The organism is Streptomyces sp. NPDC006435 (assembly GCF_040612315.1).
GTDB lineage: Bacteria > Actinomycetota > Actinomycetes > Streptomycetales > Streptomycetaceae > Streptomyces.
On the sequence record NZ_JBEXPY010000016.1, the window covers coordinates 1 to 115,343 of the forward strand.

At 72.1% G+C, this 115,343-nt stretch carries 95 protein-coding genes (1 of these 95 running past the window's edge); 60 read left to right on the top strand and 35 right to left on the bottom strand.

Features of this window, described 5'->3' with window-relative positions; genetic code table 11:
- The first annotated feature begins 298 nt into the window (after positions 1-298).
- From ABZZ04_RS17540 to ABZZ04_RS17550, 3 genes are all read left to right on the top strand, one after another.
- The gene (locus ABZZ04_RS17540; protein WP_356933099.1) at positions 299-1,015 is read left to right on the top strand and encodes a 4'-phosphopantetheinyl transferase superfamily protein; all 717 of its coding nucleotides are present in this window, start codon (positions 299-301) and stop codon (positions 1,013-1,015) included.
- A gap of 118 nt (positions 1,016-1,133) precedes the next feature.
- Positions 1,134-2,237 (top strand): P1 family peptidase, encoded by a 1,104-nt coding sequence (locus ABZZ04_RS17545; RefSeq protein WP_356933209.1) that lies wholly within the window; start codon positions 1,134-1,136, stop codon positions 2,235-2,237.
- Between the two features lie 91 nt (positions 2,238-2,328).
- Positions 2,329-2,898, top strand: a complete 570-nt coding sequence (locus ABZZ04_RS17550) for a hypothetical protein (protein ID WP_356933100.1) — start codon at positions 2,329-2,331, stop codon at positions 2,896-2,898.
- Positions 2,899-2,961: 63 nt separating this feature from the next.
- Here ABZZ04_RS17550 and ABZZ04_RS17555 read toward each other — a convergent pair whose 3' ends face one another.
- Positions 2,962-3,846, bottom strand: a complete 885-nt coding sequence (locus tag ABZZ04_RS17555) for a sugar isomerase (protein WP_356933101.1) — start codon at positions 3,844-3,846, stop codon at positions 2,962-2,964.
- Between the two features lie 184 nt (positions 3,847-4,030).
- On the opposite strand from ABZZ04_RS17555, the gene ABZZ04_RS17560 reads away from it, so the two are divergent.
- From ABZZ04_RS17560 to ABZZ04_RS17650, 19 genes are all read left to right on the top strand, one after another.
- Positions 4,031-4,831, top strand: a complete 801-nt coding sequence (locus ABZZ04_RS17560; protein WP_283854517.1) for a DeoR/GlpR family DNA-binding transcription regulator — start codon at positions 4,031-4,033, stop codon at positions 4,829-4,831.
- A gap of 273 nt (positions 4,832-5,104) precedes the next feature.
- Positions 5,105-6,286: a Gfo/Idh/MocA family oxidoreductase gene (locus ABZZ04_RS17565; protein ID WP_356933102.1), complete on the top strand. Its 1,182-nt coding sequence runs from the start codon at positions 5,105-5,107 to the stop codon at positions 6,284-6,286.
- Positions 6,287-6,634: 348 nt separating this feature from the next.
- Positions 6,635-7,636 carry an MBL fold metallo-hydrolase gene (locus tag ABZZ04_RS17570; protein ID WP_356933103.1) on the top strand — a complete coding sequence of 334 codons (1,002 nt, stop codon included), beginning with the start codon at positions 6,635-6,637 and terminating at the stop codon, positions 7,634-7,636.
- A 69-nt stretch (positions 7,637-7,705) separates the two neighbouring features.
- Positions 7,706-9,160, top strand: a complete 1,455-nt coding sequence (locus tag ABZZ04_RS17575) for an ATP-binding protein (RefSeq protein WP_356933104.1) — start codon at positions 7,706-7,708, stop codon at positions 9,158-9,160.
- Positions 9,157-9,582: a roadblock/LC7 domain-containing protein gene (locus tag ABZZ04_RS17580; RefSeq protein WP_283854521.1), complete on the top strand. Its 426-nt coding sequence runs from the start codon at positions 9,157-9,159 to the stop codon at positions 9,580-9,582. Before ABZZ04_RS17575 ends, ABZZ04_RS17580 begins: the two co-directional genes overlap by 4 nt.
- Positions 9,579-9,932, top strand: coding sequence for a DUF742 domain-containing protein (locus ABZZ04_RS17585; protein WP_356933105.1), 354 nt, complete (start codon positions 9,579-9,581; stop codon positions 9,930-9,932). The genes ABZZ04_RS17580 and ABZZ04_RS17585 overlap by 4 nt, the downstream gene beginning before the upstream one ends.
- Positions 9,910-10,524 (top strand): ATP/GTP-binding protein, encoded by a 615-nt coding sequence (locus ABZZ04_RS17590; RefSeq protein WP_356933106.1) that lies wholly within the window; start codon positions 9,910-9,912, stop codon positions 10,522-10,524. Before ABZZ04_RS17585 ends, ABZZ04_RS17590 begins: the two co-directional genes overlap by 23 nt.
- Positions 10,521-11,795: a cytochrome P450 gene (locus tag ABZZ04_RS17595; RefSeq protein WP_356933107.1), complete on the top strand. Its 1,275-nt coding sequence runs from the start codon at positions 10,521-10,523 to the stop codon at positions 11,793-11,795. The genes ABZZ04_RS17590 and ABZZ04_RS17595 overlap by 4 nt, the downstream gene beginning before the upstream one ends.
- A gap of 104 nt (positions 11,796-11,899) precedes the next feature.
- A complete protein-coding gene (gene sepF, locus ABZZ04_RS17600) occupies positions 11,900-12,301 on the top strand; it encodes a cell division protein SepF (protein WP_148839953.1) in 402 nt (133 codons plus the stop codon).
- A 178-nt stretch (positions 12,302-12,479) separates the two neighbouring features.
- Positions 12,480-13,742 (top strand): ATP-binding protein, encoded by a 1,263-nt coding sequence (locus ABZZ04_RS17605; protein WP_356933108.1) that lies wholly within the window; start codon positions 12,480-12,482, stop codon positions 13,740-13,742.
- Positions 13,739-14,107 (top strand): nucleotide pyrophosphohydrolase, encoded by a 369-nt coding sequence (locus ABZZ04_RS17610; protein WP_356933109.1) that lies wholly within the window; start codon positions 13,739-13,741, stop codon positions 14,105-14,107. Before ABZZ04_RS17605 ends, ABZZ04_RS17610 begins: the two co-directional genes overlap by 4 nt.
- 123 nt (positions 14,108-14,230) lie before the next feature.
- Positions 14,231-14,776 carry a DUF6099 family protein gene (locus tag ABZZ04_RS17615; protein ID WP_356933110.1) on the top strand — a complete coding sequence of 182 codons (546 nt, stop codon included), beginning with the start codon at positions 14,231-14,233 and terminating at the stop codon, positions 14,774-14,776.
- 153 nt (positions 14,777-14,929) lie between these two features.
- Positions 14,930-15,853 (top strand): LLM class F420-dependent oxidoreductase, encoded by a 924-nt coding sequence (locus ABZZ04_RS17620; protein WP_356933111.1) that lies wholly within the window; start codon positions 14,930-14,932, stop codon positions 15,851-15,853.
- 342 nt (positions 15,854-16,195) lie between these two features.
- On the top strand, positions 16,196-17,098 hold the full coding sequence (mmuM, locus tag ABZZ04_RS17625; RefSeq protein WP_356933210.1) for a homocysteine S-methyltransferase: 903 nt from the start codon (positions 16,196-16,198) through the stop codon (positions 17,096-17,098).
- A gap of 44 nt (positions 17,099-17,142) precedes the next feature.
- The gene (locus ABZZ04_RS17630; RefSeq protein ID WP_356933112.1) at positions 17,143-18,675 is read left to right on the top strand and encodes a 3' terminal RNA ribose 2'-O-methyltransferase Hen1; all 1,533 of its coding nucleotides are present in this window, start codon (positions 17,143-17,145) and stop codon (positions 18,673-18,675) included.
- A complete protein-coding gene (locus ABZZ04_RS17635) occupies positions 18,672-21,245 on the top strand; it encodes a polynucleotide kinase-phosphatase (protein WP_356933113.1) in 2,574 nt (857 codons plus the stop codon). The genes ABZZ04_RS17630 and ABZZ04_RS17635 overlap by 4 nt, the downstream gene beginning before the upstream one ends.
- Before the next feature lie 127 nt (positions 21,246-21,372).
- Positions 21,373-22,605 carry an arginine deiminase gene (locus ABZZ04_RS17640; protein ID WP_356933114.1) on the top strand — a complete coding sequence of 411 codons (1,233 nt, stop codon included), beginning with the start codon at positions 21,373-21,375 and terminating at the stop codon, positions 22,603-22,605.
- 125 nt (positions 22,606-22,730) lie between these two features.
- The gene (gene argF, locus ABZZ04_RS17645) at positions 22,731-23,738 is read left to right on the top strand and encodes an ornithine carbamoyltransferase (RefSeq protein ID WP_356933115.1); all 1,008 of its coding nucleotides are present in this window, start codon (positions 22,731-22,733) and stop codon (positions 23,736-23,738) included.
- A 246-nt stretch (positions 23,739-23,984) separates the two neighbouring features.
- Positions 23,985-25,427, top strand: coding sequence for an amino acid permease (locus ABZZ04_RS17650; RefSeq protein ID WP_356933116.1), 1,443 nt, complete (start codon positions 23,985-23,987; stop codon positions 25,425-25,427).
- Between the two features lie 76 nt (positions 25,428-25,503).
- Here ABZZ04_RS17650 and ABZZ04_RS17655 read toward each other — a convergent pair whose 3' ends face one another.
- A complete protein-coding gene (locus tag ABZZ04_RS17655; RefSeq protein ID WP_356933117.1) occupies positions 25,504-25,935 on the bottom strand; it encodes an ATP-binding protein in 432 nt (143 codons plus the stop codon).
- Between the two features lie 244 nt (positions 25,936-26,179).
- Here ABZZ04_RS17655 and ABZZ04_RS17660 point away from each other — a divergent pair, with 244 nt between their 5' ends.
- Both ABZZ04_RS17660 and ABZZ04_RS17665 read left to right on the top strand, forming a co-directional pair.
- Positions 26,180-27,007, top strand: a complete 828-nt coding sequence (locus ABZZ04_RS17660) for an enoyl-CoA hydratase family protein (protein ID WP_356933118.1) — start codon at positions 26,180-26,182, stop codon at positions 27,005-27,007.
- Between the two features lie 2 nt (positions 27,008-27,009).
- Positions 27,010-29,352 (top strand): bifunctional salicylyl-CoA 5-hydroxylase/oxidoreductase, encoded by a 2,343-nt coding sequence (locus ABZZ04_RS17665; RefSeq protein WP_356933119.1) that lies wholly within the window; start codon positions 27,010-27,012, stop codon positions 29,350-29,352.
- Here the strand turns inward: ABZZ04_RS17665 and ABZZ04_RS17670 are convergent.
- From ABZZ04_RS17670 to ABZZ04_RS17680, 3 genes are all read right to left on the bottom strand, one after another.
- A complete protein-coding gene (locus tag ABZZ04_RS17670) occupies positions 29,339-29,782 on the bottom strand; it encodes a hypothetical protein (RefSeq protein ID WP_356933120.1) in 444 nt (147 codons plus the stop codon). The genes ABZZ04_RS17665 and ABZZ04_RS17670 overlap by 14 nt on opposite strands.
- 8 nt (positions 29,783-29,790) lie before the next feature.
- A complete protein-coding gene (locus ABZZ04_RS17675; protein ID WP_356933121.1) occupies positions 29,791-30,615 on the bottom strand; it encodes a GNAT family N-acetyltransferase in 825 nt (274 codons plus the stop codon).
- A 69-nt stretch (positions 30,616-30,684) separates the two neighbouring features.
- A complete protein-coding gene (locus ABZZ04_RS17680; protein WP_356933122.1) occupies positions 30,685-32,286 on the bottom strand; it encodes an AMP-binding protein in 1,602 nt (533 codons plus the stop codon).
- A gap of 212 nt (positions 32,287-32,498) precedes the next feature.
- Between ABZZ04_RS17680 and ABZZ04_RS17685 the strand changes: the two genes are divergently transcribed.
- Both ABZZ04_RS17685 and ABZZ04_RS17690 read left to right on the top strand, forming a co-directional pair.
- Entirely contained in the window at positions 32,499-33,626 is a 1,128-nt protein-coding gene (locus ABZZ04_RS17685; protein ID WP_356933123.1) for an acyl-CoA dehydrogenase family protein, read from the top strand.
- On the top strand, positions 33,623-34,024 hold the full coding sequence (locus ABZZ04_RS17690; RefSeq protein WP_356933124.1) for a RidA family protein: 402 nt from the start codon (positions 33,623-33,625) through the stop codon (positions 34,022-34,024). Before ABZZ04_RS17685 ends, ABZZ04_RS17690 begins: the two co-directional genes overlap by 4 nt.
- Positions 34,025-34,091: 67 nt before the next feature.
- On the opposite strand, the gene ABZZ04_RS17695 is transcribed toward ABZZ04_RS17690, so the two are convergent.
- From ABZZ04_RS17695 to ABZZ04_RS17715, 5 genes are read right to left on the bottom strand one after another with little or no spacing between them, the layout of a single operon-like run.
- Positions 34,092-35,225 carry an FAD-dependent monooxygenase gene (locus ABZZ04_RS17695; RefSeq protein ID WP_356933125.1) on the bottom strand — a complete coding sequence of 378 codons (1,134 nt, stop codon included), beginning with the start codon at positions 35,223-35,225 and terminating at the stop codon, positions 34,092-34,094.
- Between the two features lie 51 nt (positions 35,226-35,276).
- The gene (locus tag ABZZ04_RS17700; RefSeq protein WP_356933126.1) at positions 35,277-35,846 is read right to left on the bottom strand and encodes an ATP/GTP-binding protein; all 570 of its coding nucleotides are present in this window, start codon (positions 35,844-35,846) and stop codon (positions 35,277-35,279) included.
- Between the two features lie 5 nt (positions 35,847-35,851).
- Positions 35,852-36,208, bottom strand: a complete 357-nt coding sequence (locus tag ABZZ04_RS17705) for a DUF742 domain-containing protein (RefSeq protein ID WP_148840468.1) — start codon at positions 36,206-36,208, stop codon at positions 35,852-35,854.
- 44 nt (positions 36,209-36,252) lie between these two features.
- Complete coding sequence (locus ABZZ04_RS17710; RefSeq protein WP_148839970.1) at positions 36,253-36,690, bottom strand: roadblock/LC7 domain-containing protein; 438 nt, start codon at positions 36,688-36,690, stop codon at positions 36,253-36,255.
- On the bottom strand, positions 36,687-39,590 hold the full coding sequence (locus tag ABZZ04_RS17715) for a nitrate- and nitrite sensing domain-containing protein (RefSeq protein WP_356933127.1): 2,904 nt from the start codon (positions 39,588-39,590) through the stop codon (positions 36,687-36,689). The genes ABZZ04_RS17710 and ABZZ04_RS17715 overlap by 4 nt, the downstream gene beginning before the upstream one ends.
- Positions 39,591-39,958: 368 nt before the next feature.
- Between ABZZ04_RS17715 and ABZZ04_RS17720 the strand changes: the two genes are divergently transcribed.
- The 8 genes from ABZZ04_RS17720 to ABZZ04_RS17755 all read left to right on the top strand — a co-directional run bounded on the left by ABZZ04_RS17720 (position 39,959) and on the right by ABZZ04_RS17755 (position 48,708).
- Positions 39,959-42,931: a Na+/H+ antiporter subunit A gene (locus ABZZ04_RS17720; RefSeq protein WP_356933128.1), complete on the top strand. Its 2,973-nt coding sequence runs from the start codon at positions 39,959-39,961 to the stop codon at positions 42,929-42,931.
- Positions 42,928-43,653: a Na(+)/H(+) antiporter subunit C gene (locus ABZZ04_RS17725; RefSeq protein ID WP_356933129.1), complete on the top strand. Its 726-nt coding sequence runs from the start codon at positions 42,928-42,930 to the stop codon at positions 43,651-43,653. The genes ABZZ04_RS17720 and ABZZ04_RS17725 overlap by 4 nt, the downstream gene beginning before the upstream one ends.
- Positions 43,650-45,305 carry a Na+/H+ antiporter subunit D gene (locus ABZZ04_RS17730; RefSeq protein ID WP_356933130.1) on the top strand — a complete coding sequence of 552 codons (1,656 nt, stop codon included), beginning with the start codon at positions 43,650-43,652 and terminating at the stop codon, positions 45,303-45,305. Before ABZZ04_RS17725 ends, ABZZ04_RS17730 begins: the two co-directional genes overlap by 4 nt.
- Entirely contained in the window at positions 45,302-45,928 is a 627-nt protein-coding gene (locus tag ABZZ04_RS17735) for a Na+/H+ antiporter subunit E (protein ID WP_356933131.1), read from the top strand. The genes ABZZ04_RS17730 and ABZZ04_RS17735 overlap by 4 nt, the downstream gene beginning before the upstream one ends.
- Entirely contained in the window at positions 45,925-46,251 is a 327-nt protein-coding gene (locus ABZZ04_RS17740) for a monovalent cation/H+ antiporter complex subunit F (protein WP_356933132.1), read from the top strand. Before ABZZ04_RS17735 ends, ABZZ04_RS17740 begins: the two co-directional genes overlap by 4 nt.
- Positions 46,248-46,601 (top strand): monovalent cation/H(+) antiporter subunit G, encoded by a 354-nt coding sequence (gene mnhG, locus ABZZ04_RS17745; RefSeq protein WP_356933133.1) that lies wholly within the window; start codon positions 46,248-46,250, stop codon positions 46,599-46,601. Before ABZZ04_RS17740 ends, mnhG begins: the two co-directional genes overlap by 4 nt.
- An 80-nt stretch (positions 46,602-46,681) precedes the next feature.
- Positions 46,682-47,563: a hypothetical protein gene (locus ABZZ04_RS17750; protein WP_356933134.1), complete on the top strand. Its 882-nt coding sequence runs from the start codon at positions 46,682-46,684 to the stop codon at positions 47,561-47,563.
- A gap of 242 nt (positions 47,564-47,805) precedes the next feature.
- Positions 47,806-48,708, top strand: coding sequence for a LysR family transcriptional regulator (locus ABZZ04_RS17755; protein ID WP_356933135.1), 903 nt, complete (start codon positions 47,806-47,808; stop codon positions 48,706-48,708).
- Positions 48,709-48,733: 25 nt separating this feature from the next.
- On the opposite strand, the gene ABZZ04_RS17760 is transcribed toward ABZZ04_RS17755, so the two are convergent.
- From ABZZ04_RS17760 to ABZZ04_RS17790, 7 genes are all read right to left on the bottom strand, one after another.
- Complete coding sequence (locus ABZZ04_RS17760; protein WP_356933136.1) at positions 48,734-49,918, bottom strand: MFS transporter; 1,185 nt, start codon at positions 49,916-49,918, stop codon at positions 48,734-48,736.
- Positions 49,919-50,147: 229 nt separating this feature from the next.
- Positions 50,148-51,029, bottom strand: coding sequence for a geranyl diphosphate 2-C-methyltransferase (locus ABZZ04_RS17765; RefSeq protein ID WP_356933137.1), 882 nt, complete (start codon positions 51,027-51,029; stop codon positions 50,148-50,150).
- 16 nt (positions 51,030-51,045) lie between these two features.
- The gene (locus tag ABZZ04_RS17770; protein ID WP_356933138.1) at positions 51,046-52,356 is read right to left on the bottom strand and encodes a family 2 encapsulin nanocompartment cargo protein terpene cyclase; all 1,311 of its coding nucleotides are present in this window, start codon (positions 52,354-52,356) and stop codon (positions 51,046-51,048) included.
- A 101-nt stretch (positions 52,357-52,457) separates the two neighbouring features.
- A complete protein-coding gene (locus ABZZ04_RS17775; RefSeq protein ID WP_356933139.1) occupies positions 52,458-53,870 on the bottom strand; it encodes a family 2B encapsulin nanocompartment shell protein in 1,413 nt (470 codons plus the stop codon).
- Positions 53,871-54,297: 427 nt separating this feature from the next.
- Positions 54,298-55,827, bottom strand: a complete 1,530-nt coding sequence (locus ABZZ04_RS17780) for a UDP-N-acetylglucosamine 1-carboxyvinyltransferase (protein WP_266688079.1) — start codon at positions 55,825-55,827, stop codon at positions 54,298-54,300.
- A gap of 209 nt (positions 55,828-56,036) precedes the next feature.
- Positions 56,037-56,660, bottom strand: a complete 624-nt coding sequence (locus tag ABZZ04_RS17785; RefSeq protein ID WP_356933140.1) for an RraA family protein — start codon at positions 56,658-56,660, stop codon at positions 56,037-56,039.
- 103 nt (positions 56,661-56,763) lie between these two features.
- Complete coding sequence (locus tag ABZZ04_RS17790; protein ID WP_356933141.1) at positions 56,764-57,369, bottom strand: hypothetical protein; 606 nt, start codon at positions 57,367-57,369, stop codon at positions 56,764-56,766.
- A 130-nt stretch (positions 57,370-57,499) separates the two neighbouring features.
- Between ABZZ04_RS17790 and ABZZ04_RS17795 the strand changes: the two genes are divergently transcribed.
- From ABZZ04_RS17795 to ABZZ04_RS17805, 3 genes are all read left to right on the top strand, one after another.
- Entirely contained in the window at positions 57,500-58,360 is an 861-nt protein-coding gene (locus ABZZ04_RS17795; protein ID WP_356933142.1) for a maleylpyruvate isomerase N-terminal domain-containing protein, read from the top strand.
- A 287-nt stretch (positions 58,361-58,647) separates the two neighbouring features.
- Positions 58,648-61,365 carry an aconitate hydratase AcnA gene (gene acnA / locus ABZZ04_RS17800; RefSeq protein ID WP_356933143.1) on the top strand — a complete coding sequence of 906 codons (2,718 nt, stop codon included), beginning with the start codon at positions 58,648-58,650 and terminating at the stop codon, positions 61,363-61,365.
- Positions 61,366-61,585: 220 nt separating this feature from the next.
- Complete coding sequence (locus ABZZ04_RS17805) at positions 61,586-62,245, top strand: histidine phosphatase family protein (protein WP_356933144.1); 660 nt, start codon at positions 61,586-61,588, stop codon at positions 62,243-62,245.
- Between the two features lie 70 nt (positions 62,246-62,315).
- On the opposite strand, the gene ABZZ04_RS17810 is transcribed toward ABZZ04_RS17805, so the two are convergent.
- Positions 62,316-66,161 (bottom strand): GH92 family glycosyl hydrolase, encoded by a 3,846-nt coding sequence (locus tag ABZZ04_RS17810; protein WP_356933145.1) that lies wholly within the window; start codon positions 66,159-66,161, stop codon positions 62,316-62,318.
- Positions 66,162-66,662: 501 nt separating this feature from the next.
- Here ABZZ04_RS17810 and ngcE point away from each other — a divergent pair.
- The 9 genes from ngcE to ABZZ04_RS17855 all read left to right on the top strand — a co-directional run bounded on the left by ngcE (position 66,663) and on the right by ABZZ04_RS17855 (position 79,159).
- Positions 66,663-68,111: an N-acetylglucosamine/diacetylchitobiose ABC transporter substrate-binding protein gene (ngcE, locus tag ABZZ04_RS17815; RefSeq protein WP_356933146.1), complete on the top strand. Its 1,449-nt coding sequence runs from the start codon at positions 66,663-66,665 to the stop codon at positions 68,109-68,111.
- A 50-nt stretch (positions 68,112-68,161) separates the two neighbouring features.
- Positions 68,162-69,085 (top strand): sugar ABC transporter permease, encoded by a 924-nt coding sequence (locus ABZZ04_RS17820; protein WP_356933147.1) that lies wholly within the window; start codon positions 68,162-68,164, stop codon positions 69,083-69,085.
- A gap of 91 nt (positions 69,086-69,176) precedes the next feature.
- The gene (locus tag ABZZ04_RS17825; RefSeq protein WP_148839988.1) at positions 69,177-70,094 is read left to right on the top strand and encodes a carbohydrate ABC transporter permease; all 918 of its coding nucleotides are present in this window, start codon (positions 69,177-69,179) and stop codon (positions 70,092-70,094) included.
- A gap of 327 nt (positions 70,095-70,421) precedes the next feature.
- The gene (locus ABZZ04_RS17830) at positions 70,422-71,621 is read left to right on the top strand and encodes an ROK family transcriptional regulator (protein ID WP_351831514.1); all 1,200 of its coding nucleotides are present in this window, start codon (positions 70,422-70,424) and stop codon (positions 71,619-71,621) included.
- Between the two features lie 122 nt (positions 71,622-71,743).
- A complete protein-coding gene (locus ABZZ04_RS17835; protein ID WP_356933148.1) occupies positions 71,744-72,841 on the top strand; it encodes a substrate-binding domain-containing protein in 1,098 nt (365 codons plus the stop codon).
- A 333-nt stretch (positions 72,842-73,174) separates the two neighbouring features.
- Positions 73,175-73,969, top strand: coding sequence for an ATP-binding cassette domain-containing protein (locus ABZZ04_RS17840; protein WP_356933149.1), 795 nt, complete (start codon positions 73,175-73,177; stop codon positions 73,967-73,969).
- A complete protein-coding gene (locus tag ABZZ04_RS17845; protein WP_356933150.1) occupies positions 73,966-75,282 on the top strand; it encodes a sugar ABC transporter permease in 1,317 nt (438 codons plus the stop codon). The genes ABZZ04_RS17840 and ABZZ04_RS17845 overlap by 4 nt, the downstream gene beginning before the upstream one ends.
- Before the next feature lie 276 nt (positions 75,283-75,558).
- Positions 75,559-77,484 carry a 1-deoxy-D-xylulose-5-phosphate synthase gene (gene dxs / locus ABZZ04_RS17850; RefSeq protein ID WP_356933151.1) on the top strand — a complete coding sequence of 642 codons (1,926 nt, stop codon included), beginning with the start codon at positions 75,559-75,561 and terminating at the stop codon, positions 77,482-77,484.
- 166 nt (positions 77,485-77,650) lie between these two features.
- Entirely contained in the window at positions 77,651-79,159 is a 1,509-nt protein-coding gene (locus tag ABZZ04_RS17855; RefSeq protein ID WP_356933152.1) for an amino acid permease, read from the top strand.
- A gap of 30 nt (positions 79,160-79,189) precedes the next feature.
- On the opposite strand, the gene ABZZ04_RS17860 is transcribed toward ABZZ04_RS17855, so the two are convergent.
- Together ABZZ04_RS17860 and ABZZ04_RS17865 are read right to left on the bottom strand one after the other, a co-directional pair.
- Entirely contained in the window at positions 79,190-79,588 is a 399-nt protein-coding gene (locus tag ABZZ04_RS17860; RefSeq protein ID WP_356933153.1) for an NTP pyrophosphohydrolase, read from the bottom strand.
- A 37-nt stretch (positions 79,589-79,625) separates the two neighbouring features.
- Positions 79,626-80,720: an LCP family protein gene (locus ABZZ04_RS17865; RefSeq protein WP_356933154.1), complete on the bottom strand. Its 1,095-nt coding sequence runs from the start codon at positions 80,718-80,720 to the stop codon at positions 79,626-79,628.
- A gap of 181 nt (positions 80,721-80,901) precedes the next feature.
- Between ABZZ04_RS17865 and galE the strand changes: the two genes are divergently transcribed.
- The 7 genes from galE (at position 80,902) to ABZZ04_RS17900 (ending at position 92,651) form a co-directional block, all read left to right on the top strand.
- The gene (galE, locus tag ABZZ04_RS17870; RefSeq protein WP_356933155.1) at positions 80,902-81,888 is read left to right on the top strand and encodes a UDP-glucose 4-epimerase GalE; all 987 of its coding nucleotides are present in this window, start codon (positions 80,902-80,904) and stop codon (positions 81,886-81,888) included.
- Positions 81,889-81,994: 106 nt separating this feature from the next.
- The gene (locus ABZZ04_RS17875; protein ID WP_356933156.1) at positions 81,995-83,104 is read left to right on the top strand and encodes a hypothetical protein; all 1,110 of its coding nucleotides are present in this window, start codon (positions 81,995-81,997) and stop codon (positions 83,102-83,104) included.
- A 372-nt stretch (positions 83,105-83,476) separates the two neighbouring features.
- Positions 83,477-85,333 carry a stealth family protein gene (locus ABZZ04_RS17880; RefSeq protein WP_356933157.1) on the top strand — a complete coding sequence of 619 codons (1,857 nt, stop codon included), beginning with the start codon at positions 83,477-83,479 and terminating at the stop codon, positions 85,331-85,333.
- Positions 85,330-86,274, top strand: coding sequence for a hypothetical protein (locus tag ABZZ04_RS17885; protein ID WP_356933158.1), 945 nt, complete (start codon positions 85,330-85,332; stop codon positions 86,272-86,274). The genes ABZZ04_RS17880 and ABZZ04_RS17885 overlap by 4 nt, the downstream gene beginning before the upstream one ends.
- Positions 86,275-86,283: 9 nt before the next feature.
- On the top strand, positions 86,284-89,157 hold the full coding sequence (locus ABZZ04_RS17890) for a stealth conserved region 3 domain-containing protein (protein ID WP_356933159.1): 2,874 nt from the start codon (positions 86,284-86,286) through the stop codon (positions 89,155-89,157).
- A gap of 58 nt (positions 89,158-89,215) precedes the next feature.
- Positions 89,216-91,219 carry a PIG-L family deacetylase gene (locus ABZZ04_RS17895; RefSeq protein WP_356933160.1) on the top strand — a complete coding sequence of 668 codons (2,004 nt, stop codon included), beginning with the start codon at positions 89,216-89,218 and terminating at the stop codon, positions 91,217-91,219.
- Positions 91,220-91,262: 43 nt separating this feature from the next.
- On the top strand, positions 91,263-92,651 hold the full coding sequence (locus tag ABZZ04_RS17900; RefSeq protein ID WP_356933161.1) for a GDSL-type esterase/lipase family protein: 1,389 nt from the start codon (positions 91,263-91,265) through the stop codon (positions 92,649-92,651).
- A gap of 95 nt (positions 92,652-92,746) precedes the next feature.
- Here ABZZ04_RS17900 and ABZZ04_RS17905 read toward each other — a convergent pair whose 3' ends face one another.
- The 5 genes from ABZZ04_RS17905 to ABZZ04_RS17925 form a co-directional block, all read right to left on the bottom strand.
- Positions 92,747-94,876: a 3-hydroxyacyl-CoA dehydrogenase NAD-binding domain-containing protein gene (locus ABZZ04_RS17905; RefSeq protein WP_356933162.1), complete on the bottom strand. Its 2,130-nt coding sequence runs from the start codon at positions 94,874-94,876 to the stop codon at positions 92,747-92,749.
- On the bottom strand, positions 94,873-96,093 hold the full coding sequence (locus ABZZ04_RS17910) for an acetyl-CoA C-acyltransferase (protein WP_356933163.1): 1,221 nt from the start codon (positions 96,091-96,093) through the stop codon (positions 94,873-94,875). Before ABZZ04_RS17910 ends, ABZZ04_RS17905 begins: the two co-directional genes overlap by 4 nt.
- Before the next feature lie 351 nt (positions 96,094-96,444).
- On the bottom strand, positions 96,445-97,719 hold the full coding sequence (locus tag ABZZ04_RS17915; protein WP_356933164.1) for a ribonuclease D: 1,275 nt from the start codon (positions 97,717-97,719) through the stop codon (positions 96,445-96,447).
- A 123-nt stretch (positions 97,720-97,842) separates the two neighbouring features.
- Entirely contained in the window at positions 97,843-98,505 is a 663-nt protein-coding gene (locus ABZZ04_RS17920; RefSeq protein ID WP_148840003.1) for a response regulator transcription factor, read from the bottom strand.
- A 326-nt stretch (positions 98,506-98,831) separates the two neighbouring features.
- Positions 98,832-99,491 (bottom strand): DUF3000 domain-containing protein, encoded by a 660-nt coding sequence (locus tag ABZZ04_RS17925; protein ID WP_356933165.1) that lies wholly within the window; start codon positions 99,489-99,491, stop codon positions 98,832-98,834.
- Between the two features lie 113 nt (positions 99,492-99,604).
- On the opposite strand from ABZZ04_RS17925, the gene hemE reads away from it, so the two are divergent.
- Positions 99,605-100,657, top strand: a complete 1,053-nt coding sequence (gene hemE / locus ABZZ04_RS17930; RefSeq protein WP_148840473.1) for a uroporphyrinogen decarboxylase — start codon at positions 99,605-99,607, stop codon at positions 100,655-100,657.
- A gap of 71 nt (positions 100,658-100,728) precedes the next feature.
- On the opposite strand, the gene ABZZ04_RS17935 is transcribed toward hemE, so the two are convergent.
- A complete protein-coding gene (locus tag ABZZ04_RS17935) occupies positions 100,729-102,111 on the bottom strand; it encodes an FAD-dependent oxidoreductase (RefSeq protein ID WP_356933166.1) in 1,383 nt (460 codons plus the stop codon).
- A gap of 132 nt (positions 102,112-102,243) precedes the next feature.
- On the opposite strand from ABZZ04_RS17935, the gene hemG reads away from it, so the two are divergent.
- Together hemG and hemQ are read left to right on the top strand one after the other, a co-directional pair.
- Complete coding sequence (hemG, locus tag ABZZ04_RS17940; protein WP_356933167.1) at positions 102,244-103,731, top strand: protoporphyrinogen oxidase; 1,488 nt, start codon at positions 102,244-102,246, stop codon at positions 103,729-103,731.
- 4 nt (positions 103,732-103,735) lie between these two features.
- The gene (gene hemQ / locus ABZZ04_RS17945) at positions 103,736-104,464 is read left to right on the top strand and encodes a hydrogen peroxide-dependent heme synthase (protein WP_356933168.1); all 729 of its coding nucleotides are present in this window, start codon (positions 103,736-103,738) and stop codon (positions 104,462-104,464) included.
- Positions 104,465-104,634: 170 nt separating this feature from the next.
- On the opposite strand, the gene ABZZ04_RS17950 is transcribed toward hemQ, so the two are convergent.
- From ABZZ04_RS17950 to ABZZ04_RS17975, 6 genes are all read right to left on the bottom strand, one after another.
- Positions 104,635-105,450 (bottom strand): TIGR04222 domain-containing membrane protein, encoded by an 816-nt coding sequence (locus ABZZ04_RS17950; protein WP_356933169.1) that lies wholly within the window; start codon positions 105,448-105,450, stop codon positions 104,635-104,637.
- Positions 105,451-105,539: 89 nt separating this feature from the next.
- Positions 105,540-106,598, bottom strand: coding sequence for a TIGR04222 domain-containing membrane protein (locus ABZZ04_RS17955; protein WP_356933170.1), 1,059 nt, complete (start codon positions 106,596-106,598; stop codon positions 105,540-105,542).
- A 5-nt stretch (positions 106,599-106,603) separates the two neighbouring features.
- Entirely contained in the window at positions 106,604-107,920 is a 1,317-nt protein-coding gene (locus tag ABZZ04_RS17960) for a DUF692 domain-containing protein (protein ID WP_356933171.1), read from the bottom strand.
- Positions 107,921-108,094: 174 nt separating this feature from the next.
- Positions 108,095-108,628 (bottom strand): GNAT family N-acetyltransferase, encoded by a 534-nt coding sequence (locus ABZZ04_RS17965; protein WP_356933172.1) that lies wholly within the window; start codon positions 108,626-108,628, stop codon positions 108,095-108,097.
- 37 nt (positions 108,629-108,665) lie between these two features.
- Positions 108,666-109,130 (bottom strand): hypothetical protein, encoded by a 465-nt coding sequence (locus tag ABZZ04_RS17970; protein ID WP_356933173.1) that lies wholly within the window; start codon positions 109,128-109,130, stop codon positions 108,666-108,668.
- Between the two features lie 40 nt (positions 109,131-109,170).
- Positions 109,171-109,917 (bottom strand): peptidyl-tRNA hydrolase, encoded by a 747-nt coding sequence (locus ABZZ04_RS17975; RefSeq protein WP_356933174.1) that lies wholly within the window; start codon positions 109,915-109,917, stop codon positions 109,171-109,173.
- Positions 109,918-109,988: 71 nt separating this feature from the next.
- Here ABZZ04_RS17975 and ABZZ04_RS17980 point away from each other — a divergent pair, with 71 nt between their 5' ends.
- From ABZZ04_RS17980 to ABZZ04_RS17995, 4 genes are read left to right on the top strand one after another with little or no spacing between them, the layout of a single operon-like run.
- Positions 109,989-110,666 carry an AIM24 family protein gene (locus ABZZ04_RS17980; RefSeq protein ID WP_356933175.1) on the top strand — a complete coding sequence of 226 codons (678 nt, stop codon included), beginning with the start codon at positions 109,989-109,991 and terminating at the stop codon, positions 110,664-110,666.
- A 44-nt stretch (positions 110,667-110,710) separates the two neighbouring features.
- Complete coding sequence (locus ABZZ04_RS17985; protein WP_356933176.1) at positions 110,711-111,622, top strand: ATP-binding cassette domain-containing protein; 912 nt, start codon at positions 110,711-110,713, stop codon at positions 111,620-111,622.
- Positions 111,619-112,287 (top strand): ABC transporter, encoded by a 669-nt coding sequence (locus ABZZ04_RS17990; protein WP_356933177.1) that lies wholly within the window; start codon positions 111,619-111,621, stop codon positions 112,285-112,287. Before ABZZ04_RS17985 ends, ABZZ04_RS17990 begins: the two co-directional genes overlap by 4 nt.
- Positions 112,288-112,301: 14 nt before the next feature.
- Positions 112,302-112,526 (top strand): hypothetical protein, encoded by a 225-nt coding sequence (locus ABZZ04_RS17995; protein WP_356933178.1) that lies wholly within the window; start codon positions 112,302-112,304, stop codon positions 112,524-112,526.
- 29 nt (positions 112,527-112,555) lie between these two features.
- On the opposite strand, the gene ABZZ04_RS18000 is transcribed toward ABZZ04_RS17995, so the two are convergent.
- From ABZZ04_RS18000 to ABZZ04_RS18010, 3 genes are all read right to left on the bottom strand, one after another.
- Positions 112,556-113,434 carry a polysaccharide deacetylase family protein gene (locus ABZZ04_RS18000; RefSeq protein WP_356933179.1) on the bottom strand — a complete coding sequence of 293 codons (879 nt, stop codon included), beginning with the start codon at positions 113,432-113,434 and terminating at the stop codon, positions 112,556-112,558.
- A gap of 186 nt (positions 113,435-113,620) precedes the next feature.
- Positions 113,621-115,021 carry an alkaline phosphatase PhoX gene (locus ABZZ04_RS18005; protein ID WP_356933180.1) on the bottom strand — a complete coding sequence of 467 codons (1,401 nt, stop codon included), beginning with the start codon at positions 115,019-115,021 and terminating at the stop codon, positions 113,621-113,623.
- Positions 115,022-115,179: 158 nt separating this feature from the next.
- Positions 115,180-115,343 carry the 3' end of an OsmC family peroxiredoxin gene (locus ABZZ04_RS18010; protein WP_356933181.1) on the bottom strand. The gene runs 262 nt beyond the window's last position, so 164 of the gene's 426 nt are visible here — the last part of the coding sequence; its start codon lies off the right edge, out of view — the gene reads right to left on this strand; the stop codon is at positions 115,180-115,182.

The following is a 115,343-nucleotide window of genomic DNA, read 5'->3' on the forward strand; positions in this document are numbered from 1 at the left end:
ACGGAGCCGGGTCAGACCCGGGGGACGCGGACCACGCCCTCCTGGATGACGGTGATCGCCAGCCGGCCGTCCTGTGTGTAGATCCGGGCCCGGCGGCAGTCCGCGCGGCACCCCCCTTCGTGCGTGACGGCACGGAACACGAGATACCGTCGTGCACACCGGGTCCGACGGCACCCGACCGCGCCGGGCGCGGCCGGGGAACATCGGCGGGCGTCCCGTGCACCGGCCGTCCGGCACCCGGACGGACCGGCTCCGGGACCGGTACGGGGTGTGGGCAGTCAGCAGGCAAGGGGAGATCGTGATCGAGAAGATTCTGCCGTCGGGGGCGGTGGCGGCAGAGGTGTTCTCCGACCTGCCCGACGCCGTGCTGATGCCGGCCGAGGAGGCACTGGTCCACCGCTACGTGGAGAAGCGGAGACTGGAGTTCACCACGACGCGTCACTGCGCGCGCCGCGCGCTCGGGGAGCTGGGCATCGCACCCGTCCCCATCCTCAAGGGCGAACGCGGCGCCCCGGTCTGGCCGCAGGGCACGGTCGGCAGCATGACCCACTGCGTGGGCTACCGCGCCGCCGTCGTGGCGCGCGAGGCGGACGTGCTCACCATCGGCATCGACGCCGAGCACAACGCGCCGCTCCCCGACGACGTGCACGAGAACATCGCGCTGACGACGGAACAGGAGCGCGAGCACGAGCTGCGCCGGCGGAACCCGGACATCCACTGGGACCGGCTGCTGTTCAGCGCGAAGGAGAGCGTCTACAAAGCGTGGTTCCCGCTGACCCACCGCTGGCTGGGCTTCGAGGAGGCCGACATCGTGCTCCACCCGGACGGCAGCTTCACCGCCGAGATCCTGGCCTCCCGGGCGACGGCGGGAAGCGCCGCGAACCCCCGGGCGCCCTTCGGCGCGGTCCCGGAGCCGCCGGCCGGGCCCGCGGAGGACCCGTCGGGGTTCCACGGCCGGTGGCTGGTCGCGGACGGACTGCTGGTGACCGCGATCGTCGTGGAGAAGCAGGCCTGAGAGCCGCCGCCGGCCGCCCGACGGGGAGCCCGGGAGGGCCCTCGGGCCCTCTCGTCGGGCGCGCCCCGTTCCCGTAACCTCTCACCGCATGAACGCAGATCACCGCGGCGAGGGCCGCATGCGCGCACGCGAGGCGGGCATCCCGCTGCAGGGCGAGCCCGGTGCGTGGAACGCGATCACGGATGTGCCGGGCGTCGAGGTCGGGTACGTCACCCTCGTCGAGGGCGACGACGTGCGTACGGGGGTGACCGCGCTCCTGCCGCGCGGCCGGGACGGCGTGGGCACGCCCTGCGCGGCCGGCTGGCACTCGTTCAACGGCAACGGCGAGATGACCGGCACCGCCTGGATCGAGGAGAGCGGCTCGCTCGCCGTGCCGGTGGTCATCACCAACACGTACGCGGTCGGCCCCGTGCACCGGGGCGTCGTGGAGTGGGTGCGCGCCAACTGCGGCGGCATGGCGCCGGAATGGCTGCTGCCGGTGGTCACGGAGACCTGGGACGGCCACCTCAACGACATCCACGGCGCGGCCGTGCGGCCCGACCACGCGGCGGAGGCGATCGGGGCGGCGGCCTCCGGCCCGGTCGAGGAGGGATGCGTCGGCGGCGGCACGGGCATGCGCTGCTACGGCTACAAGGGCGGCTCGGGCACCGCCTCGCGGGTGGTGCGGTACGGCGAGGACCGGTACACCGTCGGTGCCTTCGTCCAGGCCAATTTCGGCGCGCGGCGCGAACTGGTCGTGGCCGGCGTGCCGGTGGGGCGCGAACTGTCCGCAACGGTGGCGGAGCCGCCCGTCGCGGAGCCCGGCGGGGAACGCCCGGTGCCGCCCGGGGCGGGTTCGGTGATCGTCGTGGTGGCCACCGACGCCCCGCTGCTGCCCGGACAGTGCAAGGCGCTGGCCCGCCGGGTGACGCTGGGCCTGGCCCGTACCGGCACCACCGGCAGCCATTTCTCCGGCGACCTCTTCCTGGCCTTCTCCACGGCCAACCCGTCCGCGTTGACCAGTACGTTCCCCAAGAACGACGGCAGCGCGCCGTACGAGTCGATGCGCTTCGTGCCCTGGGGCCGGATGGACCCCTTCTACGAGGCGGTGGTCGAGTCGGTGGAGGAGGCGGTGCTCAACGTGCTCACCGGGGCCCACGCGATGACCGGCCGGGCCGGGCATCACGTCCCGGCGCTTCCGCTGGACCGGACCGCCGAACTTCTGGCGGAGCACGGCCGCTGACCCGGTCGTACGGGCCCGGAGGAGGGTGCGGCGGCCCCCCGTACGGCAGGGGCGCTGGCTCCGTACAGGTTCGTCGGCCATACTGCCCGCCGTGGAGCAGCGCATAGATCCGAACACTCAGCCCGGGTACGCCGCAGGGACAGACCCGGCGTACATCCCTGGTCTCACGACCCCCGCCACCGCCGTGAAGCCGGACACGAGCCAGGAAACGGCTCCGGAGAAGGCCCCGGAGAAGGCCCCGGAGAAGGAACCGGTGGCGGAGCCGGAAAGGACCGGCCCGGAACGGAAGGACCCGGAGACCGACGCCGACGCCGGTCCCGTCGCGGAGGCCGAATCCGGGGCCGACACCGAACCGGCGCCGGAGGAAGGGGAGAAGGCGGACGGCCCGGCCTTCGAGGTGAGCGACCGACGCGGGTCGATCACCGTGGACCGCACCGGCGTCCGGTTCCGCCTGGACGACCAGGAGGCCGACTTCCGGTGGGACGAGATCGGCGCCGTCGAGGTGAAGACTCCCCGGTTCGGCCGCCGGTTCACCGTCACGGTGCACATGTCGACCCGGCGGTGGTTCAACGCCGAGGTCGAGGCACCGGCCAGGGGCGACCTGAAGAAGTGGGCGGCGGAACTCGACGAGGTCCTGGACGCCTACTTCGAGGAGTCCTGAGCCCGACGCGCGTCCGGAGGGACCGGGCGACCGGTCCCTCCGGGAGCATCGGAGCCGTGGGGGTCAGGACTCGGTGAGCACCACCGAGCGGGTCAGGTGACGCGGGCTGTCCGGGTCCAGACCGCGGGCGGCGGCGCGGGCGATCGCCAGGCGCTGGACGCGCACCAGCTCGGCCAGCGGGTCCAGGCCGCTCTCCACCCACAGGGCGCCGGTCGCCCGCACCTGTTCGGCGAGCCCCTCGGGGGCGGTGCCGAACATCCAGGTCGCGGTGCCGGTGGTGGCGATGCTGATCGGACCGTGGCGGTACTCCATCGCGGGGTACGACTCCGTCCAGGACAGCGACGCCTCCTTCATCTTGAGCGCCGCCTCGTTGGCGAGCCCCGCCGTCCAGCCGCGGCCGAGGAAACTGAACTGGGTGCACTCCAGCAGCCCCTCGGGCAGCGGCTCGGCCAGCGCGGTCTCCGCGTCGCGGACCACGTCGTCGGTGTGCAGGCCGAGGTGGGCGCGGAGCAGGGTCAGCAGCGTGGTGGCGAACCGGGTCTGCACGACGGACCGCTCGTCGGCGAAGTCGAGCACGACGACGTCGTCGGCGGCCGCCATGACCGGGGTGTCCGGGTCGGCGGTGATGGCCACCGTGCGGGTGGTGCCGCGGAGCCGGCCGAGCAGTTCCAGCACCTCGGTCGTGGTCCCCGAACGCGTGAGGGCGACGACCCGGTCGTAGTCGCGGCCGAACGGGAACTCCGAGGCGGCGAAGGCGTCGGACTCGCCCTGCCCGGAGCCCTCGCGGAGCGCGGCGTACGCCTGGGCCATGTAGAACGAGGTGCCGCAGCCGACGACCGCGATGCGCTCGCCGGTGGCGGGCAGCGCGCCCGTGTCGGTCCGGGCCAGCTCGGCGGCACGGCGCCAGCACTTCGGCTGACTGGCGGTCTCGGTCTCGACAAAAGACACGTCTGCACTCCGTACTCGTAGTGGATGCTCGTTTGCGCACGTTACACGCGCTGTATGAACATCTTCAAGCAAACAGTTTGCAGGATGCTTGACTGGGCGGGGCCTTGTGCGACGCTTGCGCGTGTCCGGCGACCGTATCCAAGGGGATGGGTGCCCGAAGGCCGGGCCGGTGAGGAGAGTTCTCTTGTCCAGGGATGCCCGGTGGAACGCGCTGCTGGAACTCGTCGGCAAGAACGGCCGGGTGGAGGTCGAGGACGCGGCCGCCACGCTGGACGTCTCGGCCGCGACCATCCGCCGGGACCTGGACCAGCTCGCCGAGCAGCAGCTGCTCACCCGTACCCGCGGCGGCGCGGTGGCGCACGGCGTCAGCTACGAGCTCGCCCTGCGCTACAAGACCGGCCGCCACGCCCCGGAGAAGCAGGCCATCGGCCGCGCGGTCTCCGAACTGGTGGCGGTCGGCGAGGTGGTGGGGCTGACCGGCGGCACGACGCTGACCGAGGTGGCCCGTTCGCTGGCGATGCGCTCCGACATCGTGGGCGAGGGTGCCATGGGGGCGGGCGGCCAGCCGACGCTGACCGTCGTCACCAACGCGCTCAACATCGCCAACGAGCTGGTCATCCGCCCGCAGATCAAGATCGTGGTGACCGGCGGGGTGGCCAGGCCGCAGTCGTACGAGCTGACGGGACCGCTGGCCAGCGGAGTGCTGGGCGAGATCACCCTGGACGTCGCCGTGCTGGGGGTCAACGCGATCGACACCGAGCGCGGCGCGTACGTCCACCACGAGGGCGAGGCCAGCATCAACCGGCTGCTCGCCCAGCAGGCGCAACGGGTGGTCGTGGCCGCCGACTCCTCGAAGATCGGCAAGCGGGCCTTCGCCCGGGTCTGTGATCTGGGGCAGGTCGACTTCCTGGTCACCGACAAGGGCATCGCGCCCGAGGCGGCCGCCCGCTTCACGGAGGCCGGGGTCACGGTCGTCGCGGTCTGACGCGACGGCGGCCCCGCGGCGGGCGGGCACCCCGGGCTCCGGGGTGCCCGCCCGCCGTCCTTTCCGCGCGAGGTCCGTGCGACATGGACCGCGCTGTGTGCGTCGTGCGTACTGAACGGCACATCGATGCCCATTCATGTTTGATAAGTCCATGAAATGAGCAACTCTTGCCACCGGTGTGCGCTGTCGTGAACTATGAACCCGTCCCGTACGGACCTGTCCGCCCCACGGCGCGGACCATGCACCACCAGTACAGACAGAGAAGGGACCACCGTGTCAGACCTGCGACTCGGCGTCATCGGGCTCGGCCTGCGCCGTACCATCGCGACCTCCGCCCACCACCCCGGACAGGGGTCGGCGATCACCGCCGTCTGCGACCTCGACCCCGAGGTGCGGCGGCGCGAGGCCGAGCGGTTCGGCACCGACGTCGCGGTCGAGGACTACCGGCTGCTCCTCGACCGCGACGACCTCGACGCGATCGTCGTCGCCACCCCCGACGACACCCACGAGGCCATCGCCGTCGACGCGTTGCGGGCCGGCAAGCCGGTCTTCGTCGAGAAGCCGCTCGGCATCACCGTCGAGAGCTGCGACAACATCCTGCGTGCCGCGTACGAGACCGGGACCGGGCTGTACGTCGGACACAACATGCGCCACATGGGCGTGGTGCGGCTGATGCGCGACATCATCGCCCGCGGCGACATCGGCGAGCCCCGGACGGTCTGGGTGCGCCACTTCGTCGGCTACGGCGGCGACTACTACTTCAAGGACTGGCACGCCGACCGGACCCGCACCACCGGCCTGCTGCTCCAGAAGGCCGCCCACGACATCGACGTCCTGCACTGGCTGGCCGGCGGCTACACCCGCCGCGTCAACGCGCTCGGCGACCTCCTCGTCTACGGCGACCTGCCGCGCCGCGAGCCGGACACCCCGCGCCCGGAGAACTGGCTGCGCGAGTTCGACTGGCCGCCGACGGCCCGCAAGGACCTGCACCACATCGTGGACGTCGAGGACGTCTCCGTGATGAACATGCAGCTCGACAACGGCGTCGTGGCCGCCTACCAGCAGTGCCACTTCACCCCCGACTACTGGCGCAACTACACGGTCATCGGCACCGAGGGCCGGCTGGAGAACTTCGGCGACGGCCCCGGCGACGAGGTCAGGGTCTGGAACTCCGGCCCCAGCGGATACCGCCGCGACGCCGACATCACCTACCGGGTGCCGGACGCGGGCGGTTCGCACGGGGGCGGGGACACCCGGATCATGCGGGAGTTCTGCCGGTTCGTGCGCGAGGGCGGCGTCACCGACACCTCGCCGGTCGCCGCCCGGATGAGCGTCGCGGCCGGTGTGCTCGCGACCCGCTCCCTGCGCGAGGGCGGCGTGCCGTACGAGGTGCCCGCCCTCGACCCGGAACTGGTCGCCTACTTCGAGGGCGGCCAGGTCCGCCGGTCCGCGTAGCGCCCGCGCCGGTCCGGCGGCGCACCGGCCCGTACGGGGCCTCCGGACCGGCTCCCTCCGGTGCCGCCACGAAGATCTTCGGACAGCTGTTTTCAGCCATGCTCGGTGGGTAATCGGCTTGTTCCGGTTTGGTGGCTCCGTGAGGGATGCCCGTCTCGGCGCGTGACATCGCCAGGTGAATTGGCATGAATTGACTGAAATATGGCATGTAGGGATGCGGGGTGCCGATTCCGCAGGGTTACCGCCACCCTGCCGATGAGCGAAATGAAGGATGATTTCACGCCAACGGGATAGGTCAGTGGCCGAGTTCGAACGCGTGGCCGGATCGGGGTCGGCATAATCGCGTCCATGTCGATCACGGGTGGGGACGTCGTTGACCTCGGGCAGGGCCTGTACGCGTGGCTTCCGCCGAAACGGGGCTGGGGGCTGGCGAACTGCGGTCTCCTCGTCTCGCCCCGCGGCGCGCTCTGGATCGACACCCCGTACGACCCCGTGCTGGCCGGCCGGTTCCTGGCCGAGTCCACGAAGCGGCTGCCCGAGGGCGTCCACGTCGACCGGGTGATCGTCACCCATGCGAACGGCGACCACTTCTGGGGCGCGGGGGTGCTCCCGGACGCGGAGATCATCGTGACCCGCGAGGCCCGGGAGCACATCCACTACGACCCCACGCCCAAGCAGCAGCACGCCCTCGTCACCGCGGGCGACCGGACCACACCGCTCGGGGACTACCTCGCGCGCCACTTCGGCGTCTTCGACTGGTCGGGCACCGAACCGGTCGTGCCGACCACGTACTTCACCGGGGAGCTCGAACTGACCCTGGGCGACTACCCCGTCCGGATCTCCTCGCTGCCGCCCGCGCACACCGCCGGTGACCTGATCGTCCACCTGCCGGTGCAGGACACCGTGTTCAGCGGCGACGTCATCTTCTCGTCCACCCCGGAGCGGCCCGGCGACCACCCGGTGCACTGGGCGGGCCCGATCGACAACGTGATCTCGGCCTGCGAACAGGTGCTGGCCACCGGCGCCGCGACCATAGTCCCCGGACACGGCCCGATCCTCGACCGGGCCGGGGTGCGCGACCACATCGTGTACCTGGAGTACGTGCGCGAGCGCGCCCACGCCTTCCACGCCGCGGGCGTCCCCTCCGTCGAGGCGGCCCGCCGGATCATCGGCGAGGGCCGCCACCCGGAACTCGGCCTTCCCGAGCGGCTCGTGGTGACCGTCGGCAGCGAGTACCGGCATCTGGACGGTTCCGAACTGCCCGGCGTGCTCGAAGTGATGACCGATGTCGCCGTGGTGGCCCGGGAGACGGAGCGGGCCCCGCGGCAGGCGGACCCGGCGCGACAGTAGGCAGCAGGCGGACCTTCGGCCGTCGCTCGGGCCGGACGACCGATCCGACGACAGGAATGCGGTGACGGCATGGGATGGATAGTGGCGGTGATCGCCGTCGCCGCTGCCGTGGCGGCGATGGTCCGGGCGCAGGGCGCGGCCCGCGCCGAGTACACGGCCCTGGGCCGGGTCGAGGTGGCCGAGCGCCAGGCCAAGGCGGCCGAGGCCCGCACCGCGGCCCTCACCGAGGAGATCCGCCAACTGGCCCGCAAGCGGATACCCGCCGTCGCGATCGCGCTCTCCCACCCCACCGCACAGGTCCCCGGACTGCGGGAGGCGGCCGAGATCGACGGCGAGGCGGCCCGGTTGCTCGCCGAGTCGGTGCAGGCGGCCCGCGCGGCCGTCCTGGAGGAGCGCGGACGCGTCGACGCCGCCGCCCGCGCGGCGATGCGCGGCACCTCCGCCAAGATCCAGTCCCTGCTCAACCAGTCCCAGCGACTGCTGCACGAGCTCCAGCACGAGTACGACGACCCGCGCATCCTGCAACTGGACTTCCGCAACGAACTGGCCCTGCGGCGCACCCAGACCACCGCCGTGCTCTGCGGCGCCTGGCCGGGCCTCGCCCGCCAGAACTCGCCGCTCGTCGAGATCGTCCTCGGAGCCCAGTCGCGGGTCGCCGGCTACGAACGCGTGAAGGTCGCCAACCACCTGCGCGACGAACGGCTCGCCCTGGTCGCCCGCGCCGCCGAACCCCTGGCCATCGCGCTGGCGGAACTCCTGGCCAACGCCACCGCCTACTCGCACCCCGACACCGACGTCCAGGTCACCCTCCAGCAGAGCGGCGGCCGGGGCGCCTTCCTGGTGGTCGACGACGCGGGCATCGGCATGGACGACGACGCGCTCGACCGGGCGCGAACCCTGCTGGCCGGGCCGGACGAGGTCCTCCTGACCGAGCTGGGCGACCCGCCGCAGACCGGCTTCGCCGTCGTCGGCCGGCTGGTGGCGCAGTACGGCTTCGACTGCCACATCGAGGCTTCGCCGTTCGGCGGGATGCGCACGATGCTGCGCGTCCCCGCCCACCTGCTGACCGTGCTGGAGAACGACCGCACCCTCTCCATCCTCGCCCCCGAACCGGTGCGCGCGCAGGAACCGGCCGTTCCCGCCGCACCCGCACCCGCAGCCGTACCCGTACCCGCACCCGCCGCCCCGGCCGTTCCCGCCGTTTCCACCGCCCCCGTCGTTCCCGTACCGGCCGAGCAGGAGCCCGTACCCGTGTCGCAACCCGCCGCCGGGCCCGCCACCGGACTGCCCAGCCGCCGTCGGCGCACCCCGCGCCCGGCCCCGGCCCGGCCCGAGCCCCCCGCCGGACAGGACCGCGAACAGGCGCTCCGTACGCCCGAGCAGGCCGGGGCCTCCTGGGCGGCGCTCCAGCAGGGCACCCTCAACGGCAGGAGCCTCGCGGACCGGTCATCCGCACCGGCTCCGGACCACGACCACCAGGACGACCACGACCGCCAGAACGACCAAGGAGACGACAAGCCGTGAGCGCTCCCACCCCCACCACCGGTGACCTCGCATGGGTGCTGACCCCACTGCTGGAACTGCCCGGTGTCCAGCACGCGGTGGTCGCCACCGGTGACGGACTCGTCGAGGGCGCCTCGCCCGGCCTGGACCGCGCCTCCGGCGAGCGGGTCGCCGCCATGACCGCCACGCTGCACGCCGCGGCCCGCGCGTTCACCACGGCCTTCACCGACGCCGAGGCGCCGCGCCTGGCCCAGACGGTCGTCGAGTCCGACCTGGGCTTCGCCATCGTCGTACCGGCCGGGAACAACACCACGCTCGCCCTGTTCGCGGAACCGGGGGCCAAGCTCGGCGACATCGCCTACCAGATGCAGGTGCAGGTCACCGCCCTCACCCGGGCGATGAACGCACCCGCCCGCAAGCCGGACACCACCGCCCGGCCATGAACGCCGGACCGGGGCGCCGTCTGATCCCCGCCTATCTGGTCACCGGCGGCCGGACCAGGCCCGCCGGTCCCGCGCTCGACCGGCTCGACGTGCTCGTGCGCACCGGCACCGACCTGCCCCCGGACCTCGGTTCGGAACAGCGCAGGCTGTGCGAGCTGCTCGAACCGGGGGCGCTCACCGTCGTCGAATGCGCGGCCCATCTGGACCTGCCGGTCAGCGCCACGGTCTTCCTGGCCGCGGACCTCGCCGCCGCCGGACATCTGCACACCCGACCGCCCATCCCCAGCGCCGGGGAGATCGACCGGTCGCTCGTCGAGAGGCTGCTCGTTGGACTCCGCTCCCTCCACTGAACGCACCGGCGTCGGCTATCTGCCGCCCGCCGCCAGGACCCTGATGAAGCTCGTCGTCACGGGGCCGTTCGGCGTGGGCAAGACCACCCTGATCCGTACGCTGTCGGAGATCGCCACACTCCACACCGAAGAGGCGATGACCCAGTCCAGCACCCGGCTCGACGACACCGCGGGACTGCCGGACAAGACCACGACCACGGTCGCGATCGATTTCGGCCGGCTCACCGTCCTGGACGACCTGGTGCTCTACATGTTCGGCACCCCGGGCCAGCAGCGGTTCCTCCCGCTCTGGGAGGACATCGCGCGCGGTGCGCTCGGCGCCCTCGTCCTGGTCGACACCCGCAGGCTCGCCGACTCCTTCGCGGTCATGGACATGGTCGAGGAGCAGGGGCTGCCGTACGCGGTCGCCGTCAACCGCTTCCCGGACGCGCCCGTCCACCCCGACGAGGTCCTGCGGGGACACCTCGACCTCGCGCCCGAGACCCCGCTGGTGCAGTGCGACGCCCGCGAACGCCGCGGCAGCATCGACGCGCTGATCGCCCTGGCCGAACACGTGCTGACCCGGATGCCCCGGCCCGAGGACCCGTCATGACACCGTACGCACAGCCTCCGCAGCCCCTCGCGCTGTACGGCCCGGACTTCGCCGCCGACCCGCAGAGCCACTATCTGCGCCTGCGCGAGCACGGCCCCCTCGCCCCGGTCCGGATCGCCCCCGGCATCGACGCCCTGCTGGTCACCGACTACCAGGCGGCCGTCGACCTGCTGCGCGACACCCACACCTTCACCAAGGACCCGCGCGCCTGGCAGGCCACCGTTCCCGAGGACTCGCCGGTCCTGCCCGTACTCGGCCACCGGCCCACCGCGCTCTTCAGCGACGGCGAGGTGCACGCCCGCTACCGCGCCGCCATCAACGACGGCCTCGCCCTGATCGAACCGCACGTCCTGCGGGCCGAGGTCACCCGGGTCGCGAAGCGGCTCATCGGCGAATTCGCCGCCGACGGGAGCGGCGACCTCATCGCCCAGTACGCCCGGCGCCTCCCCGTGCACGTCTTCGTCACCTGGTTCGGCGCAGCCCCGGAGGACAGCGAACGCGTCGTCGAGGCCGCCGCCGGAATGTTCAACTCCGCCGAGGACGCCGCCGCTGCCTACGCCGACCTGGTCGAGGTCGTCACCGCCCTGGTCGCCGACCGGCGCGCCCGCCCGCGCCGCGACCTCACCTCGTACCTCCTCGGCCATCCGGCCGGTCTCGACAACGACGAGACCGTGCGTCAGATCACCCTGATCATGAGCGCGGGCCACGACCCGACGACCAATCTGATCGGCAACGCGCTGCTGCACATGCTCACCGACACCCGCTACGCCGGCTCGCTGCACGGCGGCGCGAAGACGGCGTACGAGGCGATCGACGAGGTCCTCTGGCAGGACCCGCCCCTGGCCAACCTGGCGGCCCACTACCCCCGGCACGACACGGAGTTCCACGGCGTACGGCTGCGCGCGGGGCAGCTGATCCTGGTCTCCTACGCCGCGGCCAACGCCCAGTCCGCGCCCGACCTCGTGAATCCCGTGCCGCGTTCCGGCTCCAGCGCCCACCTGGCCTGGTCCGCGGGCCCGCACCGCTGCCCGGCGAAACAACCGGCGCTGCTCATCGCCATGACCGCGATCGAACAGCTCACCAGCCAGCTGTGCGACGCGGAACTGGCGGTTCCGGTCAGTGCGCTGAAGTGGCGTCCGGGACCCTTCCACCGTGCGCTGGTCCGGCTTCCGGTACGGTTCACCCCCGTCGACATGACCGCGGAAACCGACCGGCACCGGCCCACCGGGCACGGGCCCGAGGAGCCCCCGGCGGTGTCGATCGGCCGGTGAGCCGTGTCGGTGGTACGCCGAACGGGTGAGTGGCGAGAGAATTGCACGATGAACAGCGAGCGCAGCGGGCGCAACGCGGACCGAAGCACAGACGGGGTGGTCCGGTGAGCAGGTACGACAGGTACGACGTCACGGACGAGCAGTGGGAGGGGCTTGCCCAGGTCGTGCCTCTGCGCAGCCGCAACGAGTGGCCGTCCAGGGTGGACCATCGCACGGTCCCCGAGGAGAGCGCGGCGAGCGAACAGCGACGACTCGTCGTACTGCGGGTACAGGTCTTCGCGGACGCCCGGGAGGTGGCCGAGTACCTGGTCGCGCAGATTCCGGTGCTGCTCGACCTGACCAGCGCCGAGACGGACGTGGCCAAGCGGATCCTGGACTTCACCAGCGGGGTCGTCTTCGGCCTGGAGAGTGGCATGCACCGGGTGGACCGGAACGTCTTCCTGCTGTCGCCGGTCGGCATGGAGGTCGAGGGGGTCGCGGCAGCGGCGGGAATCCCCGGTTCGTAGCAGGCCCCGCGGGCCCCGCCGGGGCACGGGCGGCGTGGCCGCCGGGCCTGGACGCACGACCCGCGCGGACCATACGTCCCGGCCCGGCGGGGCACGGCGGTTCACCGCGTAGCCCGATCGTAGGAAGGTCGTTCAGGCGGAACGGTTCGGCAGTTCGTGCCCTGCGTACGGTCCGCCCATGACTGCTCTCCGCCCGGATGCCATCCCGCCGTCCCCCGCCGACCTGTCCGAGCCCGCTCCCGCACCGGCGGCCGCCGGTGCGGGACCGTCCGGCGGTCGGACCCGTCCCGCCGAGCGGGGCCGCGTCGCGGGGCGGAGCCGCCCGATCGGCCCGGTCGTCACCGAGTTACGGCTGTCCGCCTTCGCCTCGCACCGGGGCGCGACCTTCCCCATCCGCCCGGTCACGCTCTTCGGCGGGCCGGGCGGCAGCGGCAAGACGAACGTGCTGCGGGCGTACGGGGCGCTGGCGCGGCTGGCCGACGGGGAGCCGCTGGAGACGGTGTTCCCGGATCCGGGCGCCTGCGTGCCGGAGGGCGCCGTGCCCGACGCCCAGGGGCGGCGCGGGTTCCGGATCGGCTGCACGGCGGACGGCCCGGCGGGCCCGGTGCGGCTCGACGTCGCCGTCCAGACGGAGCCCACCCTCCGGATCGCCGGGGAACGGCTCACCGGCGGCGGCGAGACCCTGCTCACCACCGCGCTGCGCGACCCGGGGCGCTCGACGGTCCAGGCGGCCTGGCACACCGCCGACGTGGTCCCGGTGACCCGGGCGCCACTGCCGGGCGACCGGCTCGGGACGGCCCTGCTGCCGCTGCGGGTCGCGGGCCGGACCGAGGGGCAGTTACAGGTCCTGGCCGCGGCCGAGCAGATGGTCGTGGCCCTGCGGTCGGTCTTCCGGTGCGAGCCGCAGCCGCGGCGGATGCGGGCCCCCGTGCCGCCCGGCGTCGACGGGCTGCGCCGGAGCTGCGAGAACATCGCCGCGGTGCTGGAACGGGAGCACGCGCGTTCCGCCCGGCGCCGCACCCGGCTGGTCGCGGCGGTGCGCGCCGGCTGCGCGGGGCCGGTGACCGGGCTGGACGTCGAACGGCTCGGGGACGGGTCGCTGAGCGCGACGGTCGCCCGCGGCGAGGGACGCGCCACGCCGATCGGGCGGCTCGGCGACGGCGAGCTGAGGTATCTCGCGCTGGCCCTGGTGCTGCTCACCGGCCCCGGGGTGCAGGCGGTGGACCCCGCGGGCGAGGTGCCGTCGGCCGTGCAGACCCTCACCGTGCTGACCGACGGGCTCGACCGGGACCTGGACGGACGGCAGCTGCGCGAACTCCTGTCCCTGGCGGTGTCGATCGGCGGGGCCGGGCACCTCCGGCTGCTGGGGACGGTCACGGAGTCCGGCGCGGTGAGGGCCCGGGAGGTCCCCGGGGTGTCGGTGGTAGACCTGGGGCCGTGACAGAACTTGATGTACGGGCCCTGCAGCAACGACTCGCCGCGTTCGCGGCCGCGCGGGACTGGGGGCGGTACCACACCCCGAAGAACCTGGCGGCGGCGCTGAGCGTCGAGGCGTCCGAACTGGTCGAGATCTTCCAGTGGTTGACGCCGGAGGAGTCGACGCGGGTGATGGAGAGCCCGGGGACGGCGCACCGGGTCGCGGACGAGGTCGCGGACGTCCTCGCGTATCTGCTCCAGTTCTGCGAGGTGCTGGGGATCGATCCGCTGGAGGCGCTGGCCGGGAAGATCGATCGCAACGAGGCCCGATTCCCGGTGCCGGGGCTCCCGGACACATCCGAATCACCCGACCGTCACTCTTCGGAGTGATCAACTTATCCACAATCGATTTTGTGTCCACAGATTTCCGAATTCCTCTGGCTTTTCGGTGCTGGTGACCTCACTGTGGGTAATGGATGGGGTGAACGGCTTTTCGTACGGACGGGGGAACGCATGGAAGCGGAGCGGCTTGTCGGGGTCAGTCGTCGTGCGCTGGCTCAGAGCAGGGGGACGCCGGACATCATCGCGGAGGCCTGGCAGGCCCAGGCGCTGGCCCAGGCGATCGGCAGCCGCCTGGCCGCCGACGGCCCCAAGGCGTTACGGGCCGAGGCGCGCGGACTCAGCGAGATCGGCGGGCGCAGCGGCGGGGCACTGGACCACCCGGCGGCGCGGGCGGGGGTGGCGCGGGCCGCGCAGCTCTCGGAGCTGGCCGAGCCGAGGTCGACGCTGACGGGGCTGGGCGCGCTGCTGGGCGAGGTGGGGATGGCCCTGGTGGGGGTGGCCTGCGAGACCGACGAACAGAGCCTGTACTGGCAGTGCATGGAGGCGATCGACGCGGCCGACGAGTCCATGGACCGGGTGCACGGGATGCTCCGCCGCCTCGACGAGCAGGACCGGGAGCGGCAGCAGGATCTGGAGCGCGGCAGGGAGCGGGACGGTCCGTACGGTGCGGCTCGCGGCCCGGCGGGCTCGACGGCGGCCGGTCGCGGCCGGCCGTGAGCGCGCGGGCCGCCGGGGCCCGGGTGGTGGGGCGGGGCGCCGGATTCCGGCGGCGACGGTGCGGGGCGGCGACCCTACCGGACTTCGGCGGGGACGGCGCGGGGGAGGGAGGCGAGGAGGAAGGCCCGGTGTCCGGAGGTGCAGGATGGATGCATGGATCTTCGAATCTTCACCGAGCCCCAGCAAGGGGCGAGCTACGACACCCTGCTCACCGTCGCCAAGGCGGCCGAGGACCTCGGCTTCGACGCCTTCTACCGTTCCGACCACTATCTCCGCATGGGCCCTGGGGACGGGCTGCCCGGCCCGACCGACGCATGGATCACCCTGGCCGGGCTGGCGCGCGAGACCAGGCGGATCCGGCTCGGCACCCTGATGACCGCGGGCACCTTCCGGCTGCCCGGCGTGCTCGCCATCCAGGTCGCGCAGGTCGACCAGATGTCCGGCGGGCGCGTGGAGCTCGGCCTCGGAGCGGGCTGGTTCGAGGAGGAGCACAAGGCGTACGGCATCCCGTTCCCCAAGGAGAAGTTCGGCCGGCTGGAGGAGCAGCTGGAGATCATCACCGGACTGTGGGCCACCGAGGTCGGCAAGACGTTCAGCTTCGACGGCACCTACTACCAGCTCACCGACTCGCCCGCGCTGCCCAAGCCGGCGCAGGCCAAGGTGCCGGTCCTGATCGGCGGCCACGGTGCGACGCGCACACCGCGGCTCGCCGCCCGGTACGCGGACGAGTTCAACATCCCCTTCGCCTCCCTGGAGGACAGCGAGAAGCAGTTCGGCCGGGTCCGGGAGGCGGCCGGGGCGATCGGCCGCGACGCAGACGACCTGGTGTACTCCAACGCCCTGGTGGTCTGTGTCGGGAAGGACGACGCCGAGGTGGCGCGCCGTGCCGCCGTCATCGGCCGTGAGGTGGCGGAGCTGAAGGCGAACGGGCTCGCGGGCTCGCCCGCCGAGGTGGTCGACAAGATCGGCCGGTACGGCGCGATCGGCTCGTCCCGGATCTACCTCCAGGTCCTGGACCTGGACGATCTGGACCACCTGGAGCTGATCGCCTCCCAGGTGCAGTCCCAGCTCGCCTGAGCCGAGGTACGGCCCCGGTTCGCCCGAGCAGGAGGCCGAAACCGGGCGGGCCGGGCCGGCCGGCCGGGAGGCGGGCCGGAGCGGCCTCCGCCCCGCCCGGTCCCGGCCCGTCCAGCCCTTGCCCGGTCCCGGTTCCGCCCCGCCTCTGCCCCGCCCAGTCCCCGCCCCGCCCCGTTTCCTGTTCCGATGCGTGAAGGACCGAGGGAGTCACCCGTGCGACCCGCCAGTGCAGCAGACGGCCCGACCGTCCCCGAAGTCCCCGGCCCCTTTCCCGGGCCCGCCCCGGGGGCCGGTGCGCGGCCCGGCCGCACGCTCGAACGTGCCCTCGCGCAGGGGCCGGTCCTGCTGGACGGAGGGCTCTCCAACCAGCTGGAGGCGCAGGGCTGCGATCTGTCCGACGCCCTGTGGTCGGCCCGGCTGCTGGCCGACGGGCCCGAACAGATCGAGGCGGCGCACGCGGCCTATGTGCGGGCGGGCGCGCAGGTGCTCATCACCTCCGGGTACCAGGCGACCTTCGAGGGGTTCGGGCGGCGAGGCATCGGGCGGGCGGAGGCCGAGGAGCTGTTCGCCCGCAGTGTGCGGCTGGCGCGGCGGGCCGCCGGCGCTGTGGAGCGGGACGTCTGGGTCGCCGCCTCGGTCGGCCCGTACGGGGCGATGCTGGCGGACGGCAGTGAGTACCGCGGCCGCTACGGGCTCTCCGTGCGGGAGCTGGAGCGGTTCCACCGGCCCCGGATCGAGGCGCTGACCGCCGCCGGGCCCGATGTGCTGGCGCTGGAGACGGTGCCGGACATCGACGAGGCCGAGGCGTTGCTGCGGGCGGTGGAGGGGTGCGGGCTGCCCGTCTGGCTCTCGTACAGCGTGGCGGGCGACCTGACCAGGGCCGGGCAGCCGCTGGAGGCGGCCTTCGCCCTGGCCGCGGGCCGGGACCAGGTGATGGCCGTGGGGGTGAACTGCTGCGACGCGCGGGACGCGGACCGGGCGGTGCGGGTGGCCGCCGAGGTGGCGGGCAAGCCGGTCGTCGTCTACCCCAACAGCGGGGAGCGGTGGGACGCCGGGAGACGGGCCTGGGCCGGTGCCCCCACCTTCGACCCCGGGCGGACGGGCGCGTGGCGGGAGGCCGGTGCCCGGCTGATCGGCGGCTGCTGCCGGGTCGGACCGGACCTCGTCGCGGAGCTGGCCGGGATGCTCGGACGGCCGGTGGCGGGCCGGGCGGAAGAAGGGGCGACGGCACGACCGGACGGGTGAAATTACCTGGTGGGGGAGGAGTGAACCGGACCATACTCGGACGTGTGTTCCTGACAATCAGTACGACCGGCATCCCGGAACGTCCCGCGACCGACCTCGGTTTCCTGCTGCACAAGCATCCCGACAAGGCGCAGGCGTTCTCCACCTCCCACGGCACCGCGCATGTCTTCTACCCGGAGGCATCCGCCGAGCGCTGCACCGCGGCGCTGCTGCTGGAGGTGGACGCCGTGGCACTGGTGCGGCGCGGCAAGGGCAAGGGCCGGGGCGGCGCCCCCGACGCGGCGCTCGCGCAGTACGTCAACGACCGCCCGTACGCGGCCTCCTCGCTGCTCTCCGTCGCGATGAGCACGGTCTTCAAGTCCGCGCTGCGAGGGGTGTGCCGGGCCCTGCCGGAGCGCGCGGCGGCGCCGATGCCGCTGCGGATCGAAGTCCCCGCACTGCCCGCCCGGGGCGGTGCGGAGCTGGTGCGCAAGCTCTTCGGCCCGCTCGGCTGGACGAGCGTGGACGCCGTGGCCGTACCGCTGGACGCGCAGTTCCCGGAATGGGGGGACTCCCGGTACGTACGGCTGGTGCTGGAGGGCGAGCTGCGGCTGGCGGACGCGTTGCGGCAGCTGTACGTCCTGCTCCCGGTGCTCGACGACGCCAAGCACTACTGGGTCGCGCCGGACGAGGTGGACAAGCTGCTGCGGGCGGGCGAGGGATGGCTCGCCACCCACCCCGAGCAGAAGCTGATCACCAGCCGCTATCTGTCCCGGCGCTGGGGCCTGACCCGGCAGGCGATGCAGCAGCTCGAAATGGTACGGCTCGCGGAGTCGGACGACCTCGACGTCGAGAGCATCGACAACGCCGTGGACGAGACGACCGACACCGAGGAGAAGCCGGTGCCGCTCGCCGAGCAGCGGCGCGCCGCGATCCTCGGGGCGCTGCGCACCGCGGGCGCGAGCCGGGTGCTCGACCTGGGCTGCGGCCAGGGCCAGTTGGTGCAGGCGCTCCTGAAGGACGTGGGCTTCACGGAGATCGTCGGCGTCGACGTCTCCATGCGCGCCCTGGCCATCGCCTCGCGCCGGCTGAAGCTGGAGCGGATGGGGGAGCGGCAGGCCGGCCGGGTCACGCTCCGGCAGGGCTCGCTCACCTACACCGACAAGCGGCTCAAGGGATACGACGCCGCGGTGCTCAGCGAGGTCGTCGAACACCTCGACCTGCCGAGACTGCCCGCGCTGGAGTACGCCGTGTTCGGGTCGGCCCGCCCCCGCACGGTGCTGGTGACGACGCCGAACGTCGAGTACAACGTCCGCTGGGAGACGCTGCCCGCCGGGCACGCGCGCCACGGCGACCACCGGTTCGAATGGACCAGGGCCGAATTCCGCGACTGGGCCGGGAAGGTGGCGCGGCGGCACGGGTACGAGGTCGCCTTCGTCCCCGTGGGGCACGACGACCCCGAGGTGGGACCGCCCACCCAGATGGCCGTGTTCACGATGGCCGACAGCAGGAACAGCAACAAGTACGACGACAAGCACGGCGACAAGAGCAACGACAAGCACGGCGACAGGAACGAGAAGGAGGCGGAAGCCGCATGACCGGTACCTCGCGCACACTGCCGGTGACCGACCTCTCCCTCGTGGTCCTCATCGGGGCCAGCGGCTCCGGCAAGTCCACCTTCGCCCGCAAGCACTTCAAGCCCACGGAGATCGTCTCCTCGGACTTCTGCCGCGGGCTGGTCGCCGACGACGAGAACGACCAGAGCGCCAGCGCCGACGCCTTCGACGTCCTGCACTACATCGTGGGCAAGCGGCTCGCCGCCGGACGGCTGACCGTCGTGGACGCGACCAGCGTGCAGTCCGAGAGCCGCAGGCAGCTGGTCCAACTGGCCCGCAGTCACGACGTGCTGCCCATCGCGATCGTCCTCGACCTGCCCGAGGAGGTCTGCGTCGCACGCAACGCCTCCCGCCCCGACCGCGCCGACATGCCGCGCCACGTCGTCCAGCGCCACCGCCGCGAACTGCGCCGCTCGTTGCGCGGCCTGGAGCGCGAGGGCTTCCGCAAGGTGCACGTCCTGCGCACCGAGGAGGAGGCGGAGAACGCCGAAGTGGTGCTGGAGCGCCGCTACAACGACCTGCGCCACCTCACCGGCCCCTTCGACGTCATCGGCGACATCCACGGCTGCAGTTCCGAGCTGGAGACCCTGCTCGGCAAGCTCGGATACGTCGACGGCACGCACCCCGAAGGGCGTACGGCGGTCTTCGTCGGCGACCTCGTGGACCGCGGCCCCGACAGTCCCGGAGTGCTGCGCCGCGTCATGGCCATGGTCGCGGCGGGCGACGCCCTGTGCGTACCGGGCAACCACGAGAACAAGCTCGGCCGTTATCTCAACGGCCGCAAGGTCCAGCACACCCACGGCCTCGCCGAGACCATCGAGCAGCTGGACCGGGAGGACGAGAAGGACCCGGCCTTCCGCGGACGGGTGCGGGAGTTCATCGAGGGGCTCGTCAGCCACTACGTGCTCGACGGGGGCAAGCTCGTCGTCTGTCACGCCGGTCTGCCGGAGAAGTACCACGGACGCACCTCCGGGCGGGTCCGCTCGCACGCGCTCTACGGGGACACCACCGGTGAGACCGACGAGTTCGGCCTGCCCGTGCGCTACCCGTGGGCGGAGGAGTACCGGGGCCGGGCCACCGTGGTCTACGGCCACACCCCGGTGCCCGACACCTCCTGGGTGAACAACACCATCTGCCTGGACACCGGAGCGGTCTTCGGCGGGAAGATGACCGCGCTGCGCTGGCCGGAGCGCGAACTGGTGGACGTACCGGCCGAGAAGGTCTGGTACGAGCCGGTCAAGCCGCTGGCCACGGAGGCGCCCGGCGGCCGGGAAGGACGGCCGCTGGACCTCGACGACGTGCAGGGCCGCCGGATCGTCGAGACCCGGCACATGGGCCGCATCGCGGTCCGCGAGGAGAACGCCGCCGCCGCGCTCGAGGTGATGAGCCGGTTCGCCGTCGACCCCCGGCTGCTCGGCTACCTCCCGCCGACCATGGCGCCCACCGCGACCTCGCACGAGGAGGGCTACCTGGAGCATCCGGCCGAAGCCTTCGCCCAGTACCGGGCGGACGGGGTCGCCCGGGTCGTGTGCGAGGAGAAGCACATGGGCTCGCGCGCGGTGGCGCTCGTCTGCCGGGATGCGGCCGCGGCCCGCGAACGGTTCGGAGTCGGGGAGGCACCCGAGGACTCCGGCGCCGAGGACGGTCCGACCGGGGCGCTGTACACCCGCACCGGGCGGCCGTTCCTCGACGACGCCGCACTCACCGAGGTGATCCTCGGCCGGCTGCGCGAGGCCGTCACCGCCGCCGGGCTCTGGGAGGAGTGGGGCACCGACTGGGTGCTGCTCGACGCCGAGCTGATGCCGTGGTCCCTCAAGGCCGGCGGGTTGCTGCGCTCGCAGTACGCCGCGGTCGGCGCCTCGTCCGGTGCCGTCCTCCCGGTGGCCGACGCGGCCCTCGCGGCAGCGGCGGCGCGCGGTGTGGACGTGGGCGAGCTCGCCGGGCGCCAACAGGGGCGGGCCGAGGACGCCGCGGCGTTCACCGAGGCGTACCGGCGTTACTGCTGGAGCACCCGGGGCCTGGACGGGGTGCGGCTCGCGCCGTTCCAGATCCTCGCCGTCCAGGGGCGCTCGCTGGCCGCCGTGCCGCACGACGAGCAGCTGGCCTGGCTCGACCGGCTGGTCGAGCACGACCCGACCGGGCTGCTCCAGGTCACCCGTCGGCTCGTCGTCGACACCGGGGACGAGGCGTCGGTGCGCGCCGGTGTCGACTGGTGGCTGGAGATGACCGGCCGCGGCGGCGAGGGAATGGTCGTCAAGCCGCTCGCCGCACTGGTCCGGGACGACCGGGGCAGACTGGTCCAGCCGGGCATCAAGGTGCGCGGCCGGGAGTACCTGCGGATCATCTACGGGCCCGAGTACACCCGCCCGGAGAACCTGGAGCGGCTGCGCGGCCGGTTCCTCGGGCACAAGCGGTCGCTGGCGCTGCGGGAGTACGCGCTGGGGCTGGAGGCGCTGGACCGGCTGGCCGAGGGGGAGCCGCTGTGGCGGGTCCACGAGGCGGTGTTCGCGGTGCTGGCCCTGGAGTCGGAGCCGGTCGACCCGAGGCTCTGAGCCGGTCGACCCGCGGGCTCGGGGGAGGCGGCCGGGGCGGGTCGCCGGCGGGCGCGTCGGTGGGACCGGCGGAAACCCGCTGGCGATTCGCCGGGTGAACGGCGCTCCGCACGGTGAGGATGAAGGCATGGGATTCCATGTCGACTCCGAGACCGGGCGGCTGCGCCGCGTCATCCTGCACCGCCCCGATCTGGAACTGAAGCGGCTCACCCCGAGCAACAAGGACGCGCTCCTGTTCGACGACGTGCTCTGGGTGCGCCGTGCCAGGGAGGAGCACGACGGCTTCGCGGACGTGCTGCGCGACCGGGGGGTGGAGGTGCACCTCTTCGGTGATCTGCTCCGTGAGTCGCTGGACATCCCGGTGGCCAGACGGCTCGTCCTGGACCGGGTCTTCGACGAGAAGGAGTACGGCCCGCTCGCCACCGAGCATCTGCGCACGGCCTTCGAGGAGTTGCCCAGTACCGAACTGGCCGACGCGCTCGTCGGCGGGATGACCAAGCGGGAGTTCCTGGAACGGCACGGCGAGCCGACGTCCGTCCGCTTCCATGTCATGGACCAGGACGACTTCCTGCTGGACCCGCTGCCGAACCACCTGTTCACCCGGGACACCTCAGCCTGGATATACGACGGGGTGTCGATCAACGCGATGCGCTGGCCGGCCCGGCAGCGCGAGACCGTCCACTTCGAGGCGATCTACCGTCACCACCCCCTGTTCACCGGGCCCGAGGCCGGTGCCTTCCACCACTGGTCGGAGGGGCAGGACGACTACCCCTCCACCATCGAGGGCGGCGACGTGCTGGTCATCGGCCACGGCGCGGTCCTCATCGGGATGAGCGAACGCACCACACCGCAGGCGGTGGAGATGCTGGCCCGCGGACTGTTCGACGCCGGTTCGGCGCGCACGATCGTGGCGCTCGACATGCCCAAGCGCCGCGCGTTCATGCACCTCGACACGGTGATGACGATGGTCGACGGCGACACCTTCACCAAGTACGCGGGCCTGGGCATGCTCCGCTCGTACACCATCGAGCCGGGAGACGGGCCCAGGGACCTGAAGGTCACCGACCACCCGCCCGAGCACATGCACCAGGCGATCGCGCACGCCCTGGGGCTGGACTCGATCCGGGTGCTCACGGCCACCCAGGACGTGCACGCCGCCGAGCGCGAGCAGTGGGACGACGGCTGCAACGTCCTGGCCGTCGAACCGGGCGTGGTCGTCGCGTACGAGCGCAACGCCACCACCAACACCTACCTGCGCAAGGAGGGCATCGAGGTCATCGAGATCCGGGGCAGCGAACTCGGCCGGGGGCGGGGCGGCCCGCGCTGCATGAGCTGTCCGGTGGTGCGCGACCCGGTGTAGGCGAGGGCCCCGGCACGGGAGCGGGGAGGGCGCGGACACACCATCCTGTATAGCGATGCATAGTGTCGTATACACTTCCAGTGTCAGTAATGTGTGCGCACCCCGCCCGACCCAGGAGCCGCCCCATGGCCATAGACCTCGCAGGCCGCCACTTCCTCAAGGAGCTGGACTTCACGGCCGAGGAGTTCCGCGGCCTGGTCGACCTCGCGGCCGAGCTCAAGGCCGCCAAGAAGTCGGGGACCGAGGTGCAGCGGCTGCGTGGCAGGAACATCGCGCTGATCTTCGAGAAGACCTCGACCCGCACCCGCTGCGCCTTCGAGGTGGCCGCCGCCGACCAGGGCGCGTCCACCACGTACCTGGACCCCTCCGGCTCGCAGATGGGGCACAAGGAGTCGGTGAAGGACACCGCCCGGGTCCTCGGCCGGATGTTCGACGGCATCGAGTACCGCGGCGACAGCCAGGCCGCGGTCGAGGAGCTGGCGGCGTACGGCGGCGTACCCGTCTTCAACGGGCTCACCGACGACTGGCACCCGACCCAGATGCTCGCCGACGTCCTCACCATGACCGAGCACAGCGACAAGCCGCTGGAGCGGATCGCCTTCGCCTACCTCGGGGACGCCCGCTTCAACATGGGCAATTCGTACCTGATCACCGGCGCCCTGCTGGGCATGGACGTCCGGATCGTCGCCCCCGAGGCGTACTGGCCCGACGGGAAGGTCGTCGCCGAGGCCCGTCGGCTGGCCGCGGGGAGCGGTGCGACCATCACGCTCACCGAGGACATCGCCACGGGCGTCCGGGGAGCCGATTTCGTCGTCACGGACGTCTGGGTCTCGATGGGGGAGCCCAAGGAGGTCTGGGCCGAGCGCATCGCCGCCCTCGCGCCGTACGCCGTGACCATGGACGTGCTGCGCGCCACCGGCAACGCCGACGTGAAGTTCATGCACTGCCTCCCGGCCTTCCACGACCTCGGCACCGAGGTGGGGCGGCGGATCGAGGCCGAGCACGGGCTGGCGGAGCTGGAGGTCACCGACGAGGTCTTCGAGTCCGCGCACTCGATCGTCTTCGACGAGGCCGAGAACCGGATGCACACGATCAAGGCCGTCCTGGTGGCGACCCTGGCCGACCGCGGCTGACGGCTGCATGGAAATGCACCCGATTGGGTTAACATGCGGAAAGGTGACTAATATGTTGCCTCCTGGTGGGGTTCGGGCTCGCACGCTCGAACCCCATTTCCGTGCGCGCCACCGGTTCCGGAACCGGCGCGGACCCCGGCCCCCGGGGCCCGCGCCGACCGCCGGGACCGGTGGCGGAGCCCGGAGTCCCCACGGCTCCGGCGAGCGCGTCCCCCCACGTGTTCCACCAGAGAAGAGACCATCCCCGTGAGTCCGCTGCGCCCGTCGAGCCCCGCGCGTCCGTCCGGGGCGCGCGTCAAGAGCCCCCACCAGCTGATCGCCGAGTCCGGAGCCGACCTGGAGGGGCACGGGCTCAAGCGCACCATGGGCCTCTTCCAGCTCGTGTGCTTCGGCATCGGCGCCGTCGTCGGCACCGGCATCTTCGTGGGCCTCTCCGACAGCGTCGCCGAGGCGGGGCCCGCGGTCGTGCTGTCCTTCGTGCTCGCCGCGATCACCTGCGTCTTCACCGCCTTCTCCTTCGCCGAGCTGGGCAGCGCCATCCCGGTCTCCGGCAGTTCGTACTCCTTCGCCTACGCGACCTTCGGCGAGCGCGTCGCGTTCCTCGTCGGCTGGTGCCTGCTGCTGGAGTACGGCGTCTCGGTCTCCGCGGTCGCCGTCGGCTGGAGCCAGTACGTCAACGAACTGCTGGACAGCCTCTTCGGCGCGCAGCTGCCCGCCGCGCTCTCGGCGGGGCCCGGCGACGGCGGTGTGATCAACCTGCCCGCCGTCCTGGTGGTCATGATGGCCGCCACCCTGCTGGTGCGCGGCGTCCGGGAGAGCGCCGGTGCCACCGCCGCGATGGCGGTCCTCAAGATCACCATCCTGCTCCTGTTCTGCGCCATCGCCTTCACGGCCTTCGAGCGCGGCAACCTCACCCCCTTCTTCGCCCACGGCCCGGCCGGGGTCACCGCCGGGGCCTCGCTGGCGTTCTTCTCGTACATCGGCTTCGACGCCATCACCACCGCCGGCGAGGAGGTCAAAAACCCGCGGCGGAACATCCCGGTCGCGATCATGATCTGCATCGGCCTGGTCACCCTGCTCTACTGCGCGGTGGGCCTCGCCGCGATCGGGGCCCTGGGCCCGGACGCCGTCGCCGACAGGCCCGCGGCGCTCTCGATCGTCGTCGACCAGGTCACCGGCTCGACGGTCGGCGGCGGGATCATCGCCTTCGGGGCGGTCGTCGCGATCGCGTCCGTCGTGCTCGCGGTGATGTACGGGCAGACCCGCATCCTGATGTCGATGTCCCGGGACGGCCTGATCCCGCGGGTCTTCGAACGGGTCTCGCCGCGCACCGCCACCCCGGTCGCCAACACCTGGATCGTGGCGGTGGTCTTCGCGGTCCCGGCGGCCTTCTCGTCGCTCGACGTGGTGGTGAACCTGACCACCATCGGCACGCTGGCCACCATGGTCGTGGTGAACCTCGCGGTGATCGTGCTGCGCCGCCGCAACCCGGAGGTGCGGGGATCGTTCCGGGTGCCGCTCTACCCGCTGAGCCCGCTCCTGGGCGTCGGCTTCTGCCTCTATCTGATGTACGGGACGGGCTGGGCGACCTGGCTGCAGTTCGCGGTGTTCCTGGTCGTCGGCGCGACGGTGTACGCCTGCTACGGCCGCAGCCGCTCCCGGCTGGCCGCCGCGGACCCGGGGCGCTGAGGGCGTCCGGCCCGGCTCCCGGGGCTCCGGCGGCGTCCGGCCGGACACCGGGGTGCGTCGCAGGGGCGGGGCCGGGTCAGTTCTCGGGCACGAGGGCGGGCAGGGTGAACCACACCGCCTTGCCGTGCTCCGTCGCGCGGTGGCCGCAGGACGAGCTGAGCGTGCGGATCAGCAGCAGCCCCCGGCCGTGCTCCTGCCAGGGGTCCGGCTCCTCGCCGGGCTGCGGGAAGGCGAGGCCGCCGGGCGGGGCGGGGACGCGGTCGTGCACCTCCACCTGGCAGCCGGTCGGCAGGAGCTCCACCACCAGCTCGATGGGTCCGTCGCTCCCGGTGTGCTCGACCGCGTTGGCGACCAGCTCCGCGGTGAGCAGCTCCGCGGTGTCGGCGTAGGCCGACGCGTCGATGTCCGCGAGCGCGGTGCGGATCAGGGCGCGGGCGATGGGGACGGCCGCCGTCGAGTGCGGCAGGTCGATCCGCCACGAGGTGGGAAAGGGGTCATCGGGAGACACGGCATGGCTTCCCTTCCGGGACGAGAGGGCTCTCTGCGACGAGAGTGTTCTCTGCGAATCAAGACTTCTCCCCTTCAACCTTATGAACCGAAAAAAATCGGACAAGGGACTACCGACAGGTATGCAAGGGACGTTGGACACTTATTTCCCGTCCTCCCTGTATTGCGTTCTCGTGACGGAAGTCACGCACGGGTGATAAGTTCGATCGCAGGTAGCAGCCGACGGCTGAAGGGGAGCCCCCTCCATGAGCCCGTTTCCCAGCTCCGCCCGCCGCACGGACGAGTGGCGCCATCTGCGGCTGACCGTGGACGACGGGGTCGCCACCGTCACTCTCGCCCGGCCCGAGAAGCTCAACGCGCTCACCTTCGGCGCCTACGCCGACCTGCGCGACCTGCTCGCCGAACTGTCCCGCGAACGTGCCGTGCGGGCCCTGGTGCTCGCGGGCGAGGGCCGCGGCTTCTGCTCCGGCGGGGACGTCGACGACATCATCGGCGCGACGCTCGCCATGGACACCGCCCAGCTCCTCGACTTCAACCGGATGACCGGTCAGGTCGTGCGGGCCCTGCGTGAGACCCCCTTCCCCGTTGTCGCCGCCGTACACGGCGTGGCCGCGGGCGCGGGCGCCGTTCTCGCACTGGCCGCCGACTTCCGGGTCGCCGACCCGTCCGCCCGGTTCGCCTTCCTGTTCACCCGGGTCGGCCTCTCCGGCGGCGACATGGGCGCCGCGTACCTGCTGCCGCGCGTCGTCGGCCTCGGCCACGCCACCCGGCTGCTGATGCTCGGCGAACCGGTCCGCGCACCCGAGGCGGAACGGATCGGGCTGATCAGCGAGCTGGCCGAGGAGGGCCGGGCGGACGAACGGGCGGCGGCGCTCGCCCGCCGCCTCGCCGACGGACCGGCCCTCGCCCTCGCACAGACCAAGGCGCTGCTCACCGCCGAACTCGACATGCCGCTCGCCGCCGCCGTCGAGATGGACGCCGCCACCCAGGCCCTGCTGATGCACGGCGAGGACTACGCGGAATTCCACGCCGCCTTCACCGAGAAGCGGCCCCCGAAGTGGCAGGGCCGGTAGCGATGCCCTCCCGACCGGCCCAGGCCCCGACCCAGGCGCAGGCCCCGGCCCCGGCGACCGCGCCCCGGACCGACGCGCGGCGGATCGCGATCATCGGCGGCGGCCCCGGCGGGCTCTACGCCGCGGCCCTGCTCAAAAGGCTCGACCCGGCCCGCGACATCACCGTCTGGGAGCGCAACGCCCCCGACGACACCTTCGGCTTCGGCGTCGTCCTCTCCGACGAGACCCTCGGTGGCATCGAACACGCCGACCCCGTCGTGTACCGGGCGCTCAGGGAAGAATTCGTCCGGTGGGACGACATCGACATCGTCCACCGGGGCGTCACCCAGACCTCCGGCGGCCACGGCTTCGCGGCACTGGGCAGGCGCAGGCTCCTGGAGATCCTGCGCGAACGCTGCGCGTCCCTCGGCGTACGCCTCCACTTCCGCACCGCGGCACCGCCGGCCGCCGAGCTGGCCGCCGCGCACGACCTGGTGATCGCCGCCGACGGCGTGCACAGTCCCACCCGCACCGCCCACGCCGACGTCTTCGGCCCCCGCCTGACCACCCACCGCTGTCGCTACATCTGGCTCGCCGCCGACTTCGCCCTCGACGCCTTCCGCTTCGAGATCGCCGAGACCGCGTACGGGGTGATGCAACTCCACGGCTACCCCTTCTCGGCCGACGCCTCCACCGTCATCGTCGAGATGCGCGAGGAGGTCTGGCGGGCCGCCGGGTTCGACACCTGCTCCGTCGAGCACTCGACCCTGCGCTGCGCCAAGATCTTCACCGAGGCGCTCGGCGGCCGGCCGCTGCGCTCCAACAAGTCCGCCTGGACCGCCTTCCGCACCGTCGTCAACACCCGCTGGTCGCACGGCAACACCGTCCTCATCGGCGACGCCGCCCACACCGCGCACTTCTCCATCGGCTCCGGCACCAAACTCGCCGTCGAGGACGCCCTCGCCCTCGCCGCCTGCATCGAGGAACAGCCCGACCTGCCCGGCGCGCTGTCCGCGTACGAGGCCGAGCGCCGACGGGTCGTCGAGTCCACCCAGCGGGCCGCCGCGGCCAGCCTGCGCTGGTTCGAGGAACTGGGCACCTACGTCGACCAGCCGCCCCGCCAGTTCGCCTTCAACCTCCTCACCCGCAGCCGCCGCGTCACCCACGACAACCTGCGCCTGCGCGACCCCTCCTTCACCGCCGCCGTCGAGGAGGAGTTCGGCGGCCTCCCCGACACCCCGCCGATGTTCACCCCGCTGCGGCTGCGCGGCCTCGAACTCCGCAACCGCGTCGTGGTGTCCCCCATGGACATGTACTCGGCCGTCGACGGCGTCCCCGGCGACTTCCACCTCGTCCACCTGGGCGCACGCGCGCTCGGCGGCGCCGGACTCGTCATGACGGAGATGGTGTGCGTCAGTGCCGAGGGTCGCATCACGCCCGGCTGCGCCGGCCTCTACACCGACGAGCAGGCCGCCGCCTGGAGCCGCGTCACGGACTTCGTCCACGCGAGCGCCCCCGGCACCGCCGTCGGCGTCCAGCTCGGCCACTCGGGCCGCAAGGGTTCCACCCGCCGGATGTGGGAGGGCATCGACCAGCCGCTCGACCACGGCAACTGGCCGCTCGTCGCCGCCTCCCCGATTCCGTACGAGGACGGCGTCAGCCAGGTCCCGCACGCCCTGGACCGGGCCGGGCTCGACGCCGTGCGCGAGCAGTTCGCGGCAGCCGCCCGCCGCGCCGACCGCTGCGGCTTCGACCTGCTCGAACTCCACTGCGCCCACGGCTATCTGCTGTCCGGGTTCCTCTCGCCGCTCACCAACCACCGCACCGACGAGTACGGCGGCTGCCTGGCCGACCGGCTCCGGTTCCCCCTGGAGGTCTTCGACACGGTCCGCGAACAGTGGCCGGACGCCCGGCCCATGACGGTCCGGATCTCGGCGACCGACTGGGCCGAGGGCGGCACGACGGCCGACGACGCCGTCGAGATCGCCCGCGCCTTCGTCGCCCACGGGGCCGACGCCGTCGACGTCTCCACCGGACAGGTGGTGTCCGACGAACGCCCCGAGTACGGCCGCTCCTACCAGACCCCGTACGCCGACCGGATCCGCAACACACTGTGCGTGCCCGTCGTCGCGGTCGGCGCGATCTCCTCCTGGGACGACGTCAACTCGCTGCTCCTCGCGGGCCGGGCCGACCTCTGCGCCCTGGCCCGCCCCCACCTCTACGACCCGCACTGGACCCTGCACGCGGCGGCCGAGCAGGGCTACACCGGACCCGGTGCGCCCTGGCCGGCCCCGTACCGCGCGGGCAGCCGGACCCCGCCGACGGGCCGCACGGACGCACCGAAACCGCGGCTCACCCTGGGGTGACCGGCAGGCACTCGTGGCAGAGGCACGGGTCGGGGTGCGGAGCCCCGTGATGGGCGTGCCGCTCCTCCCGGGCGACCCGCTCCAGCAGCGCGGCCAGCTCCTCGGCCTCCTCCCGGCCGGCCGTGAGCGTGCCGGGGCACCGCTTCAGCACGGCCGGGGTGTGCACCAACCGGGCCCGGAAGGTGTGGAGATGGCGGGTCCCCGTGTCGATGGTGATCCAGTGGCCGTTGTGCCGCCCGCGCCCGACGGTGGTCAGCTGCTGGTGCCCCATCCCGGCGTAGGTGTCGACGACGTACACCTTCGCCCCGCCCCGGTACGCCTTCGTGCCGGGACGCAGCTCCTGCCCGCCGTCCCCGTACCGCCGCCACAGCACCACGTTCGCCACGACCAGCCAGGCGGGCTCCGGCGGGTCGTCCACAGCTCCGCCCACCGCCCCGCTCACCGCTCCACCGCGCTGATCAGCAGCCGGTCCGAGACCGCCCGGTAACCGATGCGCCGGTACACGCCGTTGCTGGTCGGGTTCGCCAGGTCGGTGAAGAGCAGCACCTCCTGCGCGCCCGCCTCCCGCGCCGCCCGGCTGCTCTCCGCCGTCACCGCGGCCGCGTGGCCCCGGCGGCGGTGCTCGGGGGGCGTGTAGACCGTCGAGATCCGTACCGTGCCCGCGATCCGCGGCGAGGCGCCGGCCATCGACACCGGGACGCCGCCATCGTCCTCCCAGAGCGTCAGCCCGCCGGACGCCAGCCGCTCGTCCACCATCCGTTCGGCACGGGCGCCGGACTGGCCGGTCTCGTCGGCGAACGCGAGGTGCCAGCGCACCAGCAGCTCCCGGTCGGCGGCGACGGCGGCCCTGGGCCGGCCCGGGGGCGCGGGGGAGGGCGGGGTGAGCGTGCCCAGTCGATAGAGCCGCTGTTCCCGGTCGACCCGGTGGCCGGGCCAGAGCGCGGCGAGCGCCTCGGCGGAGGCCCGGTCCGCGTTGATCCGGGTCAGGGGCAGCGCGGCGGCCAGCGGTTCGAGCGCCTCCGGGGCGACGGACCCCAGCAGCGGCGGGTGCGGCGGGGTCCGCACCAGCGTCCCCGCGACCTCGCCGTCCGCACCACGCCACCAGCCGAGCAACGGGGCGGCCTCGCCGTAGGCGTGCGGGCCGTCGCGCCGGAGCGTCGCGGTGACGGTCAGGATCACGGTGTTCTCGGCGGGGCGGGCGGCGAGCGAGGCGCCGGCCGCGTCGAGGAAGACGTCTACGTCGTCGGTGAAGGTCCAGGGCATGTCTCATCCTGCCGGGTCCGCGCCGCGCGGGGCACCCGTATTTCGGGGCCGGTCGCCCGGCTCTTCGGATCAGCCGTCCCGCAGCCGGAAGCGCTGCAGCTTCCCGGTGGCGGTACGGGGGAGCGCGGGCAGGAACTCGACGACGCGCGGGCACTTGTGCGGGGCCAGCTCGTTCTTCACGTGCGCGCGCAACGCGTCGGCCGGGACGTCCGCGCCCTCGCGCAGCACCACGTACGCCACCACGATCTGGCCGCGCAGCTCGTCCGCCCGGCCCACCACCGCGGCCTCGGCCACCGCGGGATGGCGCAGCAGGGCGTCCTCGACCTCGGGGCCCGCGATGTTGTACCCGGAGGAGATGATCATGTCGTCGGCGCGGGCGACGTACCGGAAGTAGCCGTCGGGCTCGCGCACATAGGTGTCCCCGGTGAGGTTCCAGCCGTGCGCCACGTACTCCCGCTGGCGCCCGTCGGCGAGATAGCGGCAGCCCACCGGGCCGCGCACCGCGAGGAGTCCCGGCTCGCCGTCCGGCACCTGTCCGCCGTCGCGGTCCAGGACGCGGGCCTGCCAGCCGGGCACCGGGACGCCGGTGGTGCCGGGGCGGATCGCGTCGTCGGCGGCCGAGATGAAGATGTGCAGCAGTTCGGTGGCGCCGATGCCGTTGATGATGCGCAGCCCCGTCCGCTCGTACCAGGAGCGCCAGGTGGACACCGGGAGGTTCTCCCCGGCCGACACGCAGCGCCGCAGCGCGCCCAGGTCGTGCTCGTCGACGTGGTCGAGCATCAGGCGGTAGGCGGTCGGCGCGGTGAACAGCACCGAGACCCGGTGGGCGGCGAGCGCGGGCAGCAGCCGGTCCGGGCCGGACTGTTCGAGCAGCAGGGCGCTGGCACCGGCCCGCAGCGGGAAGACCACGAGCCCGCCGAGCCCGAAGGTGAAGCCGAGCGGCGGGCTGCCCGCGAACACGTCGTCGGGCGTGGGCCGCAGCACATGGCGCGAGAAGGTGTCCGCGATCGCCAGCACGTCCCGGTGGAAGTGCATGCAGCCCTTGGGGCGTCCGGTGGTGCCCGAGGTGAACGCGATCAGCGCGACGTCGTCCGCGGCCGTGTCCACGGCCCGGTACGGACCCGTCACGGTCCCGGCCATACGCAGCAGGTCGTCCTCGCCCCCGCCCCCGTACACCGTGATCCGCAGCCCCGGCACCTCGGCCCGCACCAGGTCGTCGACCGCCCCGGCGTCGCACAGCGCATGGCTCACCCGGGCGATCGAGCAGATGGTGGACAGCTCCGCGGGCCGCTGCCGGTCCAGCACGGTGACGGCGATCGCGCCCGCCTTCAGCACCGCCAGCCAACAGGCGGCCAGCCGGGGCGTGGTGGGGCCGCGCAGCAGGACCCGGTTGCCGGGGACGACCCCGAGGCGGGAGGTGAGGACGTGGGCGATCCGGTCCACCCGCTCCCGCAACTCCCCGTAGCTCCAGACCGCGCCGTCGGCGGTGCGGAAGGCGGGGCGGTCGGGGCCGAGGCGGTCGACGGTGCGGTCCAGCAGCTCCGCCGCGCAGTTGAGGCGGTCGGGATAACGCAGTTCGGGGAGGTCGAAGAGCAGGTGCGGCCACTGGTCCGGAGGTGGCAGGTGGTCCCTGGCGAAGGTGTCGAGGTGCGCTGAGGTGTTCGGGTCCATGACGGATCGCCCCCTTGTCGCCCTTGGAGCGTATCGTTTGTGTGACGGTAGTCAACGGTCCGCGATAGAGCGAGTCGACGGGGGCAGGAGCCGAGGGGGGAACGGCCGACCGGGTGACGGAAGGTCGGGAAGGCGGGCGCGGACGGGTACGGAGGAACGAGCGGACGGGAACGGGAAGCAAGCAGACGAGACGCGACAGGAGAGGCGCCCGTATGACGGCATTCTCACTCGATCCGGAACAGAACGCCTGGTGCGAGGAGCTCGAAACCCTCGCCGAACGGCAACTGCACCCCCTCGCCGAGAAGGGCGAACCGGGCCACGTCAACCGCCCCCTGATCGCCGCACTCGGCGCGGCGGGCCTCATCGACCGGCTGCTGGACTCCGGCGCCCTGGACCTCTGCCTGCTCCGCGAGTCCCTGGCCCGGGGCTGTCCGGAGGCCGAGACGGCACTGGCCCTCCAGGGGCTCGGCACCCACCCCGTGGTCCGGGCGGGCACCCCCGCCCATCGCGCCCGCTGGCTCCCCGGGGTACGGGCCGGGCGCACCGTGGCCGCCTTCGCGCTCAGCGAGCCGGGGGCCGGCTCCGACGCGGCGGCCCTCGCCCTGGCGGCCGGCCGCGACGGCGACGGCTGGCGGCTGACCGGCGAGAAGTGCTGGATCTCCAATGCGCCCGAGGCCGACTTCTACACCGTGTTCGCGCGTACGACCCCCGGCGCCGGAGCGCGCGGCGTCACCGCGTTCCTGGTCCCCGCCGACCGCCCCGGACTCACCGGCACCGCCCTCGACATGCTCTCGCCGCACCCCATCGGGGCCCTGGCCTTCGACGGGGTCCCGGTCACCCCCGACGACGTGCTCGGCGAACCGGACCGGGGCTTCCGCGTCGCCATGGAGACCCTCAACCTGTTCCGGCCCAGCGTCGGCGCGTTCGCCGTCGGCATGGCCCGCGCCGCCCTCGACGCCACCGTGGAGCACACCGCGCACCGCACCGCGTTCGGCGGCCCGCTGAAGGACCTCCAGGCCGTCTCCCACCAGGTCGCCGAGATGGCCACCCGGGTCGAGGCCGCCCGGCTCCTGGTGTACGCGGCCGCCGCCGCGTACGACGCGGGGGAACCCGGCGTGCCGCGCCGCGCCGCCATGGCCAAGCTGTACGCCACCGAGACCGCCCAGTACGTCGTCGACACCGCCGTCCAGCTGCACGGCGCCCGCGCCCTGCGCCGCGGCCACCTCCTCGAACATCTCTACCGGGAGGTCCGCGCGCCGCGGATCTACGAGGGCGCCAGCGAGGTCCAGCGCACCATCATCGCCAAGGAGCTGTACGCGAACCGGGAGGCTTCCGCATGAGTCCGGTCCACCGGATCAACCCCGTCGAGCTGTCCCCGCCCACGGGCTTCTCGCACGCCGTCACGGCCACCGGCGGCCAACTGGTCTTCCTGGCCGGGCAGACGGCCCTCGACCAGGACGGCAAAGTGGTCGGCGACGACCTGACCGAGCAGTTCGCGACGGCGCTCACCAACCTGCTCACCGCCCTGCGCGCGGCGGGCGGCGCCCCGGCGGACCTGGCCAGGGTCACCGTGTACGCCACCGATGTGGCCGACTACCGCAAGCGGGCCGCCGACCTGGGCAGGGTCTGGCGGCGGCTGGCGGGCCGGGACTATCCGGCGATGGCGGTCGTCGGGGTGGCCAGGCTCTGGGACGAACAGGCCCTCGTCGAGCTCGACGGGATCGCGGTACTCCCCTGACTTTCCGTCAGAAGTGTTGCCGCGGGCGGCCGTACGGGTCCGGTGGCCGGACCCGTACGGCTGTCGGTCAGTACGGCTGCACCAGCACGTGGGCCGCGCCCGGGACGCCGACCTTCAGCAGCTCGTCCTCCTCGGGCGTGGTCGGGCTGCCCGTCTCCTGCTTGAGCACCGCGCGCGAGATGGCCTGCACCCACATGGCGCGGGGACGGCGGCGGGCCTCCCACGCGGCGAGGGCCGCGGGCACCCCGTCCTCGGAGTCCAGCGACCGGGCGAGCACCAGGGCGTCCTCGACGGCCATCGCCGCGCCCTGCGCGATGTGCGGGGTGGAGGCGTGCGCGGCGTCACCGGCCAGGGCGACCCGCCCGACGTGCCACGGCTCCTCGACCGTCACCTGGGAGATCCGCGAATACACCACGGCGGCCGGGTCGGTGACGTGGCCGAGCGCCTCGGCGACCGGTCCCGAGAACATCGCGAGCCGCTCCGCGAGCTGTTCGTGGGCCCGCAGCGGGTCCGGCCGGAAGTCCTCGGCCTCGGCGAACACCGCGCCCAGGTACATCAGTTCCCCGGTGATCGGGGTGAGCAGCGCCTTGGCCTCCTGGCCCGCGGTGCTCATCAGGACGCCCCGGACCCGGTCCTGCCGGGGCACGGTCACCCGCCAGTTGGCGAAGCCGGTGTACCGGGGGGTGTAGCGGTCCCCGTACAGCCGGGTGCGCAGCGGCGAACCGATGCCGTCGAAGCCGACCACCAGGTCCCAGCGGCCCGAGGAGCCGTCGGAGAGGGTGACGTCCACCCCGGCGCCGTCGTCGGCCAGCTCGGTGACGGTGGTGCCGAAGCGGATCTTCGCGCCCGCGGCGACGGCGGCGGAGCTCAGCACCCGGGCCAGGGCGGGCCGCGGGATGCCGTTGTTGGAGGGGGCGTCGCCCATCCGGGGCTGGGGTATCTCGGCGAGGGTGTTGCCCGCCGGGTCGGCGATGGTCAGCACCTCCCATTCGAAGCCCGCCGCGAGGCAGTCGTCGAGGACCCCGATCTCCCGCATGACGTGGAGGGCGTTGGACGGCTGGATGATGCCGACGCCGAGGGCCTCCAGCTCGTCGCGGAGCTCGGCGACCTCGACGGTGTGGCCGCCGCGGGCCAGGGCGGTGGCGAGGGTGAGCCCGCCGATGCCGCCGCCGTGGACGAGGACGCGCAGGGGTGTTGCCATCTCAGATCTCTCCAGAACGAGAAGAAGTACGGGAAGTACGGGGGCGGGCGGTCAGCCGGCCGCGACGGGCAGGCTCATCAGGTGGTCGACCAGGGCCAGCAGCACGTCCCGGCCGAAGGCCCGCTCCCGGACGTCGCCGATCAGCAGCGGAACGTGCGGGTCGAGGTCGAGGGCGGCCCTGATCTCCTCGGGGGTGCGGGAGTTGTGGCCGTGGAAGCAGTTGATCGCCACGACGAACGGGATGTCCCGGCTCTCGTAGAAGTCGATCGAGGCGAAGCTCGTCTCCAGCCTGCGGGTGTCGGCGATCACCACGCCGCCGAGCGCCCCGTTGACCAGGTCGTTCCACATGAACCAGAAGCGTTCCTGGCCGGGGGTGCCGAAGAGGTAGACCACCAGTTCCGGACTGACCGTGATCCGGCCGAAGTCCAGGGCCACGGTGGTGGTGTCCTTCTGGCCGACCCCGGCCAGGTCGTCGACGCCGACGCTGGCCTGGGTCAGGTACTCCTCGGTGCGCAGCGGGGTGACCTCGCTGACCGCGCCCACCAGGGTGGTCTTGCCGACGCCGAAGCCTCCGGCGATGAGTATCTTGACGGCGGCGGGGGCCGCCTGACTGCTTGTCATTTGGTTCAGAGTCTCCGGAGTCCGTCACGAACGGCGGCGAGCAGGCCCATGTCGGCCCCGCCGGCCGCCCGCGCCACCGAGAGCGGGGCGCGGGCCAGCAGCAGGCCCTGGGCGACGAGGTCGGCCAGCAGGATCTTGGTCACCGACACCGGGAGGCCGAGGTCGGACGAGACCTCGGCGACCGCGGACGGGCGGCGGCAGCGTTCCAGGATCATCCGGTGCTCCGGCTGGAGCCGCCCCGGCAGGACCGGCGCACCGCGCTCGTCCCGGGGGTCCTGGACGGTCGTGAGCACGGTGATGAGGCTGAAGTCGTCCCGCTCGGGAGCGGTCCGGCCCCGGGTGATGGTGTACGGGCGCACCATCGTGCCCGCACCGTCCTCCGCGTCCTCCTCCTCCCAGTACGGGGTCACGCGAGCTGCCCGCCCCCGGTACCGAAGGCGTCGAACTCGCTGCGGGCCGGGGTGCTGAGCTTCTGGCCGACCTGCTGCACGAGGTTGTGCATGGCGAGCGACATGATCTCGGCGTCCACCTCCTGGGAGGCGATCACGGCCAGGTGGGTGCCCTGACCGGCCGAGATGATGAAGAGCCAGAGCTCGTTCAGCTCGACGATCACCTGGTGCACGCTGCCGCCGTTGAAGAGCTGGCCGACACCGCGGGCCAGGCTCTGCTGGCCGGTGCAGATCGCGGCCAGCCGCTCGGCGTCGGGGCGTTCGATGGTGCGCGAGTGACTGACCACCAGGCCGTCGTCGGAGAGCAGGACTGCGTTCAGGGTCTCGGCCACCGAGTCCACCAGTCCGTCGAGCAGCCAGTCGAGGTCCTGGTGAGTGGCGGTTGTGCGTGTCATGGCCGTTCTTCTCTCGTGGGAAGGGGGATGGCGGGCGGTGCGGGCTGCGTGGACGCCTCTTCGGTGGCGCGGGCGGCGCGGGACCGGCGCTGGAACGCCCCGATCGCGGCTCCGGCCCGACGCGGTGCCGCCGGTCGCGACGGCGGGTTCTCCTGCCGTCCCGGCAGGTCGGATGCGGTGGGCCGGGCAGCCGGCGCGATCCGCAGTTCGTCGGCCAGGCTGGCCTGGCGCACCCGGCGCGGCAACGGGGGTTCCGCTCCGGGCGAGGGGAGCGCGGACCGGTCGGCCCCGTCCTCCCGGTGGACGGCCTCCGGCTCCGGCGGGGCCGGGTGGTCGGGCACGGAGACCGGCAGCTGCGCGGGCCGGGCGGCCTGCGGGCCGGGGCCCGGGAGGGACGCGCCGTCCCCGGCACCGGTGGGATACGGCGCGGCGTACGGCTGCTGGGGAACCGGGTACGGCTGCTCGGGCGCCGGGTACGGAGGCTGGTCCACGGGGTACTGCCCCGCCGCCGTCATGTACGGCCGCTCGGCCTGCCCGTACGGGTCCTCGTGCGCGGGGTACGGCGCGGCCGGTGCGGTGTAGGGGCTCTCCGGCATCCCGTGGGAGGCGCTCCGATCCGGCTCGGCGGCCTCCGGCGCGGCGTACGGCTGTTCCGGACCCGCGACCGGGTTCCCCGGTGCGGCGTACGACTGCTCCGGGCCGGGGAACGGGGCCGGGTCCGCCGGGTACGGCTGCTGCTCCGCGGCGGCGTAGGGCGCGCCCGCGGCGTTCAGCGCGGTGACTCCGGCCAGGGCCTGGCCCTGTACACGGGTGGGCAGCGCGCCGTCGGGAGCGGGGGCCGGGGCCGGGGGAGCGGCGGCCGGGGCGGGCGTGGCGGGCGCGGGGGACGGCACACCGACCGGGCCGGTCCGCGGTTCGGGGACGGTGAGCTCGTCGGGCACGAGTACGACCACGCGGGTGCCGCCGTACGCCGAGGAGCGGAACTCCACCCGCAGACCGTGCTGGTCGGCGAGGCGCGCGATCACGTACAGGCCGAGGCGGATGTCGTCGGCGTGGGCGAGCACGTCCATGCGCGGCGGCCGGACCATCAGCTCGTTGGCCGCCGCCAGTTGCTCCTCGTCCATCCCGAGGCCGCGGTCCTCGACCTCGATGGCCAGACCCCGGATCACCTTGGCGGCCCTGACCTCGACCGGGCTCGGCGGCCGGGAGAAGCTGAGCGCGTTCTCGATCAGCTCGGCCAGCACGTGGGAGACCGGGCCGACGGCGCGCTCCGACAGCCAGGGGCTGCCGTCGATGTCCAGCACCACGCGCCGGTAGTCCTGCACCTCGCCCTGCGCGGAACGCATCACGTCCAGCAGCGGGACCGGCTTGCGCCAGCGCCGGTGCGGCGAACCGCCCGAGAGGATCACCAGGTTCTCCTCGTACCGCCGCAGTCGGGCGGTGAGGTGGTCGAGGTCGAAGAGGCCGTTGAGCACCTCGGGGTCCTCGTGCTTGCGCTCCAGCTCGTCCAGCTTCTTCAGCTGCTGGCCGATCAACTGCTGGGTGCGGCGGGCGATGCGCTGGAGCAGGCGCTCGAAGCCGCGGTGCTGGTCGGCCTGCTTGACGGCTGCGGACAGCGCGCTGGTGCGGGCCAGGTTGAGGGCGTCGCCGAGCCGGGTCAGCTCGTCGTCGCCGGCGTTCTCGCCGTCGCGCTCGATGGCGCGGGCCTCGGCCTCGACGTCGATCCGCTCGCCCCGCGCGAGCCGTTCGACGACCTCCGGCAGGGCCTTCTCCAGCTCCTCGGCCCGCTCCTGCAGATGCCCGATCCGGCGACGGAGGTTACGGGTGAGACGCCAGGTGGTCCAGATGACCGCGACCACGGCCAGCAGACCGATGACGGTGATCAGCACCATCCGGAGCAGCAGCGACATGACACTGCCCTTGCCCTCCTCGACCAGGAGGGCGGTGCGGTGCTCCAGCAGCTTCTCGATCTGCGGGTCGAGTTCGTCGATGGCCCCGCGCCAGGTCTCCTCCCGGGCCTCCAGGGCGACGAACCCGTCCGCGTCGGCCTCGGCCGGGCGCAGCACCTCGTTCTCCACCCGGGTCTTGGCCTTCCAGGCGTCGCTGCGGACGATCTCCTGCCACATGGCCCTCTCGTCCGCGGGGAGCATGGGGACGACCTTGGTGGAGTACTGGAGTTCCTGGCCGGAGACGGCCTCCCGGACCAGCCGCAGGTTCTCGGTGCTCAGCTTCTTGTCGGCCCAGCCGCGCGCCAGCAGGGCGTCCGAACGGGAGATCATCTCCTTGGTCCAGAACAGGTCGACCAGCGGCTGCGAGAGCGTGGTGATCCGGCCGTTGTCGACGTGGCTGAGGGCCGCGAAGAGCTGGAGGTCGACCGCGATCAGGTCCGTGTAGTAGCCGTAGACGGCCTTCTGCTGCTCCTTGCCGCCCTCGTCGACGAGGGTGCGCTGGGTGGGCAGCTGGTCGATCGCCTCGCGGGCCCCGGCGACCGCGTCGCGGACCTCGGAGGGGGCGTCGTCGGTGGCCACGTCGGAGAGCGAACGGAAGCTCTCGACCGCCTTGTCGGTCAGCTTGCGCTGCCGCTGGAGTGCCTCGGTGGCGCCCTTGTGCCGGGCGAGCGCCTCGGCGCTGAGTCGACGCTCCTCCTGCAGGTTGTAGTACACGATGTTGGACGGCTGGCCGGCCTTCTGGGCCAGTTGTCCCTGGGCGGCCTGGCGCTGGAAGTCCAGCAGGGTCTGGCCGCTGGTGACGGCCCAGAGGGCGGCCAGTGCGACGCCGGGAACGATGGCCAGTACGAGCAGGGCTGTCCGCAACGACATGGGGGTCGATCCGGTCCGCCGTGAGGCGCGCGTGCGCAGGGCGTGCTCCTTGACGATGGTGCCAGCCTCATGACTGGTCAAATCCGTTGAGAATCTGGACGGAAAGATATTAGTCACAGTGAAAAAACGAACAGAAAGCGGGCTCACGTGTGCATCACCGATCGTGCACAGCTTCATCACCGAGCCCTGAAGTCGCCCGTTTCACAAGGGTTCGTATAGCGGCAGGGGGTATGTGTCGCGTCATTCCGGCCCTCGACGGCGGTGGAGGAGCGGCCGATTCCGGGGTTGCGCCCGGGGTGACGGACCCACTGCGCCGCACCGGGTGCGGCGCGCCGTACGGGTGAAGAGCGGTCAGGGATATATCTGTATTCGGTGCTCTTTGCCCGTAATGCATCGTTCAGGCCCCGGACGTCCGCCCGGAGCGGGCGCGGGACGCCCACCGGCACCGCATGACCGCGCTCATCGTCTGCCACTTCGTCCTGGCCGCCTGCGCGCGCCCACTGGTGCGGGCGCTGGGCAGCCGTGCCTTCGTCATCCTCGCGCTGCCCCCGGCCGCCACCACCGTGTGGGCGGCCACGCAGTGGAACACCACCGCGTCCGGCGGCTCCGTCACCTGGTCGTGGCCGTGGATGCCCGCCTACGACGTCACCGTCGAACTCAGGCTCGACGCGCTCGCCGAACTGATGGTGCTGCTCGCGGCCGGGATCGGCACGCTCGTCCTGCTCTACTGCGCCTCGTACTTCACCGGCCGTACCCCGCAACTTGCCGGATTCGCCGGGAACCTGCTCGCGTTCGCGGGGACCATGCTCGCCCTCGTCCTCGCCGACGACCTGATCTCGCTCTACGTGTTCTGGGAGCTGACCACGGTCTTCTCGTACCTGCTGATCGGATACGACAGCGAGCAGAAGCACAGCCGCCGTTCCGCGCTCCAGGCGCTCACCGTCACCACGCTCGGCGGCCTCGCGATGTTCGTCGGCTTCCTGCTCCTGGGCCGGACGGCGGGCACGTACCGCATCTCGGCCATCCTCGCCGACCCGCCCCCGACGGGCCCCGCCGTCTCGATCGCGGTGCTGCTGATCCTGTGCGGGGCCCTGTCGAAGTCGGCGATCTGGCCGTTCAGCCTCTGGCTGCCCAACGCCATGGCCGCACCGACGCCCGTCAGCGCCTATCTGCACGCCGCCGCGATGGTGAAGGCCGGGGTGTACCTGGTCGCCCGGCTCGCGCCCGCCTTCGCCGACGTGCCGGTCTGGCGGCCCGTCGTGATCGTCCTCGGCGCCGCGACCATGCTGCTCGGCGGCTGGCGGGCACTGCGCCTGAACGACCTCAAACTGGTCCTCGCCTACGGCACCGTCAGCCAGCTCGGCTTCCTCACCCTGCTCGCCGGGGCCGGCACCCGGGACACGGCACTGGCCGCGGCCGCCATGATCCTGGGCCACGCCTGCTTCAAGGCCCCGCTGTTCCTCGTCACCGGCATCGTCGACCACGCGGCCGGCACCCGCGACCTGCGCAGACTCTCCGGCGTCGGCCGGGCGCTGCCGCACGTCTGCGCGGTCGCGGTGCTTGCCGCCGCGTCCATGGCGGCGCTGCCGCCGCTGCTCGGATTCGCCGCCAAGGAAGCCGCGTTCGAGGCACTGCTGCACGGCTCCACCGCCGACCACTGGGCGCTGGGCCTCACCGTCGCCGGCTCGGCCCTGACCGTCGCGTACACCGTGCGGTTCGTCTGGGGAGCCTTCGCCCGCAAGCCCGGCGTCGAGGACACCCCGGTGCACCGGGTGGGCCCGGCCTTCCTCGCGCCGCCCGCGCTGCTCGCGCTCTGCGGGCTGGTGCTGGGACCGGGCGTCGAATGGACCGACCGGCTGCTGAGCGCGTACGCGGACGCGTTCCCGCCGTCCCCGTACCCGTACCACCTCGCGCTCTGGCACGGCTTCGGGCCCGCCCTGCTGCTCTCCGCCGTCGCCACGGCGGGCGGCGCGGTGCTCTTCATGGGCCGCACCACCGTGACCCGGATCTCCCGCCGGATCGCCTGGCCGACCGCCGACAGCGTCTTCGGACATCTGCTGCTCGGCCTGGAACGGTTCTCGCTCCAGCTCACCGGCTTCGTCCAGCGCGGCTCGCTCTCCGTCTACCTCGCCACCACCCTGCTCGTGATGCTGGCCGGCCAGCTCACCGTCCTCGGCGTGGACCGGCCGTGGCACGGGGCCGCGGCCCCGCGGCTCTGGGACGTCCCCCTTCAGGGCGCCGTCGCCGCGCTGACCTGCGCGGCCGCGCTCCTGTGCCTCACCGTCAGCCGCCGGATGAAGGCGGTGGTGCTGGCCGGGCTGACCGGATACGGAGCGGCGCTGCTCTTCGTCGTCCAGGGCGGACCCGACCTGGCGCTCACCCAGTTCTGCGTCGAGACCGTGTCGATGATCGTGTTCGTGCTGGTGCTGCGGCGGATGCCGGTGCACTTCCAGGAGTCGGTCAGCACCTGGCGGCGCGCGGTGCGCATCCCGGTGGCCCTGGCCGCGGCGGCGACGCTCGGCGTGGTGGTGTGGGTCGCGGCGGCGGCCCGTACGGCGGACCCGGCGGGCGCGGCCATGGTCGAGGAGGTCTCCCACCACGGGCTCAAGGACGTCGTCGCCACCATCCTGGTCGACCTGCGCGCCTGGGACACGATGGGGGAGTCCGCCGTCCTCGCCGCGGCGGCGATCGGGGTGACGAGCCTGATCTACCTGCACCGCCGCACCGAGGAACCGCCGCGCGAGGAGATCCGGGGACGGACCGCCTGGTCGGTGACGTCCCCCGGCCTGACAGGGCTTCCGCACGGCGACGAGGGGGCACCGGAACGCGGCTGGCTCGCGGCCGGTTCGACGCTGGCGCCCGAACACCGCTCCATCGTCTTCGAGGTCGTGGCCCGGCTGCTGTTCCACCCGGTCCTGGTGCTCTCGGTGTACCTGCTGTTCTGCGCCGAGAACATGCCGGGCGGGGGCTTCGTCGCCGGACTCGTCGCCGGACTCGCGCTGATCACCCGTTACCTGGCGGGCGGACGCTTCGAACTCGCCGAGGCCGCACCGCTCCAGCCCGGTCTCTTCACCGGCCTCGGACTGTTCGTCTCCACCGGGGTCGCCCTGCTCGGCCTCGCCGACGGAACGGTCCTGCACGCCTGGACCCACCACGGCCGGCTGCCCCTGATCGGCGAGTACCACATCGGCACGCCGGTCCTCTTCGACTTCGGGGTCTACCTGCTGGTCCTGGGCGTGGTGCTGGACATCGTGCGGGCGCTCGGCGCCAAGATCGACCGGCAGATCGAGCGGGCGGTGATCGAGAAGGCGGCCGCGAGGACCGCGGCGGCCGGCACCGGCGCACCGCCGGGAACCCTCCCCGGGACAGCCCCGGGAACGACGCCGGGAGCAGCCCCCGGGACGGGAGGCGTCACCGAATGACGGTCAGCGTCTCGCTCCTGGCCACCGCCGTGGTGCTCTGCGCGGTCGGCGGCATCCTCATGCTCACCAGGCCGCTCACCCGCATCCTGCTCGGCGCGGTGATCGCGGGCAACGGCATCAACCTGCTGGTCCTCGCCGCCACCGGTTCGGCCGGCGAGGAACCGCTCCTCTACGGCGTCCCGCTGGGGCTGGTCACCGACCCGCTGCCGCAGGCCATCGCGCTCACCGCGATCGTCATCACCCTCGCCACCACGGCGTTCCTCCTCGCCATGGCGTACCGCGGCCACCAGTTGACCGGCACGGACGAGGTCCACGACGACCTGGAGGACCGGCGCATCGCACTGCGCGCCGAGGTACTGGGGGAGCGCGACGAACTGCGCGAGCGGTACCGGGCCGCCGACGACGTCACGGACGAGCAGCGCGCCCGCTACCGCGAGGAACGCCGCAGGCTGAGGGCCCGGCTGCGCGCCGACCGGGCCCTGCAGGCACGCGGCCGGTACGCCGCCGGCGACCTCTGGCACGACGTACTGGGCGCGGACCCCGAGGACTACGCGCGACAGCGGCCGCGCACGGAGGACACCGACGCGGAGGACCGGCGAACCGGGAACGGCCCGCCGGGGGACCCCCGCTCCGAGGGCGGCCCGCGCCCCGAGGACGACCCGCGGGGGCACCGTCCGCAAGACCCCCGCCCCGACGACGCCGATCCAGGAGCCACCGGATGAACGCACTCGTCCCCCTGCCGGTGCTGCTGCCGCTCTGCGCGACCGGCCTCAGCCTCGCCTTCGGCACCAGACTCAAACAGATCCAGCGCCTCATCAGCGTCGCCGTGCTCGGTGCCGTGCTCGGACTCTCCGTCACCCTGATGATCGTCGCCGACATCCGCGGCCCGCTCACCGTCGACCTCGGCGACTTCGCGCCGCCGCTCGGCATCACCCTGGTCGCCGACCGGCTCTCCGGGCTGATGCTGACGGTGTCCTCCGCCGTCACGCTCTGCGTGCTGGTCTACTCCCTCGGCCAGGGCATGGCCGACCGCGACGAGGAGACCCCCGTCGCGGTCTTCCACCCCGCGTACCTGATCCTGGTCGCCGGGGTCTCCTGCACCTTCCTCGCCGGCGACCTGGTCAACCTCTACGTCGGCTTCGAGATCATGCTGGTCGCCAGCTTCGTCCTGCTCACCCTCGGAGGCACCGGCCCCCGGGTCCGGGCCGGCTCCACCTACGTGATCATCTCGCTGTTCTCGTCGATGCTGTTCCTCACCGCCATCGCCATGACGTACGCGGCGGCCGGCACCGCCAACTTCGCACAACTGGCCGAACGGCTCGGCGAACTGCCGCTCGGGGTGCAGACCCTGATCCAGGCGATGCTGCTCACCGTCTTCGCGGTCAAGGCCGCCGTCTTCCCGCTCGCCGCCTGGCTCCCCGACTCCTACCCGACCGCACCCGCCCCGGTCACCGCGGTCTTCGCGGGCCTGCTCACCAAGGTCGGCGTCTACTGCATGCTCCGCACGGAGACGCTGCTCTTCCCCGGCAACCGGCTCGGCGACCTGCTGATGGCCGCCGCGCTCGCCTCGATGGTCGTCGGCATCCTCGGAGCCGTGGCCCAGACCGACCTGAAACGGCTGCTCTCCTTCACCCTCATCAGCCACATCGGCTACATGGTCTTCGGTATCGGCCTCGCCACCCGGGACGCGTACGGCGGTGCGATCGTCTACGTCGCCCACCACATCACCGTCCAGACCACCCTCTTCCTGGTGGCGGGGCTGATCGAACGCCGGGGCGGCACCACCGAACTCACCCGGATCGGCGGCCTCGCCAAGGCGGCCCCGCTGCTCGCCACGCTGTTCTTCGTGCCCGCCATGAACCTGGCCGGCATCCCACCGCTGTCCGGCTTCATCGGCAAGCTCGGGCTGATGCGGGCCGGGGTCGCCGACGGCGGTTTCTGGGCGTGGACCCTCGTCGCCGGGTCGGCGGTGACCAGCCTCCTCACCCTCTACGTGATGGCCAAGGTCTGGAACCTGGCGTTCTGGCGGGCCGCGCCGCCCGGACAGGCCGCGTACGGCACCGTCCTGGAGTCCGACTCCGACGAGGACGACACCGACACCGACGAGGGCCCCGACCGCATGCCCGGCACCGGCGACGAACCGGTGCGCCCCCGCCACCAGCCCGCCGGACGGGCGGTCACGGCCACCCTGCACGGCCACGCCGTCACCACCACGACGAAACTGCCGCGGCCGATGACCGGGGCGACCGCGGCGGCCGTCGCACTCGGCCTCGCCTTCACCGTGTTCGCCGGACCGCTGACCTCCTACACCGACCGCGCCGCCGCCGAACTCATCGCGCGGACGCCCTACACACAGGCGGTGCTCGGCCGGTGAAGCGCCTGATCAAGCTCTCCTTCCGGAACAAGGACCTGCCGCCCTTCAGCTGCGAGTTCGTCGGGCGCCGACGACGCGTGCTCGACCTCCCGCTGATCGCCTGGCTCACCTTCATCTGGATGTTCCTCTGGTCCAGCCTCAACTGGGCCAACCTGCTGACCGGCGTGGTCGTCGCGGTGGCCGTCTGCCTGGCCTTCCCGCTGCCCCGGGTCGACCTCGGACTCCGCCTGCACCCCTGGGGCATCCTGATGCTCGCCGGTTATCTGCTCTACGACATGTACACCTCGGGCGTACGCGTCACCCGGCAGATCTTCGTCGACCATCCGCACCGGGCCGCCGTCATCGCCGTACCGCTGCGCTGCCGCTCCGACCTGATGCTCGCGGCCACCGCCGTCGCCGTGTCGAACGTCCCCGGCGGATCGGTCGTCGAGGTGCGCCGCGCCACGGCCACCGTCTTCCTGCACGTCCTCGACGCGGACCGGCCCGCCGTGCTCGACGCGGCCCGGCGCTCGGTGTGGCGCCTGGAGGCGCTGACGGTACGGGCCTTCGGCACCGCCGACGAGATCGCCCGGGTGGCCGAGCCGCCGCCACCGGTCACGTCCGACAGGGGGGCCGGGGCATGAGCACGCCGGAGACCGTCGAACGGGCGCTGCTCACCGCGTCCGTCGTACTGATCGTCGTCGCCGGGGCGGGACTGCTCGCCCGGATCTGGCTGGGCCCGTCCATGCTGGACCGGGCGATCTCGCTGGACGTGTGCGCCGCCCTCATCATCGCGGGCCTGGCCGCCAAGTCGGCCTTCGCGCGCGACTCGTTCTACTTCCCGATCATGCTGGTGCTGGCCTTCCTCGGGTTCACGGGATCGGTCGGCATCGCCCGCTTCATCGCCGTCCGCGACCGGCCGCCGCGCCGGACCCCGGACGACGGCGGCGAGGGGGAGTCCCGATGAACGTCTGGCTCCAGGTGCTCGACATGGCCGGCGCCGCACTGGTCCTGGTCGGCGCGGCCGTCTGCCTGCTCGGTGTGATCGGCATGCTCCGCCTCCCCGACGTCCTCTCCCGCAGCCACGCCGCCACCAAACCGCAGACCCTCGGCATGCTCCTGACCCTCGCCGGGGTCGCCCTGCGCCTGCGCAGCGGAATGGACCTGGCGACCCTCGGCCTGATCGGCTTCTTCCAGCTGATGACCGGCCCCGTGGCCGCCCACCTGGTGGCCCGGTCCGCCTACCGGACCGGCCAGATCGACCACGGCGAGCTGCTCTTCGACGAACTGGACGAGCAGTTGACCGAGGAGGAGTGACCCCGGAACCGACCACTGCTTTTGACCACCCCCGCACGGGATCCCCCACCCGGGAGGCCCCCGCGACTAGCCTCCGCACCATGCTGCGTATCACCGACACCCGCACCGGCCACCTCGTGGACGTCCCCGCCGCCCCGCGCCGCCTGCTGCGCAGCAGCGTCCACCTGCCACCCCTCGACACCGGCACCGGCACCGGCACGACGGAGGACACCGGCACCGGCACCGGCACCGGCACGACGGAGGACACCGGCAGCGGCACCGGCATCGGCCCGTGGCACCTGCGCGTGCTCCTGGTGGGCGACGTCCTGGCACGCACCGCGGAGCTGAACGGCCTCCAGGTCGTCACGGTCCTCACCACCGGGGAACTGACGCCCGACCGGACCGGAGCGCTGGACCGGATCATGGCGGTGCTCGGCATCCACCCCCCGACCGCCGTCGCCCCGCACCGCCCGGACGCGGCACTCGGCGGCCCCGCCGACGTGTGCGTACTCCCGCCGGACGACGACGGCGACGACGGCGGCCTCGCGACCGGGGTCCGGATCGAGGTGGGCCGGGTCGGCACGGCCCCGCCGGAGCAGGGCGCCTCCACCCGGGAACTCCTGGGCGCCCCCGACCCGTCGGACACCGCCGACCCCCTGGCCGTACGCCTGCTGCTCCTCGGCCACCCGCACACCGAACCCCTCACGATCACCGGCCCCGCCCTCGCCGAGGCCCGCCGGACCCTGCGCGGGTGGCGCGGACAGGTGGCCGACTGGGCACGACACCCCTCCAAACCGATCCCCGCCGACCTGCTGCGCCAGTCGTACGCGGCACTCACCGAGAACCTCGACACCGCCGCCGTCCTCGACCTGCTCACCTCCCTCGTCGACCGTCCCGACATCCCCCCGGGCGCCAGGTTCGAGACCTTCGCCCACCTCGACCGCGTCCTCGGCCTGGACCTCGCCCGCGACATCGGCCACTGAACCGAGTCCCGCGCCGACCGACCGCTCCGGGCCGTGAGCCCGGCCCGTGCACCGGCCCTGTCCAGCACGCCGTTTGGCGTGTGCCGCGTACGCCGAATACGTTGGGGACACCGGGAGAGGGAGGGGCCGTGGGGCACAGGACCCGTGCGCAGACGCCGGACGCCGCGGCGCCCCGAGCCCCGGACCGGGCAGCCGGGAACGATCGCCGCGGCACGTCCGGCCCCCGCCCGTCCCTGCGGCCCGTGACGACCTCCCCACCACTGCCGGACCTGCCCCTGCGGGAGCTCGAGTGTTTCTCGGTGCTGGCCGGGGAGCTCCATTTCGGCCGCACCGCCGAGCGCCTCGGGGTCTCCCAGGGACGCGTCTCGCAGATGATCAAACGGCTGGAGGGGCGGGTCGGCGGGGCGCTGTTCGAGCGCACGAGCAGGCGCGTCGCGCTGACCGCAGTGGGCGCGGCGCTGGCCGCCGGGACGACGCCCGCGATCGACCGCCTGCGACAGGGGTTCGCCGACGCGCAGGCCATGGCCCTCTCCCCGGAACGCCCGCTGCGGATCGGTTTCCAGGGCGCGGTGTACGAGTCGTTGGGCCGGACGGTCGCGGCGCTCCCCGCGGAACTCACGCGCCTGGTCGAACTGCCGTGGGCGGACCCGTTCACAGGGTTGGGCAACGGCACCGTCGATGTGGCCGTCGTCCTCGCCCCCAGTACGGAACACGACTTCCGGCACCTGGTCGAGTTCTCGCGCCAGCCGCAGTACCTGGCGGTCTCCCGCGCACACCCGCTCGCCGCGAAGGAGCGTGTCACCTCGGCCGATCTCGCAGGCGTGGGCATGGTGGCCCCCGCACCGGGGGCACCGGCGTACTGGCGCGAGGCGAACGCCCCGCGCCGCACGGAGGACGGGTACGAACTGCACTACAGCGCCACCGCGACCACACTCCAGGAGGCGCTGTCGCTCGTCGCGGGCAACCGGCACGGGGTGCTGCTGTGCCGGGCGGGCGCGGCCTACTTCTCACGCCCGGACGTGCGCTTCGTCCCCGCCCCGTCGCTGCCCGACACCTCGCTGGTCGCGCTGACCCGCCACGACGCGAAGCATCCGCTGATCGCGCGGTTCGCCGGGGAACTGGACATCAGGACACGCGCGGCCTGACAACGGCCCCCCGGCAGTGCCGAGTTCACCGGCGAGGACGTGCCACGACAGCGACGACGAACGCACAGAGGGCGCCGAACGCCGCGACCCGCATGACCGCCGTTTCCCCGGCACCGTCGATCACCGCCCCTCCCACGACCGCGCCGACCGCGATGCTCGCGTTGAACGCCCCCGCCCACAGCGCCGAGGAGGCCTCGACGTGTTCCGGGTCGGCGGCGGCCGTCCAGGTCTGCGTCGAGACGGAGACACCGCCGTACCCGAGCCCCCACACGACGAGCAGCACCGACGTCGACAGCGCCGCGCCACCCCCGCCGAACGCCAGGGCGGACGTCGCGGCCACGACACCGCCGACCGCCACCATGACGGCGGCACGGGCCGACTTCCCGGCGAGCGGCCCGACGACGAAGTTGCCGACGACGCCCGCCACTCCGTAGGCGAGCAGCGCCGCCGCGACCAGCGCCGGGCTCAGCCCAGCCGCCGACTCCAGGAAGGGCCGGACGTAGGTGTAGCCGGCGAAATGCCCGAGCACGACGAGCACGGAGACCGCGATCCCCGCCGACACACCGGGGTTCCGCAGGACCCCGAACCCGGCCCCCGGACGCCCCCGCCCGGTCACCGGCACGGGCGGCAGCACGACCACCAGCAGAACGCTCGCGAGGGCCCCGGCCGCACTCAGCGCCCAGAACGCCGATCGCCACCCGAACGAATCCGCGACGAAGGTCCCCAGCGGCACTCCCAGCACGGAGGCGATCGACACACCGGAGAAGATCAGCGTCGTCGCGAGGGCGGCACGCCCCGGCCCGGCCAACCGCGGCCCCAGACCGGCCGCCAGACCCCACACCATCCCCATCGACACCCCCAGCAGAACCCGGGCCCCGGCCAGGACGAGGAAATCCGGGGCCAGCGCCGTCAGCGCGTTCGCGGCCGTGAGCACGCACATGAACAGGACCAGCACACCGCGCCGGTCGGCACGCCCGACCAGCACCGGCGCCACGGTGGCGACCACGGCCGCGACGAGCCCGGTGATGGTCAGGGACAGCCCTGCGACGCCCTCGCTGATGCCGAGCGACCCGGCCAGGGGGGTCAGCACTCCCACCGGCATCATCTCGGAACTCACCACGAGGAAGGTGCACAACGCGATCGCGACGACCGGGAGGAGGGAACGGGTTCCGGCCTTGTCGCCGCTCGGAACGGGCGTGGATGTTTCCATGCCGCTCATGCAACTTCGCCGTGTGCCGGGCGAACAATGACGTTCTGCGAAAGCGACGATTAGCGCGGGTAATCGTCGCAGGTCACGCCGGGATCGCACCGGGGCCGGACGGTGCCGGGCGGAACCGCCGAGGGCTCCCCTCCGCAGGGGTTCGGCCTGCGGAGGGGAGCCCTCGTGGACCCCGGTGTCGGGACACCGGACTCCTGCGTCCGGTCGGCAGGAGGTCGGATCAGACGCGGTCGGCGGCGATCAGGAGGTACTGGAAGGAACCGTCCCTGTAGGAGTTGATGAACGCGTCCTCGATCCCCGTGACCAGCGAGGACGTGGCCCGCAGCTCCCAGTAGGGCAGGGTGTCGGGGGTGAGGTCGATGACGGCCTGCGGCACGAGGCGGTTGTCGGCCATGGCGCGCAGGTACTCACGGCGCGAGTGGATGTTGCACTCGAAGTGTGCGTTGATCTGCGAGACCCACTTCGAGGGCTGGCCGTACCGCGGGTTCCAGCAGCCGGTGATGGTCACGTAGCGACCGCCGACCGAGAGGACGCGGGAGTGCTCGGCGAAGAGGTCGTGCAGGTCGACGTACATGCTCGACTCGTTGTTCCACGAGGCCGCGGCCGATCCGGTCTCGAAGGGCGTGGCGAGCATGTTGCAGACGCGGGCGCGGACGTGGTCCTCGAAGCCGAGCTCACGGGCACGGCCGTTGGCGAAGTCGGCCTGCTTGGCCGACAGCGTGACGCCTTCGACCTTGCACCCGAAGCGCTGGTGCGCCATCACCATCGTGCCGCCGCGGCCGCAGCCGGCGTCCACCAGGGTGTCGTCGCGCCCGATGTGGCCGAGCTGCCCCAGGAGGAACTCGGCCTGCGCCGACTCCAGTCGGTGGAGCTCGGTGATCAGCTTCTTCTCGCGCTCGCTGTCCTCGGGGTCGCCGAGCGAGGCGTGGTCGACCTCACCGATGCCGTAGTGGTGGTGGTAGAGGCCGTCGACAGCGCCGAGACGCAGGTTCACGGGCCTGGCCTCCCCGTCCCAGTAGCGGGCGATGTCCCCCTGGTAGGGCGTCGCCGGGTGAGGGATGAGCGGGGATGCGGCGGTGGCGGTGAGCTCGGTGTTGGGCACGGATGAATCCATTCTTTTACCAGAAATCGGGCAGGCTGTAGCGATAGGTGTTGGACTGGTGCCAGTTGTGGTTGCCGTCGACCCACGCGGCCACGCCCCGCAGGAAGCGCTGCACGTTCGGGACGGGGCAGGCGGCGGCCAGGGCCGCGGCCTCGGTCTCGAAGTCGTGCATCAGGTCGTTGTGGACCTCGACCGACTTCAGATAGGCGTCCCTCTCGGAGAGGCCCTCGCGCTCGGCGATCACGACGGGCAGGTTCAGGTGCTGCCCGGGAGCGTCGAGCTCCTTGGTGTACGAGTACAGGTCGTTCACGATGGTCGTCGCGTTTCCCGCGAGGGCGATGACCTTCTGCATGGCGGCCTGGGCATGCAGGTCCGCCGGCAGTTCGTAGCCGCCGACGGTGTCGGTGATGGTCGGGCAGGGGCGGAAGTTGTTGAACTGACGCATCGCCAGGTACTCCCACACCTCCGGGACGTGCCCCAGCTGGGCCCAGGCCGCCTCGGCGAGGTACCCCATGTGCAACCGGGCCATGTCGTGCCGGAACCGGTCCGCCTGGGAGGGGCTGGCCGCGCGGACGAAGTACTCCATGGCGGAGCGGTAGGCACGCCGGGGAGCGTCCGAGTGGAGCGACTCGGCCCACTGCGGCTGGTACTCCTTCGTCGTGTACAGGGGGTCGAGGGCGGTGTGCGCCAGCAGAAGACGTTCACCGAGGCCGACGGGCGAGCCCCCGTGGTCCTCGCAGTAGCAGTCGTCCACCGCGTTCTCGGCCACCATCAGGCGCGTGGCGAGCATCAGGTGGTCGACGGTGGGCGCGTCCGGGTGGCAGCCGACCATGTAGCGGCCCACGGAGAAGCCGTCGAACTGCTCCTCCCACTCCTCGGGGTACAGGGAGACCTCGTCCAGCGCCCAGGCCTTGATCCTCCGGCTGACCTCCTCGACCCGCACCGGGTCGGGCTCGGGCACCGGGTGGTGGTAGAGGCCCGGGACCGGCACGCCCTCCGTCGCTCCCGCGGAGGGGAGCGGAGGCGTCGGCGGTTCCTCCCGCGGGACCAGGCGCAGGCCCGCCGTGCCCAGCCCGTTGGGGCCGCGCAGGATCCGGTCCAGGTCGGTGGTCGGCGCAGATGCCGGTGCCGCCGGGACGCCGGGAGCGGGCGGGGCGGATACGGAAGGCGCGGGCGGGGCGGGCAGGGAAGGTGCGGAGGGCGGGCCGCCGAAGACGGCCCCGACATCGCGGGCGCGGGCCGCGGCGGCGGCCAGTACGTGCGTCCCGAAGCGGGAAGCGGCCTCGGGCAGGCTCGACTGCGGCGGTGGCAGTTCGGGCACGGGCATCCATGCTCCTCGGTGGGTGGGCGGCTGTCCCGGGGGCCCTCGGGCATGCGCGACCTCCCCGGAGGGGCCGGGGTGTCGCGCTGCCCTCCGGGCCGGGGCCGTTACTTGGGCCAGCGGGCGATCTGCACGTTCTCCAGCACACCGACCGCGTCCGGCACGAGGATCGCGGCGGAGTAGTAGGTGCTGACGAGGTAGGAGATGATCGCCTTCTCGTCGATGCCCATGAAGCGGACCGACAGACCCGGCTCGTACTCGTCCGGCAGCCCGGTCTGGTGCAGACCGACGACGCCCTGGTCGTCCTCGCCGGTACGCATGACCAGAATCGAGCTGGTCTTCTCCGGCGTGATGGGGATCTTGTTGCAGGGGAGGATCGGCACCCCGCGCCAGGCAGGGACCTGCTGGCCCCCGAGATCGGCGTGGTCGGGGTAGAGCCCGCGCGCGTTGAACTCGCGTCCGATCGCCGCGATCGTCCGGGGGTGCGCGAGGAAGAACTTGGAACCGCGGCGCCGGCAGAGCAGCTCGTCCAGGTCGTCCGGGGTCGGCGGCCCGGAGTGCGTCTGGATGCGCTGCTTGAAGTCGGCGTTGTGGAGCAGACCGAACTCCCGGTTGTTGATCAGCTCGTGCTCCTGGCGTTCGCGCAACGCCTCGATGGTGAGCCGGAGTTGTTCCTTGGTCTGGTTCATCGGCTCGTTGTAGAGGTCGGCGACCCTCGTGTGGACCCGCAGAACGGTCTGGGCGACCGAGAGTTCGTACTCGCGCGGGTGCAGTTCGTAGTCGACGAACGCACCGGGCAGTTCGTGCTCCCCGACGTGACCGGCCGACATCGCGATCTCTGCCTCGCCGCGGTGGTTCTGCCGCCGGTCGGAGAGCGAGGAGAACTCCTCGACGTGGGACCGGAGGGCCGGCGCCGTGGACAGCACGGCCGCGAAGTCGGCGCGTGACAACGTGAGCAGCGTGCCCGAGGTCTCGGCGGTGACGGTGCGGTCCCACCGGCCGTCCCCGTCCAGGAGGGCGTGCTCGCCGAACCGGTCGCCGTCGGCGAGCACCTCCAGCGCGACCTCGTCACCGTAGTTGCCGACGGCGGTCTGGTTGACGCGGCCGTGGGCGATCAGGTGGAGCTTGTCCGCGGGCGTCCCGTGCTCGACCAGCGTCTCGCCCGCCCGGAAGTCCTGCTGGACGCAGCGCCCGGCGAGCGCGGTCAGCACCTCCAGGTCGTCGAAGCCGCGCAGCATGGCCAGTTCGCCGAGCTCGCGGGGGATCACCCTGACGTTGGCGCCGTCCTGGACGAACTCCACACTCCCGTCGCCGACGGTGTAGGACAGGCGGCGGTTCACCCGGTAGGCCCCGCCCCGGGCCTCCACCCAGGGGAGCATCCGCAGCAGCCAGCGGGAGGTGATCTCCTGCATCTGCGGGGCCGATTTGGTCGTGGTGGCCAGATTGCGGGCGGCCGCCGTGCCCAGGCTGGATTGCCGGGGCAGCTCCGGTCGTACTTCCGGGCTCGAGTCAACAGTCATCGGGCAAGCGCTCCTTGGGAGGGCGGCGACACGCGTATGCGGACGTCATCGGGCAACAGGGGAGGAAAGGTGTATGTGACGGGAATCCGTCCAGATCCATGGGAACCCTAGTGGCCGCTTCGCTTTCCGGAGCAAGAAAAGCTGTCGACGTTAACTCGATACGCTGATCGTTCCCACGCGCATGTTTGCCCGAGGACCGACGTGATTCAGCCGCAATCGGCGATGCGTCCGGCAGGTGGCCGATTTGGCATCCAGTGATGCGGTAGTGACGCCCCCGAGCGGCCGGAAGACCTGATCCCTCCCGGCCCAACTCCCCGAAGGCGCAACGGAAATGCCGCCGCGCCCTTCCCCGCCCGGCATTCATGCGGGGCAGGGAAGGGCGCGACGGCACTCGTGGTGAAGAGGGTGTGACGGTGGTGTCCGCGGCTCAGATGTCGCGGAAGATCTCGATCTGCGCGCCCACCGAGTTGAGCCGCTCCGCCAGCTCCTCGTAACCCCGGTTGATGACGTACACGTTGCGCAGGACGGACGTGCCCTCCGCCGCCATCATGGCGAGCAGCACCACCACCGCGGGGCGCAGGGCGGGCGGGCACATCATCTCGGCGGCGCGCCAGCGGGTCGGGCCCTCGACCAGCACCCGGTGCGGGTCGAGGAGTTGGAGCCTGCCGCCGAGGCGGTTCAGGTCGGTGAGGTAGATGGCCCGGTTGTCGTAGACCCAGTCGTGGATGAGGGTCTGGCCGTGGGCCGAGGCGGCGATCGCCGCGAAGAAGGGCACGTTGTCGATGTTGAGCCCGGGGAACGGCATGGGGTGGATCTTGTCGATCGGCGCCTCCAGCTTGGAGGGCCGGACCGTGAGGTCGACCAGGCGGGTGCGGCCGTTGTCGGCGGCGTACTCCGTCGTGCGGTCGCAGTCGACGCCCATCTCCTCCAGCACCGCGAGCTCGATCTCCAGGAACTCGATCGGCACCCGGCGGATCGTCAGCTCGGACTCCGTCACCACGGCGGCGGCGAGGAGGCTCATCGCCTCGACCGGGTCCTCGGAGGGGGAGTAGTCGACGTCCACATCGATGTGCGGGACGCCGTGCACGGTCAGTGTGGTCGTGCCGATGCCGTCCACGCGTATGCCGAGCGCCTCCAGGAAGAAGCAGAGGTCCTGGACCATGTAGTTGGAGGAGGCGTTGCGGATGACGGTGGTGCCGTCGTGCCGGGCGGCGGCCAGCAGCGCGTTCTCGGTCACGGTGTCGCCGCGCTCGGTCAGGACGATGGGGCGGCCGGGGGTGACCGAGTGGTCGACCTGGGCGTGGTAGATGCCCTCGGTCGCGGCGATCTCCAGGCCGAAGCGGCGCAGCGCGATCATGTGCGGCTCGATGGTCCGCGTGCCGAGGTCGCAGCCGCCCGCGTACGGGAGCTTGAACCGGTCCATGCGGTGCAGCAGCGGGCCGAGGAACATGATGATGGAACGGGTCCGGCGCGCGGCGTCCGCGTCGATGGCGTCCATGTCGAGCCGGGCCGGCGGGACGATCTCCAGATCGGTTCCCTCGTTGATCCACCGGGTGCGCACGCCGATGGAGTTGAGCACCTCCAGGAGGCGGTAGACCTCCTCGATCCGGGCCACCCGGCGCAGCACCGTGCGGCCCTTGTTGAGCAGCGAGGCGCAGAGCAGTGCCACGCACGCGTTCTTGCTCGTCTTGACGTCGATGGAGCCCGAGAGCCGGCGCCCGCCGACCACCCGCAGGTGCATGGGCCCGGCGTAGCCGAGCGACACGATCTCGCTGTCGAGCGCCTCACCGATGCGCGCGATCATCTCAAGGCTGATGTTCTGGTTGCCGCGCTCGATGCGGTTCACGGCGCTCTGGCTGGTGGCGAGCGCCTCGGCGAGCTGACTCTGTGTCCAGCCCCGGTGCTGACGGGCGTCACGGATGAGCTTGCCGATGCGTACGAGGTAATCGTCTGACATGGCGAAAGGTTATCTCAGATATGAGATGAGCCATGCGCCGGGGTGTGCCGTTCGGGTGAACGGGTGCGCACGACCGCGTGGCGGTCGCGCTTCCGGGCCCGTACGGGTGGTACGGGCCCGGCGCTCACCGCGCGTTCCATGGTTCCCGCGGGCCGCCCCGACGGCACGCGATGCGCGTCCGTCCGGGGCGGGGGTGGGGTTTCCCGCCGTCAGCCCTCGAAGCCGTTCGCGCGCAGGATGTCGTCGATGCGGGCGCGATGCGCGGCCTCCCACGCGTCGAGGGACTCGCCGGCCTCCTTGTCCGCCTTCTTCCGGGCGTCGGCGAGCACCTGCTCCCGCCGCTCCCGGGGTGTGACCACGATGCCCTCCTCGTCGGCCACCACGATGTCACCGGCGTTCACCGGCACGCCGCCGCACCGCACCGGTCCGCCCAGCGGCCCGACTGCCTTCTTCGTGCCGGGGATGGGGATGACGCCCCTGGCGAAGACGGGGAATCCCATCTCGCGCACCTCGGCGAGGTCGCGGATCACCCCGTCGGCCACGAACGCCGCGATCCCCCGGCGCCGGGCGACGGCGCAGACGTTCCCGCCGGCCAGTGCGTGGTCCACGTCGCCCGACTCGACGACGATGACGGAGCCGGGCTCCGCGCGGTGGATGGCCGCGTGGAGCATGAGGTTGTCGCCCGGCGGGCACCGCACGGTGAACGCGGGTCCGGCGACGCGCGGCATCGGGGACCACAACGGGCGGATGCCGATGTCCATGACCTGTTCGCGTCCCAGGAGGTCGGCGAGGGTGGTCGGCGAGATGTCCTTGAACCCACTGACGTCATTCACGTTTCCGGTCTCTCCTTCGTCGGTCGGTCATTCGGTGATTCGGCCGTTCGTGCTTGTGCGGAGGCGTTTTCCCGTGAGCAACGGGCCTTCGGGTGACGGGTGTTCAGCAGTAGAGGCCGAGGACGCCCCAGCCGCGCCGATCGGCCTCGGTCATGACCTCGCCCCAGTTCCTCAGCAGCATGGCGAACTCGTCGAAGTCCGCGATCCAGCTTCCCGGGGACGCCGCGTGCTTCGCGAACGGCTCCCGCAGCGTGTCGAGTTCGGGCGCGGCCCGGTCCCAGAGTCGCTTGAGCCCCGGCACCTCCTCCGGCGCTGACCACATCAACGTCCGTACGTTCCAGGGGCATTCCGGCTCGGGCTCCTCCTCGCCGTCGCCGCCGTCCATGAACGGAAGGCCGCCCCAGAACAGCGCCGACAGGTAGTGGTCCAGGGTGGTGCGCAGACCGGGGGCGGCGTGGTCGCGGACGTCCTCCCACCGTTCGCCCGCCCAGAAGTGGGGTTTGTAGGAGCCGAGCGTGCCGTGGAATTCGTATCCGAGGCACCAGTCGGCGGCCTCCTCCCTCGGCCGGACCCATCTTGCGGGGAAGGGTGGGCCCCAGGTGGGATCGTCGTCGTCGAAGGCGTCCCGGAGGAGGCCGGACTGCTTGTCCGCCGGGACGGTTCCCAGCCGTTCCCAGTCCACGATCAGTACCTCGATGCATACTCCCATCGCACGGAGGTTAGCCCCCGCCGGTCCGGCGCACCGGTGACCACCTCCCGCACCGGGGCCGCGCGGACACTGTCGCGGCGGCCCTACCCGGCGGTAATCTGCGGGCCCGTCCGCAGCATGGGGGAGTGGTATGGGCACCGTCACGAGGTTCGATCCCGTCACCGAGCACGAGAGGGCCCGCGCCGCACTGGGCGCGGTGATCCCGCGGCTGGTCCGGCTGTTGCGCGACGTCCCCGACGCGGGCGCGGCCTCCGGTGTCCCGGTGTGGACGGTGGGCGACGTCGGCGCGCACCTCGCAGCCGTGTACCTCGGGTACTGCTCCTTGGTCTCCGCCGACGGGGCCGTGGAGTGGGCCGGCCTGCTGCCGTCGGGGGAGGTGTCGTTCGGCGAGCGGATCGCGGCCGTGAACGCCAGGTCCATCGACCTCTTCGGCGGCGAGGAGGGCGCCCGCCCCGGCGATGTCGTCGCCGAGCGGGGCGAGGAGTTCCTGCGGATCACCGGGGGCCTCGCCCCGGACACCCCCGTCGCCGTTCCCTGGTACGGGGAGGGGACGACGATCTCGTTGGCGACGATGACCGGGCTGCTGCTCAGTGAGAGCCTGGTGCACGGCCTGGACGTCGCGCGCGGCGCCGGACTCCCGTGGTCGATCGGCCCGGACGAGGCGGCCCTGGTGATCGGTCAGTCGATGCCGACGATGATGGCGCTGGCCCTGGACGAGGAGAGGGCGCGGGGCGTCGGCATCGCGTTCGACCTCCGGATCAAGGGCGGGCCGCGACTGGCGGTCGTCGTCGAGGACGGGGCGATGACGGTGACCCGCGACGCCCCGCCGCGCGCCTACGACTGCCGGATCACGGCGGCGCCGGTCGCGTTCCTGCTGGTCTCCTTCCGGCGCACGCCGATCTGGAGGGCGATCGCGAGCGGCCGGATGCTGGCCGGCGGCCGCAGGCCGTGGCTCGCCATGCGACTCGGCGAACTCGTCGCCACCCCCTGATCCGGCGGGCGGGGCCGCCGGGCGGTGCGGGCCGGACCCGGTTCATGACCCACATGGCCGCAGGCGGGCGCCGGGGGCACGGCCGGGCATGACCGCGCCACGGTGATGTACTAGAGTTATCTCGACATCGAGATATATGCCGAAGGCGCACGCGTCAGCCAGTTGGTAAGGGTTACCTAACCAAGCCTTACCTTAGCGGATGGCCGGGGCCGTAGGCGGCACCACGCGGCGCCCGCCGTAAGAGAGGCGCGGCGCGGAGTACGCGCACATTGATGAAGGAGACTGTCGTGTCGGCGAACAGCTTCGACGCCCGCAGCACGCTGCGCGTGGGCGACGAGTCGTACGAGATCTTCAAGCTGGACAAGGTCGAGGGCTCCGCGCGCCTCCCCTACAGCCTGAAGGTGCTGCTGGAGAACCTGCTCCGCACCGAGGACGGCGCGAACATCACCGCCGACCACATCCGGGCCCTCGGTGGCTGGGACTCCCAGGCCCAGCCCAGCCAGGAGATCCAGTTCACGCCGGCCCGCGTGATCATGCAGGACTTCACCGGTGTGCCGTGCGTCGTGGACCTCGCCACCATGCGCGAGGCCGTCAAGGAGCTGGGCGGCGACCCGGCGAAGATCAACCCCCTCGCCCCGGCCGAGCTGGTCATCGACCACTCCGTCATCGCCGACAAGTTCGGTACGAAGGACGCCTTCGGCCAGAACGTCGAGCTGGAGTACGGCCGCAACAAGGAGCGCTACCAGTTCCTGCGCTGGGGCCAGACCGCCTTCGACGAGTTCAAGGTCGTCCCCCCGGGCACCGGCATCGTCCACCAGGTCAACATCGAGCACCTGGCCCGTACCGTCATGGTCCGGGGCGGCCAGGCGTACCCCGACACCCTCGTCGGCACCGACTCGCACACCACCATGGTCAACGGCCTCGGCGTGCTGGGCTGGGGCGTCGGCGGCATCGAGGCCGAGGCCGCGATGCTCGGCCAGCCGGTCTCGATGCTCATCCCGCGCGTCGTCGGCTTCAAGCTGACCGGCGAGCTCCCGGCCGGCACCACCGCCACCGACCTCGTGCTGACCATCACCGAGATGCTCCGCAAGCACGGCGTCGTCGGCAAGTTCGTCGAGTTCTACGGGGAGGGCGTCGCCGCCACCTCGCTCGCGAACCGCGCCACCATCGGCAACATGTCGCCGGAGTTCGGCTCCACCGCCGCGATCTTCCCGATCGACGACGAGACGCTGAACTACCTGCGTCTGACCGGCCGCGACGCCCAGCAGGTCGCGCTCGTCGAGGCGTACGCCAAGGAGCAGGGCCTCTGGCTCGACCCGGCCGCCGAGCCCGACTTCTCCGAGAAGCTGGAGCTGGACCTCTCCACGGTCGTTCCGTCGATCGCCGGTCCGAAGCGCCCGCAGGACCGCATCGTCCTCGCCGACGCCGCCCAGCAGTTCGCGCAGGACGTGCGCAACTACGTGGACGAGGTCGACGAGGCGGGCAAGGAGTCCTTCCCGGCCTCCGACGCCCCGGCCGTCACCCCCAACGGCGGTCCGTCCAACCCGGTCACCGTGACCGCCCCCGACGGTTCGACGTACGAGCTGGACCACGGCGCCGTCACCGTCGCCGCGATCACCTCCTGCACCAACACCTCGAACCCGTATGTCATGGTCGCCGCGGCGCTCGTGGCGAAGAAGGCCGTCGAGAAGGGCCTGACCCGCAAGCCGTGGGTCAAGACCACCCTCGCCCCGGGCTCCAAGGTCGTCACCGACTACTTCGACAAGGCGGGTCTGACCCCGTACCTCGACAAGGTCGGCTTCAACCTCGTCGGCTACGGCTGCACCACCTGCATCGGCAACTCCGGCCCGCTGCCGGAGGAGGTCTCCAAGGCGGTCAACGAGCACGATCTGGCCGTGACCTCGGTGCTCTCCGGCAACCGCAACTTCGAGGGCCGGATCAACCCCGACGTCAAGATGAACTACCTGGCGTCCCCGCCGCTGGTCGTCGCGTACGCCATCGCCGGTTCGATGAAGGTCGACATCACCAAGGACGCCCTCGGCGTCGACCAGGACGGCAAGCCCGTCCACCTCGCGGACATCTGGCCGACCGAGGCCGAGGTCAACGACGTCGTGGCGAACGCCATCGGCGAGGACATGTTCAACAAGTCCTACCAGGACGTCTTCGCGGGCGACGCCCAGTGGCAGGCGCTGCCGATCCCGACCGGCAACACCTTCGAGTGGGACTCCGAGTCCACCTACGTGCGCAAGCCCCCGTACTTCGAGGGCATGACCATGGAGACGACCCCGGTCGAGGACATCGCCGGCGCCCGTGTCCTGGCCAAGCTCGGCGACTCGGTCACCACCGACCACATCTCCCCGGCCGGTGCCATCAAGGCCGACACCCCGGCCGGCAAGTACCTCACGGAGCACGGCATCGAGCGCCGTGACTTCAACTCCTACGGCTCGCGCCGTGGCAACCACGAGGTCATGATCCGCGGCACCTTCGCCAACATCCGCCTGCGCAACCAGATCGCGCCGGGCACCGAGGGCGGCTTCACCCGCGACTTCACGCAGGACGGCGGGCCGGTCTCCTTCATCTACGACGCCTCGCAGAACTACCAGGCCGCCGGCACCCCGCTGGTGATCCTGGCGGGCAAGGAGTACGGCTCCGGCTCGTCCCGCGACTGGGCCGCCAAGGGCACCGCGCTCCTCGGCGTCAAGGCCGTCATCGCCGAGTCCTACGAGCGCATCCACCGCTCGAACCTCATCGGCATGGGCGTCCTCCCGCTCCAGTTCCCGGAGGGGCAGACGGCCGAGTCCCTCGGCCTGACCGGTGAGGAGACCTTCTCCATCGCCGGTGTGACCGAGCTGAACGACGGCACCACGCCGCGCACCGTCAAGGTCACCACCGACACCGGTGTGGAGTTCGACGGCGTCGTCCGCATCGACACCCCCGGTGAGGCGGACTACTACCGCAACGGCGGCATCCTGCAGTACGTGCTCCGCAGCCTGATCCGCAAGTAGCCGATCCGGCAGGAGACGACGGGCCGCCCCCCTTCGCACGACGAAGGGGGGCGGCCCTTTCCCGTACCGGCCCACCGGACCCGTACGGCCCGTCACCATCCGTACGCCCGAGGGCGAGCCGCACCCGCCTTCGGGCGTACGGGAATGCGATCGTGGCCCCGCGGGTTCACGCAGCGACAGCGACAGCGGTACGGGAACAGAAGGAGAGAGCGGGAACATCATGGGCGAGCTGATCCTGATCCGGCACGGCGAGACGGAGTGGTCGCGGTCCGGACAGCACACGAGTCACACCGATCTGCCCCTGACCCCCCTCGGCGAACGCCAGGCCCGCGCCCTGGCGCCCCTGCTCGCCGACCGGCCGATCGCACTCACCCTGGTCAGCCCCGCGGTACGTGCCCGGCGCACCGCGGAACTCGCCGGGCTCGCCGCTCCCCGCATCACGCCGGAACTGCGCGAGTGGGACTACGGCGGCTACGAGGGGATCACCACCGACGAGATCCACCGCACCCGCCCCGGCTGGAACCTGTGGACCGACGGGGTCGCCCCCGGGCCCGAGGCGCACCCCGGGGAGACACCCGCCGAGGTGGGTGCCCGCGCCGACCGGGTGCTGGCCGAGGTCGTGGGGGCCGCGGGCCGGGACGAGGGCGAGGACGTTGCGCTCGTCGCCCACTCCCACTTCCTGCGGGTGCTCACCGCCCGCTACCTCGGACTGACCCCGGCCGAGGGCACGTTGTTCCAGCTCGCCACGGGGGCCGTCTCGCGGCTGGGCACCGAGCACGGCCAGCCGGTGATCACGGCGTGGAACGTGACCCTGCCCGAGAGCCTGTTCCCCCGGGCCGTCCCGGAGAGCCCGGAGCGGGACCGGGACCGGGTCCTGTGAACGGACCGGCGGCCGGTGCCCCGGGGGAAGGGGCACCGGCCGCCGGCCGTGACGCGGGAGGAACGCCGGATCAGGAGAACAGCTCCAGCTCCGCCAGCCTGCCCCCACCGGCGAACACCAGGCGGTAGTGCGCGTACGTCCCCGGACGGCTCACCGAGAACACCCTCGTCTGCCGGTCCCAGGCGAACCGTTCGGACCGGCGCCCGTCGAGGTCCTTCCACGTGGTGCCGTCCGACGAGCCCTGGAGGACCCAGCCGGACGGGGCCCCGGCCGCCGTGTCCGACGTCAGTGTGTACCGGACCGCCTCCGTGGCCGAGGGGACCGGCAGGTCCACCGCGGTGACCTCCGCCGAGGTGGCCGACGTGTCGTCGAACAGGGCGCCCTCACCCTTCAGCACGTCCGTCCGCGGCGACGGCACCTCGTCGTCCTCGGTGATCGAGACCGGGGCCGCGCCCTTGCCGGTGCCCCACGACGACGGCTCGGGGCCCATGGCGAAGTCCAGCACACCGCCCCTGGCGAGCAGTTCGTGCGGCAGCGCGGTCGAGGTCCACTTCCTGCCGTTGACCCGCAGGCCCTGCACGTAGACGTTCCTCGCGCTGTTCTCCGGCGCCCGGACGACCAGGTCCCGGCCGTTCTCCAGATGGACCGTGGCCTTCTTGAAGAGCGGGGAGCCGATCGCGTACTCGCCGCTGCCCATGACCAGCGGGTAGAAGCCGAGCGAGGAGAAGAGGTACCAGGCCGACTGCTCGCCGTTGTCCTCGTCGCCGTGGTAGCCCTGCCCGATGTCGCTGCCCGTGTAGAGCCGTCCCAGGACCTCGCGGACCTTCTCCTGCGTCTTCCAGGGCTGTCCGGCCGCGTCGTACATGTAGGTGGCGTGGTGCGCGACCTGGTTGCTGTGGCCGTACTGCCCCATCCGCACGTCGCGCGCCTCGGTCATCTCGTGGATGACACCGCCGTACGAGCCGACGAACTCGGGGCCGGCCGTCTCCGGTGTGGCGAAGTACGTGTCGAGCTTCTTCGCCAGGCCGGCCCGACCGCCGTACAGGTTGGCCAGGCCCCGGCTGTCCTGCGGGGCCGTGAAGGCGTAGCCCCAGCCGTTGGTCTCCGTGTAGTCGTAGCCCCAGACCCGCGGGTCGTAGTCCTTTGCGGGGAGCCGCCAGTCGCCCTCGGCGTCCCTGCCCTGGAAGAAGCCGGCCTTCCCGTCGAAGAGCCGGACGTAGTTGCGGGCGCGGTCCAGGAAGTACGCGGACTCCTCCTTGTACCGGGCCTTCCCGGTCTTCCGGTGGAGGGCCTCGCCCATCCGCGCGATGCCGTAGTCGTTGAGGTAGCCCTCCAGCGACCAGGACAGGCCCTCGTGCGTCGAGGTGTTCGCGTAACCGGTGAACGGGGAGGTCACCATGCCCTTGCGGCCGACGCCCGAGGACGGCGGGACCACCGTGGCGTTCTTCAGGGCCGCCTCGTACGCCGCCTCGGCGTCGAACCGCACGCCCTTGACGTACGCGTCGGCGAACGCGACGTCCGAGGAGGTGCCGGTCATCAGGTCCGAGTAGCCGGGGGACGACCAGCGGGATATCCAGCCGCCGTCCTTGTACTGCTGGACGAAGCCGTCCACCATCTCGCCGGCCCGGTCCGGGGTGAGCAGGGAGTACGCGGGCCAGGTGGTCCGGTAGGTGTCCCAGAAGCCGTTGTTGACGTACACCTTGCCCTCGACGATCTTCGCGCCGGTGTGCGTCGGGGTGTCGGGGCCGGTCTGCGGGGAGAAGGGGCTGGCGTACTTGTCCTTGCCGTCCACCTTCTCGAAGCCCGAGTTCGGGTACAGGTACAACCGGTACAGGTTGGAGTAGAGGGTGGTCAGCTGGTCGGCCGTGGCCCCCTCGACCTCCACCTTGCCCAGGATGTCGTCCCAGGCCCGCTGCGCACGGTCCTCGACCCGGTCGAAGGAGCGGGCGGCCGGGATCTCGGCGGCGAGGTTCCGCTTCGCCTGGTCGACGCCGATGAGGGAGGTGGCCAGCCGCAGGTTCACCGTGCGGTCCTTGCCGGCGTCGAAGCGGAGGTAGCCCGTGACGTCGTCACCGCCGCCGCCGGACAGCTTGCCGCTCGCGGTGACCGGGGCGTCGAAGACGCCGTACACGAACAGCCGGGTCGCGCCGGTCGAGCCGCCGCTCTTCACGTCGGAGAAGCCGGTGAAGGAGCTGGTGGCCGGGTCGAGGGTGAGCCCGCCGTCGTTGGAGACGTTGTCGAAGACGACGCTCGCGTCGTCGCCGGGGTAGGTGAACCGCATCCGGGCCGCGTGGTCGGTCGGGGTCATCTCGGCCCTGAGACCGTTGTCGAAGGTCACCCCGTAGTAGTGCGGCCGCGCCGTCTCGTTCTCGTGGCGGAAGGGCAGCGCCCGTGCCCCGCGGGCGGCGTCCGGGGTGCCGGCGACCGCCGACGGCATCAGCTGGAAGGTCTGCCGGTCGCCCATCCAGGGGCTCGGCTCGTGGCTGGCGCTGAAGGCCTGGAGGGTGGGCAGGTTGTCGTCGTTGTTGCCGCGCGCGTAGTCGTAGAGCCAGCTCGTCGAGCCGGCGTTGGTGACCGGTGTCCAGAAGTTGAAACCGTTCGGCACGGCGGTGGCGGGGAAGTTGTTGCCGCGGGAGAAGGCGCCGCTGGAGTTGGTGCCGCGGACCGTCGAGGCGTAGTCGGACAGATGGGCGCGGCGCTTCTCGGGCGCCTTCGGGGCGATCTCGATGTCGTCGATCCAGCCCTGGAACTTCGCCGTGCCCTCGGGGGAGTCGTACGCCACCAGGACGCGGTCCACCGTCCTGCCCGCCGCGACCGTGCCGATCCCCGACTCGACCCTGTTCCACTGGTTGACGTACAGCCGCTTGGCGTCGGCCTGGCCCTGCGGGGTCAGCAGGCCGCCGTTGCTGTCGGTGGCCCGCAGATCGCTCAGGTACGTGCCGTCCGTGAACGCCAGGTCGACCGCCACGTGCGTCGCCGGGTAGGCGAGGTCCGTCTCGCCCATCTGGGGATACACCAGGTAGGACAGCGAGGTGTCACGGGTGACGGCCGTGTTCACGTCGAAGACCTTGTTGTACGAGTAGCCCCGGCCGTCCGCCTTGTGCGTACCCGCGTACCGCAGGGCCTTCCTGCCGGTGAAGCCCGCGCCGGCCTTGGCCGTGGGGGAGCCGGAGGGGCCGCGCTCGGGCCGGCTGAGCATCTGCTCCGGGGCCGGGGCGGAGGTGTCGCCGTCGGAGAACTGGACGTCGGCGAGCTGGGTGATGTCGGGGGAGCCGTTGTTCTTCGTGATCCGCAGCCGGAAGTGCCGGTAGGCCGTGTCGGAGGTGAAGTCGTACGACTTCGTCCGGAACCGTTCGGTGAAGGTCTGGCCGGTCCGGGAGTCGAGGTCCTTCCAGTCGGTGCCGTCGGCGGAGCCCTGCAGGGTCCAGTCCCTCGGGTCGCGCTCCTCGTGGTCGTTGGCCGAGGTCAGCGCGTACGTCACGACCTCGACCGGTTCGTCCAGGTCGAACTCGACCCAGCCGGCGGGCTCGAAGGTCAGCCACTTGGTGCCGGGCTCCACATCGATCAGGTTTTCCTTGACCTCCCCGCCGCCGGTGTTCTCACCACTGGCGCGGACGTCCGTCACCCGGTCGGTGACATTGCCCGGTATTCCTGCGGAGAAGCCGCCATCGACACCCGATGACCGTTTCCTTCCGTCCGGGCCCTCTTCCACGGTGTTGCGCCAGTCCGGCTGCTTTTCGTCCGCTTCGAAGGAGGACCTGAAGGTTCGTTCCCCCGTGGGGACTTGGCCCTTTCCGGGCGGACCGGACGACTGCGCGGCGGCGGTGGCGGGAGCGGTCGCGACCAGGACGAGCAAGGCCGCGATCAGCGCGACCGTACGGCTTTGTCTTCTGCGAGAACCATGTCGGGGCTGCATGCCGAGCCATTCCTCCCGGGGACGTACGCATGGACAACGTTGTCAAAGAGATGCGCAAGGTCCAGTAGGGAGCCAAGTGCCGGGATGTGTCAAGGGTGTTGGAGGGCAATGGCCGACCGTATCGACCGTAATGCGGAAAACGTTACAGCCGGAGCGGGAGGCGCGGGTTCCAGGTATCCGCGAGGTCTCAACTCGGGAAAGACTGCTGTTCAACCTTGTGTTCGATCTTGCTCAGTTGAGTGTGAGTGGACTATACCTGTCGGCGTCCGCACCGATGTTTCGTCGGTGTGGACGAGGGGGACGCGGGGGGAACGGACGGGAACGGCGCGAGGAATGCGCCCGATGTCCGGACTCCTTCGACCCCCGATGCACGTGGCTAGCCTTGAATCAGCACTACCCAAGCGCAACTGACCGCGGTGGCGGGGCCCTTCGCCTGAGGCGAATTTTCGACGGGCGACCGGTACACACCGCCTGAGTCCTGGAGAAGGCGAGGACTTGAGCATGGGATCCACCTCCGCCCACAAGAATGAGGGCCTCGGCCGTCGCGATGTGATCAAGCGATCTGCCGCACTCGGCCTGATCAGCGTTCCGACGATGGGCTTCCTGTCGGCGTGCGCGAGCAGCGACGGCGGCAGCGACAAGAAGGTCGAGAAGGGCAAGGTCACCAAGACCAACCCGCTCGGCGTCAACGAGACGGCCCCGCTCGAAGTCGTCATCTTCAACGGCGGCTTCGGCGAGCAGTACGCGATCGACGCGGAGAAGAAGTACAACGCGGCGTTCCCGAAGGCCCCGAAGGTCAAGCACGCCGCGACCCAGAAGATCCAGTCGCAGCTGCAGCCGCGCTTCAACGGCGGCACCCCGCCGGACCTGATCGACAACTCCGGCGCCGAGCAGATGGACATGGGCGTTCTTGTCGACAAGAAGCAGCTGTTCGATCTGACCCCGCTGATGGACGCCCCGTCCATCGACGACCCGAACAAGAAGGTCCGCGACACCCTGCGTCCCGGTGTCCTGGAGATGGGCCAGTTCGAGGGCGCCCCGGTCTGGATCATGTACTACGCGTACACGGTCTACGGCGTCTGGTACTCGCAGACCGCGCTCGAGAAGCTCGACGCGGAGTACCCGGAGGACTGGGACTCCATGCTCGCCCTCTGTGCGAAGGCGAAGAAGCAGGGCATCGCCGGCTGGACGTACCCGGGCAAGTACCCCTACTACCTGCCGTTCTCGCTCTACCCGTTCATCGCCAAGATCGGTGGCCGGGAGGTTCTCGACAAGATCGACAACCTGGAGCCGAACGCCTGGAAGGACCCCGCGGTCAAGGCGGCGTTCGAGGCGTACTACGAGCTGTACAAGAAGGGCTACATCCTCAAGGGCACGCCCGGCCTCACCCACATCCAGTCGCAGACCGAGTGGACCAAGGGCAAGGCGCTCTTCATCCCGAACGGTTCGTGGGTGGAGAACGAGGCGGCGCCGACCACGCCCAAGGACTTCAAGATGATGGTCGCGGCCCCGTCCGGCCTGGACGCGTCCGACAAGATGCCGTTCGGCACCATCTGGGCCTCCGGCGGCGAGCCCTTCATCGTCCCGGCCAAGGCGAACAACCCCGAGGGCGGCATGGAGCAGCTGCGCATCATGCTCTCCGAGGAGTCCTCGAAGAACTTCACCAAGCAGGTCAAGTCGCTCAGCGCCTTCAACGGCGGCACCGACGGCCTGACCCTGTCGACCGCGCTGCAGGCCGGTGTCGACGCGCTGAAGAAGGCCGGCGACAACGTGGTGAACCCGCGCATGCAGGACTGGTACGTGAAGCTCCAGAAGGAGCAGATCGGCACGGCGGGCATCGGCGAGATGATGGCCGGCCGCCTGACTCCCGCCGAGGCCATCAAGAAGATCCAGGCCTTCGCCGACGCGGCGGCCCAGGACCAGTCCGTCAAGAAGTACAAGCACCAGTGAGCAACCGTCACCAGCGGCGGCACCCGCGGAAAGATCGGGGTCGGTAAACGATGCAGCACGGCAAGTACCGTTTCATCGTGGGGTTCTTGGTGGCCCCACTGGCGTTGTACGCGGTCTTCGTCATCTGGCCGTTCATCCAGTCCATCTACTACTCGTTCACGGACTGGACCGGCCTGAGCCCGGACTTCAAGATGGTCGGGTTCGACAACTACACGAGGATGTTCAAGGACGACATCTTCTGGAAGTCGCTGCAGCACAGTGTGCTGCTCGTGCTGCTGCTGCCGCTGGTGACGTTGGGGCTGGCGCTGTTCTTCGCCTTCATGCTCAATGTCGGGGGACGACGGCGGAAGAACGCCACGGTCTCCGGTGTGCGCGGGTCGAGTTTCTACAAGATCGCCTACTTCTTCCCGCAGGTGCTCTCGATCGTCATCGTCGCCCTGCTCTTCCAGTTCGCGTTCAACCCGCGCGACGGAATGATCAACTCGACGCTGAAGGGAATCGGCCTGGATTCCCTCCAGCCCGAATGGCTCGGCGATCCGGACCTGGCGCTCATCTGCGTCATGACGGTGCTGATCTGGTCGACGGTCGGATTCTTCGTCGTCCTCTTCTCGGCCGGAATGGCGTCCATTCCCAAGGACTTCTACGAGGCGGCGCTCCTCGACGGGGCCAACCGTTTCACCACGTTCTTCAAGATCACACTGCCGCTGCTCTGGGACACGGTGCAGTCGGGCTGGGTGTACATGGGCATCCTGGCCCTCGGCGTGGAGGCGTTCACCGCCGTACAGGTCATGACCGTGGGCCCCGGCGGCCCCGACTACTCGACCACGGTCCTGCCGCTGTACGTCTACCAGACGGCCTTCCGCGACGGGCAGGCCGGCTACGCGACGACGATCGGTGTCGGACTGCTGGTCGTCACCATGCTCTTCGCCGCCGTCGTGATGCGACTGGGCCGGCGCGAACGGCTGGAGTTCTGATGCCGCGAACGACGGGCGACGGCCCCCGGACCCCCAGCAGGCACCACAGGTCGGCCCCCGTGTCCGGCTCGACAGTACGAGGTGAGTACCCGTGAAGACGACTGACACCCCGCCCGCGGCCCCGGCGGCGGGCCCGGCCCCCGCGGCCAAGAGCCCCGCGCCGGCCGTCGAGGAGAAGAGCAGCGAGGGCAAGGTCCTCAACGTCTTCTCGCACGGTGTGCTGATCATCTGGGCGATCCTGGTCGTCATGCCGCTGCTCTGGGCGGTGATGGCGTCGTTCAAGACGGACGACTCGATCCTGTCGACGCCGTGGGCGCTGCCCGACAAGCTGCACTTCGAGAACTGGTCGCGCGCCTGGAGCCAGGCGCACATGAGCGACTACTTCTTCAACACGATCGTGGTGGTGGGCGGCTCGCTCGTCGGCACGCTGCTGCTGGGGTCGATGGCGGCCTACGTGCTGGCGCGGTTCGACTTCCCGGGCAACCGCTTCCTGTACTTCCTGTTCATCGGCGGGATGAGCTTCCCGATCATCCTGGCGCTGGTCCCGCTGTTCTTCGTGATGAACAACATGTCCCTGCTGAACACGCAGCACGGACTGATCCTGGTGTACATCGCGTACTCGCTGCCGTTCACCGTCTTCTTCCTCACCTCGTTCTTCCGGACGCTGCCGACCTCGGTGGCGGAGGCGGCGATGCTCGACGGGGCCTCGCACACCCGGACGTTCTTCCAGGTGATGCTGCCCATGGCGAAGCCCGGCCTGATCAGCGTCGGCATCTTCAACTTCCTCGGGCAGTGGAACCAGTACATGCTGCCGACGGTGCTCAACACCGACCCGAACCAGCGGGTGCTCTCCCAGGGGCTGGTCGAACTGGCCAACAGCCAGGGGTACAAGGGCGACTGGTCGGGTCTGTTCGCCGGTCTGGTGATGGCGATGCTGCCGGTCCTCGGGGCCTACATCGTCTTCCAGCGCCAGGTCGTCGCGGGACTCACTGCGGGCGCCGTGAAGTAACGGTCCGCCCCTCGCCCCCTCGGCCCGTCGTCCGTACGGGCCGGTCACACGCACCACCCATACGCACCACTCGTACGAACCGCCCGCCGGCTTCCCGCCGGCGGGCGGTTCGCGTGTGCGGGCGGTCGTTCGGGGCGTGAACGGGAGGTGGGCCCGGCGCGGACGGGGCACGGGGCGGGGCACGGACGGAGTGCGGGCCGGACGCGCCGGGCGTGGGCGAGGGTGCTCATCCGAGGCTTCGGTCGCTCAAGGTCTTGACGGGGAGCACCTCAAAACGCTCAGCTTGGAGTTCACATGTTGGAAAGAGAGCTAGGAGTGAGAGAGTCAATGGAGACTCCGGGGTCGCAGACGTCGCTGCATCGCGCCAACCTGGAGCGGGTCGTGCGTGCGGTGCGCATGGCGGGTTCGCTCACCCAGGCCGAGATCGCACGGAGCACCGGCCTGTCAGCGGCCACCGTCTCCAACATCGTTCGTGAACTGAAGGAAGGCGGCACGGTCGAGGTGACCCCCACCTCGGCGGGCGGCCGCCGGGCCCGCAGCGTCTCGCTCAGCGGCGACGCGGGCATCGTGATCGGCGTCGACTTCGGGCACACGCACCTGCGGGTGGCGGTCGGCAACCTCGCCCACCAGGTGCTGGCCGAGGAGGCCGAGCCGCTGGACGTGGACGCCTCGTCCGCGCAGGGGTTCGGGCGGGCGGAACAGCTCGTGAAGCGGCTGATCGAGACGACCGGGATCAGCCAGGACAAGGTGATCGGGGTGGGTCTCGGTGTTCCCGGCCCGATCGACGTGGAGTCCGGCACGCTGGGCTCCACGTCGATCCTGCCGGGCTGGACGGGCATCAACCCCAGCAAGGAGCTCGCGAGCCGGCTCGGCGTGCCGGTGCACGTCGACAACGACGCCAACCTCGGGGCGCTCGGCGAGCTGGTCTGGGGGAGCGGACGCGGTGTCAAGGACCTCGCCTACATCAAGGTGGCCAGCGGCGTCGGCGCCGGCCTGGTGATCGACGGACGGATCTACCGGGGACCGGGCGGCACGGCCGGCGAGATCGGGCACATCACACTCGACGAGTCGGGACCGGTGTGCCGCTGCGGGAACCGGGGGTGCCTGGAGACCTTCGCGGCGGCCCGGTACGTCCTGCCGCTGCTCATGCCCAGCCACGGCCCCGATCTCACCATGGAGCGGGTGGTCCAGCTGGCCCGCGGGGGCGACCCGGGCTGCCGCCGGGTGATCGGGGACGTCGGGCGGCACATCGGCAGCGGGGTGGCCAACCTCTGCAATCTGCTCAACCCCAGCCGGGTGGTCCTCGGGGGCTCGCTCGCCGAGGCGGGCGAGCTGGTGCTCGCGCCGATCCGGGACTCGGTCTCCCGGTACGCCATCCCCAGCGCGGCCCGTCAACTGTCGGTGCTGCCGGGCGCGTTGGGCGGCCGGGCCGAGGTGCTGGGCGCACTGGCCCTGGTGCTCAGCGAGATGGGGGATTCACCCCTTTTGGAGAGCACCCTGCCGACGGGCACTCCTGCCTTCACTTAGATAACGAATGGCACCGTTGTCATCTCGTTAAGGATTTACTCCTTGACGCTGACGTTGCAGCCGAGTTGACTGCCAGCCACCTCGGCCGCAACGTTGCGGCCTCGTCAGGGAGGCAACCCGTAATGAACGCAACGACGCGACGCCTGGTCATAGGAACGGCCGCGATCTCGATGGCCCTCTCCCTCGCCGCCTGCGGCAAGGCGGGCGACGACAAGGACTCCGGCAGCGGTGGCGACGGCAAGACCATCGGTCTGCTCCTGCCGGAGAACAAGACCACGCGTTACGAGACGTTCGACCGTCCGATCATCGAGGACAAGATCAAGTCGCTGTGCGGCGACTGCGAGATCAAGTACAACAACGCCGCGCAGGACACCGAGACCCAGAAGAAGCAGTTCGACGCGCTGGTCACCCAGGGTGTGAAGGTCATCATCCTGGACACCGTCGACTACAAGGCCGCCAAGTCCTGGGTCCAGCAGGCCGCGAAGAAGGACGTCAAGGTCGTCGCGTACGACCGTCTTGCCGAGGGCCCGATCTCCGCCTACGTGTCGTACGACAACGAGAAGATCGGCCAGCTCCAGGGCGAGGCGCTGGTCAAGGCGCTGGGCGCCAAGGCCGAGGACAGCAATGTCGTCATGATCAACGGTTCGCCGACCGACCCGAACGCCCCCTTCTTCAAGAAGGGCGCGCACAGCGTCCTCGACAAGCAGGTCAAGAAGGTCGTCTACGAGCAGGACATCCCGGACTGGTCGCCGGACGAGGCCAACAAGAAGATGGGCGCGGCCATCGACTCCCTGGGCAAGGACGGCTTCCAGGGCGTCTACTCCGCCAACGACGGCATGGCCGGCGGCATCATCACCGCCCTGAAGAAGCAGGGCGTGAAGGTCCCGGTCGGCGGCCAGGACTCCGAACTCGCCGGTCTGCAGCGGATCATCGCGGGCGAGCAGGCCTTCTCGATCTACAAGCAGATCAAGCCGGAGGCCGAGACCACCGCCGAGATCGCCGTCAGGCTGCTCAAGGGCGAGAAGATCGACGACCTGGCCCCGGTCAAGGTCGACAGCCTCTCGGGCGAGTTCAAGGGCATCCCCTCGAAGCTGTACGACGCCTCGGTGGTGACCAAGGAGAACATCGCCTCCACGATCATCGCGGACAAGGTGTACCCGGTCGAGAAGATCTGCGCCGACGAGTACAAGGCGGCCTGCGACGCCGCCGGCATCAAGTAGTACCCGCCGGCAAGCGTCCCCCCCCGGTCCGGTCCGGCGCCCGCCCCGTCACATGCCCCGCAGCAGGGGCGGGCGCCGGACTTCCCGCCGGTTCCGGTCACCCGGGCACGGCCGTCCTCCGGGACGGACCACGGGCCCGGCCGGGCGGAACCTCCCGACCGGGTCCGGCCCTCGGCGCGCGGTCGTCCCCCGGCGACGACGTTCCGAGGCGGACCCGTCCGGAGACCTCCCGGCCGGCGCCCGAACACCTCCCGGCCGCCCCCGCGGCCCGGTGACCGGCACCGCCCCCTTGAGCTCAGCAGCACCATCCCCGCCGGTCAGGCGGCGAAGGAGATGATTCACGTGTCCGCTACGCCCGTGCTGGCGTTGCGCGGAATCTCCAAGCGGTTCGGCGCCGTCCAGGCGCTCACCGATGTGGACCTGGAGATTCGTTCCGGCGAAGTGGTCGCCCTGGTCGGCGACAACGGCGCCGGCAAGTCGACCCTCGTCAAGACCATTTCGGGCGTCCACCCGATCGACGAAGGCGCCATCGAGTGGGAGGGCGAGACGGTCCGGATCAACCGGCCCAACGACGCCCAGGAGCTCGGAGTCGCCACCGTCTACCAGGACTTGGCCCTCTGCGACAACCTCGACGTGGTCGCCAACCTCTTCCTCGGCAGCGAACTGCGCAGGGCCTCGGTCCTCGACGAGATCGCGATGGAGAAGCGCGCCAAGGAACTGCTGGACACCCTGTCCATCCGGATCCCCAGCGTCCGTATCCCGGTCGCCTCGCTCTCCGGCGGTCAGCGCCAGGTCGTGGCCATCGCCCGCGCCCTGATCGGCGACCCCAAGGTCGTCATCCTCGACGAGCCGACCGCCGCCCTCGGCGTCGAGCAGACCGCCCAGGTCCTCGACCTCGTCGAGCGGCTGCGCGAGCGCGGCCACGGCGTCATCCTCATCAGCCACAACATGGCCGACGTGCGCGCGGTCGCCGACAAGGTGGCGGTGCTGCGGCTGGGCCGCAACAACGGAGTCTTCGACGTGGCGACCACGTCCCACGAGGAGATCATCTCCGCGATCACCGGCGCCACGGACAACGCCGTCACGCGCCGCCAGGCACGCACCGCCACGAAGGAGGGAGCGAAGTGAGCGACCTCGCCAAGACCCCCGAGACCTCTGCCGAGGCCCCCCGGGTCTCCACCGATAAGACCACCGCACCGTCGGCGGCCCCCGTCCCCGCGGTGGACCCGCGCCTGCTGGTCCGCGAGGAGGGACTCAAGGGCTACTGGTCCGAGTTCACCCGCAAGGTGCGCGGCGGCGAGCTCGGCTCGCTGCCGGTCCTCGTCGGACTGATCGTCATCGCGATCGTCTTCCAGCTCCAGAACAGCAACTTCCTCTCCGCCAGCTCCGTCGCCAACATCGCCGTCTACAGCTCCGGCCTCGGCATCATGGCGGTCGGCATCGTCTTCGTGCTGCTGCTCGGCGAGATCGACCTGTCCGTCGGCTCGGTCGCCGGCGTCGGCGCGGCCGTCTGGGCCGTGCTCAACGTCAACCACGGCTGGAACGACTGGCTGGCGGTCCTCGTCGCGGTGCTCTCCGGCACGGCGCTCGGCGCGCTGCACGGCTTCTTCTTCGCCAAGATCGGTGTGCCGGCCTTCGTCGTCACCCTGGCCGGGTTCCTCGGCTGGAGCGGTCTGCAGGAATGGATGATGGGCGGTGAGGGCTCGATCAACACCCCGAGCGGCAGCATCGTCGAGAACCTCACCAACTACTTCTTCGAGGACAAGGCCGCCGGATACGGCCTCGCCCTGGTCGCGGTCCTCGCGTACGCCGCCTCGCTCCTGGTGGACGGCCGGCGCCGCCGGTCCGCGGGCCTGCCCGCCCGCCCGACCAGCGAGATCGCGCTCCGCACGGGCATCGTCGCGATCCTGTGCTTCGCCGTCGCGTACGTGCTGAACGAGCCCTCGGGCGCCCGCGGCCTGCCGCTGGCCCTGGTGCTCTTCCTCGCCGTGCTGGTCGTCGCGGACTTCGTGGCCCGCCGGACCGCCTTCGGCCGCCAGGTCTTCGCGGTGGGCGGCAACCCGGAGGCGGCACGCCGCGCCGGCATCAGCGTCGACCGCATCCGGATCACCGTCTTCGCGCTCTCCGGCATGCTGGGCGCCTTCGGCGGCCTCTTCATCGCGAGCCTGTCCGGCGGCGCCACCAAGAGCGTCGGCGGCGGCAACACGCTGATGCTGGTCATCGCGGCGGCCGTCATCGGCGGCACCAGCCTCTTCGGCGGCCGGGGCAAGGTCTGGTCCGCACTGCTCGGCATGATCGTGATCCAGTCGATCCAGCAGGGCCTGAACATGATCGGCATGGCCAACGCCATCCAGTACATGATCACGGGCGCCGTCCTGCTGGCCGCCGTGGTCATCGACTCGGTCTCGCGCCGCACCCAGAAGACGGCGGGCCGCGCGTAGCGTCACGAGGACGGCGGGCCGCACGACGTCCACGAGGCGGGCGGCCCGCCCCCCGCCCGGCCCGGTGCCCGGCGCCCCCGCACGGGCGCCGGGCACAGCCGTGTCACCGCCCCGCCGGGGCGGGATGTGACCGACGGAACACGGTCACGTGCATGGGGCACGACGGTGTGTACGGAATACGTACCGAACACACCGCCCGATGACCCCGCACGCGACCGGAACATTAGACTCGTCGGATCGGCATGCTCGACCAGCTCAAGACGCAAGGAGGCACGGGTGGCCCTGCTGACCCGCATCGGTGGACCGCGTGACCTGGACCGGCTCACACCCGAGCAGCTGGACCAGCTCGCCGAGGAGATCCGGACCTTCCTCGTCGACGCCGTGTCGAAGACCGGTGGCCACCTCGGCCCCAACCTGGGAGTGGTCGAGCTGACCATCGCCCTGCACCGGGTCTTCGACTCGCCGAAGGACAAGGTGCTGTTCGACACCGGCCACCAGAGCTACGTGCACAAGCTCCTCACCGGCCGGCAGGACTTCTCGAAGCTCAAGAGCAAGGGCGGCCTCTCCGGCTACCCCTCCCGCGCGGAGTCCGAGCACGACGTCATCGAGAACTCGCACGCCTCCACGGTGCTCGGCTGGGCCGACGGCCTCGCCAAGGCCAACGAGGTGCTGGGCAAGGACGACCACGTCGTCGCGGTCATCGGTGACGGAGCTCTCACCGGCGGCATGGCCTGGGAGGCGCTGAACAACATCGCCGCCGCCAAGGACCGCCCGCTCGTCATCGTCGTCAACGACAACGAGCGCTCCTACGCGCCGACCATCGGCGGCCTCGCCAACCACCTCGCCACGCTGCGCACCACCGACGGCTACGAGCGCTTCCTGGCCCGCGGCAAGGACATCCTGGAGCGCACCCCCGTCGTCGGCCGGCCGCTGTACGAGACGCTGCACGGCGCCAAGAAGGGGCTGAAGGACTTCATCGCCCCGCAGGGCATGTTCGAGGACCTCGGCCTGAAGTACGTGGGACCGATCGACGGCCACGACATCGAGGCCCTGGAGTCGGCGCTCCAGCGTGCCAAGCGCTTCGGCGGCCCCGTCATCGTGCACTGCATCACCGAGAAGGGCCGCGGCTACACCCCGGCTCTCCAGGACGAGGCGGACCGCTTCCACGCCGTCGGCAAGATCCACCCGGACACCGGGCTTCCCATCTCCAGCTCCGGCCTGGACTGGACCTCGGTCTTCGGCGAGGAGATGGTCAAGCTCGGCAAGGAGCGCGAGGACATCGTCGCGATCACCGCGGCCATGCTCCAGCCGGTCGGCCTGACCAAGTTCGAGAAGGAGTTCCCGGACCGGATCTACGACGTCGGCATCGCCGAGCAGCACGGCGCGGTCTCCGCGGCCGGGCTCGCCACCGGCGGACTGCACCCCGTCTTCGCGGTGTACGCCACCTTCCTCAACCGCGCCTTCGACCAGGTCCTGATGGACGTCGCGCTGCACAAGTGCGGTGTGACCTTCGTCCTGGACCGGGCGGGGATCACCGGCACCGACGGCGCCTCGCACAACGGCATGTGGGACATGTCGATCCTGCAGTGCGTGCCCACGCTGCGGATCGCCGCCCCGCGCGACGCCGACCAGGTCCGCGCCCAGCTGCGCGAGGCCGTCGAGGTCGACGACGCCCCGACCGTGGTCCGCTTCTCCAAGGGCGCGGTCGGCCCGGCGGTCAAGGCCGTCGGGAGGGCCGGCGGCATGGACGTGCTGCGCGAGCCCGGCACCGACCGGCCGGACGTCCTGCTGGTCTCGGTCGGCGCGCTGGCCCCGATGTGCCTGGAGATCGCGGACCTGCTGGAGGCCCAGGGCATCTCGACGACCGTGGTCGACCCGCGCTGGGTCAAGCCGGTCGACGAGGCGATGGCCCCGCTCGCCGAGCGGCACCGGGTCGTCGTCACCGTCGAGGACAACAGCAGGGCCGGCGGTGTCGGCTCGGCCGTCTCCCAGGCACTGCGCGACGCCGGGGTCGACGTACCGCTGCGCGACTTCGGCATCCCGCCGCGCTTCCTCGACCACGCCTCCCGCAAGGAGGTCCTGGCCGAGATCGGGCTGACCGCGCCGGACATCGCCCGCCAGGTCACCGGCCTGGTCGCCAAGCTGGACGGCCGCTTCGGGGACGCCGACCCCCGCTCCGTGATCGAGCCCGCCCGCGACTGACACCCCGCGGCCGGCCGTTCGCACCGTTACGACGAATGGGCCGGGCGGGCCACTCCGCACGAGTGGTCCGCCCGGCCCATTCGCGTGAAATCACCCGCCGTGGAACCCTTCGGGGCCGGGGCGGTCCCGAACATGGCGTACACGACGAGTGCGTGGAGGTACGCCGGTGACGGCCCAGCAGGACACACCACCCAGCAGCGGCGGACTGTTCCGGACCAAGACGGTCGAGCAGTCCATCCGCGACACCGAGGAGCCGGAGCACGCGCTCAGGAAGTCCCTCTCCGCCCTGGACCTCACGGTCTTCGGGGTGGGTGTCATCATCGGCACCGGCATCTTCGTGCTCACCGGCAAGGTGGCCAAGGAGACGGCCGGTCCCGCCACCGCCCTCGCCTTCGTGGTCGCGGGCGTCGTCTGCGCCCTGGCGGCGCTCTGCTACGCCGAGTTCGCCTCCACCGTGCCGGTCGCCGGTTCCGCGTACACGTTCTCCTACGCCTCCCTCGGTGAACTGGTCGCCTGGATCATCGGCTGGGACCTGGTGCTGGAGTTCGCGCTGGGCACGGCGGTGGTGGCGGTCGGCTGGTCCGGTTACGTGCGCTCGCTGATGGACAACTTCGGCTGGCACATGCCCGACGTGCTCTCGGGACCTGACGTGGCGGAAGGTTTCGGCTTCGACATCCTGGCCTTCGCCCTGGTGCTCGTCCTGACCGTGGTGCTGGTGCTCGGCATGAAGCTCTCGGCCCGGGTCACGAGCGTCGTGGTCGCCATCAAGATCGTGGTGGTCCTGATCGTGATCGTCGCGGGGCTGTTCTTCGTGAAGGCCGCCAACTACTCGCCCTTCATCCCCGAGGCGGAGCCGCAGGAGTCGGGCACCGGACTGACCGCGCCGCTGGTCCAGCTGATGTTCGGTTACGCGCCCACCAACTTCGGCATCATGGGCATCTTCACCGCAGCCTCCATCGTCTTCTTCGCCTTCATCGGCTTCGACGTGGTGGCCACCGCCGCGGAGGAGACGAAGCTCCCGCAGCGGGACATGCCGCGCGGCATCCTCGCCTCGCTCTTCATCTGCACCGTGCTCTACGTCGCGGTGTCCCTCGTGGTCACCGGCATGGAGCACTACACCGAACTGTCGGTCGAGGCTCCGCTGGCCGACGCCTTCAAGGCCGTCGGCCATCCCGTCTACGCCGGACTCATCAGCTTCGGTGCCGCGATCGGCCTCACCACGGTCTGCCTGATCCTGCTGCTGGGGCAGACCCGGGTGTTCTTCGCGATGAGCCGCGACGGGCTGCTGCCGCGGTTCTTCTCCAAGACGCACCCCAAGTTCGGCACCCCGTACCGCCCGACCGTCCTGCTCGGTGTGATCATCGCGATCGTCGCCGGTTTCACCAGCATCAACGAGCTGGCGACACTGGTGAACATCGGCACGCTCTTCGCGTTCGTCGTCGTCGCGCTGGGCGTACTGGTGCTGCGCCGCACCCGCCCCGATCTGCACCGCGCCTTCCGCACCCCGTGGGTGCCGCTGGTCCCGCTGCTCTCGGTGGCCGCCTCGGTGTGGCTGATGCTCAATCTGCCGGCGGAGACCTGGCTGCGGTTCGGGGTCTGGATGGTCCTCGGCGTGATCATCTACTTCGCGTACGGGCGCCGGCACAGCCGCCTCAACGCCCCGGCCGACCGCTGAGGGCCCGCCGGCCGGCTCCGGGACGGGCCGTCAGGGCGTACCGGCGGGCGGGGCCGGCCGTACCGTGCGGGGCCCCACGCACCGGGCCCCGTGCTCCTCGACCCGCCGCCTCAGCTCCCGGTCGGCGGTGACCACCACGCAGACCCGGTCCGCCGCCGCCCCGGCGAGTTCGGCGATCCGGTCGTCGCCGCTGTCCGGTGCCGGGTCCACCAGCACGCCGGGCACCGACGCGACGCCGCGGGCCCGGCCCTCGACGACCAGCACCAGTTCGACGGGGCCGGGGTGTCCCGGCAGCCCCGCCGAGGCCAGCGGGACCAGGGCGTCCCGGAGCCGCTCGGTGGCGGCGCGCCGGTCCCGCCACCACCCGTCGGGCACGGAGCCGACCACGTTGGCCGCGTCCACGATCACCAGGGTCCGTTCGCTCGGCATGCCGGAAGGGTGTCACGGGGCCGCGCCCCGCGTCGCGTCAGCCGCCGGTCGCGGGGGACTTCTTGGCGGACTCGGGGATCACGCCGTCCTTGCGGATGGCCTTCCAGAGCCGGTCGGCCTGCGGCTGGGCCGCCACCACCCGGTTGGGGTCCCGCTTGTCGTACGCCACCGGAAGCATGATCGTTTCCATGGTGTCCGGGTCCACGCCGTTCATCGACCGGCCGAACTCGGCGAGGGACGTCAGCGAGGCGAGTCCCGAGTCGGTGGTCAGCGAGCGGGTGGCCGAACTGGCGATCTTGTACGACTTGGCCGGGCTGCCCAGCAGGTCCTGCGACTTCACCTCGCTCAGCAGCGCGAGCAGGAACTGCTGCTGGAGCCCGATCCGGCCGAGGTCGCTGCCGTCGCCGACGCCGTGCCGGGTGCGGACGTACGCCAGGGACTGGGTGCCGTCGAGCTTGTGCCGGCCCGCCGTGAGGTCGAGGCCGGAGGACTTGTCGTGGATGTCCTTCGGGACGTCGACCGTGACGCCGCCGATGGCGTCCACCAGGTCCTTGAACCCGGCGAAGTTGATCTCCAGGTAGTGGTCCATGCGGACCCCGGACATCTTCTCGACGGTCTTGACCACGCAGGCCGGTCCGACCTGGGAGTAGACGGAGTTGAACATCACACGGTCCGCCGAGGGCACCGACGTGCCGTCGGCCCTGGTGCACTCGGGCCGGGTGACCAGGGTGTCGCGCGGTATGGAGACCGCGACGGCCTTCGTCCGGCCCTCGGGTATGTGCACCACCAGCGCGGTGTCCGAGCGGGCGCCGCTGACGTCGCCGCCCCCGCCCAGCTCCTTGTTCTCCGCGCCGGCCCGTGAGTCGGAGCCCAGGACCAGCAGGTTCTGGCCGCTGGTGGGCAGCTTCTCGGGGCGGTCCTCGCCGAGGGCCTTGTCGATGTCGACGCCCTTGATGTTCCCGTCCAGGCGGCTGTACAGCCAGTACAGGGTGCCCCCGGCGGCGAGCAGCAGGACGAGCACCGAGACGAGTGCGATCCGCAGGCCGCGGCGGCGCCTGCGGGGGCCGCCCCTGCGCTTTCGGCCGCCGTCCTGGGGGGCCGAGGGGCCCGGTGCCGTGGCGTCGTGGCTCATCGTGGTCGAGTCCTCAAATCTCAGTGCCCGGAGCGGACGGTGAAGTGCGTGGGACTCGGGTGGGGGGTGTGGCCGGTCCGTGCGTGCATGACTGACCGTGCACTATAGAACAGAGGATCGTGCGAATGGGTGTTTTGGCCCCCGGAATCATGATGTGTGCACCTCGAACTACTATTCGCCCATGACTTGGTTGATCACGGGCGGAGCGGGTTTCATCGGGGCGCACGTCGTCCGCGCCATGCGGGCGGCCGGCGAGCGGGTCGCGGTGTACGACGACCTCTCCACCGGCGACCCCGCGCGCGTGCCCGGGGACGTGCCGTTCGTCCGGGGATCGACGCTCGACGCGGACCTGCTGCGGCACACCCTGGCCGACCTGTCGGTGCGCGGCGTGGTCCACCTCGCGGCGAAGAAGCAGGTGGGGGAGTCCGTCGAGCGCCCGCTGCACTACTACCGGGAGAACGTGCAGGGCCTGCAGACCCTGCTGGAGGCGGCGGCCGGGGGAGGGGCGCGCGCGTTCCTCTTCTCGTCCTCGGCGGCCGTCTACGGCATGCCGGACGTGCGGCTGGTGACGGAGGACACCCCGTGCGCCCCGATCAACCCCTACGGCGAGACGAAGCTGGCCGGCGAGTGGATGGTGCGCGCCGCCGGGAGGGCGCACGGCATCGCCACCGCCTCGCTGCGGTACTTCAACGTCGCCGGCGCCGCCGCCCCGGACCTCGCAGACACCGGTGTGTCCAACCTGGTGCCCATGGTCTTCGAGCGGCTGACGCGGGGGGAGGCCCCGGTGGTCTTCGGCGACGACTACGACACCGGCGACGGCACCTGTGTCCGCGACTTCATCCACGTCGACGACATCGCCTCGGCCCACCTCGCCGCGGCCCGCGCGCTGCTCGACCGCGGACCGGGCGCGGACCTGACCCTCAACATCGGCCGCGGCGAGGGCGTCTCGGTGCGCGAGATGATCGAACTGATCGGCGACGTGACGGGGTACGGGGCCGCCGCCACGCCCGTGAGCGCCCCGCGCAGGGCGGGCGACCCGGCCAGGGTCGTCGCCTCGGCGGACCGGATCGGCTCCGAACTGGGCTGGTCGGCCCGGCACGACGCCCGCGCGATGGTCGCTTCGGCGTGGGAGGGATGGTGCCTGCGGAACCCCGGGGCGCGTCGCTGAACCGGGTGCCGCCGGTCCGCGGGGCGGACCGGCGCCGAGCATATGATGTGTCGGCCCCGTGGGGGCAGGATGAAGAACCGGTGAAGCGGAGAGGGTGTTGCGGGTCATGCGGAGAAGAGGACCGGACTCCGCGAGCGACGCCCGCCCCTCCGCCCCGTCGTCCGGGCGCCGCCGGATCTCCGGAACGCCGCGCGGCCGCTGGATGACGCTCGGCAAGGACGGCAGGCTCACGCTCTACACCCGCACGGACGGCGGCCTGCTGCGCTGGACGCAGCGCGCTGCGGGCGGGGACCGGTGGGACGGACCGGAGTTCATGCCGGTCGCGGACCTGACGGACCTGGCCGTCGTCCAGGGGGCCGACTCGTACGTGCACTTCCTCGGGCGGCGCGAGCGCCACGGTTCCGACGGGCCGCGCGTGGACATCGTGCACGCCGTCCAGTACCAGACCGGTCGCCCCCTCACCGCGTGGCGCTCCCTCGGCAACTTCTACCGCGACCGGGAGGCGGGCCGGAGGATCGGTGCGCCGGCCGGGGCCGTCGACGCACGGGGGACCGTCTTCGTCTTCGTGCGCAACGCGGGCCACGGACTGCAGCTCCGCCGCGAGGGCAAGGGCGGCAAGTGGGAGGCCTGGCGGGACCTCGAAGGGGCCGGACTCGCCGCCGAACTCGTGGCGTCGGCGACCTCGGGCGGGCTCGTGGAGGTCTTCGCGCCCAGTGACCGCGGGGTTCAGCAGTGGCGCCAGGAGAGCCCGGACGGCCCGTTGCGGAGCCTGCCGCCCCTCCAGTTCCACGCGTCGGCGGGATCCGTGACGGCGCTGGAGACGGCACCGGACCGCCTCACCCACTACTGGGTCGACGCGAACACGGCGGGCGTCGTCGCCCATCGCGCGGGCGCCTGGCCCGTGCCGGTGGGCGGGGAGCCCGGGGACGGTGCCGTCGTGGCACTGCGCGCCCCGCTCGACGGCTACGACTGCACGGTCCTCGCGCAGCGCGGCGCGGCCGGCACCCTGCTGATCGGGGTCTGCGGCACCGAGGGGGAGCAGCACGGCGTCTGGTGGTCGGACACCGCCGAGCAGTGCGCCGGCGACCCGGCCCTCGCCCTCGACGGGCACGGCCGCGTCGTCGTCGCGGTCTGCGGGCGGGACGGGGGCGTGTCCGTCGTCCGCCAGGAGGAGGGCCCCGGGCTCACGCTCCCGCCGCACTGGAACCGGCTGTGACCCGATGAGCCGGTGCCCCGGACGGCCTCCGGGGCGCGGGAAGGGGCAACGCCGGTGCGCCACCGGGGCGTTACCGGTGCGTCACCTCGATTCCATGTGATGTTCTCGTGAAGTTGTAAAAGGTTGTACGACCGGTTGGTGGGATTCCTCACGACTATATGTCGGATATGTCCGTCTTTTTGGTTGGACGTTGATCAGTTTTTTATGTGAAAGTTCTGTGACTTGCTCGTCGGTGAGCAGGGTGGACCCCCGGCGGGGCGGTCCGCATGGCGAATGACAGGTTTCGGTCTCATACCGTTCGACGTCCGGGCACGAAGAGGTGTCCGGACGGGATAGGCGCTGGACCGCAGTGGCGTGGGTGGTGGATGCCTCGTGGTCGGTTCCGACAACCCGGAAGCGGGATCGCTGGTCTCGGCCTACCGGTCCGTGGTGCCCGTGGGCGCGCGCAGGGGCATCGTCCGCAAGGTGCCGCTGCCGCTGCGTTCCGCCGTCAAGTCCTCGCTCACCTCCGTCGAGGCCGTGCGGTCGGCGACCGTCGTCTGGGCGATGGGCGGCCGACGCAGGACGCCCCGGCACAGCGCCGCCTCCACGCACCGGGTGGTCCGGGTCGAGGGCCGGCACATGCACGCCCTGCTCGTGGACGGCGCCACGGCGTGGGCGGCCCGCGCCCGCAACCTGCACATCCTCGTCTCCGCGCTGGAGGCCGGGGGCGTCGAGTACTTCTGCGTCCGCGGCGCCACGAAGGACGTACCCACGGTCGCGGTGCCCGCCGCGCTGCGCGAGGTGGCGGAGGAGATGCTCCAGATCGCCTTCGAACAGACCCCGGGCTACGTGGGCACGGCCACCGCGTCGGAGTCGGACGTGCGGCCGGGCGAGGACGGCAGATCCTGGCGCCAGCTGCGCAAGCACGACGTCCTCCGGCTCGCCTGGTACGTGACCGACCCCACACAGAGCCTCGTCTTCGGCGCCGACCAGGGGTGCGACCTGGAGTTCTGGACGGAACGGGACGGCCGGTACGAGGCCCCCCGCCCCAACCGCGTGGTCGACCTGGTCCCCGCGGACACACCGCGGCCGGTCGCCCCGCAGGCCCTGTTCGCCCTCGTGCCCGGCGCCTACGCCACCGGCGTCACACGTACCCTGCCGGAGTTCACCCAGCCACTGCCGGACGACCACCTCTTCCCCATCGACGTCGTCTACACCTGGGTCGACGACTCGGACCCGGTGTGGGCCGCGGAACGGGACGCCGCCCGCTCCGGGCGCCCCGGCGCGCCCGCCCCGAGCCTGCACGCCCAGGCCGCCAACGACGCCCGGTTCACCAGCCGCGACGAACTGCGCTACTCGCTGCGCTCCCTGCACCAGTACGCGCCCTGGGTGCGCAACGTCTACCTGGTCACCGCCGGACAGGTGCCCGAGTGGCTCGACACCGACGTACCGGGCCTGCGGGTCGTCGACCACCGTGAGATCTTCTCCGACCCCACGGCCCTGCCGACCTTCAACTCGCACGCCATCGAGAGCCAGCTGCACCGGATCGACGGGCTGTCCGAGCACTTCCTGTACCTCAACGACGACGTGTTCCTCGGCCGCCCGCTCACCCCCGGGCACTTCTTCCACGCCAACGGGCTGAGCAAGTTCTTCCAGTCCAAGGCGCTCGTGCCGGCCGGCTCCCCGATCCACGACGACCTGCCGGTCAACGCCGCGGGCAAGAACAGCCGGGCCCTGATCGAGCGCTCCTTCGGCACCCGGATCGCGCAGAAGATGAAGCACACCCCGCACGCACTGCGCCGCAGCGTCCTCGCCGACATCGAGTCGGTGTACGACCAGGAGCACCGCCACACCCAGCACTCGCGCTTCCGCTCACCCGACGACGTACCGATCGCCTCGTCCCTGCACCACTACTACGGCTTCCACACCGGCCGCGCGACCGTCGGCAACCTGCGCTACGTCTACGTGGACCTCGCCGCCGAACAGGCCCGGCACCGCCTGAACTCGTTGCTCGCCCGCCGCGACTTCGACACGTTCTGCCTCAACGACACGGTCGTGCACCCCGACCCCGAGGCACAGGACCGCATGGTCCGGTCGTTCCTGGAGAACTACTTCCCCGTCCCCAGCCGGTACGAGCTGCCCGACGGGATCACCGGCCCCACCCGGCTCAACGATCGCCGCGTCCTGCCCCTGGGCCTGGACGCGGTTCCCACCCACAACGGTCCCGCCGACGGAGCCCCCCGATGAAACGCCGACGACCTCTGCGCGCACTGCGCCGCAGGACGCGCCGTCAGACCACCCGCGTCCGATCCGTCCTGCTGCGCCGGTTCTTCCTGCCCCGGCGCAAGGGCCGGGCGGCCGTACTCCACTACGCCGCCGTGCTCGACGGGCAGACCGTCAACCTGCACGCCCGGATGCCGCACTGGGTCCGGCCGGACGAGGACGCCCGGATCGAGCTGAGGCGCAGGGGCCGCCGGCTCGCCACGGACGCCAGGGTCTACACCGACCACGACGGGGGCGTCGCGATGGACGCCGCGATCCTGCTCGGGCAGGACGTGAACGGCCTGCCCCTGACCCCCGGCCGCTGGAAGATCCGGCTGCGCCTGTCACGGGGGATGCGCCGCCGCACGCTGCCCCTGCTCCTCGTGGACCTCCCCGTGCCGTACGGCGGCCCGACGCGGCCCATGGAGGCGTCCGCCGCGACCGGGGCCCGCTACCGGCTGGGCCGCAGCGTCACCGGCAACGCCCGGGTGACGTTCAGCCCGTCCCAGCCCTCGGTGGAGGTCGTACGGGTGCACGTCACCCACAGCCAGGCCGAGGTCGCCTTCCGCGTGGTCGGGGGCGACGAGCCCGAGGCCCCCCGGGTCGAGTTCGTCGCCTCCGGACGCCGCCTGGAGGCCGGAGCCGTCCGGCTGGACGAGGGACTGTGGCAGGTGTCCGCACCACTGCACCTCATGGCGCCGCGCCGCGACCGCGCCGAGCAGTGGGACCTGGTCCTGTGCTCGGACAACCTGCGCGACATGCGCCTGGGACGGCGCCTGCACGACGTCCGCAACCCCGGCCGGGTCTTCGCCGTCCGGCAGACCACCGTGACGCCGGTCGGCGGATCCCCCATGCTCGTACTGCCCCGCTACACGCCCGCGGGTAACTTCCGCATCCAGTGCAGCCCGATGACGGAAGCCGCGTAACCGCACACAATGAAGATCACTTTCCTCCTGCTCACCGCGGACGCCGTCGGGGGCACCGAACGAGCGGTGTTCAACCAGGCCGCCGAACTCGTGGGCAACCACGACGTCCGCGTGCTGAGCATCCTCAAGACCCAGCCGCAGCTGTTCTTCCCGATCGACGAGCGCATCCGCGTCGACTACCTGATCGACCGGACCGGACCCGCCCCCGTACCGGTCCGCCGCACCGGCCTGGCCGCCGAGGCGTGGGCCCAGGTGGCCGACCGGCCGAGCGCCCTGGTGGACCCCGCCTGGGAAGCGGCGTTCAACAGGCTGACCGATCTGGAACTGGAGTACGCCCTCCAGCACACCGACACCGATCTGCTGATCACCACCACACCGGCGCTCATGGCACTGGCGGTGCAGCTGGCGCCCCCGCACGTGATGACGCTCCACCAGGAGCACCGCGTCTCCGAACTGCGCGGCGCCAGCGCCGAACCGCTGCTGCGCTACGCCTCCCGCCTGGACGCGCTCGCCGTGCTCAGCAACCGCACGCGCGACTGGTTCGCCGAGACCCTCGGCCACAGCGCGCCGCGCATCGACGTCGTCCCCAACGCCCTGCCGCGCGGATTCCGGCCCCGCTCCACCCTGGAGACCCGCACCGTCGTCATCGCGGGCCGACTGGTCGGCGAGAAGCAGATCGACCACGCCATCACCATCTGGGACACCGTGGTCCGCCGGCACCCCACGTGGACGCTGCGCGTCTTCGGCGACGGACCGCTCTCCGGCGCCCTGCGACGGCAGATCGACGTGCTCGGCCTGCACGACAGCGTCCAGCTCAACGGCAACTCCCCCCACCTGGCCGAGGAGTGGGCCAAGGCCAGCATCGCCCTGATGACCTCCCGCAACGAGGCGTTCCCGCTGGTGCTGACCGAGGCCCAGGCCGCCGGTGTGCCCGTGGTCTCCTACGACTGCCCCAACGGCCCGCGCGAGGTCGTCCTCGACGGGCGGACCGGCATCCTCGTCCCGGCGAACGACACCGACGCCGCGGCCCAGGCGCTCATCCGGCTCATCGAGGACGCCCCCCTGCGCCACGACATGGGCCGCGCCGCCGCCGAATCCGTCGCCCGGCTCGCCCCGCCCGTGGTGACCGCGATGTGGGAGAACGTCTTCGCCGAGCTGGCGAACGAGCGGGCGTCGGGGCAGCGCGAGGCCCGCAAGGCGGAGCGGCAGGCCCTGCACTCCCTGATGAGCGGCCAGGAGGGAATCCTCCGCCCGGCCGCCCCCGCCCCCGCCACCTCCGTCGACACCAAGGAGCAGCGGGCCCTGGAGGAGCGGCTGCTGCGCTCCGACCGGGGTCTCGTGCGCGACGGCGGACAGCTGTGCCGCAGGCTGGGGAGCGAATCCCCGTGGGACGTGGTCCAGAACAACCTGGCACTGGTCGCCACGGCCCTGGAGCACGCGCAGATCCCGTACTTCGTCACCCGGGACACCAACGTCCGGCACGCGGTCGCCGTCCACACCTCCAACCGGGAGGCCGTGCTCAAGGCGCTCACCGCCGCGCACGGCGGCAGCGCGGTCTACGTGGCGCTGCTCAACGAACGCCAGAGCCCCACCGCCACCGTCCTCGCCGCCTTCGCCGAGAAGTACGCCCAGGCCACCTGCCCGGCCGTGCGCGTCTACCAGAACGCCGTCACGCCCGCCCGCACCCTCCGCCTCGCCGGGGTCTACGGCTGCACCATCAACTTCTGGGAGGAGGACGCGGAGGACCCGTACATGATGGTCTCCCCGGTCCGCACCCTGGTGGGCGACCGGGTGCCCACCCGGACCATGCGGGTGCACGAGACCGTGCTCGGCGGACGCGTCTACCCCACCATCGAGCCGTACGCCCACACCGTCCACGGGGACATCGGCTTCCCCGTCGACGCCGTGTACACCTGGGTCAACGGCGGTGACGTCGCCTGGCTGGAGCGGAAGAACGCGGTGATGCGCGCCCTCGGCATGCAGACCGAGGACTCCGCGAGCAGCGCCGCCCGCTTCCGCGACCGGGACGAGCTGCGCTACTCGCTGCGCTCCATCGACATGTACGCCCCGTGGATCCGCACCATCCACCTGGTCACCGACCAGCAGGTGCCGGAATGGCTCGACCTGAACCATCCCCGGATCAGGGTGGTCGACCACCGGGAGATCTTCGCCGACCCGTCGGTGCTGCCGACGTACAACTCGCACGCCATCGAGAGCCAGCTGCACCGGATCGACGGGCTGTCCGAGCACTTCCTGTACTTCAACGACGACGTGTTCATCGGCCGGGTGCTCCAGCCGGGCATGTTCTTCCACGGCAACGGCGTCGCCAAGCACTTCATGTCCCCGACGACCGTGCCCATGGGACCGGCCACGACCGGCGACGAGTTCAACATGAGCGCGGCCAAGAACAACCGCGGCCTGATAGCCGACACCTTCGGACAGGTCCTCGCCCACTCGTTCCTGCACGCGCCGCACCCGCTGCGGCGCAGCGTCCTCGCCGACATCGAACGCCAGTACCCGGATGCGGTCGCAACGACCGCCGCCAGCCGCTTCCGCAGCCACTCCGACCTCGCGATCGCGTCGTCGCTGCACCACTACTTCGGCTTCCACACCCAGCGGTCGGCCCCGGGCAGCATCAACTGCGGCTTCGTCAACGTGGGACTGAGCGAGCACAAGCAGCGGCTCTCCCGCCTCCAGCTCAACCGCCCGCACGACGTCTTCTGCCTGAACGACTACCACGACGGCGACGTCACCGAGGACGAGCAGGACGCCGTCCTGGCGGCCTTCCTGCCCTCGTACTTCCCGGTGGCCAGCCAGTTCGAGGCGGGCTCCCCGCGCAACCAGCGCTTCCACGCCGGACAACTGCCGCAGTGGCCGCTGTGAGCACCTCCCGCGCCGTCCGCCGTTCGCCAGCCGTGCCCGATCGGAGTGTCCACCGACCATGACCCAGCCCGCCGGGGCGAACGCCACCTCGCTGTTCCAGGTGTTCGCCCACGCCGACGACGACCTCTACTTCGTCAACCCCGACCTGTACCGGCTGCTGACCGCGGGCCACCGCGTCACCAGCGTCTACCTCACCGCCGGTGAGGCCGACGGGCGCAACGTGGACACCCGCGACCCGCTGCGGGACCAGGCCCCGGTCGACTTCGCCGGATACATGGAGGCACGCCAGAACGGTCTGTGCGCCGCCTACGCCACCATGGTCCTCGGCGACCGGGAGGCCCCCTGGGCCCGGGAACCGGTCGAACTCGTCCCCGGCGTGGCCGCGGAGCGGTTCTACCTGGAGCAGGCACCGCACGTGCAGCTCTTCTTCCTGGGACTGCGGATGGCGGACGCGGCGCACGGCTTCCCCGCGGACCAGCCGCAGGCCCGGCTGACCAGCCTGTGGGACGGGCGCGCCGCCCGCCAGCCCACCCTGCTGGCCGCCGGGTCCGAGCTGCACCAGCCGCAGGCCCTGGGCCGCGAGGACGTGGTCACCGCCCTCGTGCAACTGCTCTCCTACGCGCAGCCCACGGCGCTGTGGACCATGGACCCCGATCCGCTGCACGAGTCGTACGACGAGGCACGCGGCATCACCTCCAGCGACCACGCCGACCACACCGCCACCGCCCAGTTCGCCCGCGAGGCGCTCCGCCGCCACCTGCGCGCCGGGGGCCGCCCGCCGCTGGTCGAGCACTTCACCGGCTACGGCAACAAGAACTGGCCGAGCAACCTGAGCGAGCGCTCCCACGCGCTGAAGAAGTCCCTGATCGACGTGTACGCGGGGGCCGACGGCCACGCCTGCGCCCACCGCCACTGCGGCGACCTCCAGCTCGGTGACGGCGCCGACATCCGCCGCTACGGCTGGAGCACCCGCAGCCGCTACCCGCAGGGCACCCGGTGGCTGCACCGGCAGGCCGACGGCCGGCTCGCCGCCTACGCGGTCCTCGGCGACCAGGCCGCGGTGTGGACGGAGACCGAAGCCGGCGCCGGACGCTTCGAGGGACCGCTCCTGCTGCCCGGCGGCGACCTCCTGCCGTGCCTCGACGTCGCCCCCGACCGCACCGGTGGCGTCCACCTGGTCGGGCTGCGCCGCCTCCAGGGCGCCGAGGGCCGGGCCGACGTCGAGGTGGTGCGCATGTGGCGCCAGGCGCACACCGGCTCCGTGCTGCCCTGGGAATCCCTCGGCAACCCCGACGAGGCCACCCGTGACTGGCGGCGCTGCCGCGAGGTCGGCGTGCCCGCGGCGGTGGTGGACCCGGCCGGCCACCTCCACGTCTTCGTGCGGAACTTCTCGGTGGGCGTCAGCCTGCGGCGCGAGACGCCGGAGGGGTTCACCGCCTGGGAGACGCTCGGCGGGCGCTGGATGCAGGACTCCCTGACCACCGTGCTGCGTTCCACGGGCCGCATCGACATGTACGCCACGAACCGCACCGGCGGGGTGCGGTGGCGGCAGGAAGCCGTGTACGGGCCGTTCAAGCTGGAGGACCAGCTGGTCACCGGCGTGCCGGAGAGCTGGCGGCCGGCCTCCGGCCTCACCCCCGTGCAGGTGGGCCGCAACCGCGTGGCGCTGTTCTACCGGGAGGAGGACTCCGGGGCGGTGATGTGCCACCGGCAGCGCCCCAACGGAACGTGGGAACAGCGGGTGGAGCGGCTCAGCGACGACGGCGGCACCGGGGCGGTCGCCGCGCTCCGGCTGCTCGCCCCCGACCACGACCTCCTGGTCGTCGCCCGCAGGGACGAACGGAGCAGGCCCGCGGTGACCGTGCTGTCCGCGGACGACCACGGCGCGGCGCGGCCCGACTGGGAACGCCACGAGATCCAGATGGCCGGTGCCCCGGCCGTCGCCGCCGACGCGTACGGCCGGGCGGTCGTCGCGGCGCTCGGCACGGACGGCCGACTGCACTGGGCACGGCAGGAAGAAGCCCGGCCGGGCGCCGCCCTCGGCCCCTGGCAGGCGTGCTGACCCCCGACCCGGGGCCACGCGACAACGGAGACGAGAAGAAGACATGCGAAAGATCTGCGTCATCGGCAACTCGGTGGCCGCCTCCCGCACCGAGGCGGAGGCGCCGCTCGCGGGCTGGGGCCAGTACCTGGAGGAGTTCCTGGGGCCCGACTGCGACGTGCGCAACTACGCGCGCGACGCCATGACGCTGCGGGACTACTACACGGGGCGGTTCGCCGCGCTGCTCACCCTCGTCGGTCCCGGCGACCTCGTGCTCATCGCCTTCGGCCATGTCGAGCAGCGCATCAACCAGCTCAACCGGTACCACGGCCCGCGGGAGTACAAGGAGTACCTGCGGCTGTACGTCGAGGCGCTCCGGTCCGAGGGCGCCGTGCCGGTCCTCGTGACCCCGGCGGCCCGCTGCGTCTTCGACGTTTCGGGCAATCCGGTGGACACCCATGACGGATACGCGCGGCTGACCCTGGAGGCCGCCGCGGAACTCGGCTGCCCGGCCGTCGACATGAACGCCTCCACCACCCGGCTCCTCGCCGAGCTGGGGCCCATGCGCGCCCGCGGCCTCTACCGGTGGCTGGACCCGGGCGAGCACCCGGGGCACCCGCAGGGCATCGTCGACGCCTCCCACTTCAACCACGCCGGGGCCCGGGAAGCGGCGCGGCTGGTGGCGAGCGGCCTGGCCGGAGTGCCGGGACTGCCGCCCGGGCTGGTGGACGTCCAGCGGCTGGTGCCGGGACAGGCGCCGCCGGTGCAGACCGAGTTCACCGTGCAGCAGCCGCAGCTCGCGCTGACCGCGCGGCCCGAGGTGGCCGTCGCCCCGACCGTGACGTCGCCGGCCTTCGCCGAACCGGTCGGCGCCGGACGCAAACTGACGGGAACGGCGCCGACGGGCGCCGATTACGTGATCTTCTTCGAGGAGGGGGAGTACCTCGGCGGGACCCGCGTCGCCGAGGACGGGACCTGGCAGTGGCGGCGCGCCGTGCAGTGGCCCGCGGGCCGGCACGAGGTGACCGCGGTCGCCCTCGCGGGCAACGCGGTGTCCACGGCCGCGGAGACGCAGTTCGAGGTCCTCGACCGGCTGGAGGCGCCCGAGGTGATCGGGCCGCGCAAGGGGGCGTGGAGCGGCCCCCGGCCCCGGTTCTCGGGCACGGCCGGGCGCGGCGTCCGGAAGGTCATGGTGCTGGAGCGGGGCCGGCTGATCGCCGAGGCCCCGGTGCAGGACGACGGGAGCTGGCGGGTCACCCACCCCCACGACTGGCGGCCGGGCACCTACACGGTGGAGTTCGTCGCGGTGTTCAGCGCCATCCACTCGCCCCCGGCACGGCTGGAGCTGAAGGTGCACGGGGTTCCCGAGGACAGCTGGCTGCACACGTCGATGTCCGCGCGCGTGCCCTGCGGTCCGGGCTGCGAGCACTACCCGGCGCTGCCCGCCTGGTGACGCGGCGGGGCCGCCCGCCCCGCCCTCCCCGGAACACGGAACGGGCCGTACGGAGTGGTCTCCGTACGGCCCGCCGTCGTGTCGGCGAAGGGGCGTTACGCCGGAACGCTCGCCACGCCCTGCGCGAGGAACTTCTTGCCGTTGACCCGCTCCGAGACGCCCTCACGGTCCAGGTACGGCGTGATGCCGCCCAGGTGGAAGGGCCAGCCCGCACCGGTGATCAGGCAGAGGTCGATGTCCTGGGCCTCGGCGACGACGCCCTCGTCCAGCATCAGACCGATCTCCTGCGCCACCGCGTCCAGGACCCGGTCGCGGACCTGCTCCTCGGTCAGGACGACGTCGCCCTGCTTCAGGAGCGCGGCGACCTCCGGGTCCAGCTCCGGCTTGCCGGAGTCGTAGACGTAGAAGCCGCGCTTGCCGGCCTTCACGACCGCGGCCAGGTTCTCCGAGACGGTGAACCGGTCCGGGAAGGCACGGTTCAGGGTCTCGGAGACGTGCAGACCGATCGCCGGGCCGACCAGCTCCAGCAGCACCAGCGGGGACATCGGCAGGCCGAGCGGCTCGATGGCCTTCTCGGCGACCTCGACCGGGGTGCCCTCGTCGATGACGTTCTGGATCTCGCCCATGAAGCGGGTGAGGATGCGGTTGACGACGAACGCCGGGGCGTCCTTCACCAGCACCGCGGTCTTCTTCAGCTTCCGCGCCACGCCGAACGCCGTGGCCAGCGAGGCGTCGTCGGTCCGCTCGCCGCGGACGATCTCCAGCAGCGGCAGGATCGCGACCGGGTTGAAGAAGTGGAAACCGACGACCCGCTCGGGGTGCTTCAGCTTCGAGGCCATCTCGGTGACCGAGAGGGAGGAGGTGTTGGTGGCGAGGATCGCGTGCGCCGGGGCGACCGCCTCGACCTCCGCGAACACCTGCTGCTTGACGCCGATCTCCTCGAAGACGGCCTCGATGATGAAGTCCGCGTCGGAGAAGCCCTCGGCCTTGTCCAGCACACCGGAGACCAGGGCCTTGAGACGGTTGGCCTTGTCCTGGTTGATCCGGCCCTTGCCGAGCAGCTTCTCGATCTCGGCGTGGACGTAGCCCACGCCCTTGTCGACCCGCTCCTGGTCGATGTCGGTCAGCACGACCGGCACCTCCAGGCGGCGCAGGAACAGCAGCGCCAGCTGCGAGGCCATCAGGCCGGCGCCCACGACGCCGACCTTGGTGACCGGACGGGCCAGGTTCTTGTCCGGGGCACCGGCCGGGCGCTTGGCGCGCTTCTGGACCAGGTTGAAGGAGTAGATGCCCGAGCGCAGCTCGCCGCCCATGATCAGGTCCGCGAGGGCCTGGTCCTCGGCGTCGAAGCCGGCACCCAGGTCGCCGTTCTTCGCCGCGGCGATGATCTCCAGCGCGCGGTACGCGGCCGGGGCCGCGCCGTGCACCTTGGAGTCGGCGATGGCCCGGCCGCGCGCGACGGCCTGGTCCCAGGCCTCCCCGCGGTCGACCTCGGGACGCTCCACCGCGACCGTGCCGTTCAGCACCTTCGCCGTCCAGAGCAGCGACTGCTCCAGGAAGTCGGCGCCTTCGAAGATCGCGTCGGCGATGCCGAGCTCGAAGACCTGCTTGCCCTTGAGCTGGCGGTTCTGGTTCAGCGAGTTCTCGATGATGACGGAGACCGCGCGGTCGGCACCGATCAGGTTGGGGAGCAGCGCGCAGCCGCCCCAGCCCGGGACCAGACCGAGGAAGACCTCGGGCAGCGAGAACGCGGGCACGGCCTTGGAGACGGTGCGGTACGAGCAGTGCAGACCGACCTCGACGCCGCCGCCCATCGCCGCGCCGTTGTAGTACGCGAACGTCGGGACCGCGAGGCCGGACAGGCGGCGGAAGACGTCGTGGCCGCCCTTGCCGATGGCCAGCGCGTCGTCGTGGTTCTTCAGCAGCTCGACGCCCTTGAGGTCGGCGCCGACCGCGAAGATGAACGGCTTGCCGGTGATGCCGACGCCGGTGACCGCACCCTCGGCGGCCTCCTTCTCGACCTGGTCGATCGCGGCGTTCAGGTTCGCCAGCGACTGCGGTCCGAAGGTGGTCGGCTTGGTGTGGTCCAGGCCGTTGTCCAGGGTGATGAGGGCGAAGCGGCCCGCACCGGCAGGGAGGTCGAGGTGGCGTACGTGCGCCTGGGTGACGACCTCGTCGGGGAACAGCTCGGCCGCGCCCTTCAGGAGTTCGGTGGTGGAGCTCACTTGTCGCCTCCGTCGAAGTTCGGGTTCTCCCAGATGACCGTGGCGCCCATGCCGAAGCCGACGCACATGGTGGTGAGGCCGTAGCGGACCTGCGGCTGCTCCTCGAACTGGCGGGCCAGCTGCGTCATCAGACGCACGCCGGAGGAGGCCAGCGGGTGGCCGTAGGCGATGGCACCGCCGTACTGGTTGACCCGGGCGTCGTCGTCGGCGATGCCGTAGTGGTCGAGGAAGGCCAGCACCTGGACGGCGAAGGCCTCGTTGATCTCGAACAGGCCGATGTCGCCGATCGTCAGCCCGGCCTTGGCCAGGGCCTTCTCGGTCGCCGGGATCGGACCGTAGCCCATGACCTCCGGCTCCACGCCCGCGAAGGCGTAGGAGACCAGGCGCATCTTGACCGGGAGGCCGTTCTCGCGGGCGAAGTCCTCGGAGGCGATGATCGAGGCCGTCGCGCCGTCGTTGAGACCGGCGGCGTTGCCGGCGGTGACCCGGCCGTGCGCGCGGAACGGGGTCTTCAGGCCCGCCAGCGACTCCATGGTCGTGCCCGGCCGCATCGGTTCGTCGGCGGTGACCAGGCCCCAGCCGGTCTCGCCGCCCTCCGGGTTGGTGCGGCGCACGGAGATCGGCACCAGGTCCTGCTGGATCTTGCCGTCGGCGTACGCCTTGGCGGCCTTCTCCTGCGAGCGGACCGCGTACTCGTCGGCGCGGACCTTGGTGATCTGCGGGTACCGGTCGTGCAGGTTCTCCGCGGTCATGCCCATGAACAGGGCGGACTCGTCGACCAGCTTCTCCGAGACGAAGCGCGGGTTCGGGTCCACGCCCTCGCCCATCGGGTGCCGGCCCATGTGCTCGACGCCACCGGCGATGACGGCGTCGTACGCGCCGAAGGCGATGGAACCGGCCGTCGAGGTGACGGCGGTCAGGGCGCCCGCGCACATGCGGTCGATGGAGTAACCGGGGACGGACTGCGGCAGACCGGCCAGGATTCCGGCGGTGCGGCCCAGCGTCAGCCCCTGGTCGCCGATCTGGGTCGTCGCGGCGATGGCGACCTCGTCGATCTTCGCGGGGTCCAGGGCCGGGTTGCGGCGCAGCAGCTCCCGGATGGCCTTCACGACGAGATCGTCGGCGCGGGTCTCGTGGTAGATGCCCTTCGGGCCCGCTTTGCCGAACGGGGTGCGGACGCCGTCGACGAAGACGACGTCCCGGATGGTACGAGGCACGGTGGCTCTCCTCCAGGGTGCGGGATGGCACTGCTGCGGGCGCGCCCGAGCGCGCCGCACCCTCATGCTACTTGCGGGTAACCAGACTGCCCACCCCTGGTGCCGGGAGCGGCGAAGGTCACACGCGGGAAGGGTGCCCGTCCGCCCCGTTCCGGCCAGTGACCGCGGGCCCCCGCACGGCCCGCGCGCGGGACGGGTCGCGGGTGCGGGAGAGCGGCGGATACGGCGACGAGCGCCGGACGGGGCGGAATCAGCCCGTCCGGCGCTCGTGGCACGGCGTGTGCGCCGCCGTGGAACCTGGCGCGAATACGACCCCGGTACGTGTCCGGCGGGGTGCCCGGTGACGTCCCGTCAGGCCGTCGCGGCCAGCGCGCGGACCAGTAGCGGGGCCACCTGCTCGATCTGCCAGTGCCGCGCCCCGTACCCGGCGAGCGCGGTCTCGACCGTGTCCGGCGTCGGGTGCTTGGGCGGCTCCCAGCAGACCCGGCGCACCGTGTCGGGGGTGATCAGGTTCTCCTGCGGCATGTTCAGCCGCGTGGCGAGCTCCGACACCGCGGCGCGCGCGGCCGAGAGCCGGGCCGCCGCGGCCGGGTCCTTGTCCGCCCAGGCGCGGGGCGGCGGCGGACCGGCGAGGGCCTGGCCGGGCTGGGGGAGTTCGGAGTCGGGCAGCGCCTTGGCGCGGTCGACGGCGGCCTGCCACTGCTCCAGCTGACGCCGTCCCATGCGGTGGCCGAACCCGGGCAGCGCGGTCAGCGCCTGGGTGTTCGGCGGGAGCGCGAGCGCCGCCTCGACGATCGCGGCGTCGCTCAGCACCTTGCCCGGCGAGACGTCGCGGCGCCGGGCGACCTGGTCGCGGGTGGTCCACAGCTCCCGGACCACGGCCATCTGCCGGCGGCGGCGGACCTTGTGCATGCCGGACGTGCGGCGCCAGGGGTCCTTGCGCGGCGGGGCGGGCGGTGCGGAGGCGATCGCGTCGAACTCCTCGCGGGCCCATTCCAGCTTGCCCTGCCGGTCGAGCTCCTCCTCCAGGGCGTTGCGCAGGTCGATCAGCAGCTCGACGTCGAGCGCCGCGTAGCGCAGCCAGGGGTCGGGCAGCGGGCGGGTGGACCAGTCGACGGCGGAGTGGCCCTTCTCCAGGGAGTACCCGAGCACGTTCTCGACCATGGCGCCGAGGCCGACGCGCGGGAAGCCGGCGAGCCGTCCGGCCAGCTCCGTGTCGAAGAGCCCGGTGGGGGTCATCCCTATTTCGCGCAGGCAGGGCAGGTCCTGGGTGGCGGCGTGCAGAATCCACTCGCTGCCGCTCAGGACGCTCCCGAGCCCCGACAGGTCGGGGCAGCCGACCGGGTCGATCAGCGCGCTGCCCGCGCCGTCCCGGCGCAGCTGCACGAGGTAGGCGCGCTGGCCGTAGCGGTAGCCGGAGGCGCGCTCGGCGTCCACCGCCACCGGTCCGGACCCTGCGGCGAAGGCGGAGATCACCCGGGCGAGGGCGTCGTCGGATGCCACCACCGGGGGGATGCCCTCGCGAGGTTCGAGCAAGGGGATCGGCGCCGGGGCGACGTCGTCCGGGGGGGCGCCCCCGGTGGTTCGCAGTGATGTGTCTGCTGCGGTCTCTTGGGCGTCGGTCACGTGTCAAGGGTATCTGTGTATGTGCGGCGCCCGTCGACGGAACGTTCCGTCGACGGGCACCGATGCATGCAAACCGGCCGGTCCCCGGGGACGGGGCCGCGCGGACCTGCCGGGGCGGGGGCGTCAGTGGATGATTCCCGTGCGCAGGGCGACGGCGACCATTCCGGCGCGGTCCCCGGTGCCGAGCTTGCGGGCGATGCGGGCGAGGTGGCTCTTCACTGTCAGGGCGGACAGGCCCATGGAGACGCCGATGGCCTTGTTGGACTGGCCCTCGGCGACCAGCCGGAGGACCTCGACCTCACGGCCGGACAGTTCGCGGTAGCCGCCCGGGTGGCTCGGGGTGCCGGGGGGGCGGCGGTGCATACGGGCGGCGTTGGCGCCGATGGGGGCGACGCCGGGACGGGCGGGATGGCCGATATTGGTTCGGGTGCCGGTGACGACGTAGCCCTTCACACCGCCCGCGAGGGCGTTGCGCACGGCGCCGATGTCGTCGGCGGCGGAGAGTGCGAGACCGTTCGGCCAGCCGGCCGCCCGGGTCTCGGACAACAGGGTCAGCCCGGAACCGTCGGGCAGGTGGACGTCGGCAACGCAGATGTCGCGCGGGTTGCCGACGCGGGGACGAGCCTCCGCGATGGACGACGCCTCGATGACGTCACGTACTCCGAGAGCCCACAGATGGCGGGTGACGGTGGAACGGACGCGCGGGTCGGCCACGACGACCATGGCCGTCGGCTTGTTCGGGCGGTAGGCGACCAGGCTTGCGGGCTGCTCTAGGAGAACGGACACCAGGCCTCCTGGGGGGAGTGGCGGGACGGGCCGGCTCGGGGATGAAGCCGGGGCGAACCGTGCTTGAAGGGTCATTGACCTCTTCGGCAGCGGGCCCGCGCTCCTTTAGGGGAAGATCGCGATTTAGTGGGTAACAATTCCTGGCAAACCGGACATTCGATTGATTGTACGAAAAGAACGCCGGTAACGGTGCGTCGAATGTGACGCACGGTTACCGGCGTGGGGATGGTTTTCGGCCAGAAATGGAGTCGGTGGCTCCGAGGTGCGGCACCCCGGCGGGCGCCGCGACGCCGCAGCGGGTCCGACGCCCCGGCCGGACCGCCGCCTCAGTGGGCCTGGGGGCCGCGGCGCTGAGGCAGCGTCACCACCGTCGCGTCCACGGGATCCGACGGCGGCAGACCGGCGACCTGGCACAGCAGGTCTCCCCACGCCATGAGGTGGGCCGAGGCGTCCGGGACCCCGCCGCGCCCCTCGCGCGGCGTCCAGGACGCCCGGATCTCGATCTGGGTCGCCGGCCGTCTCCCGCCCAGCGCCCCGAAGTAGTGCGACCCCGCCCGGGTCACCGTGCCGCCCGCCTCCCCGTACGACAGGCCGCGCGCCTCCAGCGCGCCGGTCAGCCAGGACCAGCACACCTCCGGCAGCAGCGGATCGGACGCCATCTCCGGCTCCAGTTCGGCCCGCACCAGCGTCACCAGGCGGAAGGTGCCCCGCCAGGCGTCCTGCCCGGCCGGGTCGTGGAGCAGCACGAGACGGCCGTCGGCGAGATCCTCCTCGCCGTCGACGACCGCGGCCTCCAGGGCGTACGCGTGCGGGGCGAGCCGCCTGGGCGGTCGTGTCGGCTCCACCTCCAGCTCGGGTCGGAGCCGCGCCGAGTGCAACGCGTCCACCGCCGAACGGAACGCGGGCGGGACGAAGCCGCCCTCCTCGCCGTCGCTGGTGTCGGCGCCATCGGTCTGATCGGAGAACTGTCCCTGAGCCGGAGCCATGCGGGGAAGAGTAGGCGGAACCGGGGCTTTGCGCAGGGAGGGACACCCGGGGCGGGCCCGGCGGCTTGCGGCTTCGTGCGAAGATTCCTGGTGTGAGTGCCAACGACCGCCCCATGGGCCAGCAGACGAAGACCTCCGCCACCCATGAGTCGGCGTTCCTGAAGGCGTGCCGCCGGGAGCCCGTGCCGCACACCCCGGTCTGGTTCATGCGCCAGGCCGGACGCTCGCTGCCCGAGTACCTGAAGGTCCGCGAGGGCATCCCGATGCTCGACTCCTGCATGATGCCGGAGCTGGTCGCGGAGATCACGATGCAGCCCGTCCGCCGTCACAAGGTCGACGCCGCGATCTACTTCAGCGACATCGTCGTACCGCTCAAGGCCATCGGGATCGACCTCGACATCAAGCCCGGCATCGGCCCGGTCATCGCCGATCCCATCCGCACCCGCGCCGACCTGGCCCGGCTGCGCGACCTCACGCCCGAGGACGTCTCCTACGTCACCGAGGCCATCGGCCTGCTCACCGCCGAGCTGGGCGCCACCCCGCTCATCGGCTTCGCCGGGGCGCCCTTCACCCTCGCCAGCTACCTCGTGGAGGGCGGCCCGTCCCGCAACCACGAGCACACCAAGGCCCTGATGCACGGCGACCCGGAGCTCTGGGCGGACCTGCTCGACCGGCTCGCCGAGATCACCGGCGCCTTCCTCAAGGTGCAGATCGAGGCCGGGGCCTCGGCCGTCCAGCTCTTCGACTCCTGGGTCGGCGCCCTCGCCCCCGCCGACTACCGGCGCTCGGTGCTCCCCGCGTCGGCGAAGGTCTTCGACGCCGTCGCGCCCTACGGCGTCCCGCGCATCCACTTCGGCGTCGGCACCGGCGAACTCCTCGGCCCGATGGGCGAGGCCGGCGCGGACGTCGTCGGCGTCGACTGGCGCGTCCCGCTGGACGAGGCAGCCCGCCGGGTCGGCCCCGGCAAGGCGCTCCAGGGCAACCTCGACCCCGCGGTGCTGTTCGCGCCGACGGCGACGGTCGAGGAGAAGGCCCAGGAGGTGCTGGACGCCGCCGCCGGCCTGGAGGGCCACGTCTTCAACCTGGGCCACGGCGTGATGCCGTCGATGGACCCGGACGCGCTGACCCGGCTCGTCGAGTACGTGCACACCAGCACCGAGCGCTGAGCACGGCGCGGGCGTCGTTCCCGCGCGCGGAGCCTGCCGGGGCCGGGTGGACGCCCGGCCCCGGCAGGCCCTCAGGCGGTACCCGCCCGCCGCACCGCCGCCACCGCCTTGCGGGCCGCCACCAGGACCGGGTCCCAGACCGGTGAGAACGGCGGCGCGTACCCGAGGTCCAGGGCGGTCATCTGTTCCACCGTCATTCCCGCCGTGAGCGCCACGGCCGCGACGTCCACCCGCTTCGCGGCCCCGTCCCGGCCCACGATCTGCACCCCCAGCAGCCGGCCCGTGCGGTACTCCGCCAGCATCTTCACCGTCATGGGCAGCGCCCCCGGGTAGTAGCCCGCCCGCCCCGTCGACTCGATCGTCGCCGTGACGAACCGCAGGCCCGCCGCGCGGGCGTCCTTCTCGCGCAGACCGGTGCGGGCGATCTCCAGGTCGCACACCTTGCTCACCGCCGTCCCCACCACCCCCGGGAACGTCCCGTAGCCGCCGCCGACGTTGGACCCGATGATCTGGCCGTGCTTGTTGGCATGGGTGCCCAGCGCGATGTGCCGGGTCCGGCCCGCCACCAGGTCGAGCACCTCCACGCAGTCGCCGCCCGCCCAGACGTCCTCGTGCCCGACGACCCGCATCGACAGATCGGTCAGCAGACCGCCGTGCGGCCCCAGCGGCAGGCCCGCGGCGCGCGCCAGCGCCGTCTCCGGCTCCACCCCGATGCCGAGCACCACCACGTCCGCCGGGTAGGAGGTGTCGCCCGCCGCGACCGCCCGGACCCGGCCGTCCGGCCCGGTGAGGATCGCGGTGACCTCGGCCCGGCCGACCGTCGTGATGCCCATGCCGTCCATCGCCTCGTGCACCAGCCGGCCCATGTCGGGGTCGAGCGTCGCCATCGGCTGCTCGCCGCGGTTGAGGACGGTCACCTCGAAGCCGCGCTTCAGCAGCGCCTCCGCCATCTCCACACCGATGTAGCCCGCCCCGACGACCACCGCCCGCCGCCCCGGCGCCCGGTCCAGCGAGTCCAGCAGCGCCTGCCCGTCGTCCAGCGTCTGCACCCCGTGCACCCCGGGAGCGTCCATGCCGGGCAGCGCCGGACGCACCGGACGGGCCCCCGTCGCGATCACCAGCTTGTCGAAGCCCGTCCAGTACGCCTCGCCGGTCCCCAGGTCCTGGGCCCGCACCCGCCGCCCGGCCACGTCGATCTCCGTGACCTCGGTACGCGTCCTGAGGTCGATGTCGCGGGCCCGGTGCTCCTCGGGCGTACGGGCCACGAGGTCGTCCCGCTCCGCAACGTCGCCGCCGACCCAGTACGGGATCCCGCACGCGGAGTAGGAGGTGAAGGGGCCCCGCTCGAAGGCGACGATCTCCAGTTCGTTGGGGCCCCGCAGCCGGCGGGCCTGGGACGCGGCGGACATGCCCGCCGCGTCACCGCCGATGATCACCAGTCGCTCCGCCGCCATGCCCGTCCCTCCGACGCCCGGGATCACGCCCGGACCCGACATGATCCGAACGGGAAATCCTAGTCCGAGGGGCCCACGCTACGACGTGGGGGAAGCGGCTGGGCGCCCGGACGGGTTTGAGAGAGTGGGGGCATGCAGCGTTCAAGCAACAGCGCGGACAAGGGCCCGGGACACGTCGTCGTCATCGGCGGCGGCATCGCCGGTCTCGCCGCCGCACACCGGCTCCTCGGCGCCGGTCTCCGGGTCACCCTGCTGGAGGCCACCGAGCGGCTCGGCGGCAAGCTCATGACCGGCGAGGTCGCCGGGGCCCGGGTCGACCTGGGCGCCGAGTCGATGCTCGCCCGCAGGCCGGAGGCCGTCGCCCTGGCCCGCGCCGTCGGACTCGGCGACCGCCTGCAGCCGCCCGCCACGACCACCGCGTCCGTCTGGACCCGCGACGCCCTGCGGCCCATGCCCAAGGGCCACGTGATGGGCGTGCCGGGCGACCCGGCGGCGCTCGCCGAGGTGCTCTCCCCGGAGGGCCTCGCCCGCATCGCGCAGGAGCGCGACCTCACCCCGACCACCGTCGGCGACGACGTCGCCGTCGGCGCGTACGTCGCCGACCGGCTGGGCCGGGAGGTCGTCGACCGGCTCGTGGAACCGCTGCTCGGCGGCGTGTACGCGGGCGACGCGTACCGGATCTCGATGCGCGCCGCCGTGCCCCAGCTCTTCGAGGCGGTGCGGGAGGGCGGCCCGCTCCTCGACGCCGTCCGCCGCGTCCAGGACCGCGCCGCGGCCCGGCAGCAGGCCGGTCCCGTCTTCCAGGGCATCGACGGCGGCATCGGCACCCTGCCCGGAGCGGTCGCCGACGCGGTGCGCGCGGCCGGCGGGGAGATCCTGACCGCCACCCCCGTCCTCGGCCTGACCCGCACCACCACCGGCTGGGACGTCCGCACCGACGCCCGGGTGATCCCCGCCGACGGCATCGTGCTGGCCGCGCCCGCCTGGTCCGCCTCCACCCTGCTCGCCGCCGAGTCCCCGGCGGCCTCCGCCGAGCTGGCCGGGGTCGAGTACGCGTCGATGGCCCTGGTCACCATGGCGTTCCGCCGCTCCGACACCGATGCCACGACCGCCCTCGCCGGACGCTCCGGCTTCCTCGTCCCCCCGGTCGACGGCCGCACCATCAAGGCGTCCACCTTCTCCACCCACAAGTGGGACTGGGTCGCCGGCTCCGCCCCCGACCTCTTCGTCCTGCGCACCTCCGTCGGCCGCTACGGCGAGGAGGACCACATCCACCGCGAGGACACCGAACTCGTCGACGTGTCGCTGCGCGACCTCGCCGAGGCCACGGGGCTGACCGCGAAGCCCGTGGACACCGAGGTCACCCGGTGGATCGGCGGGCTGCCCCAGTACCCCGTGGGCCACCTCCCGCGGGTCGAGCGGATCCGGGCCGAGGTCGCCAAGCTGCCCGCGCTGCGGGTCTGCGGCGCGGTCTACGACGGCGTCGGCATCCCCGCCTGCGTCGCGAGCGCCCACCGCGCGGCGGACGAGATCGTCCACGACCTCACGGGCCGCCCGGCGGAAGAGATCATCGCCACGCCGACCCTGGTTCAGGGCACTCGGAGCGAGGCGGGACAATAGCCGTATGAGTGCGCCTGAGACTGTGAAATCAAGCAAGGGCCCCAACGCGGGCAAGAAGGCTAAGGACCTCAACGAGGTAATCCGCTACACGCTGTGGTCCGTCTTCAAGCTGCGCGACGTCCTGCCCGCCGACCGGGCCGGTTACGCCGACGAGGTCCAGGAGCTGTTCGACCAGCTCGAAGCCAAGGACATCACCATCCGCGGCACCTACGACCTCTCCGGCCTGCGTGCCGACGCCGACGTCATGATCTGGTGGCACGCCGAGACCGCGGACGAGCTGCAGGAGGCGTACAACCTCTTCCGGCGCACCAAGCTCGGCCTGGCGCTCGAACCGGTCTGGTCGAACATGGCGCTGCACCGCCCCGCCGAGTTCAACAAGTCGCACATCCCGGCCTTCCTGGCCGACGAGACGCCGCGCAACTACATCAGCGTCTACCCCTTCGTGCGCTCCTACGACTGGTACCTGCTGCCCGACGAGGACCGTCGCCGCATGCTCGCGGACCACGGCAAGATGGCCCGCGGCTACCCCGACGTCCGCGCCAACACCGTCGCCTCGTTCTCGCTCGGCGACTACGAGTGGATCCTCGCCTTCGAGGCCGACGAGCTGCACCGCATCGTCGACCTGATGCGTCACCTGCGGGGCTCCGAGGCGCGACTGCACGTCCGTGAGGAGATCCCGTTCTTCACCGGGCGCAGGAAGTCCGTCGCAGACCTGGTGGCCGGGCTCGCGTAGCGAGCGGGTCCCGACCACCCCAGCCCGGAAGATCAGAGGGCGGGCAACGGCGCGTTCCGCGCCGCCCGTCGTTCCAGCGACACCGGGTTCGGCTCCCGGTGCGGCGCGCTTCCCGCGCGCCGCACCGGTGTTTTTCTGCCCCGTGCCGACGGCCTTCGGCACCTGCCGCGCTACCGGTCGTGCCCCGCCGGACCGCCGCCGTCGCTGCCGCCGCCGAGCGCCGACCGCAGCGCCGGGTCGTCCACGGCGCGCACACCCCGTACCGCGAGCGCCGACAGGACGTCGTGGACCGCCGCCCCGGGCGGCACCTGGTTCGCGGCCAGCAGTCGCTGACCGGCGGGCGAGGCCCAGGAACTGTACGGGTGGACCTCCAGCCGGGCGATCGCCAGGCAGCCCAGAGTCAGCGCGAGCGGCAGCCCGAACCAGGCGAGCAGCGACACCACCGGACCGCCGGGGCCGTGGTCCTGGCCGGGGACCAGCAGCACGACGGCCGCCATCGCGACCACCAGCAGCGCCGCGCCGCGCACCCCGCGCACCGCGGCGGCCACGTCGCTCCCGGCGCCCACCGGGCGCGCCAGCCCGGCGGCGACGAGCCGGTCGGCCAGGGCGCGCACACTGTCGGCGGCCGCCGCCGCGGCCCGCACCGGCGGTATCGGCGACTGGCCCCGCGGCCCTATGGCCCGGATCACCGTGCGCTCCATCTCGTCCCGGCCCTCCGGGTCGACCACCGTCGCCCAGCCGGTGTGGGCGAGCAGCAGCCGTCGGCGCAGATGCATGGTGACCAGCGTCAGATCTATCACCCGGTGCGGGCCGCCGGCCAGGAACGCGGTCTCGTACAGGGTCAGTTCATGACCGGCGCCGAGGTCCCGCGCGTCGTCGTCGGACGCGTCCGGCAGCAGTCCCGTGCGGGCCGCGACAAGACAGAGCCGGATGCACGAGAAGGCTGCCGCCCCCCAGGCGACCAGCAGGAACAGTACCCAGAACATGGCAGATTCCTATGCGAGGCGGACGTGGATGACCATGGCCTGTTCACCATGCGGACGATTCGGCGGCGCCGGCGGGGCGCCGCCCGGGCTCAGGAACCGCCGCCGCAACTGGACCCGCCCCCGCAGCTGGAACCCCCGCCGGAGCAGCTGGAGCCGCTCGACCCGCCGCAACTGGAACCGCTGGAACCGCCGCAGCTCGACCCGGACCCCGATCCGGAATCCGACCCGCAGCCCGACCCCGAACTGCACCCGCCTCCACCCCCGCCTCCGCCTCCGCCCGCGGAGCTTCCGCAGCTGCCGTGCCCCGGACCCGTACTGGCACACCACACCACCGGTACGAGCAACAGCGCGGAGGAGTCCGAGGACGACGGCGACGGCATGGGGCGCGTCGACCGCCCGGCCGGGCGCATCCGCGCCGCCGCGATCAGCAGGGCCCGGAACTCGGGGTCGGGCAGGTGCCGCAGTCCGCGCGTGGCGACCAGATGGGCCGGGTGCGGCGCGTACGGCTGGGCCGCGCCGTACGCCGCGGCGGCCCGCCGCCCCGCCCCGGTGACACGCCCCCCGGCGATGTTGGCGCAGACGAAGCCGAGGGGGAAGCCGACGAGCAGGATCGGGATCACCTTCAGACCGAAGGGCGCGGAGGCCTCCATGACCAGGTCGGCGGTCATGTACCGGGGGGTCGGCACCATGAGGGAGAACGGGATGGCCAGCAGGCAGGCCAGCCCCTGGGCGATGCCCCATCGGCGCCACTTCCGGCCCGCGGCGGGCGGGACCAGCAGGCCGCGGGCAGCGAGCCCGTCGCCGATCTCCTGCACGGCGGGGTGCCGCATCACCGCCTCGCGCAGGGTGTGCAGCGCGCCGTTGGGGGCCGCGGCGTGCTCCTGGAGCACCGCGCGTTCCACCGGGTCGTGGGCCTCGGCCCGGTGGACGGCGACGATCCCGGGGCCGCCGACGGCGATCCGGCCGTCCGTGTGCATCGCGGTGAGCGCGGTGTCCACCACCCGGCCGGGGCCGCCGTTCAGGAAGGCGACCTCGTGGAGGTCGTGGACGGGACCGCCGGGGCCGCTGCGGGCGCGCGAGAGCCCCGCTATCAGGGCGATCGAGGAGACCACGACCGAGAGGTTCACCAGAACCGCGACGACATCCATGCCGGTCACCTTCCGACCAGGGCCGCGCGGGCCGCTCGTATCAACCGGGTGGTGCGGCGCGGCGGTCGCGCGGCGGCCCGGTCCTGCCACCAGTGGGTCAGTTCGCGCCGGGCCGCGTCGTCGGCGGGCTGCCCCGCGATCAGCAGCGACTCGGCGAAGTCCAGCGCGTCGCGCCGGTAACCGGCGGACATGGGACGGCTCCCGGCGTACGCGAGGAAGGCGGGCCGGTAACCGGCGCCCAGGATCTCCGGCAGCTCGGGTGCCACCTTGGCGACGACCCCGGCCCGTTTGGCGGCCAGGGCGCGGCTCTGGACGCCGAGCCGGTGCGCGTCGAAGCCGGGCGGGGCGGGGTCCCCGGCGACGAGCGCGCGGAGCAACGAGGCCTGGGCGCCCGCGACCCGGTCCCGCACACCGTCCGCGACGGGGGCGGGGGCGGAGGGCGGCCGGTGCGCGGTGCCGGTGGCCGTTGCCGGGGCCGTCGCCCCGGGCGTCTTCCTGGAAGCCGCCCGGTCCAGCGTGGTGCGGATCGTGGCCAGTTCGGCCGCCAGCTCACCGGCCGGCGGGAAGTCGTCGTCGCGTTCCAGCAGGACGCCCGGCGGGTCGACCCGGGAGCGGAGTTCGGCGAGGACGTCGAGGACCGGCGGGGTGACCGGGTGGGCGTGGGTGTCGTGCCAGACGCCGTCCTTCTCGATCCCGCCCGCCACATGGACGTACGCGATCGCCTCCACCGGCAGCTCGTCGAGCGCGGCGACCGGGTCCTCGCCCCGGTTGACGTGGTTGGTGTGCAGATTGGCGACGTCGATCAGCAGCCGGACCCCGGTGCGCTCGACCAGCTCGGCGAGGAACTGCCCCTCGGTCAGCTCCTCGCCGGGCCAGGAGATCAGCGCCGCGATGTTCTCCAGGGCCAGCGGCACCGGCAGCGACTCCTGCGCGATGCGCACGTTCTCGCACAGCACGTCCAGGGCGTCCCGGGTGCGCGGCACGGGCAGCAGGTGACCGGCCTCCAGGGCGGCCGAAGCGGTGCGCGGACCCCCGGCCCGTACGAACGCGATGTGCTCGGTCACCAGCGGGGCGGCGAGCAGTTCGGCCCTGGCGGCGAGATCGGCGAGCCGGTCCGGGTCGGGGCGGTCGGCCCCGCCGAGCCCCAGCGAGACGCCGTGCGGGACGACGGTGACGCCGCGTTCCCGGAGCCGTACCAGCGAATCGGGCAGGTGGCCGGTGCAGATGTTCTCCGCGACCGCCTCCACCCAGTCGATCCCGGGCAGCGCCTCCACGGCGTCCGCGATCTCCGGCCGCCATCCGATGCCGATCCCCAGCTTCATGTCGTCCCCCTCCTCCGCTCCGTGCAGGGCTGATGGCCCGGACGGGCGGTGGTGAATCCGGAAAGGAGGACGTTCAGAGGATGATTTGAGGTTCCGGATCGGCGGGCCGGGATCGCCGACGGGGCAGCCGCTCCGGTCGCGCGGTGCGGGACCGCCGCGTACGCCCCGGACCGCCTACCGGTCTCCCGGGACCGGCCGGAGCGTGATCCAGTAGTGCCGTGCGGGGCCGTGCTCGGTGTCCCGCACGCCTTCGAGGACGCCGCCGTGGCGCTCGACGGTCCTCGCCGACGCGAGGTTGTCGGCCGCGCAGACGATCAGCAGCCGGTCCGGGCCCAGCGCCCGCGCCTCGTCGAGCATCCGCCCCAGCGCCCAGGTCGCCAGCCCGCGCCGCCGGGCGGACGGCCGGATGCCGTACCCGATGTGCCCGAACCGCGGCACGGAGCCGTCGGACCCGTGCCGCAGCGCGATCCCGCCGAGCACCCGGCCGTCCTCGACGATCCACCGGTACGTGCATCCCGCCCGGCCGGTCCCCGCCGGGTCCGATTCCCGGGTCAGCCGCGCCACCCAGGCCGCGAACCCGGCCGGTGAGCCGACCTCGTCGGACGGCTCCAGCCCGAACCCGTCCTCGTGGGGGCCGGGGCCCCACTCGTCGTGTGCCTCGGTCCAGGCGGAGTGCAGGAGGACGGTGGGTGCGATCAGTTCGGGCATGCGGCCGACGCTACCGGCCGCCCCGGCCCGGCCGGGCTCAGGTGTCGTAGCAACCGTCCCAGGGGGCGAAGAACCCCAGGCAGTCGGGGAGGAACTCCGCCCGTGCGGGGTCCGTCCCGTCGCCCTCCTCGACGACCAGGCCGAACAGGATGCCCTCGGACCGGACGGCGAAGGGGGCGATCGCGATGTCCTCGTGGCGCCGCTCCGGCAGGTCCTCCAGCCACTGGTCCAGCAGGAGCCGGGCGGCGGCGATCGCCTCCCGTTCGCCGCCCGCCGTGGTGCCGGTGACCCGGATCTGCGAATCCAGGTGCCGGCCGGCCGCGTCGAACCGGTGGAGCACGGCACACCAGCGCTTCTGCTCCTGCCAGTCGTCTCCGGTGCTCCAGTCCTCGGGGAAGGCCCCGGTGACGGAGGCGAAGAACTGGCCGCCCCGCCACCGCCCGATGGTGTCCGTGCGGTAGTCGGCCTCGTGCTTGATCGGAATGATCCCGGGAACGGTCATGCGCGGAACCATAGGCGCCGCCTGTGACAACGGGCGGTGCTCAGCCGCGCAGCGCCGGGTGGTCGGCGACCACCGTGCACGACCCGGGGGCGATCTCGGTGAACCCGGCGTCACGCACCACCGGCAGTCCGCCCGCCGTCAGTTCGCGCCAGCGGGCCGGGTCCGCGGCGGCCACGGAGAGGGGGAAGCCCGCCTCGCGCCACGCCTTGCGGTCCGTGTCCGAGAGCTCCCACCAGGCGAGCTGCGCGCCGTGCCCGGCCTGCGCCATCGCCTTGCCCGCCGACATGTCCAGCTCCGGGTTCAGCCACAGCACCGGCTCCCCGGGGACGGGCGCGGGCGGCGGTGCGGGGTCGTCCAGGTCCGTGCCCGACACCTGGAGTTTCGCCAGCTCCTTCGGCCAGCCGTCCAGGGGCACCGGCGGGAAGACCCGCACCTCGGCGTTCTCGCCGGTCACCGTGATGCCCGGCAGCCCGGACGCCCTGCGCCACTCCGCACCGCGCGCCCGCCGCACCACCTTGCGGATCCGGGCGTCCTGCCAGTCCCGCATCACCCGCGCCCATTCGCCCTCGCCGGTCGAGCGCTCGTCGCAGAGCATCACGAGCACCGCGCGGGCGGCGGTCCGCAGCGCGTCGGTACGGGCCGGGGGAGCCGTCTTCTCGATGTGCACGACCAGCGGCAGGACGTACTGCGGGGCCTCGTCGCGGTCCGTCCGCCGCGACCCGAACGGGCCGTCCGCCGCGGACGGCCGGGAAACGGCCGGGGACTCGGGGATGTCTTCACTGCTCACCCGCCCAGTCTGCCAGCCGCCGGGGCCGCGTTTCTTGGCAGAACGGGATACTCCGGGTGAGGATGCACCCCATGAAGAGCGATCTCTTTTCCAGCGAGCACCTGGCGCAGCAGGCGACGGTCCCCGGAATGACCCTGCAGAACGCCAAATCCATCAAGTACGCCGTCAACGGTGAGATGCACGCCCGCCAGGGAGCGATGATCGCCTTCCGCGGCGATCTGCAGTTCGAGCGCAAGGGCCAGGGCATCGGAGGCATGCTGAAGCGCGCCGTCACCGGTGAGGGGCTGCCGCTGATGGCGGTCCGCGGCCAGGGCGAGGCGTGGTTCGCGCACGAGGCCGCCAACTGCTTCATCGTGGAGCTGGAACACGGCGACGTCCTCACGATCAACGGCCGCAACGTGCTCTGCTTCGACCCCACGATCTCCTACGAGATAAAGACCGTGAAGGGCGCCGGGATGACCGGCGGCGGGCTCTTCAACAGCGTCTTCACCGGCTACGGCAAGCTCGGCCTGATGTGCGAGGGGCACCCCATCGTGATCCCCGTGACGCCGCAGCAGCCGGTGTTCGTCGACACGGACGCGGTGGTCGGCTGGAGCGCCAACCTGACCACCTCGCTGAACCGTTCGCAGAGCTTCGGCTCGATGATCCGCGGCGGTTCCGGCGAGGCCGTCCAACTGCGGCTGGACGGCGAGGGGTTCGTGATCGTGCGGCCCAGCGAGGCCAAGCCCGAGAAGGCGACGGCCAACTGAGGCTGAACGCCGTCGGCCGCCGCTACGGCCTCGGCGGCCCATGGGTGCTGCGCGGGATCGAACTCGACCTGCCCCCGCACGCCCTGATCCGGATCGAGGGGGCCAACGGCACCGGCAAGTCGACCCTGTTACGGCTGATCGCCGGGATCGACACCCCGACGGAGGGCCGGATCACCGGCCGTCGGCCCCGTACGGCATACGTTCCCGAGCGCTTCTCGGCGGCGCTGCCGTTCACCGCGGCCGGATACCTCGTCCACCTCGGCCGTGTCCACGGTCTGCGGTCGGCCGAGGCCGCGGACCGCGCACGGTCGTGGCTCGACCGCTTCGGGGCCGCCGGCCACGCCGGTACCCCGCTCCCGGAGCTCTCCAAGGGCACCGGTCAGAAGGTCGCCGTCGCCCAGGCGCTCCTGGCCGAGCCGGAGTTGCTGGTCCTGGACGAGGCGTGGACCGGACTGGACGCGGCGGCCCGCGACGAACTGGACCGGGCCGTGGCCGAGCGGGTCGCGGCGGGTGCCACCGTCGTCTACGTCGACCACGACCCGCTCAGGCTCGCCGGATCGGTCGATGTCGGCTACCGGGTGGAGGGGCGGGGCCTCTTCGCCGTACCCGTGGCGGGACCGGCGCGGACGGGGCCGCGGGTGCGGATCGAGGCTACGGGTCCGGCGGGGGCCGTACCGCCCGCCGGACTGCCGGGCGCACCGGAACAGCACTTCCTGGCCGACGGCGTACGGCTCACCGTCGCGGCGGCCCACTCCGACGCGCTGCTGCGAGCCCTGCTCACGGCCCGTCCGCCCTGGCACATCCGTGGGCTGGCCACCGTCCCCGACCCCGCCGGGCCCGACGGCACGGCCCCCGGCCCTGACCCGTCCGGCACCGCACCGGTTCGCACCGACAGCACACCGGCACCCGGCACCGTCCCGTGTCCCCGGGGCCGTTCGACCTCCGAGGCATCATGACCGCGCTCCTGCGCTACCAGACCGCCCTGCTGGTCCGTTCCCAGCACTGGCTCGCCCCCGTGCTGCTGTACGCGGCCTTCCTCGCCGTCGGTGTGCAGTGGGGGCAGCCCGTCCTCGACTCGCTCGGCTACGCCGCCGCCGGGCTCCTGCCCGTCACCGCCTGGCTCGTGCGGCTCTGCGTCAACCAGGAACCGCCCGCCGCCCGGACCGTCGTCGCCGCCGCGGCCGGACCGGTGCGGGCCCATCTGGCGGCGCTGCTCGCCGGGCTCGGCTGCGCCGGGCTGCTCGGTACGGTCGGCACCGTGATCGTGCTGGTGATCAGCAGGCCGGCCGGTGCCGACAACGGCGTACGGGTGCCGCTGCTGCCCGCCGGGATCGCCGGACTGCTCGCCGCCGCCTGCTGCGTGCTGCTGGGCGCGGGCGTCGGCGCGCTGTGCACCCGGCCGCTGCTGCACCGGCGCGGCTGGTCCGTCGCCGCCACCGTCTCGGCCGCGCTGCTGGTCCTGGTGGCCGAAGGATCGCCCGCGAACTCCGCGGTGGCGGGCCTGGTCACCGGCTCGCCGACGGGCACGGTGCACGTGCCGGTCCTGGCTTTCGTCCTCGCTCTCGGCCTCGCCGCCGCGGCGGCGGCGCTGACGTGCCGGCTCGCCCCGGTGCGTGGCTGAGTAGGCTCGTACGCATGGACGAGCGTGTGGAAGAAGGCGTCGGCGGGGTTCCGGACGGGGCGTACTGCGGTGCACCGCCCACGCCTCCCGTGTCCGACGGCACGGAGCCCGCCGGACCCCCGTACGCCGCGTGCGTGCTCTGCCGGAAGCCGACCGAGTACCCGGAGTCCGTCAAGGGCATCACGCTCTGCCCGGTCTGCGAGTGGCAGGAGGCCCAGCGCATGGCGTGCTCGGGCTGAGCCTCCGTCGGAAGGGGCGGGCCGGTCCGTCAGGAGGGCCGTGTCCGCATCAGGTCGGAGACCTTGACGAAGCGGTAGCCGCGCTCGCGGAGCTCGGGGACCACCCGGCGCACCGCCTCGTCCGTGACCGGCGCCGCGCTGCGGGTGCAGTGCATGACGACCAGCGACCCCGGCTCCACCCCGGCCAGCACCTGCTCGGCCACCGCGTCCGCGTCCGTCGCGAAGGCGTCGCCGCTGACCACGTCCCACTGCACCGCCGTCACCTTCGCGGGGGCGAGGGCGCGCCGCGACGCGTCGTCGTGGCAGCCGCCGGGGAAGCGGAAGTACGGCACCGTGTTGCGCACACCGGCCCGCCGGAACGCGGCGAAGGCCCGCTCCACGTCGGCGCGCATGTCGTCCTCCGCCACGGTCGGCAGCCCGTAGCAGGGGGACGCGAAGGCGTAGTGGCTGTACGAGTGGTTGGCGACCTCGAACAGCGGATCGGTGCCGATCGACCTGGCCTGCTCCGGGTACTGCTCGGCCCATCGCCCCGTCATGAACACGGTCGAGGGCACCTCCAGCCCGCGCAGCAGCTCGATCAGCCCGGGATTGTCGAAGTGCTCGCCGGCCTGCGCGCGAGGGCCCTCGTCGGCCGTCATGTCGGCGTCGAAGGTGAGGGCCACGACCTTGTCCGCGGTTCTCGGGCCCCGTTCGAAGACCGGCGTCAGACCGGCCGGTCCCGGAGCCAGGACGGGCGGCTTCGACGGGGCCGGGGGCGCCTCCACGGACGGTGAGGGCGACGGCGGAACCGGGAGGGCGGTGCGCTGCGGGGCATGGGCTCCGACATCCGCCGCGCCGCTCCCCGTCGCGGCGCCGTCCATCCCGCAACCGGTCGGAGCAGTGCCCAGTACGGCTCCCAGAGCCACCATCACCGTAAGTCTTCGTGCAGAGTTGATCACTTGCGGAACGTAGACGATCACCTGGGGCGTGATCACGGACGGCACTCCGGCCGGAGGCAGATAAACATACCGCTACCCCCGGCCGGCCCAGTGCCCACCGGCCCGCGCTCCGGGCGGGCCCGTCGGCCCGCCCGGTCCGTCAGCCCGCGGGGTCCGTCAGCGCCACGGCCCCGTCACCGCGAACGTCGTCCCCGGCGTGTAGCAGTTCACGTACATCGTCCCGCCGTCCGGGGAGAACGTGACCCCGGCGAACTCGCCCCACTCGGGCTCCTCCGGCGTTCCGATGTTCTGCCGGCCCCGCGCCATGGCGTACACCTCGCCGCGCCGGGTCAGCCCGAACACGTGCTGGGCGCCGTCGCCGTCCTCGCACACCATCAGACCGCCGTCGGCGGCGAGACAGATGTTGTCGGGGGACTCACCGGGCAACTGGACGTCCTTGCCGGGGCCGAAGACGATCACCAGCGTGAGGCGGCGCCGCTTCGGCTCGTACCGCCACACCTGGCCGTGGTGGTCGGCGGCCGACCCCTCCGCGCTGCGCGCGAAACTGGAGACGAAGTAGACCGAGGACCCGCCCCAGTAGCAGCCCTCCAGCTTCTGCGCGTGCGTGATGCCCTTCGGGCCGAAGTCCTGGAACCGGATCGGCGTCCCGGCCGCCAGCGGGTCCGGTACGGGTACCCACTCGACGCCCTCGAAGCACGCGCCGGTCTCCTGGATCGCCGAGAGGTCGGGGACGCCCGGCACCCGCATGGCCTCCAGACGGCCGCCGGCCCGCAGCGAGCCGGTACCGCCGAGCGGCCTTTCCGGCAGGAAGCGGTAGAAGAGCCCGAACGGCCTCTCGAACGCGTCCTCGGTCTCGTAGACGATCCCGTTCCGCGGGTCGATCGCGATGGCCTCGTGCTGGAAGCGGCCCATCGCGGTGAGCGGTACGGCCCCGGTGCGGCGCGGGTCGGCGCCGTCCACCTCGAAGATGAAGCCGTGGTCCTTGGTGTAGCCGTTGGTACCGGCCTTGTCCTCGGTCTCCTCGCAGGTCAGCCAGGTGTTCCAGGGGGTGCGGCCACCCGCGCAGTTCACCGCGGTACCGGCGATGGCGACGCGCTCGCCGAGGACGTTGTTGCGGCCGTCCAGTTCCAGGGCGGTACAGCCGCCCTTGCCCGTCGGGTCGTAGGTGAGGCCCTCGACGACCGGCACCGGGATCTTCCCCGTGACCCGGTTCTCGTGGTTGCGCACCAGGTGGACGCGGCCGCGGCGGCCCGCGAAGGCGGCCATGCCGTCGTGGTTGCTGGGCACCCGGCCCTCGCCGGAACGGAGCTGCTCGCCCTCCCGGGACAGGACCCGGTAGCGGAATCCTCTCGGCAGGTCGAGCAGGCCGTCGGGGTCGGGCACGAGCGGGCCGTAGCCGCCGTGTCCCCGGGCGGCGGCGGTGCCCGCGAAGAGTTCGGAGAAGGCCCCCGTGAAGGCGATGGAGGCGACGGCCGCACCGCTGCCGGCCAGGACCTGGCGACGGGTGGCGGCCGGACGTGACGTTTCGTCGGTCGGACGTGACGTTTCTGATGACATGAGGCAACTCCCTGCTGGCGGACAGGAGAAGTGACCCGCATGTGTGTACCACGCGCATCGCCGCGCGGGAACCATGCGGGCCACTGAGCCCCGTGTGTGTCCTGTCGCCTGCTGGGCCGGGAGTGGCCCCTGCGGGTCAGATGCGCATCAGATGCACATCAGGCCAGCGAGGCGGAGAGGGTGATCGTCGTGCCGGTCAGTGCCTGGCTGACCGGGCAGTTCACCTTGGCGTTCTCGGCGGCGGCGACGAAGCCCGCCTCGTCGAGCCCGGGGACCGTGCCCTGGACGGTGATGTGGATGCCGGTGATGCCGGTGCCGGGCT

What these genes read in the sequence shown, in the direction of transcription:
- ABZZ04_RS17545 (WP_356933209.1), top strand. Translation starts at nt 1,134, where the DNA reads ATGCGCGCACGCGAGGCGGGCATCCCGCTGCAGGGCGAGCCCGGTGCG.
- ABZZ04_RS17570 (WP_356933103.1), top strand. Translation starts at nt 6,635, where the DNA reads ATGTCGATCACGGGTGGGGACGTCGTTGACCTCGGGCAGGGCCTGTAC.
- ABZZ04_RS17575 (WP_356933104.1), top strand. Translation starts at nt 7,706, where the DNA reads ATGGGATGGATAGTGGCGGTGATCGCCGTCGCCGCTGCCGTGGCGGCG.
- ABZZ04_RS17585 (WP_356933105.1), top strand. Translation starts at nt 9,579, where the DNA reads ATGAACGCCGGACCGGGGCGCCGTCTGATCCCCGCCTATCTGGTCACC.
- ABZZ04_RS17595 (WP_356933107.1), top strand. Translation starts at nt 10,521, where the DNA reads ATGACACCGTACGCACAGCCTCCGCAGCCCCTCGCGCTGTACGGCCCG.
- ABZZ04_RS17605 (WP_356933108.1), top strand. Translation starts at nt 12,480, where the DNA reads ATGACTGCTCTCCGCCCGGATGCCATCCCGCCGTCCCCCGCCGACCTG.
- ABZZ04_RS17615 (WP_356933110.1), top strand. Translation starts at nt 14,231, where the DNA reads ATGGAAGCGGAGCGGCTTGTCGGGGTCAGTCGTCGTGCGCTGGCTCAG.
- ABZZ04_RS17620 (WP_356933111.1), top strand. Translation starts at nt 14,930, where the DNA reads ATGGATCTTCGAATCTTCACCGAGCCCCAGCAAGGGGCGAGCTACGAC.
- ABZZ04_RS17635 (WP_356933113.1), top strand. Translation starts at nt 18,672, where the DNA reads ATGACCGGTACCTCGCGCACACTGCCGGTGACCGACCTCTCCCTCGTG.
- ABZZ04_RS17640 (WP_356933114.1), top strand. Translation starts at nt 21,373, where the DNA reads ATGGGATTCCATGTCGACTCCGAGACCGGGCGGCTGCGCCGCGTCATC.
- argF (WP_356933115.1), top strand. Translation starts at nt 22,731, where the DNA reads ATGGCCATAGACCTCGCAGGCCGCCACTTCCTCAAGGAGCTGGACTTC.
- ABZZ04_RS17660 (WP_356933118.1), top strand. Translation starts at nt 26,180, where the DNA reads ATGAGCCCGTTTCCCAGCTCCGCCCGCCGCACGGACGAGTGGCGCCAT.
- ABZZ04_RS17665 (WP_356933119.1), top strand. Translation starts at nt 27,010, where the DNA reads ATGCCCTCCCGACCGGCCCAGGCCCCGACCCAGGCGCAGGCCCCGGCC.
- ABZZ04_RS17675 (WP_356933121.1), bottom strand. Translation starts at nt 30,615, where the DNA reads ATGCCCTGGACCTTCACCGACGACGTAGACGTCTTCCTCGACGCGGCC.
- ABZZ04_RS17680 (WP_356933122.1), bottom strand. Translation starts at nt 32,286, where the DNA reads ATGGACCCGAACACCTCAGCGCACCTCGACACCTTCGCCAGGGACCAC.
- ABZZ04_RS17685 (WP_356933123.1), top strand. Translation starts at nt 32,499, where the DNA reads ATGACGGCATTCTCACTCGATCCGGAACAGAACGCCTGGTGCGAGGAG.
- ABZZ04_RS17690 (WP_356933124.1), top strand. Translation starts at nt 33,623, where the DNA reads ATGAGTCCGGTCCACCGGATCAACCCCGTCGAGCTGTCCCCGCCCACG.
- ABZZ04_RS17695 (WP_356933125.1), bottom strand. Translation starts at nt 35,225, where the DNA reads ATGGCAACACCCCTGCGCGTCCTCGTCCACGGCGGCGGCATCGGCGGG.
- ABZZ04_RS17700 (WP_356933126.1), bottom strand. Translation starts at nt 35,846, where the DNA reads ATGACAAGCAGTCAGGCGGCCCCCGCCGCCGTCAAGATACTCATCGCC.
- ABZZ04_RS17705 (WP_148840468.1), bottom strand. Translation starts at nt 36,208, where the DNA reads ATGGTGCGCCCGTACACCATCACCCGGGGCCGGACCGCTCCCGAGCGG.
- ABZZ04_RS17710 (WP_148839970.1), bottom strand. Translation starts at nt 36,690, where the DNA reads ATGACACGCACAACCGCCACTCACCAGGACCTCGACTGGCTGCTCGAC.
- ABZZ04_RS17720 (WP_356933128.1), top strand. Translation starts at nt 39,959, where the DNA reads ATGACCGCGCTCATCGTCTGCCACTTCGTCCTGGCCGCCTGCGCGCGC.
- ABZZ04_RS17725 (WP_356933129.1), top strand. Translation starts at nt 42,928, where the DNA reads ATGACGGTCAGCGTCTCGCTCCTGGCCACCGCCGTGGTGCTCTGCGCG.
- ABZZ04_RS17730 (WP_356933130.1), top strand. Translation starts at nt 43,650, where the DNA reads ATGAACGCACTCGTCCCCCTGCCGGTGCTGCTGCCGCTCTGCGCGACC.
- ABZZ04_RS17740 (WP_356933132.1), top strand. Translation starts at nt 45,925, where the DNA reads ATGAGCACGCCGGAGACCGTCGAACGGGCGCTGCTCACCGCGTCCGTC.
- mnhG (WP_356933133.1), top strand. Translation starts at nt 46,248, where the DNA reads ATGAACGTCTGGCTCCAGGTGCTCGACATGGCCGGCGCCGCACTGGTC.
- ABZZ04_RS17750 (WP_356933134.1), top strand. Translation starts at nt 46,682, where the DNA reads ATGCTGCGTATCACCGACACCCGCACCGGCCACCTCGTGGACGTCCCC.
- ABZZ04_RS17760 (WP_356933136.1), bottom strand. Translation starts at nt 49,918, where the DNA reads ATGGAAACATCCACGCCCGTTCCGAGCGGCGACAAGGCCGGAACCCGT.
- ABZZ04_RS17770 (WP_356933138.1), bottom strand. Translation starts at nt 52,356, where the DNA reads ATGCCCGTGCCCGAACTGCCACCGCCGCAGTCGAGCCTGCCCGAGGCC.
- ABZZ04_RS17775 (WP_356933139.1), bottom strand. Translation starts at nt 53,870, where the DNA reads ATGACTGTTGACTCGAGCCCGGAAGTACGACCGGAGCTGCCCCGGCAA.
- ABZZ04_RS17780 (WP_266688079.1), bottom strand. Translation starts at nt 55,827, where the DNA reads ATGTCAGACGATTACCTCGTACGCATCGGCAAGCTCATCCGTGACGCC.
- ABZZ04_RS17790 (WP_356933141.1), bottom strand. Translation starts at nt 57,369, where the DNA reads ATGGGAGTATGCATCGAGGTACTGATCGTGGACTGGGAACGGCTGGGA.
- ABZZ04_RS17795 (WP_356933142.1), top strand. Translation starts at nt 57,500, where the DNA reads ATGGGCACCGTCACGAGGTTCGATCCCGTCACCGAGCACGAGAGGGCC.
- ABZZ04_RS17805 (WP_356933144.1), top strand. Translation starts at nt 61,586, where the DNA reads ATGGGCGAGCTGATCCTGATCCGGCACGGCGAGACGGAGTGGTCGCGG.
- ABZZ04_RS17810 (WP_356933145.1), bottom strand. Translation starts at nt 66,161, where the DNA reads ATGCAGCCCCGACATGGTTCTCGCAGAAGACAAAGCCGTACGGTCGCG.
- ngcE (WP_356933146.1), top strand. Translation starts at nt 66,663, where the DNA reads ATGGGATCCACCTCCGCCCACAAGAATGAGGGCCTCGGCCGTCGCGAT.
- ABZZ04_RS17820 (WP_356933147.1), top strand. Translation starts at nt 68,162, where the DNA reads ATGCAGCACGGCAAGTACCGTTTCATCGTGGGGTTCTTGGTGGCCCCA.
- ABZZ04_RS17830 (WP_351831514.1), top strand. Translation starts at nt 70,422, where the DNA reads ATGGAGACTCCGGGGTCGCAGACGTCGCTGCATCGCGCCAACCTGGAG.
- ABZZ04_RS17835 (WP_356933148.1), top strand. Translation starts at nt 71,744, where the DNA reads ATGAACGCAACGACGCGACGCCTGGTCATAGGAACGGCCGCGATCTCG.
- ABZZ04_RS17840 (WP_356933149.1), top strand. Translation starts at nt 73,175, where the DNA reads ATGATTCACGTGTCCGCTACGCCCGTGCTGGCGTTGCGCGGAATCTCC.
- ABZZ04_RS17860 (WP_356933153.1), bottom strand. Translation starts at nt 79,588, where the DNA reads ATGCCGAGCGAACGGACCCTGGTGATCGTGGACGCGGCCAACGTGGTC.
- ABZZ04_RS17865 (WP_356933154.1), bottom strand. Translation starts at nt 80,720, where the DNA reads ATGAGCCACGACGCCACGGCACCGGGCCCCTCGGCCCCCCAGGACGGC.
- galE (WP_356933155.1), top strand. Translation starts at nt 80,902, where the DNA reads ATGACTTGGTTGATCACGGGCGGAGCGGGTTTCATCGGGGCGCACGTC.
- ABZZ04_RS17875 (WP_356933156.1), top strand. Translation starts at nt 81,995, where the DNA reads ATGCGGAGAAGAGGACCGGACTCCGCGAGCGACGCCCGCCCCTCCGCC.
- ABZZ04_RS17885 (WP_356933158.1), top strand. Translation starts at nt 85,330, where the DNA reads ATGAAACGCCGACGACCTCTGCGCGCACTGCGCCGCAGGACGCGCCGT.
- ABZZ04_RS17890 (WP_356933159.1), top strand. Translation starts at nt 86,284, where the DNA reads ATGAAGATCACTTTCCTCCTGCTCACCGCGGACGCCGTCGGGGGCACC.
- ABZZ04_RS17895 (WP_356933160.1), top strand. Translation starts at nt 89,216, where the DNA reads ATGACCCAGCCCGCCGGGGCGAACGCCACCTCGCTGTTCCAGGTGTTC.
- ABZZ04_RS17900 (WP_356933161.1), top strand. Translation starts at nt 91,263, where the DNA reads ATGCGAAAGATCTGCGTCATCGGCAACTCGGTGGCCGCCTCCCGCACC.
- ABZZ04_RS17925 (WP_356933165.1), bottom strand. Translation starts at nt 99,491, where the DNA reads ATGGCTCCGGCTCAGGGACAGTTCTCCGATCAGACCGATGGCGCCGAC.
- hemE (WP_148840473.1), top strand. Translation starts at nt 99,605, where the DNA reads ATGGGCCAGCAGACGAAGACCTCCGCCACCCATGAGTCGGCGTTCCTG.
- ABZZ04_RS17935 (WP_356933166.1), bottom strand. Translation starts at nt 102,111, where the DNA reads ATGGCGGCGGAGCGACTGGTGATCATCGGCGGTGACGCGGCGGGCATG.
- hemG (WP_356933167.1), top strand. Translation starts at nt 102,244, where the DNA reads ATGCAGCGTTCAAGCAACAGCGCGGACAAGGGCCCGGGACACGTCGTC.
- hemQ (WP_356933168.1), top strand. Translation starts at nt 103,736, where the DNA reads ATGAGTGCGCCTGAGACTGTGAAATCAAGCAAGGGCCCCAACGCGGGC.
- ABZZ04_RS17950 (WP_356933169.1), bottom strand. Translation starts at nt 105,450, where the DNA reads ATGTTCTGGGTACTGTTCCTGCTGGTCGCCTGGGGGGCGGCAGCCTTC.
- ABZZ04_RS17955 (WP_356933170.1), bottom strand. Translation starts at nt 106,598, where the DNA reads ATGGATGTCGTCGCGGTTCTGGTGAACCTCTCGGTCGTGGTCTCCTCG.
- ABZZ04_RS17960 (WP_356933171.1), bottom strand. Translation starts at nt 107,920, where the DNA reads ATGAAGCTGGGGATCGGCATCGGATGGCGGCCGGAGATCGCGGACGCC.
- ABZZ04_RS17965 (WP_356933172.1), bottom strand. Translation starts at nt 108,628, where the DNA reads ATGCCCGAACTGATCGCACCCACCGTCCTCCTGCACTCCGCCTGGACC.
- ABZZ04_RS17970 (WP_356933173.1), bottom strand. Translation starts at nt 109,130, where the DNA reads ATGACCGTTCCCGGGATCATTCCGATCAAGCACGAGGCCGACTACCGC.
- ABZZ04_RS17980 (WP_356933175.1), top strand. Translation starts at nt 109,989, where the DNA reads ATGAAGAGCGATCTCTTTTCCAGCGAGCACCTGGCGCAGCAGGCGACG.
- ABZZ04_RS17990 (WP_356933177.1), top strand. Translation starts at nt 111,619, where the DNA reads ATGACCGCGCTCCTGCGCTACCAGACCGCCCTGCTGGTCCGTTCCCAG.
- ABZZ04_RS17995 (WP_356933178.1), top strand. Translation starts at nt 112,302, where the DNA reads ATGGACGAGCGTGTGGAAGAAGGCGTCGGCGGGGTTCCGGACGGGGCG.
- ABZZ04_RS18000 (WP_356933179.1), bottom strand. Translation starts at nt 113,434, where the DNA reads ATGGTGGCTCTGGGAGCCGTACTGGGCACTGCTCCGACCGGTTGCGGG.
- ABZZ04_RS18005 (WP_356933180.1), bottom strand. Translation starts at nt 115,021, where the DNA reads ATGTCATCAGAAACGTCACGTCCGACCGACGAAACGTCACGTCCGGCC.